The sequence below is a fragment of the Pseudomonas sp. MN1F genome (assembly GCF_009391885.1).
GTDB lineage: Bacteria > Pseudomonadota > Gammaproteobacteria > Pseudomonadales > Pseudomonadaceae > Aquipseudomonas.
Genome location: NZ_VZII01000008.1, coordinates 57,406 through 166,982, shown reverse-complemented (window position 1 = coordinate 166,982; position 109,577 = coordinate 57,406). Strand labels below are relative to the sequence as shown.

At 61.4% G+C, this 109,577-nt stretch carries 123 protein-coding genes, 3 pseudogenes and 1 riboswitch (1 of these 127 running past the window's edge); of the genes and pseudogenes, 76 read left to right on the top strand and 50 right to left on the bottom strand.

All coding sequences use genetic code 11. From position 1 onward, the window contains the following. Nucleotides 1-338 carry the beginning of a glutamine synthetase family protein gene (locus tag F6X59_RS05425; protein ID WP_152955123.1) on the bottom strand. 1,021 nt of this gene lie to the left of the window's left edge, so the window shows 338 of its 1,359 coding nt (coding positions 1-338); its start codon is at nt 336-338; its stop codon lies off the left edge, out of view. A 152-nt stretch (nt 339-490) separates the two neighbouring features. Here F6X59_RS05425 and F6X59_RS05420 point away from each other — a divergent pair, with 152 nt between their 5' ends. Together F6X59_RS05420 and F6X59_RS05415 are read left to right on the top strand one after the other, a co-directional pair. Continuing rightward, nucleotides 491-1,390: a helix-turn-helix domain-containing protein gene (locus F6X59_RS05420; RefSeq protein WP_346652736.1), complete on the top strand. Its 900-nt coding sequence runs from the start codon at nt 491-493 to the stop codon at nt 1,388-1,390. A 120-nt stretch (nt 1,391-1,510) separates the two neighbouring features. Continuing rightward, on the top strand, nt 1,511-3,424 hold the full coding sequence (locus F6X59_RS05415; RefSeq protein ID WP_152955122.1) for an AAA family ATPase: 1,914 nt from the start codon (nt 1,511-1,513) through the stop codon (nt 3,422-3,424). 37 nt (nt 3,425-3,461) lie between these two features. On the opposite strand, the gene F6X59_RS05410 is transcribed toward F6X59_RS05415, so the two are convergent. Next, a complete protein-coding gene (locus tag F6X59_RS05410; protein WP_152955121.1) occupies nt 3,462-4,847 on the bottom strand; it encodes an aldehyde dehydrogenase family protein in 1,386 nt (461 codons plus the stop codon). Between the two features lie 107 nt (nt 4,848-4,954). On the opposite strand from F6X59_RS05410, the gene F6X59_RS05405 reads away from it, so the two are divergent. From F6X59_RS05405 to F6X59_RS05390, 4 genes are all read left to right on the top strand, one after another. After that, nucleotides 4,955-5,821: a LysR family transcriptional regulator gene (locus F6X59_RS05405; RefSeq protein ID WP_346652779.1), complete on the top strand. Its 867-nt coding sequence runs from the start codon at nt 4,955-4,957 to the stop codon at nt 5,819-5,821. Nucleotides 5,822-5,881: 60 nt separating this feature from the next. Then, a complete protein-coding gene (locus F6X59_RS05400; protein WP_152955119.1) occupies nt 5,882-6,334 on the top strand; it encodes a carboxypeptidase regulatory-like domain-containing protein in 453 nt (150 codons plus the stop codon). Nucleotides 6,335-6,390: 56 nt separating this feature from the next. Beyond that, nucleotides 6,391-7,137, top strand: coding sequence for a phytanoyl-CoA dioxygenase family protein (locus F6X59_RS05395; protein WP_152955118.1), 747 nt, complete (start codon nt 6,391-6,393; stop codon nt 7,135-7,137). Between the two features lie 180 nt (nt 7,138-7,317). Then, on the top strand, nt 7,318-7,839 hold the full coding sequence (locus F6X59_RS05390; protein WP_152955117.1) for an acyloxyacyl hydrolase: 522 nt from the start codon (nt 7,318-7,320) through the stop codon (nt 7,837-7,839). Between the two features lie 30 nt (nt 7,840-7,869). On the opposite strand, the gene F6X59_RS05385 is transcribed toward F6X59_RS05390, so the two are convergent. Then, nucleotides 7,870-10,005 carry a TonB-dependent siderophore receptor gene (locus F6X59_RS05385; protein ID WP_152955116.1) on the bottom strand — a complete coding sequence of 712 codons (2,136 nt, stop codon included), beginning with the start codon at nt 10,003-10,005 and terminating at the stop codon, nt 7,870-7,872. Between the two features lie 178 nt (nt 10,006-10,183). Further along, the gene (locus tag F6X59_RS05380) at nt 10,184-11,074 is read right to left on the bottom strand and encodes a universal stress protein (RefSeq protein WP_152955115.1); all 891 of its coding nucleotides are present in this window, start codon (nt 11,072-11,074) and stop codon (nt 10,184-10,186) included. 148 nt (nt 11,075-11,222) lie between these two features. On the opposite strand from F6X59_RS05380, the gene hisN reads away from it, so the two are divergent. The 4 genes from hisN to F6X59_RS05360 all read left to right on the top strand — a co-directional run bounded on the left by hisN (nt 11,223) and on the right by F6X59_RS05360 (nt 16,927). Beyond that, nucleotides 11,223-12,014, top strand: coding sequence for a histidinol-phosphatase (gene hisN / locus F6X59_RS05375; protein ID WP_152955114.1), 792 nt, complete (start codon nt 11,223-11,225; stop codon nt 12,012-12,014). A gap of 109 nt (nt 12,015-12,123) precedes the next feature. After that, nucleotides 12,124-12,855 (top strand): hypothetical protein, encoded by a 732-nt coding sequence (locus tag F6X59_RS05370; RefSeq protein ID WP_152955113.1) that lies wholly within the window; start codon nt 12,124-12,126, stop codon nt 12,853-12,855. 308 nt (nt 12,856-13,163) lie between these two features. After that, nucleotides 13,164-14,120, top strand: coding sequence for an AraC family transcriptional regulator (locus tag F6X59_RS05365; RefSeq protein WP_152955112.1), 957 nt, complete (start codon nt 13,164-13,166; stop codon nt 14,118-14,120). A gap of 113 nt (nt 14,121-14,233) precedes the next feature. Continuing rightward, complete coding sequence (locus F6X59_RS05360) at nt 14,234-16,927, top strand: hypothetical protein (protein WP_152955111.1); 2,694 nt, start codon at nt 14,234-14,236, stop codon at nt 16,925-16,927. Nucleotides 16,928-17,028: 101 nt separating this feature from the next. On the opposite strand, the gene F6X59_RS05355 is transcribed toward F6X59_RS05360, so the two are convergent. Then, a complete protein-coding gene (locus tag F6X59_RS05355; RefSeq protein WP_152955109.1) occupies nt 17,029-18,180 on the bottom strand; it encodes an acyl-CoA dehydrogenase family protein in 1,152 nt (383 codons plus the stop codon). A 16-nt stretch (nt 18,181-18,196) separates the two neighbouring features. Next, nucleotides 18,197-19,267, bottom strand: coding sequence for an enoyl-CoA hydratase/isomerase family protein (locus F6X59_RS05350; protein WP_152955107.1), 1,071 nt, complete (start codon nt 19,265-19,267; stop codon nt 18,197-18,199). Nucleotides 19,268-19,662: 395 nt separating this feature from the next. Here F6X59_RS05350 and mdcA point away from each other — a divergent pair, with 395 nt between their 5' ends. The 9 genes from mdcA to madM all read left to right on the top strand — a co-directional run bounded on the left by mdcA (nt 19,663) and on the right by madM (nt 26,903). Next, entirely contained in the window at nt 19,663-21,324 is a 1,662-nt protein-coding gene (mdcA, locus tag F6X59_RS05345) for a malonate decarboxylase subunit alpha (RefSeq protein ID WP_152955104.1), read from the top strand. Nucleotides 21,325-21,365: 41 nt separating this feature from the next. Next, complete coding sequence (locus F6X59_RS05340) at nt 21,366-22,208, top strand: triphosphoribosyl-dephospho-CoA synthase (protein WP_372240313.1); 843 nt, start codon at nt 21,366-21,368, stop codon at nt 22,206-22,208. A gap of 1 nt (nt 22,209) precedes the next feature. Continuing rightward, on the top strand, nt 22,210-22,509 hold the full coding sequence (locus tag F6X59_RS05335; protein ID WP_152955100.1) for a malonate decarboxylase subunit delta: 300 nt from the start codon (nt 22,210-22,212) through the stop codon (nt 22,507-22,509). Continuing rightward, nucleotides 22,502-23,350, top strand: a complete 849-nt coding sequence (locus F6X59_RS05330; protein WP_152955097.1) for a biotin-independent malonate decarboxylase subunit beta — start codon at nt 22,502-22,504, stop codon at nt 23,348-23,350. Before F6X59_RS05335 ends, F6X59_RS05330 begins: the two co-directional genes overlap by 8 nt. After that, nucleotides 23,347-24,138 (top strand): biotin-independent malonate decarboxylase subunit gamma, encoded by a 792-nt coding sequence (gene mdcE / locus F6X59_RS05325; protein WP_152955095.1) that lies wholly within the window; start codon nt 23,347-23,349, stop codon nt 24,136-24,138. Before F6X59_RS05330 ends, mdcE begins: the two co-directional genes overlap by 4 nt. A 1-nt stretch (nt 24,139) precedes the next feature. Then, nucleotides 24,140-24,754 (top strand): malonate decarboxylase holo-ACP synthase, encoded by a 615-nt coding sequence (locus F6X59_RS05320; protein ID WP_152955093.1) that lies wholly within the window; start codon nt 24,140-24,142, stop codon nt 24,752-24,754. After that, the gene (gene mdcH / locus F6X59_RS05315; RefSeq protein WP_372240308.1) at nt 24,751-25,668 is read left to right on the top strand and encodes a malonate decarboxylase subunit epsilon; all 918 of its coding nucleotides are present in this window, start codon (nt 24,751-24,753) and stop codon (nt 25,666-25,668) included. Before F6X59_RS05320 ends, mdcH begins: the two co-directional genes overlap by 4 nt. A 63-nt stretch (nt 25,669-25,731) precedes the next feature. Then, complete coding sequence (gene madL, locus F6X59_RS05310; RefSeq protein WP_152955092.1) at nt 25,732-26,133, top strand: malonate transporter subunit MadL; 402 nt, start codon at nt 25,732-25,734, stop codon at nt 26,131-26,133. Nucleotides 26,134-26,138: 5 nt separating this feature from the next. After that, nucleotides 26,139-26,903, top strand: a complete 765-nt coding sequence (gene madM, locus F6X59_RS05305; RefSeq protein WP_152955090.1) for a malonate transporter subunit MadM — start codon at nt 26,139-26,141, stop codon at nt 26,901-26,903. Nucleotides 26,904-26,919: 16 nt separating this feature from the next. Here madM and F6X59_RS05300 read toward each other — a convergent pair whose 3' ends face one another. Both F6X59_RS05300 and F6X59_RS05295 read right to left on the bottom strand, forming a co-directional pair. Continuing rightward, a complete protein-coding gene (locus F6X59_RS05300; protein WP_152955088.1) occupies nt 26,920-27,189 on the bottom strand; it encodes a DUF3077 domain-containing protein in 270 nt (89 codons plus the stop codon). Between the two features lie 91 nt (nt 27,190-27,280). Further along, on the bottom strand, nt 27,281-27,520 hold the full coding sequence (locus F6X59_RS05295; RefSeq protein WP_152955087.1) for a hypothetical protein: 240 nt from the start codon (nt 27,518-27,520) through the stop codon (nt 27,281-27,283). Between the two features lie 430 nt (nt 27,521-27,950). On the opposite strand from F6X59_RS05295, the pseudogene F6X59_RS28905 reads away from it, so the two are divergent. From F6X59_RS28905 to F6X59_RS05280, 3 genes and pseudogenes are all read left to right on the top strand, one after another. After that, nucleotides 27,951-28,124, top strand: a pseudogene (locus tag F6X59_RS28905) (transposase); the annotation flags it as partial. Between the two features lie 61 nt (nt 28,125-28,185). After that, nucleotides 28,186-28,614 carry a hypothetical protein gene (locus F6X59_RS05285; protein ID WP_152955083.1) on the top strand — a complete coding sequence of 143 codons (429 nt, stop codon included), beginning with the start codon at nt 28,186-28,188 and terminating at the stop codon, nt 28,612-28,614. A gap of 190 nt (nt 28,615-28,804) precedes the next feature. Then, nucleotides 28,805-29,716, top strand: coding sequence for a hypothetical protein (locus F6X59_RS05280; RefSeq protein WP_152955081.1), 912 nt, complete (start codon nt 28,805-28,807; stop codon nt 29,714-29,716). Between the two features lie 75 nt (nt 29,717-29,791). On the opposite strand, the gene F6X59_RS05275 is transcribed toward F6X59_RS05280, so the two are convergent. Together F6X59_RS05275 and fni are read right to left on the bottom strand one after the other, a co-directional pair. Continuing rightward, the gene (locus F6X59_RS05275; protein ID WP_152955078.1) at nt 29,792-30,751 is read right to left on the bottom strand and encodes a LysR substrate-binding domain-containing protein; all 960 of its coding nucleotides are present in this window, start codon (nt 30,749-30,751) and stop codon (nt 29,792-29,794) included. 51 nt (nt 30,752-30,802) lie between these two features. Next, nucleotides 30,803-31,849 carry a type 2 isopentenyl-diphosphate Delta-isomerase gene (fni, locus tag F6X59_RS05270; RefSeq protein ID WP_152955076.1) on the bottom strand — a complete coding sequence of 349 codons (1,047 nt, stop codon included), beginning with the start codon at nt 31,847-31,849 and terminating at the stop codon, nt 30,803-30,805. A 166-nt stretch (nt 31,850-32,015) separates the two neighbouring features. Then, nucleotides 32,016-32,227, top strand: a riboswitch (cobalamin riboswitch). A 99-nt stretch (nt 32,228-32,326) separates the two neighbouring features. Between fni and cobW the strand changes: the two genes are divergently transcribed. From cobW to F6X59_RS05250, 4 genes are read left to right on the top strand one after another with little or no spacing between them, the layout of a single operon-like run. Beyond that, on the top strand, nt 32,327-33,394 hold the full coding sequence (gene cobW, locus F6X59_RS05265) for a cobalamin biosynthesis protein CobW (RefSeq protein ID WP_152955075.1): 1,068 nt from the start codon (nt 32,327-32,329) through the stop codon (nt 33,392-33,394). Nucleotides 33,395-33,397: 3 nt separating this feature from the next. Further along, nucleotides 33,398-37,159, top strand: coding sequence for a cobaltochelatase subunit CobN (cobN, locus tag F6X59_RS05260; RefSeq protein WP_152955073.1), 3,762 nt, complete (start codon nt 33,398-33,400; stop codon nt 37,157-37,159). Nucleotide 37,160: 1 nt separating this feature from the next. Next, nucleotides 37,161-38,162 (top strand): ATP-binding protein, encoded by a 1,002-nt coding sequence (locus F6X59_RS05255; RefSeq protein WP_152955071.1) that lies wholly within the window; start codon nt 37,161-37,163, stop codon nt 38,160-38,162. 35 nt (nt 38,163-38,197) lie between these two features. Further along, entirely contained in the window at nt 38,198-38,830 is a 633-nt protein-coding gene (locus F6X59_RS05250) for a VWA domain-containing protein (protein WP_152955069.1), read from the top strand. 115 nt (nt 38,831-38,945) lie between these two features. On the opposite strand, the gene F6X59_RS05245 is transcribed toward F6X59_RS05250, so the two are convergent. Continuing rightward, entirely contained in the window at nt 38,946-39,212 is a 267-nt protein-coding gene (locus F6X59_RS05245) for a hypothetical protein (RefSeq protein ID WP_027919312.1), read from the bottom strand. A gap of 343 nt (nt 39,213-39,555) precedes the next feature. Between F6X59_RS05245 and F6X59_RS05240 the strand changes: the two genes are divergently transcribed. Further along, on the top strand, nt 39,556-40,881 hold the full coding sequence (locus F6X59_RS05240; protein WP_152955066.1) for a sigma-54 dependent transcriptional regulator: 1,326 nt from the start codon (nt 39,556-39,558) through the stop codon (nt 40,879-40,881). On the opposite strand, the gene F6X59_RS05235 is transcribed toward F6X59_RS05240, so the two are convergent. The 10 genes from F6X59_RS05235 to F6X59_RS05190 form a co-directional block, all read right to left on the bottom strand. Continuing rightward, on the bottom strand, nt 40,882-43,083 hold the full coding sequence (locus F6X59_RS05235; protein ID WP_372240307.1) for an LTA synthase family protein: 2,202 nt from the start codon (nt 43,081-43,083) through the stop codon (nt 40,882-40,884). Between the two features lie 121 nt (nt 43,084-43,204). Then, complete coding sequence (locus F6X59_RS05230) at nt 43,205-44,485, bottom strand: hypothetical protein (protein ID WP_152955062.1); 1,281 nt, start codon at nt 44,483-44,485, stop codon at nt 43,205-43,207. 48 nt (nt 44,486-44,533) lie between these two features. Beyond that, entirely contained in the window at nt 44,534-45,280 is a 747-nt protein-coding gene (locus F6X59_RS05225; protein WP_152955060.1) for a hypothetical protein, read from the bottom strand. 45 nt (nt 45,281-45,325) lie between these two features. After that, on the bottom strand, nt 45,326-46,006 hold the full coding sequence (locus F6X59_RS05220) for a C39 family peptidase (RefSeq protein ID WP_152955058.1): 681 nt from the start codon (nt 46,004-46,006) through the stop codon (nt 45,326-45,328). 67 nt (nt 46,007-46,073) lie between these two features. Beyond that, nucleotides 46,074-47,564, bottom strand: coding sequence for a heme utilization protein (locus F6X59_RS05215; protein ID WP_152955056.1), 1,491 nt, complete (start codon nt 47,562-47,564; stop codon nt 46,074-46,076). A 58-nt stretch (nt 47,565-47,622) separates the two neighbouring features. Continuing rightward, on the bottom strand, nt 47,623-48,213 hold the full coding sequence (locus F6X59_RS05210; protein ID WP_152955054.1) for an adhesin: 591 nt from the start codon (nt 48,211-48,213) through the stop codon (nt 47,623-47,625). Nucleotide 48,214: 1 nt separating this feature from the next. After that, a complete protein-coding gene (locus tag F6X59_RS05205; RefSeq protein WP_152955051.1) occupies nt 48,215-48,646 on the bottom strand; it encodes a hypothetical protein in 432 nt (143 codons plus the stop codon). 297 nt (nt 48,647-48,943) lie between these two features. Then, nucleotides 48,944-49,495 (bottom strand): AAA family ATPase, encoded by a 552-nt coding sequence (locus F6X59_RS05200; RefSeq protein WP_152955049.1) that lies wholly within the window; start codon nt 49,493-49,495, stop codon nt 48,944-48,946. Next, entirely contained in the window at nt 49,492-50,058 is a 567-nt protein-coding gene (pnuC, locus tag F6X59_RS05195) for a nicotinamide riboside transporter PnuC (protein ID WP_152955047.1), read from the bottom strand. Before pnuC ends, F6X59_RS05200 begins: the two co-directional genes overlap by 4 nt. Nucleotides 50,059-50,164: 106 nt before the next feature. Then, nucleotides 50,165-51,799, bottom strand: coding sequence for a methyl-accepting chemotaxis protein (locus F6X59_RS05190; protein WP_152955045.1), 1,635 nt, complete (start codon nt 51,797-51,799; stop codon nt 50,165-50,167). 298 nt (nt 51,800-52,097) lie between these two features. Here F6X59_RS05190 and F6X59_RS05185 point away from each other — a divergent pair, with 298 nt between their 5' ends. After that, nucleotides 52,098-52,928: an undecaprenyl-diphosphate phosphatase gene (locus F6X59_RS05185; protein WP_152955043.1), complete on the top strand. Its 831-nt coding sequence runs from the start codon at nt 52,098-52,100 to the stop codon at nt 52,926-52,928. 1 nt (nt 52,929) lies between these two features. Further along, on the top strand, nt 52,930-53,358 hold the full coding sequence (locus F6X59_RS05180) for a DUF1294 domain-containing protein (protein ID WP_152955041.1): 429 nt from the start codon (nt 52,930-52,932) through the stop codon (nt 53,356-53,358). Here the strand turns inward: F6X59_RS05180 and F6X59_RS05175 are convergent, their stop codons facing one another. Then, nucleotides 53,359-53,718, bottom strand: coding sequence for an MmcQ/YjbR family DNA-binding protein (locus F6X59_RS05175; RefSeq protein ID WP_152955040.1), 360 nt, complete (start codon nt 53,716-53,718; stop codon nt 53,359-53,361). Beyond that, nucleotides 53,711-54,613, bottom strand: coding sequence for a LysR substrate-binding domain-containing protein (locus F6X59_RS05170; protein WP_152955038.1), 903 nt, complete (start codon nt 54,611-54,613; stop codon nt 53,711-53,713). The genes F6X59_RS05175 and F6X59_RS05170 overlap by 8 nt, the downstream gene beginning before the upstream one ends. A gap of 133 nt (nt 54,614-54,746) precedes the next feature. On the opposite strand from F6X59_RS05170, the gene F6X59_RS05165 reads away from it, so the two are divergent. Together F6X59_RS05165 and F6X59_RS05160 are read left to right on the top strand one after the other, a co-directional pair. Further along, nucleotides 54,747-55,358 (top strand): FMN-dependent NADH-azoreductase, encoded by a 612-nt coding sequence (locus F6X59_RS05165; protein WP_152955036.1) that lies wholly within the window; start codon nt 54,747-54,749, stop codon nt 55,356-55,358. Nucleotides 55,359-55,492: 134 nt separating this feature from the next. Further along, nucleotides 55,493-56,527: a dienelactone hydrolase gene (locus tag F6X59_RS05160; protein WP_152955034.1), complete on the top strand. Its 1,035-nt coding sequence runs from the start codon at nt 55,493-55,495 to the stop codon at nt 56,525-56,527. Here F6X59_RS05160 and F6X59_RS05155 read toward each other — a convergent pair. From F6X59_RS05155 to F6X59_RS28340, 4 genes are all read right to left on the bottom strand, one after another. Then, nucleotides 56,498-57,691, bottom strand: coding sequence for an MFS transporter (locus F6X59_RS05155; protein WP_152955032.1), 1,194 nt, complete (start codon nt 57,689-57,691; stop codon nt 56,498-56,500). The genes F6X59_RS05160 and F6X59_RS05155 overlap by 30 nt on opposite strands. Before the next feature lie 160 nt (nt 57,692-57,851). Then, nucleotides 57,852-59,438 carry an ABC-F family ATPase gene (locus F6X59_RS05150; RefSeq protein WP_152955030.1) on the bottom strand — a complete coding sequence of 529 codons (1,587 nt, stop codon included), beginning with the start codon at nt 59,436-59,438 and terminating at the stop codon, nt 57,852-57,854. Nucleotides 59,439-59,458: 20 nt separating this feature from the next. Then, nucleotides 59,459-60,652 (bottom strand): site-specific integrase, encoded by a 1,194-nt coding sequence (locus F6X59_RS05145; protein WP_152955028.1) that lies wholly within the window; start codon nt 60,650-60,652, stop codon nt 59,459-59,461. A 212-nt stretch (nt 60,653-60,864) separates the two neighbouring features. After that, entirely contained in the window at nt 60,865-61,026 is a 162-nt protein-coding gene (locus F6X59_RS28340; RefSeq protein WP_178120036.1) for a hypothetical protein, read from the bottom strand. Between the two features lie 131 nt (nt 61,027-61,157). Here F6X59_RS28340 and F6X59_RS05140 point away from each other — a divergent pair, with 131 nt between their 5' ends. After that, a complete protein-coding gene (locus tag F6X59_RS05140; protein WP_152955026.1) occupies nt 61,158-61,433 on the top strand; it encodes a hypothetical protein in 276 nt (91 codons plus the stop codon). A 93-nt stretch (nt 61,434-61,526) separates the two neighbouring features. Here F6X59_RS05140 and F6X59_RS05135 read toward each other — a convergent pair whose 3' ends face one another. Genes F6X59_RS05135 through F6X59_RS28600 form a run of 4 tightly spaced genes read right to left on the bottom strand, consistent with a single transcriptional unit; the run spans nt 61,527 to nt 62,963 of the window. Continuing rightward, nucleotides 61,527-61,979 carry a DUF2591 domain-containing protein gene (locus tag F6X59_RS05135; protein WP_152955024.1) on the bottom strand — a complete coding sequence of 151 codons (453 nt, stop codon included), beginning with the start codon at nt 61,977-61,979 and terminating at the stop codon, nt 61,527-61,529. Then, complete coding sequence (locus tag F6X59_RS05130) at nt 61,976-62,188, bottom strand: hypothetical protein (protein ID WP_152955022.1); 213 nt, start codon at nt 62,186-62,188, stop codon at nt 61,976-61,978. The genes F6X59_RS05135 and F6X59_RS05130 overlap by 4 nt, the downstream gene beginning before the upstream one ends. Continuing rightward, a complete protein-coding gene (locus tag F6X59_RS05125; protein WP_152955020.1) occupies nt 62,185-62,457 on the bottom strand; it encodes a hypothetical protein in 273 nt (90 codons plus the stop codon). The genes F6X59_RS05130 and F6X59_RS05125 overlap by 4 nt, the downstream gene beginning before the upstream one ends. Further along, nucleotides 62,454-62,963 (bottom strand): hypothetical protein, encoded by a 510-nt coding sequence (locus F6X59_RS28600; RefSeq protein ID WP_256669074.1) that lies wholly within the window; start codon nt 62,961-62,963, stop codon nt 62,454-62,456. The genes F6X59_RS05125 and F6X59_RS28600 overlap by 4 nt, the downstream gene beginning before the upstream one ends. Before the next feature lie 142 nt (nt 62,964-63,105). On the opposite strand from F6X59_RS28600, the gene F6X59_RS05115 reads away from it, so the two are divergent. Further along, on the top strand, nt 63,106-63,738 hold the full coding sequence (locus F6X59_RS05115) for a hypothetical protein (RefSeq protein WP_152955018.1): 633 nt from the start codon (nt 63,106-63,108) through the stop codon (nt 63,736-63,738). A gap of 1 nt (nt 63,739) precedes the next feature. On the opposite strand, the gene F6X59_RS05110 is transcribed toward F6X59_RS05115, so the two are convergent. From F6X59_RS05110 to F6X59_RS05100, 3 genes are all read right to left on the bottom strand, one after another. Further along, the gene (locus F6X59_RS05110; protein WP_152955016.1) at nt 63,740-64,663 is read right to left on the bottom strand and encodes a DNA cytosine methyltransferase; all 924 of its coding nucleotides are present in this window, start codon (nt 64,661-64,663) and stop codon (nt 63,740-63,742) included. Between the two features lie 258 nt (nt 64,664-64,921). Then, on the bottom strand, nt 64,922-65,647 hold the full coding sequence (locus F6X59_RS05105) for a hypothetical protein (protein WP_152955013.1): 726 nt from the start codon (nt 65,645-65,647) through the stop codon (nt 64,922-64,924). Then, nucleotides 65,644-65,910, bottom strand: coding sequence for a hypothetical protein (locus F6X59_RS05100; RefSeq protein ID WP_152955011.1), 267 nt, complete (start codon nt 65,908-65,910; stop codon nt 65,644-65,646). The genes F6X59_RS05105 and F6X59_RS05100 overlap by 4 nt, the downstream gene beginning before the upstream one ends. A gap of 59 nt (nt 65,911-65,969) precedes the next feature. On the opposite strand from F6X59_RS05100, the gene F6X59_RS05095 reads away from it, so the two are divergent. Further along, nucleotides 65,970-66,740 (top strand): hypothetical protein, encoded by a 771-nt coding sequence (locus tag F6X59_RS05095; RefSeq protein ID WP_152955009.1) that lies wholly within the window; start codon nt 65,970-65,972, stop codon nt 66,738-66,740. A gap of 54 nt (nt 66,741-66,794) precedes the next feature. On the opposite strand, the gene F6X59_RS05090 is transcribed toward F6X59_RS05095, so the two are convergent. Then, nucleotides 66,795-67,718: a DNA cytosine methyltransferase gene (locus F6X59_RS05090; protein ID WP_372240306.1), complete on the bottom strand. Its 924-nt coding sequence runs from the start codon at nt 67,716-67,718 to the stop codon at nt 66,795-66,797. Between the two features lie 135 nt (nt 67,719-67,853). Between F6X59_RS05090 and F6X59_RS05085 the strand changes: the two genes are divergently transcribed. Then, a complete protein-coding gene (locus tag F6X59_RS05085) occupies nt 67,854-68,033 on the top strand; it encodes a hypothetical protein (protein ID WP_152955005.1) in 180 nt (59 codons plus the stop codon). 30 nt (nt 68,034-68,063) lie between these two features. Here F6X59_RS05085 and F6X59_RS05080 read toward each other — a convergent pair. Then, nucleotides 68,064-68,480, bottom strand: a pseudogene (locus F6X59_RS05080) (hypothetical protein). A 140-nt stretch (nt 68,481-68,620) separates the two neighbouring features. On the opposite strand from F6X59_RS05080, the gene F6X59_RS05075 reads away from it, so the two are divergent. Next, nucleotides 68,621-68,860, top strand: coding sequence for an SdpI family protein (locus F6X59_RS05075; protein ID WP_152955003.1), 240 nt, complete (start codon nt 68,621-68,623; stop codon nt 68,858-68,860). Between the two features lie 25 nt (nt 68,861-68,885). Here the strand turns inward: F6X59_RS05075 and F6X59_RS05070 are convergent, their stop codons facing one another. Beyond that, the gene (locus tag F6X59_RS05070; protein ID WP_152955001.1) at nt 68,886-69,305 is read right to left on the bottom strand and encodes a hypothetical protein; all 420 of its coding nucleotides are present in this window, start codon (nt 69,303-69,305) and stop codon (nt 68,886-68,888) included. 87 nt (nt 69,306-69,392) lie between these two features. Here F6X59_RS05070 and F6X59_RS05065 point away from each other — a divergent pair, with 87 nt between their 5' ends. Together F6X59_RS05065 and F6X59_RS05060 are read left to right on the top strand one after the other, a co-directional pair. Beyond that, nucleotides 69,393-69,593 carry a hypothetical protein gene (locus F6X59_RS05065; protein WP_152954999.1) on the top strand — a complete coding sequence of 67 codons (201 nt, stop codon included), beginning with the start codon at nt 69,393-69,395 and terminating at the stop codon, nt 69,591-69,593. Between the two features lie 99 nt (nt 69,594-69,692). Beyond that, nucleotides 69,693-70,064: a hypothetical protein gene (locus tag F6X59_RS05060; protein WP_152954997.1), complete on the top strand. Its 372-nt coding sequence runs from the start codon at nt 69,693-69,695 to the stop codon at nt 70,062-70,064. A gap of 29 nt (nt 70,065-70,093) precedes the next feature. Here the strand turns inward: F6X59_RS05060 and F6X59_RS05055 are convergent, their stop codons facing one another. Genes F6X59_RS05055 through F6X59_RS05045 form a run of 3 tightly spaced genes read right to left on the bottom strand, consistent with a single transcriptional unit; the run spans nt 70,094 to nt 71,221 of the window. After that, nucleotides 70,094-70,552 carry a hypothetical protein gene (locus F6X59_RS05055; RefSeq protein WP_152954994.1) on the bottom strand — a complete coding sequence of 153 codons (459 nt, stop codon included), beginning with the start codon at nt 70,550-70,552 and terminating at the stop codon, nt 70,094-70,096. Next, the gene (locus F6X59_RS05050) at nt 70,549-70,818 is read right to left on the bottom strand and encodes a hypothetical protein (protein WP_152954992.1); all 270 of its coding nucleotides are present in this window, start codon (nt 70,816-70,818) and stop codon (nt 70,549-70,551) included. Before F6X59_RS05050 ends, F6X59_RS05055 begins: the two co-directional genes overlap by 4 nt. A gap of 19 nt (nt 70,819-70,837) precedes the next feature. Further along, nucleotides 70,838-71,221 (bottom strand): helix-turn-helix transcriptional regulator, encoded by a 384-nt coding sequence (locus F6X59_RS05045; RefSeq protein WP_152954990.1) that lies wholly within the window; start codon nt 71,219-71,221, stop codon nt 70,838-70,840. A gap of 76 nt (nt 71,222-71,297) precedes the next feature. On the opposite strand from F6X59_RS05045, the gene F6X59_RS05040 reads away from it, so the two are divergent. Further along, a complete protein-coding gene (locus F6X59_RS05040; protein WP_152954988.1) occupies nt 71,298-71,750 on the top strand; it encodes a hypothetical protein in 453 nt (150 codons plus the stop codon). A 392-nt stretch (nt 71,751-72,142) separates the two neighbouring features. On the opposite strand, the gene F6X59_RS05035 is transcribed toward F6X59_RS05040, so the two are convergent. After that, entirely contained in the window at nt 72,143-72,922 is a 780-nt protein-coding gene (locus F6X59_RS05035; RefSeq protein WP_256669070.1) for a helix-turn-helix transcriptional regulator, read from the bottom strand. A gap of 51 nt (nt 72,923-72,973) precedes the next feature. Between F6X59_RS05035 and F6X59_RS05030 the strand changes: the two genes are divergently transcribed. Then, the gene (locus F6X59_RS05030; protein ID WP_152954984.1) at nt 72,974-73,183 is read left to right on the top strand and encodes a Cro/CI family transcriptional regulator; all 210 of its coding nucleotides are present in this window, start codon (nt 72,974-72,976) and stop codon (nt 73,181-73,183) included. 147 nt (nt 73,184-73,330) lie between these two features. Here F6X59_RS05030 and F6X59_RS05025 read toward each other — a convergent pair whose 3' ends face one another. Next, on the bottom strand, nt 73,331-73,564 hold the full coding sequence (locus tag F6X59_RS05025; protein ID WP_152954983.1) for a hypothetical protein: 234 nt from the start codon (nt 73,562-73,564) through the stop codon (nt 73,331-73,333). Between the two features lie 139 nt (nt 73,565-73,703). Between F6X59_RS05025 and F6X59_RS05020 the strand changes: the two genes are divergently transcribed. The 36 genes from F6X59_RS05020 to F6X59_RS04850 all read left to right on the top strand — a co-directional run bounded on the left by F6X59_RS05020 (nt 73,704) and on the right by F6X59_RS04850 (nt 101,453). After that, nucleotides 73,704-74,552 carry a replication protein gene (locus tag F6X59_RS05020; RefSeq protein ID WP_152954982.1) on the top strand — a complete coding sequence of 283 codons (849 nt, stop codon included), beginning with the start codon at nt 73,704-73,706 and terminating at the stop codon, nt 74,550-74,552. Next, nucleotides 74,542-75,354: an ATP-binding protein gene (locus F6X59_RS05015; protein WP_152954981.1), complete on the top strand. Its 813-nt coding sequence runs from the start codon at nt 74,542-74,544 to the stop codon at nt 75,352-75,354. The genes F6X59_RS05020 and F6X59_RS05015 overlap by 11 nt, the downstream gene beginning before the upstream one ends. Before the next feature lie 2 nt (nt 75,355-75,356). Continuing rightward, a complete protein-coding gene (locus F6X59_RS05010; protein WP_372240305.1) occupies nt 75,357-75,653 on the top strand; it encodes a DUF1364 domain-containing protein in 297 nt (98 codons plus the stop codon). Next, the gene (locus tag F6X59_RS05005; RefSeq protein ID WP_152954980.1) at nt 75,650-76,078 is read left to right on the top strand and encodes a VRR-NUC domain-containing protein; all 429 of its coding nucleotides are present in this window, start codon (nt 75,650-75,652) and stop codon (nt 76,076-76,078) included. Before F6X59_RS05010 ends, F6X59_RS05005 begins: the two co-directional genes overlap by 4 nt. Beyond that, complete coding sequence (locus tag F6X59_RS05000; protein WP_152954979.1) at nt 76,075-77,373, top strand: site-specific integrase; 1,299 nt, start codon at nt 76,075-76,077, stop codon at nt 77,371-77,373. The genes F6X59_RS05005 and F6X59_RS05000 overlap by 4 nt, the downstream gene beginning before the upstream one ends. Then, on the top strand, nt 77,370-77,690 hold the full coding sequence (locus tag F6X59_RS28595; protein ID WP_372240304.1) for a hypothetical protein: 321 nt from the start codon (nt 77,370-77,372) through the stop codon (nt 77,688-77,690). Before F6X59_RS05000 ends, F6X59_RS28595 begins: the two co-directional genes overlap by 4 nt. A gap of 12 nt (nt 77,691-77,702) precedes the next feature. Continuing rightward, the gene (locus F6X59_RS04995) at nt 77,703-78,389 is read left to right on the top strand and encodes a hypothetical protein (RefSeq protein WP_152954978.1); all 687 of its coding nucleotides are present in this window, start codon (nt 77,703-77,705) and stop codon (nt 78,387-78,389) included. A 165-nt stretch (nt 78,390-78,554) separates the two neighbouring features. Beyond that, entirely contained in the window at nt 78,555-78,896 is a 342-nt protein-coding gene (locus tag F6X59_RS04990; RefSeq protein ID WP_152954977.1) for a hypothetical protein, read from the top strand. A 116-nt stretch (nt 78,897-79,012) separates the two neighbouring features. Further along, on the top strand, nt 79,013-79,336 hold the full coding sequence (locus F6X59_RS04985; RefSeq protein ID WP_152954976.1) for a phage holin, lambda family: 324 nt from the start codon (nt 79,013-79,015) through the stop codon (nt 79,334-79,336). Between the two features lie 3 nt (nt 79,337-79,339). Next, entirely contained in the window at nt 79,340-79,660 is a 321-nt protein-coding gene (locus F6X59_RS04980) for an HNH endonuclease (RefSeq protein WP_152954975.1), read from the top strand. 255 nt (nt 79,661-79,915) lie between these two features. Further along, nucleotides 79,916-80,263 carry a phage terminase small subunit P27 family gene (locus F6X59_RS04975; protein WP_256669069.1) on the top strand — a complete coding sequence of 116 codons (348 nt, stop codon included), beginning with the start codon at nt 79,916-79,918 and terminating at the stop codon, nt 80,261-80,263. After that, on the top strand, nt 80,223-82,031 hold the full coding sequence (locus F6X59_RS04970) for a terminase large subunit (RefSeq protein ID WP_152954973.1): 1,809 nt from the start codon (nt 80,223-80,225) through the stop codon (nt 82,029-82,031). Before F6X59_RS04975 ends, F6X59_RS04970 begins: the two co-directional genes overlap by 41 nt. Further along, a complete protein-coding gene (locus tag F6X59_RS04965) occupies nt 82,028-82,216 on the top strand; it encodes a hypothetical protein (protein ID WP_152954972.1) in 189 nt (62 codons plus the stop codon). The genes F6X59_RS04970 and F6X59_RS04965 overlap by 4 nt, the downstream gene beginning before the upstream one ends. 2 nt (nt 82,217-82,218) lie before the next feature. After that, entirely contained in the window at nt 82,219-83,490 is a 1,272-nt protein-coding gene (locus F6X59_RS04960) for a phage portal protein (RefSeq protein ID WP_152954971.1), read from the top strand. Then, nucleotides 83,487-84,458 (top strand): S49 family peptidase, encoded by a 972-nt coding sequence (locus F6X59_RS04955; RefSeq protein ID WP_152954970.1) that lies wholly within the window; start codon nt 83,487-83,489, stop codon nt 84,456-84,458. The genes F6X59_RS04960 and F6X59_RS04955 overlap by 4 nt, the downstream gene beginning before the upstream one ends. A gap of 61 nt (nt 84,459-84,519) precedes the next feature. Continuing rightward, nucleotides 84,520-85,833 carry a phage major capsid protein gene (locus F6X59_RS04950; RefSeq protein ID WP_178120035.1) on the top strand — a complete coding sequence of 438 codons (1,314 nt, stop codon included), beginning with the start codon at nt 84,520-84,522 and terminating at the stop codon, nt 85,831-85,833. Nucleotides 85,834-85,884: 51 nt separating this feature from the next. Next, the gene (locus F6X59_RS04945) at nt 85,885-86,139 is read left to right on the top strand and encodes a hypothetical protein (RefSeq protein WP_152954969.1); all 255 of its coding nucleotides are present in this window, start codon (nt 85,885-85,887) and stop codon (nt 86,137-86,139) included. 2 nt (nt 86,140-86,141) lie between these two features. Beyond that, the gene (locus F6X59_RS04940) at nt 86,142-86,693 is read left to right on the top strand and encodes a hypothetical protein (RefSeq protein ID WP_152954968.1); all 552 of its coding nucleotides are present in this window, start codon (nt 86,142-86,144) and stop codon (nt 86,691-86,693) included. A 2-nt stretch (nt 86,694-86,695) separates the two neighbouring features. Then, a complete protein-coding gene (locus F6X59_RS28900) occupies nt 86,696-87,085 on the top strand; it encodes a head-tail adaptor protein (RefSeq protein ID WP_152954967.1) in 390 nt (129 codons plus the stop codon). After that, on the top strand, nt 87,063-87,497 hold the full coding sequence (locus F6X59_RS04930) for a hypothetical protein (RefSeq protein WP_372240303.1): 435 nt from the start codon (nt 87,063-87,065) through the stop codon (nt 87,495-87,497). Before F6X59_RS28900 ends, F6X59_RS04930 begins: the two co-directional genes overlap by 23 nt. 8 nt (nt 87,498-87,505) lie before the next feature. Further along, entirely contained in the window at nt 87,506-88,105 is a 600-nt protein-coding gene (locus tag F6X59_RS04925; protein ID WP_152954966.1) for a hypothetical protein, read from the top strand. Then, the gene (locus F6X59_RS04920) at nt 88,102-88,287 is read left to right on the top strand and encodes a DUF2635 domain-containing protein (protein ID WP_152954965.1); all 186 of its coding nucleotides are present in this window, start codon (nt 88,102-88,104) and stop codon (nt 88,285-88,287) included. Before F6X59_RS04925 ends, F6X59_RS04920 begins: the two co-directional genes overlap by 4 nt. Beyond that, the gene (locus F6X59_RS04915) at nt 88,284-89,780 is read left to right on the top strand and encodes a phage tail sheath subtilisin-like domain-containing protein (RefSeq protein ID WP_152954964.1); all 1,497 of its coding nucleotides are present in this window, start codon (nt 88,284-88,286) and stop codon (nt 89,778-89,780) included. Before F6X59_RS04920 ends, F6X59_RS04915 begins: the two co-directional genes overlap by 4 nt. 57 nt (nt 89,781-89,837) lie before the next feature. Continuing rightward, a complete protein-coding gene (locus F6X59_RS04910) occupies nt 89,838-90,185 on the top strand; it encodes a phage tail tube protein (RefSeq protein WP_152954963.1) in 348 nt (115 codons plus the stop codon). Then, on the top strand, nt 90,185-90,484 hold the full coding sequence (locus tag F6X59_RS04905) for a phage tail assembly protein (RefSeq protein WP_152954962.1): 300 nt from the start codon (nt 90,185-90,187) through the stop codon (nt 90,482-90,484). Before F6X59_RS04910 ends, F6X59_RS04905 begins: the two co-directional genes overlap by 1 nt. 129 nt (nt 90,485-90,613) lie before the next feature. Beyond that, entirely contained in the window at nt 90,614-93,079 is a 2,466-nt protein-coding gene (locus F6X59_RS28590) for a phage tail tape measure protein (protein ID WP_372240302.1), read from the top strand. Beyond that, nucleotides 93,076-94,479 (top strand): DNA circularization protein, encoded by a 1,404-nt coding sequence (locus tag F6X59_RS04895; protein ID WP_152954961.1) that lies wholly within the window; start codon nt 93,076-93,078, stop codon nt 94,477-94,479. The genes F6X59_RS28590 and F6X59_RS04895 overlap by 4 nt, the downstream gene beginning before the upstream one ends. A 4-nt stretch (nt 94,480-94,483) precedes the next feature. Then, the gene (locus F6X59_RS04890; RefSeq protein ID WP_152954960.1) at nt 94,484-95,596 is read left to right on the top strand and encodes a phage baseplate assembly protein; all 1,113 of its coding nucleotides are present in this window, start codon (nt 94,484-94,486) and stop codon (nt 95,594-95,596) included. Beyond that, complete coding sequence (locus tag F6X59_RS04885) at nt 95,593-96,084, top strand: phage baseplate assembly protein V (protein ID WP_152954959.1); 492 nt, start codon at nt 95,593-95,595, stop codon at nt 96,082-96,084. The genes F6X59_RS04890 and F6X59_RS04885 overlap by 4 nt, the downstream gene beginning before the upstream one ends. A 1-nt stretch (nt 96,085) precedes the next feature. Further along, a complete protein-coding gene (locus F6X59_RS04880; protein WP_152954958.1) occupies nt 96,086-96,487 on the top strand; it encodes a phage GP46 family protein in 402 nt (133 codons plus the stop codon). Then, nucleotides 96,477-97,517, top strand: a complete 1,041-nt coding sequence (locus F6X59_RS04875) for a baseplate J/gp47 family protein (RefSeq protein ID WP_152954957.1) — start codon at nt 96,477-96,479, stop codon at nt 97,515-97,517. Before F6X59_RS04880 ends, F6X59_RS04875 begins: the two co-directional genes overlap by 11 nt. Beyond that, nucleotides 97,508-98,104 carry a YmfQ family protein gene (locus F6X59_RS04870; RefSeq protein ID WP_372240301.1) on the top strand — a complete coding sequence of 199 codons (597 nt, stop codon included), beginning with the start codon at nt 97,508-97,510 and terminating at the stop codon, nt 98,102-98,104. Before F6X59_RS04875 ends, F6X59_RS04870 begins: the two co-directional genes overlap by 10 nt. Before the next feature lie 4 nt (nt 98,105-98,108). Then, the gene (locus F6X59_RS04865; RefSeq protein WP_152954956.1) at nt 98,109-99,839 is read left to right on the top strand and encodes a phage tail protein; all 1,731 of its coding nucleotides are present in this window, start codon (nt 98,109-98,111) and stop codon (nt 99,837-99,839) included. Continuing rightward, a complete protein-coding gene (locus tag F6X59_RS28585) occupies nt 99,839-100,297 on the top strand; it encodes a phage tail assembly chaperone (RefSeq protein WP_256669067.1) in 459 nt (152 codons plus the stop codon). Before F6X59_RS04865 ends, F6X59_RS28585 begins: the two co-directional genes overlap by 1 nt. A gap of 47 nt (nt 100,298-100,344) precedes the next feature. Beyond that, nucleotides 100,345-100,896, top strand: coding sequence for a glycoside hydrolase family 19 protein (locus tag F6X59_RS04855; RefSeq protein ID WP_152954955.1), 552 nt, complete (start codon nt 100,345-100,347; stop codon nt 100,894-100,896). Further along, nucleotides 100,893-101,453, top strand: a complete 561-nt coding sequence (locus tag F6X59_RS04850; RefSeq protein WP_372240300.1) for a lysis protein — start codon at nt 100,893-100,895, stop codon at nt 101,451-101,453. Before F6X59_RS04855 ends, F6X59_RS04850 begins: the two co-directional genes overlap by 4 nt. Nucleotides 101,454-101,502: 49 nt before the next feature. On the opposite strand, the gene F6X59_RS04845 is transcribed toward F6X59_RS04850, so the two are convergent. The 8 genes and pseudogenes from F6X59_RS04845 to F6X59_RS28815 all read right to left on the bottom strand — a co-directional run bounded on the left by F6X59_RS04845 (nt 101,503) and on the right by F6X59_RS28815 (nt 109,534). Beyond that, entirely contained in the window at nt 101,503-102,528 is a 1,026-nt protein-coding gene (locus F6X59_RS04845; protein ID WP_152954954.1) for an adenylyltransferase/cytidyltransferase family protein, read from the bottom strand. Then, nucleotides 102,515-103,942, bottom strand: a complete 1,428-nt coding sequence (locus F6X59_RS04840) for a B12-binding domain-containing radical SAM protein (RefSeq protein ID WP_152954953.1) — start codon at nt 103,940-103,942, stop codon at nt 102,515-102,517. The genes F6X59_RS04845 and F6X59_RS04840 overlap by 14 nt, the downstream gene beginning before the upstream one ends. Further along, a complete protein-coding gene (locus F6X59_RS04835) occupies nt 103,942-104,985 on the bottom strand; it encodes an NAD(P)-dependent oxidoreductase (protein ID WP_152954952.1) in 1,044 nt (347 codons plus the stop codon). Before F6X59_RS04835 ends, F6X59_RS04840 begins: the two co-directional genes overlap by 1 nt. After that, complete coding sequence (locus F6X59_RS28895) at nt 104,976-105,614, bottom strand: YdcF family protein (RefSeq protein WP_152954951.1); 639 nt, start codon at nt 105,612-105,614, stop codon at nt 104,976-104,978. The genes F6X59_RS04835 and F6X59_RS28895 overlap by 10 nt, the downstream gene beginning before the upstream one ends. Beyond that, nucleotides 105,595-106,950 (bottom strand): phenylacetate--CoA ligase family protein, encoded by a 1,356-nt coding sequence (locus F6X59_RS04825; protein WP_152954950.1) that lies wholly within the window; start codon nt 106,948-106,950, stop codon nt 105,595-105,597. Before F6X59_RS04825 ends, F6X59_RS28895 begins: the two co-directional genes overlap by 20 nt. Nucleotides 106,951-106,961: 11 nt before the next feature. Beyond that, nucleotides 106,962-107,264 (bottom strand): hypothetical protein, encoded by a 303-nt coding sequence (locus F6X59_RS04820; RefSeq protein ID WP_152954949.1) that lies wholly within the window; start codon nt 107,262-107,264, stop codon nt 106,962-106,964. A 1,207-nt stretch (nt 107,265-108,471) separates the two neighbouring features. Next, on the bottom strand, nt 108,472-108,744 hold the full coding sequence (locus tag F6X59_RS04815) for a hypothetical protein (protein ID WP_152954948.1): 273 nt from the start codon (nt 108,742-108,744) through the stop codon (nt 108,472-108,474). A gap of 430 nt (nt 108,745-109,174) precedes the next feature. After that, a pseudogene (locus F6X59_RS28815) lies at nt 109,175-109,534 on the bottom strand (integrase). Nucleotides 109,535-109,577 lie beyond the last annotated feature (43 nt).

Genomic DNA, 109,577 nt, shown 5'->3' with positions numbered 1-109,577 from the left:
ATCGGGTTGCCCTGTTTGTCGAAGGTGTCGTGGATGACGATGGCGGTCGGTTCGATGGCCCATGGAATCTGGTAGACGGCTGTCGGGTCGGGGCGGCAGACCATGTCGATGTCGGCTGCATCGAGCAGGCTGTAGTAGATCTCGTCATCGACGTAATCGCCGGTGACGGTCTGCAGCAGCACGCTTTCTGGCAGGCGCATGCCGCGCTCGTGAAGGAATTTGGCGGTCGGTGCGATCTTGCCGCGGGCGATGCCGGTCAGGTCGCTGATCACGCATTCGACTTCGGTGATGCGGTGTTCTTTCAGCCAGGTGGACAGCTGATCGAAGGGGGCGTTCATACAGACCTCTTGGTTGGGTTTTTGTGTGCGCGGCAGGTGCCGGTGGCTTCCCAGGTGGCGCGCTGGAGACTATCTTGAGCGCAGGCCCGCAAAGCCATCTATCCACTTTCTTCAGCGATCAATGCACCAAAAGAGTGCAACTAGGACAACGCGTGACAACGCCCAATGCCTTGCAGGTTCAGGCTTTCCACACCACGGATGTCTCCGAACAGGTGCGCGCCACCCCCGGTTGGCAGCAGCAGTACCGGCAGATGTCGCCGGGGCATTTCAGCGGCCAGTTGCGCTGCCTGGGGCTTGATGGCGTGGAGGTCTACGAGGAACGGCTCAACACCCGCGTCGAGCAGTTCTTCCGCGCGCCGAGCGGTTCGCTGGCGTTCTGTTTCGACCAGAGCGAAAACAGCCTGTACCTGCTCAACGAGCAGAGCCGCAACATCTGGATCACCCCGGAGAACTACCAGGAAGTGGCCGTAGTGTTCGACCAGGCCTTTCTCGCCCGCCATGGCCTGGACCCGCAACGGCTCGAAGGGTTGTTCATGGTGCCGCTGGGCAGCGGGCAGAACGCGCTGTTCGGCAGTTGGCTGAGCGCCACCTTGACCCGCCTTGGCCAGGCCGACTGCCCGTTGCAAGGGCAGGCATTGGCCGAGCAGTTGCTCGAAGACTGCCTGTTCATCCTCGACAATGCCTGCCAGCGCTTGCAGGGCGGGGCGCTGGGGCGGCGCGGTGAGGAGCGGGCGATCATGCAGCGGGTCAGCGAATGGGCGGCAGATTGCCCGGAAGAAACCCTCAATCTGGTCGAGCTGGCCGAGGTGGCCGGTGTGTCGCTGCGCCAGCTGCAGCAGGCGTTCAAGGCCTTCACCGGGATGCCGCCGGCACACTGGCTGCGCTTGCGTCGGCTCAACGGTGCGCGACGGGACCTGTTGCGCGGCGGTGAGGTGACCGTGGCCGAGGTAGCCATGCGCTGGTCGTTCTGGCATTTGGGAAGGTTTTCAGAGAGTTACCGGCAATTGTTCAAGGAGTTTCCGAGTGAGACCCTCAAGCGGGGCAGGGGCTGAATTTATTGCTGCTGGTTCCGGCCTCTTCGCCGGCAAGCCCGCGAAGCGGCCAGTGCAGACAACCCAGCATTGCCATTGGAAAATTGCTATCGTGCGCAGCAGTTACCACCCGAGGTCCCGATGTTCTACCTGCCTTTGCCCAGCGACCAGGCCGACCGCCTGGCCAGCGCGCCCACCGCCACCGACTTCTTTCCGACCGCCAGCCTGCTGGAGGCGGCCGCCGTGTTGTTCGTGCAGAACCTGCCACGCCAACCGGCCAGCGCCTCGGCGGACGCGCAGGAGCGCCGCTTCGCCGAGATCGTGCGCATCGCCAATGAAGTCGAAGGCGCAGCCCCGGGCCGCTTCCAGGGGCAGGTAGCGCAGCATTTCGACCGCGAGGCGTTCGCCATGGGGCTGGGCATGCTGGGTGAGAATGGCGTCGCCCTGGTGTCGGCCGAAACCGAGTACCAGGCCGACGAGTTCCAGGACGCCGAAGGCCAGTGGAATTTCCAGTTCGCCGACAGCTACCGCCAGCGCGTGACCCCGCTGCACCCGGTCTACCTGCCGTCACTGGCCACTGACCTGATGCTCAGTGACCAACAGAACCGCCTGCTGCGCGAGTTTCTTTGCGGCGTCGACGAATCGGTTGCCGTGCAGGGTTTTGCCGGCACCGGCAAGACCTTCCTGATCCACCAGTTCGCCCGCCTGCTCGACCCCCAGCGCACGCTGTTGCTGGCCCTTACCGAAGGCCAGCTGCGGGCATTGCAGGCACGGGTGAAGGATGCCCAGGCCTACACTGCGCTGACCTTCGGCCAGCTGGCCGACGAAATCCTCAACCGTGACCTCACCAGCAACGGCTGGCGCCTGCGCGACCCGTATCGCACCAAACTGTCCTGGCGCCCGCAGGAGGCGCAGGTGGTGCGCTGGCTGAACATCCCCGACATCGGCCCGCTCGCTGCGTGCGATGTGGTGGCCCTGTGCGTCAAGGCCGTGCGCAGCTTCTGCCGCAGCGGCGACAGCCAGTTGCAGCTGCATCACTTGCCTTGGGCCGGGCCGGGTACCTCGCCGTTGGACCAGGAAGTGCTGCTGGAAAAGGCCCGCCTGTACTGGCAGGAGCTGATCCGCCCGTCAGCCCGCGAAATCCAGCTGCCGGTGCGTGACTACCACCGGGTCAAGCTGCTGTCACTGACTGCCGAGGTGATCGACAGCCGCTACAGCCATGTCATCGTCGACGAAGCTCATGAATTGTCCGCGCCGATGCTCTCGGTGCTCGATCGCAGCCCGCAGTCGGTGATTGCCCTGGGTGACGAGTTGCAGAACCTCAATGGCCTCAGCCCGCACCATGGCAACTTCATCCGCCAGCGCTACATCGACCATTCGCTGCGCGCCGGCCCGGCCATGGACGGCGTGCTCAACCCGCTGATCCAGGCGCACCCGGCGGCGATCCAGGCCGCCTTCAGTGGCAGCGCCGAGCATTACACGCGGGTAAGTTTCTTCGACACCGTGACGGTGCCCGAGCAGCCAACCGCCTTGATCGTCGATGACGAGTGGGGCCTGTTTGGCTGGTTCCAGCGCCTGACCCACCAAGGGGTGCCCTTCGTGTTGCTGCAAAGCGCGCGCAAGGACTTCGAGCTGTTCGTCGAGGATTGCATCGAGCTGTATCGCCACGGCACCCGGGCGCGTCACCCGATGTTGTTCCGTTACCCCAGCTGGCAGGCGCTGGAGCAGGACAAGGGCGACGACAAGGCCTTTGTTGCCGTGGCCGGCATGCTGCGCAAAGGCTATACCTCCGAGCATTTTGCCAAGGCCAAGAGCCGTTACCGCTGGGACAAGGCGCCAAAGCTGTTCCTCGGGCGGGTGCGAGATGTGAAGAACATGGAGTTCGCCCGGGTGATGGTGTCGCCGGAGCTGATGGTGGCGCCTGCCACAGCGGGCAATCGCAACGAGCGGGCGCGGATGTTGGCGGGGCTGTATACCGCCTGTTCGCGGGCGCGGCATGAGCTGATCGTGCCGGGGGGGATGCTGGACTGGGTCAAGGACCAGGTCCGGGGTTGACAGTGCTGGGGCCGCACAGCGGCCCCAATGCCTGGTATCAGTTGCGATCCAGCCACACGGTCTGGGCATTGGTGAACTCGCGCACACCAAAGTGCGACAGCTCACGCCCGAAACCGCTCTTCTTCACGCCACCAAACGCCACGCGGGGGTCGGAAGCGCAGTAGCCGTTGATGAACACGCCGCCGGTGTCCAGTGCGGCGGTCATGCGCTCGGCCAGCGCATAGTCGGCGGTGTAGATGGTCGACGCCAGGCCGAACTCGCTGTCGTTGGCCAGCTCCACGGCATGCTCGGCGTCACGGGCAGTGATGATCGCCGCCACCGGCCCGAACAGCTCCTGCTTGAACGCAGTCATGTCCGGGGTGACGTTGGCGAACACGGTCGGTGCGTAGAAGTTGCCCACGCCTTCGACCTTGTTGCCGCCCAGCAGCAGGGTGGCACCTTCGGCCAGCGTCGCCTGGACCTGGCCATCCAGCTCGTCGCGCAGGTCGTAGCGGGCCATCGGGCCGATGTAGGTGTCGTCTTCCAGCGGGTTGCCGAGTTTCAGCTTGCGCGTGGCTTCGACGAACTTGCGCGTGAATGCCTCAACGACGCCTTGTTCGATGATCAGGCGCTTGGCAGCGGCGCAGACCTGGCCGGTGTTCTGGTAGCGACCGATCACGGCGGCCTGCACGGCGGCATCGATATCGGCGTCAGCCAACACGATGAACGGGTCGGAACCCCCCAGCTCCAGCACGCACTTCTTCAGCGCCGCACCCGCCTGGGCACCGATGGCCATGCCGGCACGCACGCTCCCGGTCAGGGTCACGGCGGCGATGCGCACGTCGTTGATGGCGCGGGTGACGCCGTCCGGGGTGACGTTCAGCACTTCGAACACGCCTTCAGGCAGGCCGGCGTCCTTGAACAGCTCACCCAGCAGGTAAGCGCTGCCCATCACGTTCGGTGCGTGCTTCAGTACATAGGTGTTGCCCGCCAGGATCGCCGGCACGGCGCCGCGCAGCACCTGCCAGACCGGGAAGTTCCACGGCATCACGGCGAGGATCGGGCCCAGCGGGCGGTACTCGATGCGGGCTTTCTCGACCTGGGTCGGCTCGGCGGCGAGCATGGCCGGACCGTGCTCGGCATACCAGCGGCACAGGCCGACGCACTTGGCGACTTCACCACGGGCCTGGGCGATCGGCTTGCCGATTTCGCGGCTGATCATCTGCGCGAAGGCTTCGGCCTTGGCTTCGAGGGTGCTGGCCAGGGCGAGCAGGTACTCGCTGCGCTGACCCAGCGACACCTGGCGCCACTGGCTATAGCCAGCCTTGGCACGTTGCAGCGCCGCTTCCAGTGCGGCGTCGGTGTCGAACGGGTAGGCGCCAATCTGCTCGCCGCTGAACGGGTCGACGGAGATGGCGTGGGTCAGGCTGCTGATCGCACTCATGGCGGGGCACTCTCGTTGTTGTTAATCAGTGAGGCCAGACTAGTGGGCTATGGCTTTAATGAAAACTGAATAATAATGAGCGAAACATTCACGTTTGGAGAATGACTGTGGACCTGGTGCAACTGGAGATCTTCAAGGCCGTGGCCGAGCAGGGCAGCATCAGCGCCGCCGCCCAGCATATCCATCGGGTGCCGTCGAACCTGACCACGCGCATCAAGCAGTTGGAGGAAGACCTCGGTGTCGAGCTGTTCATCCGCGAAAAAAGCCGCCTGCGCCTGTCGCCAGCGGGCTGGAACTTCCTTGAATACACCCGGCGCATTCTCGACCTGGTGCACGAGGCGCGGCTGACCGTGGCAGGGGAAGATCCGCAGGGCACCTTCGCCCTGGGTTCGCTGGAGAGCACGGCGGCGGTGCGCATTCCGGCGCTGCTGGCTGCCTACAACCAGCGTTACCCCAAGGTCGACCTCGACCTGTCCACCGGGCCGTCGGGGACCATGCTCGAAGGCGTGCTGGCCGGGCGCCTGGTGGCGGCCTTCGTCGACGGCCCGGTGCTGCACCCCACGCTCGAAGGCATGCCGGTGTTCGAGGAGGAGATGGTGATCATCGCGCCGCTCAACCACGCCCCGGTCACCCGTGCCCAGGACGTCAACGGCGCGAGCATCTACGCCTTCCGGGCCAACTGCTCGTACCGTCACCACTTCGAGAACTGGTTTGTCCAGGACCAGGCGGTGCCTGGCAAGATCCACGAAATGGAGTCGTACCACGGCATGCTCGCCTGCGTCAGCGCCGGTGCCGGCCTGGCCATGCTGCCGCGCAGCATGCTCGACAACATGCCCGGCTGCAGCACGGTCTGCGCCTGGCCGATGCAGGAGCAGTTCCGTTACCTCAAGACCTGGCTGGTGTGGCGGCGCGGCACGGTTTCGCGCAGCCTGAGCATGTTCGTGAAACTTCTCGAAGAGCGGCGAACGGCGTGAACATCAGCACCGTGTGGGGTCAAATATCAGGTAAGCCATCTCCTTGAGGAGGAGCTGACCATGCGTAACCATCACTATGCTTTGGGCGCCACGCTGCTGATCGCACTGGCGCTGCCCTGGACCCTGGCCGCCGCCGCGGAAGTGGACGACCACAACGCCCCCATCGACATGCAAGCCGTGCAACTGCAGCCGCAGGAGCAGAATGGCGTGCGCTACCTGGAGGGCGGTATCGGCCAGGACGAAGCCAATGCCATGCGCCGCACCAAGGGCTATGACCTGCACGTCGAACTGTCCACCGGCGCACATGGCCAGTTCGAAAGCGGCGCCGCAGTCGATATCCAGAATGCACAAGGCAAATCGGTGTTGAGCCTGCAGGATGCCGGGCCGCTGGTCTATGTCCAGCTGCCACCGGGTCAGTACAAGGTCGTTGGCCAGGGGCAGGGCACCACGGTCCAGCAACAGGTCACGGTGAACGGCAAGACGCCGGTCACTGCAAGCCTGAACTGGCACTAATGGGCAAAAAACGGGCGGAGTACATCTGTACTCTGCCTGGGCAGGAGCTTGTTGGCATGAGCCTCGACACACAACTGCAAGCGCTGGAGGAGCAGGGCTACGTCCTGCTTCGCGGCGTGCTCGATGGCGTGCGGGTGGCGTTGCTGCGTTGCGCCATCGACGACCTGCAACCCCTGCACTGGGACTACCAGGGGCTGCTTGAACACTACAAGTGCGTCTTCAATCGTGACCCGCTGTGGTTGCCCTTTCTCGACCTGCCGCCAGTGATCGAGCTCGCCGAAGCAGCCCTCGGTGCAGACTGCCACGTGATCGGCCAGACCGCCTGGCGCAGCCACCCTGGCTACCCGGGCATGGACCTGCACCTGGACCACCTGCCCATGACGTTGCCGGCCTGGCTGGTTGCACGCGGCGATTTTTGCCAGCCCATGCAGATTCTGACGGCGCAGCTGTACCTGAGTGACATTGACCTCGACATCGGCCCCACCTGGGTGGTCCCCGGCAGCCATCGCGCTGCGCGTTCACCGCAACCTGGCGAACAGCAGTGGCAAGGCTGCGAAGCCCGCCCGGTACTGTGCCAGGCAGGCGACGCGCTGGTGTTTCGCAGTGACATCTGGCACAGCGGCGGTGCCAACTGCAGCAATACCCGCGAGCGCGACATGCTGCAGGTGCACTACGGCCGGCGCATGGTGGCGCAGAAGTTTTCCCCCTACCTGAGCTGGCAGTTCAACCCACAGGTACTGGAGCAGGCGACACCCCGGCAACGGCGCTTGCTGGGGGAGCATGAGGAGGCCGAATACGACTGAGGTACCGGAGCACGGCGGGTAAATTCAAACAATGCTGGCAATTCACTTTCAACTTTCTGATTATCTAGACAATAATCAGAAAAGTATTACCCCGTGTGACCGGTTGGATGCACCGTTCACCGTAAAAATCGAGGGGCCCAAGCCCCCACTTGCCAGTGTGACCATCAGGAGAAGTCATTGATGAAAACCCGTCTTGCCAGCACCCTGGCCGCCGCCCTATTGGCCCTCGCCGGCACCAGCCTGGCGCAGGCCGCGCAGATTTCCGGTGCCGTGGGGGCTACCGGGCAAGGTGACATGACCTACCGTCTCGGTATGTCGTTCGATTGGGACAAGCAGTGGCTGAAAAGCGACATCGGTTATGTGACGGGCTATTGGGATGCGGCCTACACCTACTGGGAAGGTGGCGATGCCAGCGGCGCTCACTCGCTGTCGTTCAGCCCGGTGTTCACTTATGAGTTCAGCGGTTTTACCTACACCCCGTATGTCGAAGCCGGGATTGGCCTGGCGGCCTTTTCCAAGACCGAGGTGGGCGACCATGACCTGGGTTCGGCAGTCAACTTCGAAGACCGCATCGGTTTCGGCCTGAAGTTGCCGGGTGCGCAGAAGGCGGGGGTCCGCCTGATTCACTACTCCAATGCCGGCATCAAGCAACCGAACGACGGCATCGAGTCGTACTCGCTGTTCTACAGCAAGAGCTTCTGATGCAGGGGGCCGCCAAGCGGCCCCAGCAGTTTAGAAGGTGTAGGAAACCCCAGCCTGCACCGTGCGCGGCGCCCCCGGGTACACATAGGTGTTGAACGCCCCCTCGTCATAGCCCTTGTTGAACACGTTCTTCACGTCCAGGTTCAAGCGCACGTGCTCGTTGACCTTGTAGAAGCTCAGCAAGTCCACCACGCTGTAGCGCTCCATGGTGTAGGTACTGGCGGCGGTCTGCCCGGCGCGGTCATCCACATACTTCACGCCAACCCCCAGCCCCAGGCCCTTGGCCAGCCCATCCTGGAACTCATAGGTGTTAAGCAGGCTGAAGCTGTTGCGCGGGATGTTCGCCAGGCGGGTGCCGGTGGGGATGCTATTGTCCTGGGTCACCTCGGCGTCGACGTAGGCATAGCCGCCGATCATCCGCCACTCCGGGGTCAGGTTGCCGGCGACGTTGATGTCCAGGCCGCGGCTGCGCACTTCGCCGGCAGCGACGCTGTAGGTGCCGGTCGGGTCGTTCGGGTCGCGGGTCAACACGTTTTCCTTGACGATGTGGTAGATCGCCGCGTCCACGCTCAGCTGACGGTCCAGCGCTTCCCATTTCACGCCCAGCTCATAGGACTTGCCCTTTTCCGGGTCGAAGCCGGTGCCTTGCAGGCTCGCGCCGCTGTTGGGCTTGAACGAGCGCGCGGTGTTGGCGTACACGGCAACGGTATCGGTCAGGTCGTAGATCAGGCCGAAGCGTGGGGTGACGCCGTTCTCGCCCTTGTTGAAGTCACCGGCATTGTTGAGTTTGCTGTCATAGTCATGCTCGTAGCGCTCGAAACGCACCCCGGCGAGGGCTTTGAGGCGCTCGGTGAGGGCCACCTGGTCCTGGATGAAGGCCGCCCAGGTCTTGAGGTTTTCCTTGTCATGGGTGGTGGTGCGGGTCAGGGCAGGGCGCGGCTGGCCCAACACCGGGTCGAAAATGTCGATCGGGTAGGCGCCGGTACCTGCGGCCGAACGCTGGATGATCGAGTTGTAGTCGTAGTCCTCATATTCGATGCCGGTCAGCAGGGTGTGGGCAAAGCCGCCGGTGTCGAAGTGGCCGGTGAGGTTGAGCTGGTAGTCGCGGTCGGTCCACTCCAGCTTGCGGTAGTTGAAATTGCGCCCCAGCGTGCGACCGTCGGCCTGCAGGCCGTTGGCTTCCACGGCGTTGCCCTTGAGCGAGCCGTCCAGCCATTGCAGGCCGCCGCCCAGGGTCCAGTTGTCGTTGAGCAGGTGCTCGAAGCGCAACTGGGCCATGTTGTTGTCGTTGTGCAGCAGGTTGTCGCTGCCTTTTTCCCAGATATTGGTGTCGCGCGAGGCCGTGCCGATCTGCCCGGGCAGGCGGGTCAGGCCGCGATCCAGTGGGTGGTTGTTGCGCATGAAGTCGCCTTCGAAGATGACCTTGGTGGCGTCGTTGACTTGCCAGCTGATCACCGGTGCAACGTCATAACGCTCGCTTTCGACATCGTCGCGGAAGCTCTCGCCCCCTTCGCCCAGCACATTCAGGCGATACGCTAGCGAGCCATCGGCGTTCAGCGGCCCGGTGGCGTCCAGGGTCGCGCGGTGCATGCCCTGGTCGTCGAACTGGCTACCGAGGGTCACCTTGGGCTCGGCCAGCGGCTGTTTGCTGACCACGTTGAAGGTGCCGCCGGGGTCGCCGCGGCCATACAGGCTGGTGGCCGGGCCGCGGATCACTTCCAGGCGCTCGACGGTGTTGGCGTCGGGGGCGTTGGGGTAGCCGCGGTTGATCGGGAAGCCGTTGCGGTAGAACTCGCCGGTGGTGAAGCCGCGCACGGTGAAGGTGGTCAGGCCCTGGCCGCCGAAGTTGTTGGCGCGGCCGACGCCACCGGCATAGTCCAGGCCGTCCTGCAGGCGGGTGGCGCCGGTGTCTTCGAGCACATCCCTGGGCACCACGCTGATCGATTGCGGGGTTTCGTGCAGGGCGGTGTCGGTGCGCGTGGCACTGGCCGAGCGGCTGGCCTTGTAGCCATCCACCGGGCCATCGGCGCGTTCGCTGTCGGCGCTGCTGGTGATGTTCAGGGCCTGGAGTTCGATCTGCGCCGGTTCGCCGAGCGGCTCAGGCTCGGCAAAGGCCAGCGGGGAGATAGCTTGAAGCACACAAAGCGAAACGAACGTGCGACGCATCGACGGTACGATCCTGGAGTAGGGCGCTGATAGGAAATAGGGGAAGCGCCGAGAAACTACTACGAATCATTATCAAATGCATTCTTTTTAATCGGAACTGGTGTGCCAAATACCAAGCGCTTGGCAGGCCTGGCCTGCGGGAGCCGGCAAGGGCGGCTCCCGCACGCCTGGACAACGCTCAGCGGCGGTCCTTGATCGCCAGCACATTGCACAGCGGATGCTCCAGCACATGCGCCGTGGTGCCGCCAAGGAACGTCTGCATCGCATCATGCCGATGGCTGCCCATCACGATCACATCGACCCGGCTGTGGCTGACGAACTGGGCAATCGCCCGGATCGCCGCGCCCTCGACAAAATGCCGCCGTTCCAGCGGAATCTGGTGATGGTCGCCCAGCCGGTTGAATGCCGCCCGTTGCGACGTGCGCACACTGCCATCGAACCCTGGGATGGTGACGGTGCCGGCACCAAAGTCGGCGATATGGGTCTTGGCTGCGTCGCACACATGCAGCAGGTGCAGTTCGGCGTTGCATTGCAGGGCCAGGGCGTGGGCACTGTGGATCACCTGATCGTCCAGGTGCTCGCCGACGCCGTGGCAGTTGAGGTCCACCGCCGCGGCAATCTGCCGGGGCAGCGGCAGGCGGATGTCGCTGACCAGGTGCACGGCCACCGGGCTTTCCTTGAGCAATTGCCAGTCCAGCGGCGTGACCAGCAGGCGCTTGAGCACCGGTTCGTGCTGCACGTCCTTGATCAGCAGGTCGCAACCTAGCCGTTCGATGCGTTCGAGCACGCTGCTCAGCGGGTCGCGGGTCAGCAGCAGTTCGGTGGACACATCGAGCCCGGCGTTGCCCAGTTGCTCGGCCTCGTCGGCCAGCCACTGGCGGTTGTCGCCGAGCAGCCGTTCACGCTCGTGACCGTCGCTCATCAGGCCAAGCGTGTCGACATCGTCGACGAACACATTGATATCCAGCAGGGCACCGCTGGACTCGGCCAACGCCGCCGCGCGTTGCAGCGCCGGGGTATGGCGCATTTGCGGGCCGAGCATGACGAACAGACGCTTGAACTGGCTCATCGCACACCTCCACGTGTGGCAGCCCCCCGGTTCATGCCATGTTTTCTGGTCTGTACAGTCTAGACCGCGCTAGCGCTTCGGTCGGCCCACTGCGCTGCGGGTTGTCGGGTATGATGCGCGCCACACCATTTTTCACGAGGCCTGCCCCATGTCCCTGAATGCTGAACAGATCGGCGAATTCCAAGCCTTCGCCGAGCAGCTGGCCGATGCCGCTGCGCTGGCGATCAAGCCGTACTTCCGTGCCAGCCTGGAGGTCGAGGACAAGGGCGGGCGCCTGTACGACCCGGTGACCGCGGCCGACAAGGCGGCCGAGGATGCCATGCGTGAGCTGATCCAGGCGCGCTACCCGGAGCACGGCATTCTCGGTGAGGAGGCCGGTGTGGCGGTGGGCAGCAGCCCGCTGACCTGGGTGCTCGACCCGATCGACGGTACCCGCGCATTCATCACCGGGCTGCCGCTGTGGGGCACGCTGATTGCTCTGAACGATGGCACGCGCCCGGTTGTGGGGGTGATGAACCAGCCGTTCACCGGCGAACGTTTCGTCGGTACCCCGGCAGGCGCCTGGCGCAGTGGCACGCCGCTGAAAACCCGTGCCTGCGCCGACCTGGCCTCGGCCACACTGATGTGCACCACCCCGGACATGTTCGACACCGCCGAGCGCAAGGCGGCGTTCGAGGCCGTGGCGGGCAGGGCGCGGCTGATGCGTTATGGTGGTGACTGCTATGCCTACTGCATGCTGGCTTCGGGCTTTGTCGACGTGATCGTCGAAGCGAGCTTGCAGCCGTATGACGTGCAGGCGTTGATGCCGATCATCGAAGGGGCGGGCGGGGTGATCACGGCCTGGGACGGCAGCAGCGCGCAGAATGGCGGCTGCGTGGTGGCCTGCGGCGACCCGGCGCTGCATGCGCAGGTGGTGGAAATGTTGCGCCAGGCCATGTGAGCCGGTCAGCGGTTTGACCGGGCACTGCACTTTTTCCCATTTCCGGGCTCTATGCTTGGCCAGGCCGCACTGACCCCCGGTGCGGCCGCCGAATATCGATCCGGTGCCGATGGTTGCAAGCAATTTCCGATTTTTCCCGCGTCTGCTGCTGGCAGGCGCCCTGATTGGCCTGGCCGGCTGCAGCCCGCAGCAAGGCCACGACATCGTCAGCCAGTTTGGTAACGGCAAGCCCAGCGAGCTGTTCCAGACCAGCGTCGACCGTATGGCCACACTGGCCATGCGCGACAACCTGCAGAGTCTGTACCTGCTGATGAACAAGCTGTACCTGCGCAACCCCAACCAGTTGACGCTGTCCGGCTACCTGGATGCAGCTACCGCCGAACGGCAGATCCGTATCGCCATCGAGCAGCGCCAGCCGTTGCCGCAACTGGGCAACCGCCGCGACCTTGCCGCCCTGAGCTACGCCCTGAGCCCGGAGTTTCGCGGCGACCGGGTCGGCGCCTTCATCTACGCCATCGGCAGCATGCTGATCACTGCGCACGGCGGGCGTACCGAGTTCTACATGACCGATACCCTCGACCCGTTGTTCATCAATAACGCGGCGCGCAATATCGAGAAGGCCACCTGGATGCTCAGCCAGCGCCAGGATGCCAACGGGGTGCTGTTGCTGTTTTCCAACGAGATCTCGGAGGAGGGCAGCAACCTGAGTTTTGCCGTGGAGTTCGGCAAGGTCGTGGCGCGGCTGGACCTGCTGGCGGAGTTGCTGGACGAGCGCTATCGGCGAATCGGCCTGAATTACGCGCAGAGCCTTTTGTTGATGAATTTCCTGCCGGTGCAGTGAGGCCAAACAGGGGCCGCCTTGTTTGTACCCTTCGATATCGATGTTGCATGCAATACAAAAAAATCAATTTTGTTCGATAATCGCCCGCATAACACCAGTCGCGGTCCGTTATTCGCCCACCCAATCCGAACATCGGATTGCTCAAGCCCCGCGATTTTGCTTAGCTGTGACAATACTACGCCAGTGGTCAGCTGCCCCAAGATACCTGACCCCGGCCCGATAGAATGACTGTTAACGACCGCAACCACAGGCCCACGGGCCAGTAGGGCGCGGCGACCAGAACAATAACGATGCCGAGTGCCTTGCCTATGGAAAGCCGCCTGCTGAGCGAGCGCAGTAGCGTGTTCCATCACGCCGACCCTTATGCCGTGTCCGACTACGTGAACCAGCACGTCGGTCAGCACTGCATCGGCCTGTCGCGCACCACCCACCCGCAGGCCAGCCTCAGCCACCGCAAATTCGCCGAGCTCGACCTGTGCCGCATCAGCTATGGCGGCAGCGTGCGGGTCACCTCGCCGGCACTGGAAAGCATCTATCACCTGCAAGTGCTGCTCAACGGCAACTGCCTGTGGCGCGGTCGCCAGCGCGAACATCACCTGGTGCCGGGCGAGTTGCTGCTGATCAACCCGGACGACCCGGTCGACCTGACCTATTCCGATGACTGCGAGAAGTTCATCCTCAAGGTGCCGACCCGCTTGCTCGACAGCATCTGCGATGAGCAGCGCTGGCAGCGCCCGGATGGCGGCGTGCGGTTCCTGCGCAATCACTACCGGCTGGAGGAGCTGGACGGTTTCGTCAACCTGCTGGCCATGGTGTGCCACGAAGCCGAGGTCATTGACTCGTTACCGCGGGTGCAGGGGCACTACAGCCAGATCGTCGCCAGCAAGCTGATGACCCTGATGAGCACCAATATCCGCCGCGAAAGCCTGGGTACGCCGGGTGCGAGCCTGGAGCGGATCCTCGATTACATCGAGCGCAATCTCAAGCATGAGCTGTCGGCCGAAGTGCTGGCAGAGCAGGCCTGCATGAGCTTGCGCTCGCTGTATGCCTTGTTCGACAGGCAGCTGGGCACATCACCCAAACAGTACGTGCGCCAGCGCAAGCTGGAGCGGGTGCATGCCTGCCTGAATGACCGCAGTTGTACCGTGCGCAGTGTGACCGAGCTGGCCATGGAGTATGGCTTCCTGCACCTGGGGCGGTTCTCCGAAATTTACCGCCAGCGATATGGCGTGCCGCCGTCGCAGACATTGCGGCAGCGCCTGTAAATCTACGATCGATCGCGCGTCGCGCAAACTGACATTTTTGCCAGTTGTACAGGATACGGATAATTCCTACTGTTGGATGGCGGTTAACCCGGCAATCCAACGAGGAAGGAATCATGAGCGAGGCCAATGATGTATCCATGGACGATGCGGTCGAGGCTGTGTCCGAAGTTGATTATGTACTAGGGGAGTTTAACACCTACTACAAGGAAAAATACCCAGGGCTGTTACCGGATGATTTACCTCCACCTTATGTCGCAGGCGTGGTTCATCCGGTCAAGATCAATGGCATAAAGACCGAAGACTTTGGTATTAATGATGAGGTGGTGGAAACTGACGATGCTGAAGTCAGTGTTATTATTCCTCTCAATGGGAAGGTAAAGGCAGGTGAAGTTTTGTACTTGTTCTGGGGAGGAGTCGCGGTGGTAAACGGCTTCGTCTTGGACAGTGATGTGACTGGCAAATACATGACCCTCAAGGTGAAAGGCAAGGATGTTCCCGAAGGGAGTAGCCATCTTCAATATAAAAACTATAATATTGCTAAAAATGAATTCTCACTTCCTTCCGCCTCTGTGAGCACCCTGTTTATCAAAGGGCAGCCGGGAGTCAAAGATGATGAAGGCATCGACGCCGAACTCGCCCCGCCGGTGTTGACCAAACCGGCCTCGGGTACGATCGGCCCAGTCGAGGCAAAAGCCGGGGGTATCGTTACTGTTCCGGCTTATTTGAGCATGCGGGCGGGTGACGTCATCTATCTGTACTGGGGGAGTCAAGTGATTTCCCATGAGGTGACTGCTGCGCAAGTCAATAAGGCCGTTGCGATTACGGTGCCCGAAGCGACTATCAAGGCGGAAGGCGACAGCGACGAGTTGTTTGTGTACTACTTTGTGAAAGACCCGGTCGACAACGACTCGGAATGGTCTGACTGGCTCGAGGTAAGCGTCAAGCTCTCGGAGGACGCTCTGGCGGCGCCTGAGGTATTGAACGAGGCGGGTGCAGTACTGAGCTCCGGTGAACTCAAGACTGCTGATATCGTATCCGACCATGTGGTCATTCAGTTCCCAGGCAAATATCATGTTGGGGACAGCCTGTTGCTGCATATGGTTGGCACGACACATCAGGATCAGGTCACGGCCAAGGCGTTCGGCCCGTTGATTGTCACAGATCCGAATAAACCCCAGCAGATCAATGTGCCATTTGACGAGTGGTGGCCATTGGCGGGTGGTAGCGCCAAGCTGAATTTTACACTGACCGCCAGTACTGGGAAGGTCAGCACGTCGAAAAATGCCTACATCAATATCCTGGGCATGCCGTCGCTGCTGCCGGAGCCAAGTATTAACAAGGTTGAGGATTTGCGCGTAGATGCAGAGCGTGAATTCATCTATGTGGTGATTCCGCAGCTTGCCAATACCCTTTACATGGACAAGATACGCCTGTCGTACAAGGGGATGAAGCCTGATGGCAGTGCGTTTGAGATTCCCGTAAAGCCGGAGGAGGTTTCCGAGAAACGCGCCGGAAAGCAATTCGCTTTCCGACTCGAAGGAAAGTCCTTTGTAAAACCGCTCGAAGGCGGTTATGTTGATCTTTCTTATACGATAGAGCGTGCCGGGGGTGTTTTCAAATCCGGAACGGTCAGGTATCAAATCGGTGAGCCGATTGCGAGCTTGCCGGCACCCACTCCAGAGTATGAGCTGGTGAACAAGGTGCTGAATCCGGATGATGAGAAGTATGAGATGGGCATGGTCATCAAGATTCCCAAAGAAGCGGAACAGCCGCCATGCAAGATCAAGCTGTTCTGGGAAACCTCAGAGGGTGAGTTGGGTTGGGACGTGCTTGATCTGAAACAAGTCAGCCAGCATGGCACAGATTTCGAAGTGGAGCGCTCCGTCTTCGAGCCGAAGGGCAACTCACCGGTGAAGATCAAGTACTATTACCAGGTCATCCGGGAGGGCAAGCCGGTCGTGGCCTCGCAGTCGCTCGAGTTCACTGTGGCCAGCACCGAGATGCAAAAGAACTTCATCACAGCGCCAAAAGTGCCTGCGGCAGTGAATAACAAGCTCAACCTGACGTTGATTTTGAATAATCAGTTTACCGTGCTGCTGGACAACCCGGGCTTGGCAATAGGTGATGAAATCATCATTCGGGTAGGCAACTATCGAACAGGCAAGATATTGCTGAGAAAGGCGGGGGCACATTCGCACGCGCTGCCGATCGATCACGTACTCGCGCAAAATTTGCCGTCGCTTTTGGAACCTGCCAAGAACCCGCTCGCGGTGAGTTATGAGCTGGTGCGCAACGGGACGACGCAGACAGGATTCTCGGGAACCTTGAACGTGCAGCTGGAAGGGGCGTTGAGAAAAGAAAGCTTTGAATCTGTAAAGCGCCAGGGTCTAAAGGCTGGGGAAACGTTGGAGTTTCCGGCTCTCACGTTGAGCGTTGTGGTCAAGCAAGCTGATGTCTACCGTTGTCATAGCAACTTCTGGTATCCCGTCTGGGGGCATGTCATCTCAGTCGTACCTCATGGAGCTCAAGTACAATTCGAGTTGCGCGGACTTGCCAAAAGTGTTTCTTTTGACGTGGGGAATAATGGACTTTTAATGCCCAATGATCCCGGCCATACTGTGATTTTCTACACGGCCTCTGGTACGGAAATAGGTCGTTTGTCGCGGATTACCTACAATAGCGGAAAGACCAGATATAACGGCCGCGTTTCGTATACTTCACCCAGTGCGGCGATCAAGTCGTTCAGATTTATAACTGGGCCCATCCATGCAATGGTTGATAATTTGGAGTATGTACCATTTCAATAAGATCATTGATGTCAGTTGAAGGTTTCCTGTTGCTGTCTGCGATGCAGGTCAGCAACAGGTTTTATGGCATTGTGGTTTTCCCAGGCGAGAAGCCGTGGGCTTCACAGCCTATAATGCTTCAACTCCCTGGCAATTAACATTCTTTGTATCTCGCTTGACCCCTCGTAGATCTGGGTGATGCGCGCATCGCGGTAATAGCGCTCGACCGGGTAATCCTCCAGGTACCCATACCCCCCATGCACCTGAATCGCCATCGAGCACACCCGCTCGGCCATTTCCGAAGCAAACAGCTTGGCCTGCGACGCCTCCGACAGGCACGGTTTGCCCGCCGTGCGCAGCCGTGCGGCATGCAGGATCAGCAAGCGCGCAGCATTCACCTGCACCTGCATGTCAGCCAGCAGGTTGGCAATGCTCTGGTGTTCGTTGATCGGCTTGCCGAACTGGATGCGATCACGCGAATACACCAGCGCCGCCTCGAAAGCGGCACGGGCAATGCCCAGGGCCTGGGCGGCGATGCCGATGCGGCCACCTTCGAGGTTGGACAGGGCGATGGCCAGGCCTTTGCCGCGCTCGCCAAGGATATTGGCCGCCGGGATGCGGCAGTTGTCGAAGGTCACCGCGCAGGTGTCGGAGGCGCGAATGCCCATCTTGTGCTCGCTGCGGTCAACCTTGAAGCCTGGGTTGTCGGTCGGCACCAGGAACGCCGACAGGCCTTTCTTGCCCAGCTCCGGGTCGGTCACCGCGAAAACGATGGCCAGGCCCGCACGCCGGGCGTTGCTGACGAACTGCTTGGCACCATTGATCACCCACTCGCCATTGACCAGCTCGGCGCGGGTGCGCAGGTTGTGCGCTTCGGAGCCGGCTTGAGGCTCGGTCAGGCAAAAGCAACCGATCACCTCGCCAGCGGCCAGGCGTGGCAACCAGGCCTGTTGCTGTTCGGGCGTGCCGTAGGCGAGCAGGGGGCCGCAACCGACCGAGTTGTGGATGCTCATCATCGCGCCGGTGGCGCCGCAACCGGCGGCGATTTCCTCAACTGCCAGGGCGTAGGCCACGTAATCGGTGTAGCTGCCGCCAAAGTCTTCGGGCACGACCATGCCGAGCAGGCCCAGTTCACCCATCTTGCGGACCACGCCATCGTCGATCCAGCCGGCCTTTTCCCAGGCCTGGGCATGCGGCGCGATCTCGCCACGGGCGAAGTCCCGGGCCATGTCGCGGATCATGATCTGTTCTTCGCTCAGTTCCAGGTCTTGCATCTGTGTACTCCCGGGCTCACAGGCCTTCGAAGAATTGGTCGACCCGCTGGCGCGACAACCCGGCCAGGGTCGGCGGGTTCCAGCGCGGCTGCTTGTCCTTGTCGATGATCAGGGCGCGCACGCCCTCGATGATGTCGCCGTACTGGAACCACTGGCGGTCGATGTGCAGCTCCATGGCGAAGCAGTCTTCCAGTGCCAGGTGGCGACCGCGGCGCAGCATCTCCAGGGTAACCGCCATGGCCAGCGGCGAGCGGCTTTCCAGCTGGTCGGCAGTGGCCACCGCCCATGCGTGGCTGTCGCCGATGCGCACCGCACGCAGCTGCTCGATGATCGCCGCCAGGTCGGGCTGGGCGAAGAAGTGGTCGATGACCGGGCGCAGCTTTTCCAGCGGCGCATCGTGCAGGACCTGGCTGCCGAGCTTGGCCAGCAGGTTCTGCAGGTCCTTGAGCGGATGGTCGCCGAAGCGCAGGGTGTTCAGGCCTTCATCCAGGGCGGCGAGTTTGTCGCGGGCCAGGTACCAGTCGGCCAGCCCGCAGTACAGGGCATCGGCGGCCTGGATCTGGGTACCGCTGACGCCCAGGTAGGTGCCCAGTTCGCCCGGGATACGCGAGAGGAAGTAGCTGCCGCCGACATCCGGGAAGTAGCCGATGCCGACTTCGGGCATGCCCAGGCGGCTGCGTTCGGTGACGATCCGCAGGTCGCAGCCCTGGGCCAGGCCCATGCCGCCACCGAGGGTGAAGCCGTCCATCAGCACCAGCACCGGCTTGCGGTAGCGGTGGATGGCCAGGTCCAGGGCGTATTCCTCGACGAAGAAGTCTTCGTGAAGGGTTTCGCCTGCTTTATAGCTGTCGTGCAGCGAGCGGATATCGCCACCGGCGCAGAAGCCCTTGGGGCCTTCGCCGCGCAGCACCACGGCCTGCACCTGTGGGTCTTCGGCCCATTGGTCGAAGTGCTGGCGCAGGCTGCGTACCATGTCCAGGGTCAGGGCATTGAGGCCGGCAGGGCGGTTGAGGGTAAGGTGGCCAATCTGGTTACGGACCTCGGCCAGTACATGAGCCGTTGCCGAGGTATGAGCGTGCGCGGTCATCGCGTTCTCCCTGCTTTGTTATTGATTTTCCAAGTGAAGTCTGGAGTGCGCTGGAGGATCGCTGGATCCTGGCATGCGAATTTGCCTTGTACAATCGACAAATCTGCAGGGGCATCGTGCGTTTTTGCCTTGAGCCATTCAGCGCCTATCGAAATTACGTCGTCCGCCCAAGGCTGGCAACCATGGCCTGTCAAGCAACAAACGTGGGAGCGGATTTACCCGCGATGCGCCGCGCGGGCGGCGCTCGATCTCGAAACCCCTGAAAAACTATCGCCAGGCGCCTCGAACACCAAACCATTACTAAAACCGTAACGATCATCCCCCCAGCTTGATTGATCCCCCGACCAACCCCGCCCTAATGTGCCCCCACGACAGCGAACCCGTGGAGTCACCCAATGACCATAACGAAGAATCCACCGCCGCAATGGTCCAGGCGGCGCGCCGAGAAGCAGCGCCGCCTCGACCGCGTCCGTCACCTGGCCGACGGTGTGGTGCTGCCCACCGAGCGGATCGTCGAAGCCCTGGAACTGCTGATTGCCCCCGGCGACCGCGTGGTGCTCGAAGGCAACAACCAGAAGCAGGCCGACTTCCTCTCGCGTTCGCTGGCCAAGGCCGACCCCGAGCGCCTGCACGACCTGCACATGATCATGCCCAGCGTCAGCCGCGCCGAGCACCTGGACCTGTTCGAGCGCGGCATTGCGCGCAAGCTCGACTTCTCCTTTGCCGGCCCGCAGAGCCTGCGCATCGGCCAGCTGCTGGAAGACGGCCTGCTCGAAGTCGGTGCGATTCACACCTATATCGAACTGTATTCGCGGCTGCTGGTCGACCTGATCCCCAATGTCACCCTGGTCGCCGGCTTCATGGCCGACCGCGATGGCAACCTGTACACCGGCCCGAGCACCGAAGACACCCCGGCACTGGTCGAGCCTGCCGCCTTCAGCGACGGCCTGGTGATCGCCCAGGTCAATCAGCTGGTGGACCGCGTGGACGACCTGCCGCGCGTGGACATTCCGGCGTCCTGGGTCGACTTCGTGGTGGTTGCCGACCAGCCGTTCTACATCGAACCGCTGTTCACCCGCGACCCGCGCCACATCAAGCCGGTGCATGTGCTGATGGCGATGATGGCGATCCGCGGCATCTACGAGAAACACCAGGTGCAATCGCTGAACCACGGCATCGGTTTCAACACTGCCGCCATCGAGCTGATCCTGCCGACCTACGGCGAAGCGCTGGGCCTGAAAGGCAAGATCTGCCGCAACTGGACGCTCAACCCGCACCCGACGCTGATTCCGGCCATCGAAACCGGCTGGGTCGAGAGCGTGCACTGCTTTGGTACCGAACTGGGCATGGAGGACTACATCGCCCAGCGCCCGGACGTGTTCTTCACCGGCCGCGATGGCTCGCTGCGGTCCAACCGCATGATGTGCCAGCTGGCCGGGCAGTACGCGGTCGACCTGTTCATCGGCGCCACCTTGCAGGTCGATGGCGACGGCCATTCCTCGACCGTCACCCGCGGACGCCTGGCGGGCTTTGGCGGGGCGCCGAACATGGGCCACGACCCTCGCGGCCGGCGCCATGCAACCCCGGCCTGGCTCGACATGACCGTGCCCGAGACGATGCTTGAACGTGGCCGCAAGCTGGTGGTGCAGATGGTCGAGACCTATCAGGAAGGCGGCAAACCCACCTTCGTCGAAACCCTCGACGCCGTGGACGTGGCGAAGAAAGCCGGCATGCCCCTGGCGCCGGTGATGATCTACGGCGACGACGTTACCCACCTGCTCACCGAGGAAGGCATCGCCTACCTGTACAAGGCGCGCAGCCTGGAACAGCGCCAGCAGATGATCGCCGCCGTGGCCGGCGTCACCGCCATCGGCCTGCGCCACGACCCCAAAGACACCTTGCGCCTGCGCCAGCAAGGCCTGATCGCCCTGCCCGAGGACCTCGGCATCCGCCGCACCGACGCCAGCCGCGAGTTGCTCGCCGCGCGCAGCATCGCCGAACTGGTCGAGTGGTCTGGCGGCCTCTACAACCCGCCTGCACGGTTCAGGAGCTGGTGATGACTGCATACGCGATCCCTGTAGGAGCGGCTTCAGCCGCGATGAGGCCGGCCCGGCAAACCGAGATTTCATTGGCTGAGCAACTGGCCGACCTGGCGGTTGATGCCCTCATCGACGAAGCCGACCTGTCCCCCAAGCCCGGCCTGGTCGACCGCCGTAGCAGCGGCGCCCACACCGACATGACCCTGGCCCTGATGCATGCCTCGGCGCTGGCCCTGTGGCCTTGCCTGCGGCAGATGGCCGAAGCCGCGCAGGCCCATGGCGACATCGGCCTGCCGCTGCGCGCCGAGCTGGGCCGCATCGGCCGCGAAGGTGAACAGGCCATGCTCGCCACCACCGGCGGCATCAACACCCATCGCGGCGCGATCTGGGCCCTTGGCCTGCTGGTGGCTGCGCAAGCGCTCGATGCCAAGGCCGCCCCCCAGGCCGTTGCTGCCCGCGCCGGCCGCATCGCCCTGATCGACGACCCGGCAGCCCCTGTTCGGGACAGCCACGGTACCCAGGTCCGCCACCGTTACGGCGCCAGCGGTGCCCGCGAACAGGCCCAGCAAGGGTTCCCCGCCGTGCTCGAACACGGCCTGCCACAACTGCGCCGCAGCCGCGCCAACGGTGCCAGCGAAAGCCAGGCCCGGCTGGATGCCCTGCTGGCGATCATGGCCGCACTCAGTGACACCTGCGTGCTCTGGCGGGCCGGCCCGCAAGGCCTGCAAGCCCTGCAGGCAGGTGCCCGCGCTGTGCTCGAAGCCGGCGGCTGCGCCAGCCTCGATGGCCGCCGCCAGCTGCGCCTGCTGGACGCGCAACTGCTGCAACTGAACGCCTCACCGGGCGGCGCCGCCGATCTGCTGGCCGCCTGCCTGTTCCTCGACCACGCCGGGAGCCTGTGAAATGGAAACCCTGACCTTTCAATTCCCCGCCGCCGAGCCTGGCCGTGGCCGCACCTTGGTCGGCTGCGTCAGCTCCGGCGACCTGGAAGTGCTGATCGAGCCCGGCAGCGCTGGCCGCCTGGAGATCCAGGTGGTCACTTCGGTCAACGGCAGCAGCGCCCGCTGGAGCCAGTTGTTCCAGCGCCTGTTCGACGGCCGAACCCTGCCCGCGGTGAAGATCGACATCCACGACTTCGGCGCCACCCCAGGCGTGGTGCGCCTGCGCCTGGAACAAGGTTTCGAGGAGATAGCCCATGACTGACATCGCCCGCCTGCTGCAAAGCCGCAGCTTCGTCGAGCTGGGCGCCCGCCAGCGTGCCCGAGCCTTGCTCGACCCTGGTAGCTTGCGCGAACTGCTCGGCCCGTTCGACCGCCTGATGTCGCCGTGGCTGCCGCGCCAGGGCATCGTGCCCCAGGCCGACGACGGCGTGGTCATCGCCAAAGGCCTGCTCAATGGCCGCCATACCGTGCTCGCCGCCATCGAAGGTGCCTTCCAGGGTGGCAGCATGGGCGAGGTGGGCGGCGCCAAGATTGCTGGCGCCCTGGAGCTGGCCATCGAGGACAACCGCAACGGCATCCCCACCTGCGCCGTGCTGCTGCTGGAGACCGGCGGCGTGCGCCTGCAGGAGGCCAACCTCGGCCTGGCGGCGATTGCCGAGATCCAGGCGGCGATCGTCGAACTGCGCGCCTATCAACCCGTGATCGGCCTGATCGCAGGCTCGGTCGGTTGCTTCGGTGGCATGTCCATCGCAGCCGGGCTGTGCAGCCACCTGCTGGTCACCCGCGAAGCACGCCTGGGCCTCAATGGCCCCCAAGTGATCGAGCAGGAGGCCGGTATCGCCGAGTACGACGCCAAGGACCGCCCCTTCATCTGGAGCCTGACCGGTGGCGAACAACGCCACGCCAGCGGCCTGGTGGATGCCTATGTGGCGGATGACGTCGACAGCATCCGCCAGCAGCTGCTGCAACTGCTGGACACGCCATCCGCCAACCGCGCCGGCCGCCATGCCTGGTACCTGGAGCGCCTGGCCAGCCTGGGCGCCGACTGCCCGCAACTGGACGCCGCCGCCGTGCGTGCCCTCTACCAAGGAGATGCCCCATGAACCGTGCCCTGAACTGGCTGCCGGGCCTGGCCGGCGGTGAACCGCTGGCAGGCTACCCGGCCTCGTTGCAGGTGGTCGATGGCGAACTGGACAACCGCCTGGCGCGCTTCATTGCCGTGGTGCCAGACGCGCACAACCCGTTCCCACGGGCACGTGAGGGCGAAGTCGGCCTGCTGGAGGGCTGGGGCCTGGCCAAGGCCGTGAGCGATGCGCTCGAGCTGGACCGCGACGGCGAAAAACGCGCCATCGTCGCGATCATCGATGTGCCGAGCCAGGCCTATGGCCGCCGCGAGGAAGCCCTGGGTATCCACCAGGCATTGGCCGCTGCCGTGCAGGCCTACGCCCAGGCGCGCCTGGCAGGGCACCCGGTGATTGGCCTGTTGGTCGGCAAGGCCATGTCCGGTGCCTTCCTCGCTCACGGCTACCAGGCGCAACGGCTGATTGCTCTGGATGACAGCGGGGTGATGGTGCATGCCATGGGCAAGGCGGCAGCAGCGCGCATTACCCTGCGCAGTGTCGAGCAACTGGAGGCGCTGGCCGCCGAGGTGCCACCGATGGCCTACGACCTCGCCAGTTATGCCTCGCTGGGCCTGCTGTGGCGGCGCCTGCAGGTTGAGAGCGCCGAGGCGCCGAGTGCCGCCGACATTGCCCAGGTACGTGCCTGTCTGGCCGAGGCGGTGCGCGATATCGGCCATTCGACCGACCTGAAATCACGCCTGGGGGGTGAAAACCGCAGTGCCTCCCGCGACGTGCGCGCACGCCTGCGTAGCCAGTGGCAGGAGGCCTGAGATGAACCTGCCACAGCCACATGACCTGCTCTGGGGCATGCCCCTGGCCGACCTGCCTGCCGATGCGCCTGCCTGGGCCGTGCAGGCATTGGCCGCCGGGCAGCCGGTGGTGGTGCGGCGTGCCGCCTGCGCCAGCGGCTGGGTGGCAGTGGGCGTGCGCGGGCAGGGGCGTGAGCAGCGCCTGGGTGTGCTGATGCGTGTGCGCGATATCCAGCGGCAACTAAGCCCCGAGGCACTGCGCGGGGCGGGGCAAAGCCCCTGGCCAGCCCTGCGGGCGCTGGCCTCGGTGGCGCCCGTGCTCGATGCCAGTGGGCTGGCTTGGGGGCCGACCGGAGGCGTCGGTTATCAGCTGGCCACTGGGTGCAACGTCGTGCATGGCGCCAGTGACCTCGATCTGCTGGTGCGCACGCCGCAGTTCATGACCCGGGCGAAGGCACGCGAGCTGCTGGATATTCTTGATTGCGGGCCGTGCCGCATCGATGTGCAGTTGGAGACGCCAGCAGGTGCCGTGGCCCTGCGCGAGTGGGCTGGTGTGGCGCGCCGGGTACTGCTCAAATCGGCCCAGGGCGCGCGCCTTGTCGCTGACCCGTGGAATGCGCTGGAGTGTGCAGCGTGAGCAGCCTGTTCGCCTTCCCTGGCCAGGGCGCGCAACAGGCAGGCCTGTTGCAGCGCCTGCCCGAGGGCGCCACGCTGCTTCTGGAGGAGGCCAGTGATGCGCTGGGTGAACAGGTCGTGGCCCTCGACAGCGCGCAGGCGTTGCAGTCGACCCGCGCCGTGCAGTTGTGCCTGCTGCTGGCCGGGGTGGCCTGGGCGCGCTGGCTGTTGCAGCGCAGCCCGGCCCCGGAATATGTAGCCGGGCTGTCCATCGGCGCTTACCCCGCCGCCGTGACAGCCGGGGCGCTGGCGTTTGCCGATGCGGTGCGCCTGGTGGCCCTGCGTGGCGAATTGATGCAGCGGGCCTACCCAACGGGTTACGGCATGACCGCCCTGAGTGGCCTCGACGTGAGCAGTGTCGAACGCTTGCTGGCCGAAGTGGGCGGCGAGGTGTACCTGGCCAACCTCAACAGCGACAACCAGATCGTCATCGCCGGCAGCGACAGGGCCATGGCCGAGGTCGCTGCCAGGGCTCGCGGGCGTGGCCAGGGCGTGGCCCGGCGCCTGGCCGTGAGCGTGCCGTCCCATTGCGCATTGCTCGACGGCCCGGCCGCCGAGCTGGCCACTGCCTTTGCCAGCGTCGAATTACATCGCCCGCGCATCACCTACCTGAGCGGCAGCCGTGCGCGGCCGATCTTCGATCCGCAACGCCTGCGCGATGACCTGGCCGGCAACATGGCGCGGCTGGTCGACTGGCGTGCTACGTTGCGCAACGCCTATGAACGCGGCGTGCGCCTGCAGGTGGAAATACCGCCGGGCAGCGTGCTCAGCGGCCTGGCCCGCCCGGTGTTCGAACAGGGCAGGGTGGTTGCCCTCGAAGCGACGCGCTGGGATACCGTAGACGCGCTGTTGCGCCAGGAGGTGAATCAACACTGACAAGCACCGTGTTTTTCGAAGGACAACAACAAGCAACTTCGACCCAACGCGAGGACAACAACAATGATTATCTACGGTGTGGCCTTCCTGGCCTTGTGTACCCTTATTGGCCTGTTTATCGGTGAGTTGCTGGGCAAGCTTCTGGGCGTGCCTGCCAACGTTGGCGGCGTGGGCATTGCCATGCTGTTGCTGATCTTCATCGGCAGCTACCTCAACAAACGCGGCCTGATCACGGCCAAGTCCGAACAGGGCGTGGAGTTCTGGAGCGCTATCTATATCCCCATCGTGGTGGCCATGGCCGCACAGCAGAACGTGTTTGGCGCGCTGTCCGGCGGGCCTATGGCCATTCTTGCCGGTACCGTTGCGGTGTTGGCCAGTTTCGCCATGGTGCCGCTGCTGGACCGCCTTGGCCAAAAAAAGCCTGAACCGGCTGCAGATAAACCCCTGACAACGTCACAGCGGTGATCGCCATGTACGAATCCATGATGAAAGTGATCGGTGGTTATGGGCTGGTGAGTGGCTTTGCAGTCATCGGCGTGACCATGTGGCTCTCTTACTGGCTGTCCGCCAGGCTTACCCACGGCCGTTTGCACGGTTCAGCCATCGCCATCTTCCTGGGCCTGGTCCTCAGCTATTTCGGCGGGGCACTCACAGGCGGGCAGAAAGGGCTGGTGGATATTCCGCTGCTGTCCGGTATCGGCCTGCTGGGTGGCGCGATGTTGCGTGATTTCGCGATTGTCGCCACGGCCTTCGGGGTAAACATCGATGAACTCAAGCGTGCCGGAGTATCGGGAGTCGTTTCGTTGTTCTTTGGCATTGGGGTGTCATTTGTCGCGGGCGTCGGCGTGGCCATGGCATTCGGTTACACCGATGCGGTCAGCCTGACCACCATTGGCGCCGGTGCCGTGACCTACATCGTCGGCCCGGTGACCGGGGCTGCCATCGGGGCCAGCTCCGAAGTGATGGCGCTGTCGATTGCCGCCGGGCTGGTCAAGGCGATCCTGGTGATGGTGGTCACACCGTTCGTGGCGCCGATGATCGGCCTGAACAACCCACGCACTGCCGTGATTTTTGGCGGTTTGATGGGAACCTCCAGTGGTGTCGCCGGCGGGCTGGCGGCCACCGACCCGAAACTGGTGCCTTATGGTTGCCTGACGGCGGCGTTTTACACAGCCCTGGGCTGCCTGCTTGGGCCTTCGCTGCTGTTTTTCATCATGCGAGCGGTTGCAGCATGAGGATCATTGCCCTGACTCAAGGCGTTTTCATCATGCCCAGTTCGGCATCATCGAGCAGCGCCTTGGCCAAGGCGCTGAGATAGTGCGAGGCCCAGAGCACTTGGGGTTTGTCTTCCATCAGGCCGTCGATGGTCAGGTCGCGGACGTAGCCCATCAGCTCTGAGGCTTGTTCGCGGGCGCTTTGGCAAGGGATACCGGGTTCGATGCGGAAAAGCGGGTGGGTCTGGTTTTCACCTTGGTAGAAGGTGGTTTTGCCGACTGTGAATTTGGATTCTTCGGTGGCCATTGGTGGATCTCCCTGAAGTTGTAACTGCCTGGGCTGGCCCTGTCGCTGGCAAACCGGCGAAAGCATCAGACCAGGCAAATCATGATGCGGATTAATGCACGGTGTGCGGATCGCCTGGCTTCTGGATTTGAGCCAGCGCGGACTCGAGCAATTTGCGCAGGGAATCCAGCTCGTGCATTGACGTCATGATCAACAACGACACGGGTGATTTGGGCTGCATCAACATCGCCTGCTGGGCAACAACCTCCGCGCAAAGTGCGTAGTCTGCCGCCATCATCAGCGTGTCTTCGAGGGCGTGAAGGTAAGGTGGATCGGGAACGACCTTGAGCATGGTGGAACTCCAACGTAAACAAGTGGAGCTACCACGGCCTTGCTGTCAAACAATGAGGTGGCAGCTGTACGCGGGTTGACAGACCGAGACGTTGGCACTCGGCGCACCAGAGGGTGCCCGCACGTACAGCCACCATAAAAGTGTGCACATGAGGACAACGTCTACGGTCTGTCAAAACCGATCGCTGAATTGGCAGCGACCGGCCGAGACTAGAATCCACATTGACCCTGTGCAACGAAAAATGGGCGTCGGCAGTATCTTTGGGAAACGTCCTACGAGGAAGGGGCTAAATCCGATTTTTTCAGTGGCTAGGCGTAACCGCATGTAACATGTGGCTTAGGCGCTGTACGGAATTTGAGAAAAACTAATCGTCTTTCTCAAACACTGAGATTTTGTAAAGTCTCCGCCATCGACGGAAAAGAATTCAGTGATGACAAAGCGTGGAAAAATCTCGCACGATGCCTGGGTTGTGGTCACCGATCTCTTCAACGATACCCATGGTCGAGGGCAGCCGCGACGGAGCGATCGCCTGATGCTTGAAGGTGCGCTCTGGGTGCTCTCCGCGGGCTCTGCGTGGCGAGATATGCCGGACCGCTTTGGCCCATGTAAACGGTAGCAGTGGCTGCGCGTATTTTGGTTGTGTATATATTAATTCGGGGTGGAATATGTGGTTGTACAGCGCAGCAGGAAGGAAGCAGGTCATCTCTTTTATTAGCAATATGATGTCTATGGGGATGGTGCTGGGAGTGATGGTTTTTATCGCGGCAAGAACGCTGAGTAAGAATTTTGAGTATTACTTTTTAGTGATTGGGCTATCGTTAATTGTAGTTATCGGTGTGTTGCTAAATATGGTCGATTTGATGGAGGGTTTTGCTGATGGTGACAAAGAGTTGAAGTCAGTCAAGCGCCTCAGTCAAATTGAGCATGGTTCAGGCTTCGGTTGGTTTAGATCTTCACTTGAAGTGATGGCTTTTTGTTTGATGCGGCGAAAATTACGTATTCTTGAGGGGTTGTTTCTAGCTTTCGTGATGGTGGTGATCGGCATGGCAATGATTATGGTAGCCTTAAATATTGCTAACGGTATCCCTAAGTAGATTAGGTTTGTTCAAAAGAGGGATGAATTCATGGATGGCGCAAGCTACTTAATTGATTTTCTGATCCTGGCGAGCAAGTCATACTGATTACGGTTGGGTTTCGTGAGAAGCTGATTTCGTGCAGACCCCATAAGATCGGGGTGGTACAATAGATCTTGCTATGTTTTTAAATTGCTGAGTTGAGGGGTTCATGAAGTTATATCATTTTACGTCAGTGTCACTTGCTAAGGCAGTGCTGTCAGATAGTTTGTCTCAAGGTCATCTTGATTTGCATACTGGGCAGATTATAAAAGGCGTAGTGTGGTTCACGAGCCTACCGTTCTCCAAAGGTACCGGAGTGCCAACAGAGTCAAAAAGGATTAGTGCAAAGCAGGCGGAAAAGGCCATAAGGGTTCAGGGGGAGTTGCGTAATGATTTGACATCAGATAAGTCTAAAATCCGTCTCTCTCTGGATGCTAGAAGTCTTGCAGATTTCAAAATGGTAGATGGGATGCCGTCTGGTCTAATTTCTTTCGAGAAATGGTGCAAGTTGGTGGGGGCACCAAAGCACTGGGTTAAGTACATGGGCTTATCCGCTATGCATGATATTGACGGACTTTCCGATGATGAGCTTCGGCGGCTTCTCAAGAAAAAGGATAGTTCCAAAGAGCATACGTGGTACGTACATTTCGGACCAGTTCAGCCAGGCCTTCTTGAGGCAGTCGATGTCAAGGTGGGTAACGATTATATTCCTTATGATTTCGAACGGCACGGTCTAGAGGCTATGTCTGAGTCAGGGATAGAATGTGTTGCGGGCACGGCGCATAAGCAATTACTTGAAATCGTAAAGCCTGGGCATCGTCATGAAATTGTACATGCGGGCGTCATCTGTATAGATCCGTCAAAAGATAAGAATGTTTGTATTCGAGGGCTCGGGAATTCGTGTGTTCTGAATATTGATAGTAAGCGCGTAGTAGCTTTGCATAAAGAGGATTCTAACTATCCAAAAAAGGCAGTTGAGTTGTGGGCGGAAGAGAATGTTCATGAGTTGACTCGTTGTTGGGAAAGGGCTGTAGAGAGTTTCTACAGATTCTATCCGGAAAAGCGGGTACTTGAGCATTAATAATATGAAAAATGGTCACCCGAAGGTGGCCGAATGATGCCCTGGTGTGGTGAGTCAAGTTCCGATTTTCGTACATCACCCGGAGTGTTCTGCGCCACTGCGATCTTCTTGGTCATAAGCTGCAAGCGCTTGCCGGCTATACATCCGGCACTCAGCCAACAAGGCCAGTAAGTTCGGCTCCCGTTCCCGGGCCTTGAGGAACACCACGCCGATATGTTGCTGCAGGCGGTAGCGGGCTTGTAGCGGTATCAGTCTGACGCGGTTCTCGTAAACCGCTGCGATCCGCCCCGGCAGCAGGGCAAACCCCACCCCGGAGCTGACCATGCTCAGCAGGGTGAAGATGTCATTCACTTGCATGGCCACCTTCGGCTCGAACCCCGCCTGCTGGAACACCCGCGCGCCATCGCGGTGGGTGGCGAAGCCCTGGGTCAGGGTAATGAAGGTGGAGTCGGCCAGGTCCGCCAGGTCCACTTCCTGCTGTTCGGCGAACGGTGAATCGGTGGGCACGGCGAGGAAGATGTCGTCGGAGAACAGCGGCAGTTGCTCGCAGGCCGGGTCCGCCGCGCTTTCGTCCAGCGACACCAGGATGGCTTCCAGTTCGTGGTTCTTCAGGCGTTGCAGCAAGTCGACGTTCGAGCCCAGGGTCAGGTCGATGTTCAGTTCGCTGCGCCGCAGTTTCAGGCCCATCACCAGCTTCGGCACCGTTTTGACGGTCAGCGAATACAGCGCGCCGAGGCGAAAGCGTTCGGCATAGAAACCGGCGGCCTCGCGGGTCTGGCGCACCATCTGCTCGGCGTCCTGGATCAGTTGCCGGGCTTTCTTTTCCAGCACATAGGCGCTTTCCAGCGGGATCAGCTGGCGGCCTTCGTGCTTGAACAACGGGCAGCGCAGAGCGCTTTCCAGGGAGTGGATGGCGCGGTGCACGCTGACTGCGCTGGTGGACAGCTCGGCGGCGGCGCGGCCGAGGTTGCCGCTGCGCATGAAGGCGAGGAAGGTCTCGAGCTTTTTCAGGGTCAGTTCTTCGTCGATCAGCATGCAGAAAGGCCAGCGTGAAGGGAGGCGCTGATCATGCCACAGCCGCCTGCTTCATGGCGGCGTCAGGTTGCTCGGCAGCAAGCGCGCCCGGCGCAGTTGCGCAAGGTTGCGCGAGCCGGTACAGAAGCAGGCGATACGCAACTGGCGCAAAAGAATATCGAAATGTTCCACCACCGCCTGGGTGGAGATCATCGCCGCGCTCAGTACATTGGCAGCCTGGCCTACCAGGTCGGCACCGAGGCGAATGGCCTTGGCGGCATCGACGCCGTTGGCCACGCCGCCGGAGGCGATCAGGCCGATTTCCGGCACGGCGCGGCGCACCGCCAGCAGGCACTGCGCGGTCGGGATGCCCCAGTCGGCAAATGCCAGGGCGATCTCGCGCTCGGCGGCGTTGCCGGCGCGCTCGGCTTCCACCGCTGCCCAGCTGGTGCCACCGGCACCGGCCACGTCGATCATGGCCACGCCCACGTCGCAGAGCATGCGCGCCACGCGGGGTGAAATGCCGGCACCGACTTCTTTGACGATCACGGGTGTTGGCAGCTGGGTGGTCAGGGCCTCGATGCGTTTCAGCACCCCGCGCCAGTCACGGTCGCCTTCAGGCTGTACGGCTTCCTGCAGCGGGTTCAGGTGGATGATCAGGGCATTGGCCTGCAGGGTGTCGACGGCGCGGCGCGCCAGGTCCAGGCCATCGGTCTCTTGCAGCTGGGCGGCGCCGAGGTTGGCCAGTAGCGGCACATCCGGTGCCAGGCGTCGGAGCTCGCCGGTCAGGCCCTGGTCCTGGCCGCTACGCAGGCTCACCCGCTGCGAGCCGACGCCCATGGCGATGCCAAGCGCCTGGGCGGCTTCGGCGAGGTGCTGGTTGATGAAGCGCGCGCGTTCGGCGCCTCCGGTCATGGAGCTGATCAGCAGTGGGGCGTGTAGCGCACAGCCGAACAGGTTGGTGCTGAGGTCTATGTCGTCCAGAGCCATTTCCGGCAATGCGCAATGTTCGAAGCGCAGTGCTGACCAGCCTGGGTCCACACCATGTGGGGTGGTGTTGGTGGTCAGCACGATATCCAGGTGATCGTCCTTACGTTGGCTTAGCGGGTTTTTCTTCATGCCGGCTCCGTGTTGAGGGGGCAGCAGTTGTGGGGCGCTTGTGTTGTATAGATAAGCTGAAATATCAGTAATGGATCAGGCAGCAGGGGATGGTGCGGGTTCCTTTGGGGGGCGCAGTGAGGGCTGTCGGCGGACACCTGCCAGTTGACCACCCGCCACCCCCCGCGTAGCCTTGCGACTTCGAGGTTCTTCGGCCATGCCGAAGCTAAGACGGGAACGCGGTACAAGCCGCGGCTGCCCCCGCAACTGTAGGCACCGACCACGGATCGACACAGCCACTGCGCCAACGCGCGGGAAGGCGTCATCCCGCCAGTTTCTCATCTGTGAAACGCTGGCACGGTGCAAGCCAGGAGACCTGCCTCGAGACGATTTCGACTTTCAACCGGGCGGGGTGATCCGGTGGCGAACAAGCCCGGCCGGCCTGGCCCGCGGCTCTCGTCCCGTGTGCCCGCGCCAACCTGCCAAGGGCAACGCGACATGAAAACACTGGCCAAGCTCCCCGTCACCATCGTTACCGGCTTCCTCGGCTCGGGCAAGACCACCTTGCTCCGCCACATGCTCGACAACGCCCAAGGCCGCCGCATCGCGGTCATCGTCAACGAATTCGGCGAGCTAGGTATCGACGGCGAAATCCTCAAGCAATGCAGCATCGGCTGCACCGAGGAAGAAGCCAGCGGCCGCGTCTATGAACTGGCCAACGGCTGCCTGTGCTGCACCGTGCAGGAAGAATTCTTCCCGGTCATGCGCGAACTGGTTGCACGTCGCGGCGATCTCGATCACATCCTCATCGAAACCAGCGGCCTGGCACTGCCCAAACCCTTGGTGCAAGCCTTCCAGTGGCCGGAAATCCGCAATGCCTGCACCGTCGACGCAGTCATTACCGTGGTCGACAGCCCGGCCGTGGCCGCCGGCACCTTCGCCGCCTACCCGGACCAGGTCGACGCGCAACGCAAGCTCGACCCCAACCTGGACCACGAATCGCCGCTGCACGAACTGTTCGCCGACCAGCTGGCCAGTGCCGACCTGGTGGTGCTGAACAAGGCCGACCTGATCGACGCCGAAGGCCTGGCCAAGGTGCGTGCCGAAGTGGCCGAAGAGCTGCCAGCAGCAGTCAAGGTGATCGAAGCCAGCAGCGGCCGGCTGCCGCTGGAGGTGCTGCTGGGCGTGGGCGCGCAGGCCGAGGCGCACATCGATGGCCGTCGTACCCATCATGATTCCCACCATGACGGCGACGATCATGACGATCACGACCACGACGCCTTCGACTCGATTTCCATCGACCTGCCAGAAGCCGACGAAAGCCTGCTGCTCGATGCCCTGACCCAGCTGGTGGTGGAGTTCGGCATCCTGCGTGCCAAAGGTTTCGCGGCCATCCCCGGCAAGCCGATGCGCCTGCTGGTACAGGGCGTGGGCACCCGTTTCGACAAGCACTTCGACCGCGCCTGGCGCGCCGACGAGCCACGCATCACCCGCCTGGTGCTGATTGGCCAGGACCTCGATGCCGTGCAACTGGAAGCGCGCCTGCGCCAGGCCCTGGGCGCCTGACCCATGCACCTGCTGCGGACCCAGCCCGGCGGCTTCGTGCCGGACGACAGCATCGCCGATCTCGGCCAGACCCCCGCCGACCTGGTGATTCTCTGCAGCGGCGATTCGCATCTGGCATTGCTCGCCGAAACCGCCGAGCAATTGCCAGACGACTTCCCTAGCCTGCGCCTGGCCAACCCGATGCAGGTGCAGAACCATGCCTCGGTGGACCTGTATGTCGACGAGGTCCTGCGCCATGCCAAGGTGATCCTGGTGTCGCTGCACGGTGGCGTCGGCTACTGGCGCTACGGCGTCGAGCAGCTGGTCGAGCTGGCGGCGCGGGGCGTGCAGTTGATCCTGGTCCCCGGCGATGACCGCCCGGACCCAGAGCTTACCGGCCTGGGCACGGTCACCGGCGAGCCGGCCGAGCGCCTCTGGCATTACCTGCGCCAGGGCGGCAAGCGCAATGCCGTCAACCTGTTCAAATGCCTGGCCAACCAGTGGCTGGGGCGCGATTACCCGTGGGACGAGCCGCAGCCTTTGCCGCGGACTTCGGTGTATCACCCGCGCAAACCCGGCGCGCTGCTCGAGGATTGGTACAGTCAGTGGAACACCGAATACCCGGTGGCCCCGTTGCTGTTCTATCGCTCGCATCTGCAGGCTGCCAATACCGCATTCATCGACGTGTTCTGCGAGCGCTTGCTGGCAGCCGGGCTCAACCCGCTGCCCATCGCGGTGGCCAGCCTCAAGGAAAGCGCCTGCCTGGAGCAGGTCGAGGCCTGGCTGGACGAAGTGGGCGCCGAGGTGTTGATCAACACCACAGGTTTTGCCCTGTCCAGCCCGGAGCGCCCCAATTTGCGGCCGTTCCGTCGTGACATCCCGGTGCTGCAGGCCATCTGCGCGCAGGACAACCAACCCGGTTGGGAGGCCAGCGAGCAGGGCCTCGGTGCCCGTGACCTGGCCATGCACATCGCCTTGCCGGAACTGGACGGGCGCATCATTACCCGCCCGGTGAGCTTCAAGGACATGGCCTGGCGCAGCGAGCGCAGCCAGTCCGATGTGGTCTGTTACCGCGCTCACCCCGAGCGCATGGACTTCGTCGCCGAGCTGGCACGGCGCTGGGTCGAACTGGCGCGCCTGCCCAATGAGCAAAAGCGTGTGGCCCTGGTGCTGGCCAACTACCCGACCCGCGATGGCCGCATCGGCAATGGCGTGGGCCTGGACACGCCGGCTGCTGCCCTGAACATCCTCAAGGCACTGCAGGCCGAGGGCTACCCACTTGCGCAGCTGCCAGGCAGCGGCACGCAGCTGATTCATCAGTTGCTCGGCGGCGTCACCAACGACCTTGAACACCTCGACCAGCGCCCTTGCGCCCAGAGCCTGAGCCTGGCGGACTACCACGCGGCGTTCGAACGCCTGCCCGAGGCCAACCGCCGGGCCGTGCTGGAGCGCTGGGGGCCACCCGAGCAGGACCCGATGTACCGCGCTGGCCGCCTGATGGTGGCCGGTCTGCGCTTTGGCCTGACCTTCGTCGGCATCCAGCCGGCGCGGGGTTATCAGGTCGACCCCAGTGCGGTGTACCACGACCCGGACCTGGTGCCGCCGCATGGTTACCTGGCGTTTCACTTCTGGCTGCGCCATGCCTTTGCTGCCGATGCCGTCATCCACGTCGGCAAGCACGGCAACCTGGAATGGCTGCCCGGCAAGGGCGTCGGCCTGTCCGCACAATGCTGGCCGGATGCGTTGCTCGGCCCGTTGCCGAACATCTACCCGTTCATCGTCAACGACCCGGGCGAAGGCGCCCAGGCCAAGCGCCGGAGCCAGGCGGTGATCATCGATCACCTGATGCCACCGCTGACCCGCGCCGAAACCTATGGCCCATTGCGCCACCTGGAACAGCTGGCTGACGAATTCTACGAAGCCCAGTTGCTCGACCCGCGCCGCGCACGTGAGCTGCAGCGCGACATTCTCGAGCTGGTCAAGGCCAACCATATCGACCGTGAGTTGCAGCTGGAAGGCCAGTTGGACGACGCCGCGGTGTGGCTGCCGCGCTTGGACACCTACCTGTGCGACCTCAAGGAATCACAGATTCGTGATGGCCTGCATGTATTCGGCCAGTCGCCGCAGGCACGCCTGCGCATCGATACCTTGCTGGCCTTGCTGCGCGTGGAGCGTGGCGATGGCCGCGGCGGCAATGCCAGCTTGCTGCGCACGCTGGCCAAGGCACTGGCGCTGGGCTTCGACCCTCTCGACTGCGACCTCGGCGAGGCCTGGTCAGGCCCGCGCCCGGCGCTGCTGCAGGCCGTGAGCGAGGACGCGTGGCGCACCTGTGGCGATACCCGTGAGCGCCTTGAGTTGCTTGCGCTGGGTATCATCGAGCAGGCACTGGAGGGGCATGCGCCACTGCCCGAACAGCCCGAATGGCTGCCAGTGCACGACGTGATCAACGCCCTGCGCGAGCAGGTTGCGCCGGACCTGGATGCGTGCGGCGCTGCCGAAATCAATGGCCTGCTTGCCGCGCTGGCCGGGCGTTTCGTACCGGCCGGCCCCAGCGGCGCACCCAGCCGCGGCCGCCTGGATGTGCTGCCCACCGGGCGCAACTTCTACACCGTCGATGTGCGCAACCTGCCCACCACCACGGCCTGGCGCCTGGGGTTCGCCTCGGCCAACCTGATCCTCGAACGGCACCTGCAGGACCACGGCGACCACCTGCGCCAGCTGGGCTTGTCGGTGTGGGGTACGGCAACCATGCGCACCGGTGGTGATGACATCGCCCAGGCCATGGCGCTGATGGGCGTGCGCCCGGTGTGGGCCACCGGCAGCCAGCGGGTCGACGACTTCGAGATTTTGCCACTGAGCCTGCTCGACCGCCCACGGGTGGACGTGACACTGCGTGTTTCGGGCTTCTTCCGCGATGCCTTCGGCAACCTGATCCGCCTGTTCGATGCAGCGGTGCAGGCGGTGGCGGCACTGGACGAGCCGGACGACCTCAACCCCTTGGCCGCACGGGTGCGTGACGAACGCGCCAGCCTGCAGGCGCAGGGCGTGGAGGCCGAACAGGCGGCGCGCCAGGCCGGCTGGCGGGTGTTCGGGGCCAAACCTGGCGCCTACGGTGCCGGCGTGCAGAACGCCATCGATGGCCGCCTGTGGCACAGCCGTGACGACCTCGCCGAGGTGTACCTCAACCATGGCGGCTACGCCTACGGTGCCAGCGATGAAGGTACCCCGGCGCGCGCCCAGTTCGCCCGGCGCCTGGGCCAGGTGCAGGCGGTGTTGCAGAACCAGGACAACCACGAGCACGACCTGCTCGATTCCAATGATTACTATCAGTTCCAGGGCGGCATGCTGGCGGCGTCGGAGACCTTGTCTGGCGGGGCAGTGGCCAGTTACCACGGCGACCACAGCCAGGTCGACCGGCCGCGCATCCGTACCTTGAAGGAAGAGCTCAACCGCGTGATCCGTGCCCGTGCCCTGAACCCGAAATGGATCGACGGGGCGAAACGCCATGGCTACAAGGGCGCATTCGAGCTGGCCGCGACCGTCGACAACCTGTTCGCCTTCGATGCCACCACGCACCTGATCGATGATCATCACTACCAGTCGCTGGCCGATGCCTACGTGCTCGATCCGGCGACCCGCGACTTCATGCGCGAGCACAACCCCGAGGCCCTGCGCGACCTCACCGAACGCTTGCTGGAAGCCCAGCAGCGTGGGCTTTGGGAAGCCCCAGGTGATTATCGCGAGGCGCTTGAGGAACAGTTGCTCGACGGCGAGGAACAGGCTTGAAATGAGTGAACCCGTACAATTCCCACTGGCAGCCGTGGTCGGTGCCGAAGACCTCAAACTGGCCCTGTGCCTGACGGCCATCGACCCGAAGATCGGGGGTGTGCTCATCGAAGGCCCGCGCGGCATGGCCAAGAGCACCTTGGCTCGCGGCCTGGCCGACCTGCTGGGTGAGGGCCCGTTCGTGACCTTGCCGCTGGGGGCGAGTGAAGAGCGTCTGATCGGGACGCTGGACCTGGATGCTGCGCTCGGCCAAGGCAAGGCGCAGTTTTCTCCCGGTGTGCTGGCCCAGGCCGATGGTGGCGTGCTGTATGTCGATGAAGTCAACCTGCTGCCCGACACCTTGGTCGACCTGCTGCTGGATGTGGCTGCCAGTGGCACCAACCGCATCGAGCGTGACGGCATTTCCCACCGGCACAGTGCCCGTTTCGTCCTGATCGGCACCATGAACCCTGAGGAAGGCGAGTTGCGCCCGCAACTGCTCGACCGTTTTGGCCTGAATGTGGCGCTTGATGGCTTGCCAGCCCCGGCGGCGCGCCAGCAGATCATTCGCCGGCGGTTGGCCTTCGACAGCGACCCGCAGGCGTTCTGCGAGCAGTGGGCCAGTGCCCAGGCGCAACTGCGCGAGCGCTGCCAGGCCGCGCGCCAAGGGCTGGCGGCGATTGCCCTGGACGATCAAGCCCTGGCCTGGATCACCGAGCGTTGTTTCGCCGCTGGCGTCGATGGCCTGCGTGCCGACCTGGTCTGGCTGCGCGCCGCCCGTGCCCATTGCGCCTGGCGCGGTGGCCAGGTGATCGAAGAGGGGGATGTCGACGCTGTGGCTGAATTCGCCTTGCGCCATCGTCGGCGTACGGCGCCCGATGCGCCAGCCTCTGCGCCACCCGGTGCAGCGGAGGGCCGCGACAGGCAGGGCGAGGGCGGGCAGGGCGATTGGGGCGCGCTACCCGCGCAGCCCGTGAGCAGCGGCGCGCGGCGAGAGGTGCCGAACTGGGCAAAAAAGCCCTGAGCATCCGCCCGCCAGGTTTGAGGGCGGCGGATGCCATGCCCCGTGTCGGTAAGCTGGCAGGTGCCAGCCGTGGCCGCCCTCGTGCGGCTTCCTCTGGCCGGGTGGCCTGGCTGCCGACCTTGCTCAAGGGGCGCCCGAAGCTGCGCCAGGACCTTTGCTGGCAGCAGCGCCAGGCCCAGGCCAATGAACTGTGGCTGGTGATCGTCGATGCTTCGGCTTCGACGCGGCGCCATCAGGCCCTTGTGCAGTGCAAAGGCCTGCTGACCGAGTTGTTCGACCAGGCCTATCGGCAACGCGCCCGTCTTGCCCTGCTGACGGCCAGCGGTGCTACACCGCAATGGCAGCGCCATGGCCTCAAGGCTTCGGCAAGCCTGCAGCCCTGGTTGCAAGCCTTGGGTGCGGGCGGCGGCACGCCGCTGATCGCGGCGCTTGAGCAGGCACGGCGCTGGCTGCAGGCCCGGCAGAAAGCCCATCCCCATGAGATGCAGCGCTGCCTGGTATTCACCGATGGTCGCCTGCAACGCTGGAATGCCGTGCACCCCATGCCTTGCGCAACCGTGTTGGTGGACATGGAATTGGCGCCAGTTCGCCTGGGCCGGGCACAACAGTTGGCCACGCAACTACAAGCCGTCTATCAGCATCTTGAGCAATTCAAGGTCACGGAGTGAGTTAGGCGGGAAGGGAGGGGCGCGACACTATGTCGCAATAAGAAAGTTGCCGGGCAGGCCATTGGGAAGTTGTGCAAGTGCGTGCCGGGCACGCACTTGCAAGGACGCAGCGCTATTACTTTGGCATTGACCAAGGCTGCAGGTCATAACCTTTCTGGCACAGTTCGGCGCGCACTTCCTCGATCAGGCTGGCCCATTGCGCAGGGTCCGAATAGATACGCGACGATACTTGTTTGCTGCCGATACGGGTGCTGGTCCGGTCGATCACCGCCAGGCTCAGTTCGCCAGTACCGTTGGGCGCATCCCAGGCAACGCACTGGAAGGGTTCGAACGCGTGGTCGGCAATCAGCAGTGCCTCGTTGACACGCAGCGGTGCATTCATGGTTCGGTCTCTCTATGGTCCCAAACATCTAAATTAGGTCCGCGTAACTGCTACGTCGCTTCAGGTGTTATCGCGATCCGCAGCGCGGGGTTACTCGTACTGATGCTCCAAGTTAGGGGTGAAGTCACACAGCGCGTGTAAATTTTTTGCCGGTTACACATTTTTTGTTCCCAGCGCCGGCTGTGACGCCAATTAATATGAAAAATTCCCGACCGGGTTTGGCCGTGCAGAAACCGGCAGACAGACGGTCGTGGGTAGCGTCAAGTTCGTTGCTACTGTTAATTCGGCGCCGCAACTTACTGTTTTCTCGTAAAAAACCAACAATTGGCGCCAAGGAACGGTCATGCACGAGACTGCCGCTCTTCGTCGCTTGCTCATCGTCGACCCCTGCGACGATTGCCACCGTCTGTTACCCGGCCTTGAGAGTGCCGGTTGGGAGGTTCACAGCTGTGGGCTGGATCAGGCCCTGGAGCACCGTTGCGATATCGGCGTGTTGCGCCTGCAGGCCTCGCACCTGAGGCATCCGGACGCGGTCAAGGACATGATCAAGCGCAGCAATACCGAGTGGATTGCCGTGCTCAACGCCGAGCAGTTGCGCATGCAGAATGTGGGTGATTTTGTCTGCGAGTGGTTTTTCGATTTTCATACCTTGCCGTTCGACTTTTCCCGCGTGCTGGTGACGCTGGGGCGTGCGTTCGGCATGGCCCGCTTGCGCGGCAAGGGCACGGTGAGGGTGGATGGGCTGGAACATGAGCTGCTCGGTGACAGCCGGCCGATCCTGGAATTGCGCAAGTTGCTCGGCAAGCTGGCGCCTACCGAATCCCCTGTGCTGATCCGCGGTGAGAGCGGTACCGGCAAGGAGCTGGTGGCGCGTACGTTGCACCGGCAATCACAGCGCAGCGAAATGCCGTTTATCGCCATCAACTGCGGGGCGATACCTGAGAACCTGATCCAGTCCGAGTTGTTCGGGCATGAAAAAGGTGCCTTTACCGGTGCCCATCAGCGCAAGGTGGGGCGGATCGAGGCGGCCCATGGCGGCACCTTGTTCCTCGACGAAATTGGCGACCTGCCGCTGGAGTTGCAGGCCAACTTACTGCGTTTCCTGCAGGAAAAACACATCGAGCGGGTAGGTGGAAGCCAGCCGATACCGGTCGATGTGCGGGTACTGGCGGCAACCCATGTGGACCTTGAAAAAGCCATCGAACAGGGGCGCTTTCGTGAAGACCTGTACTACCGGCTCAATGTGCTGCAGGTGGTGACTGCCCCGTTGCGTGACCGGCATGGCGACCTGTCGATGCTGGCCAACCACTTTTCGCACTTCTACAGCCTGGAAACAGGCCGCAGGCCGCGGTCATTCAGCGATCATGCGTTGGCAGCGATGGGGCGCCACAACTGGCCAGGCAACGTACGTGAGCTGGCCAACCGGGTAAGGCGTGGGCTGGTGCTGGCCGAAGGGCGCCAGATCGAAGCCCAGGACCTTGGCCTGCAGGGCCTGGAGCAGGAAGAGCAGTCGTTGGGCACCCTGGAAGACTACAAGCACCGGGCTGAGCGCCAGGCGCTGTGCGATGTGTTGGACCGGCACAGCAACAACATGAGTATTGCCGCGAAGGTGCTTGGCGTATCACGGCCGACGTTCTACCGGCTGCTGCACAAGCACCAGATCCGCTGATCAACTGGAATGGGCGATATGCCCGTCAGACAAATCCTCAGGCGGCTCTTGCTCGCCCGGTAGCGCGGTAATTACGCTGAAATCACTGACCTCGACCTCGCCGCCACCGTAACCGAGCAAGTGGAACGAAAACGCCTTGCGCATCGTCGGGTTATCGAAGCCGAATTCCATTTCCAGCGGTTGCTCGGCTGTCACCCGGATCTCCTCGGGCAACCCCAGCGGCACGTCCTGCTCCAGCTCCTTGGCCTTGAGCTGGATGTAGGCCGCGTGCTGCGGGTCCAGCGAGCGCACCTTGACCCGCACCCGAGTGTGCGAACCCTCGGGCATTTCCAGATACTGCGCGCCGATCAGGTTGTCTGCCCAGTCATCGCGGATGCGCGCTTGCAACTGAATGGCGGACGGGCCACCGAACTGGTAACGCAGGTTCAGCGGCGTCTGCAGCAGGGACTGGTCGAGCACACCGGCCAGCGCGCCGATCTGTGCGCCGAGGCTGCTGTCGCCAGGGCCGAGGTAGCGGGCCTTATCGGCGATGAACCCCGGGCTGTCGTAGCGACGGCAGCGCTGCTGGAAGTCGCATTCAGTGAAGATGCCCTTGCCATCGTGGTAGCGCAGCATGCCGTTGGTGTAGGAAATCATCTCCCGGCCGCTGTCGTAATCGCGGTACAGCGAGCGCCCGCCAAGGGCGACCGGGATCGGCAGGGCAAAGTAGTCGAGCAGGGAGGTGGCCAGGTCGATGTGGCCGTAGGTACCGCTCTTGATGCGCGGTAGTTGCGCCTGCTCCGGTGCCAGGGTCAGGTTGAAGCCCCAGGACGAGGCCAGGCGAACACCATCGATACCGTGGGATTCGTCCGAGGTGATCACCACCAGGGTGTCCTTGAGTACGCCCTGGCGTTCGAGGTTGTCGAGGAAGGCGCCGATCGCATCATCAAGGTAGGCGACCGCCGCTTGCTTGGCGCTGTCGTAGCGCTGCAGATAGTCGTCGGGAGCGGAGTAGGGCTGGTGGGTGCCCACGGTCAGCAAGGTGAGCATCCACGGGTGGTCTTGCTGGCGCAACTGGCCGACGTAATCCAGGGCGCCTTCAAAGAAGGCCCGATCGTCCTTGCCCCAAGGGAATTCCAGGTAGTTCTGGTTGCTGAACCACTCCAGCCCGTGCACCGAGTCAAAGCCGATATGCGGCATGATCCGGTCCTTGGCCATGAAGCGCAGGCCCGCACCTTGCAGGTAGTGAGTGGTGAAGCCGGCCTGGCGCAGCTGTGCCGGCAGGCAGGCCTGGTTGCGCTGCTGCTGGGTGAGCAGTTCGACCCCCTTCGGCGTGCCGTTGGCCAGCTTGTCGTAGTCGCCGCACAGCATCGCATACAAGCCGCGGATGGTCTGGTGCGTATGCAATACGTAGTCCGGGGTGTTCATGCCACGTTCCGCCCAGTGGCTGAGCTTGGGCATCAGCTCTTCGTCAAAACGGCTGTGCAGGGCCTGGCGGTTGGGGCGCACATAAGCGCCCGGGATGCCTTCCAGGGTAATCACCAGCAGGTTGCGGGCACGGCCTGGCGCTGCCAGCAGCTTTTGCCCGCTCAGGTCATGCTGGGTCAGGCCGGCACTTGGCAGCGGTGTGACCGTGGGCGCCTGACCGGCCCAGTACTGGGCCTGGCGCTGCAGGTCACTGGCGGTGGCGGACAGCAACTGATGAGCAAGGTTGTATTGGCGCCACTGGTCAGCGTCGCTGGGCGCCAGGTGCTGGCTGCCCCAGTGGGCAGCGAACAGCAGCGCCGGGATGGCCCAGGCCTTGCGCGCGAACTTCGCGCCAGGCTGCTTGCGGCTGCGCCAGGCGCTCCCCAGCCAGGCCAGCAGGCCGCCTGCCAGCAACAGGGGCAACCAGGCATGGGCCAGGCCGCCGCCCGTGGAGTTCTCCATGAACTGCGGGTCGAACAGATAGCTCAGGTCGGCACTGTTGGGCAGCCTGCCAACGGCGCTGACCAGCTCCGCCGAAGCCACCCACAGCGCGGCCCAGGCCAGCAGCACCGGCAGCGCCAGCCACCACGTGCGGCGCTGCAACAGCAATATCAGCAGGCTGCCCAGCGCCAGGTCCGACAGATAGCCATACGGGCTGGACCAGCCCAGCACCGCGCGCACAACCAGAGGGATCACCAGCACCAGTGTTGCCAGGGCGAGCAGCCGGGTGCGTGGTGGGCCTTGCAGGTTCTTCACGAAAACTTTCCTTCTTGCCATGAAATCGTCACACAGTTGTGCGCGATGATAACAGGCCGATACCCGGAAAGCCGTTGGCTACAAGGTTGGTAACCAATTGGGGCGCAATGCGCCCCGGATGTCAGAAGTAATACGGGAACTTCAGGCTGAAGGAAAAGTCCGGTGCATCGTCTGTCAGGCCGATCGACAAGTTCGGCACGATTGTCAGGTTGTTGGAGGCAGCAAAGGTCAGGCCGACGTTGAAGTTGGCCGCGTTATAATCGCTGTTGGTGATCGATTGCCAATCGCTGCCGTCAGGCCTGATCTTGCTCTTGCGGGCAAATTGATCGGTGACCGAGAACGACATACTCATTTTCTCGTTGAGGGCGAAGGCAATACCACCGCCGATCTGCCAGGAATCGCCCAGTTTCACGTCCCCCGGCACCTTGGTATTGACCTGCGGGCTTATGTCGCTGAACGAGTCCTGCATGTTGTAGGTGTACGACAGGCTGCCGAACAGCACGGCCGGGTCGAAGGTCTTGACCAGCGAGATGCCTGGGGTAATGGCCCACACACCGTTGCCGGTCGGCAGGTCCTCAGGCACCGACAGGTTGTCGTTGCCCGCCACCTGTTGCAGCTTGATGCCGTATGGGTCCTTGCCGGTTGGCGCCTTGACGCGCAAGGTGGCAACGGCGTCTGGCCAGGTCTCCGACTCGTCGAGGAACTTGTAGGCAATACCGAAGTTGACGTCGCCGATGGTCGGGTCGCGGGTAACCGATGCGTCGGACGTGGTGCCGGCAGCGCCGCCTGCCCCACCGGACGAGTAGGTGGAATCGCGGTAGACGATGGGCACGTTGATGTCGAACTGCCAACGCTGGTCGACGTTGTAGCGCGCCGTCAGGTCCAGGGTCCAGTTGTCCGCCTTGATGCGGTCGATGTTGATGTTGCCGAGGAAGATCGAGTCCAGCGCCAGAAACCCGTTGAGCACCAGGGCGCGGGTGTCGTAATGGGTGTAGGTCAGCCCGGTTTCGACGCTGAACTTGCCGCCACCGAAGAAGCCGCTGGCTTCGTCATACAGGTTGGACACGCTCTGCGCCGGCTCCGAGTTGTCCTGCAATGACTGCCCGTAAGAGGCACCGCTGCTGCCTGGTGTGCCGGTGGCCACGGTCTGGCCGCCTTTCACCCCCTCGGCGGGGGACTTGGTCAGGCGCTTCGGTTGCGGCTGTGCGGGGGCCTCCTCGACCTGCTTGAGCCGCTGTTCAAGCACCATCAGTGCGTTCTGTTGGGCTTCGTAGCGCTGTTTCAGCGCAATCAGTTCCTGTTTGAGTGCTTCGACCTGAGGGTCGGTTGCCGCCTGTAGCAGAGTGGCCGGGGCCAGTGTTGTCAAACAAACGATAGCTCTGAACGTCAACAAACGGTGCATGGTTAGCCGTCCCTTCTGACTACATATACGATGAGACTTGAGCGTAGATCAGTATCCGAGATTGCGAATGCCTTTGAGCTGCTCAAGATTGGCGCTCACCGAACCTGCCATGGGCGCACTGTCGCGCAGCACCACATTGAGTGATGTCAGGTTGCTGACACGGTTGCTGGCACCGAGCAGGGTGGTGTTCTGCATCAGCCCACCTTGGCCCAGGCTTTGCGTAGAATTGCCCTGGTTGCCGTTGGCGACGATATTCATCTGCACGCCAGTACCTGTTGACGACACGCTCAACGAGCCCGCGCCGTTGCTCCCGACCAGTGTGGAGCCAGCAGCCAGGGCCTGGCCCTGCGGTTGCCCGGCGGGCGCTTCGTTGCCTTTGCTGACGTTGATGTCGACATTGTTGTTGGCCGTGTTGAAGTCACCGGCAGCACGTACCACCTGGGTCACGCCCTGGGTGGTGTTGAGCCCGCTGCCGCCACTTACGGTGCCGGTGCCGGTGCTGCTGGTCTGTGAGCTGCCCGTGCCTTTTTCATTGATCATCGAGACATAGAACTGCGGCTTGATGGTCGATTGCTGAACCTGCATCGCCGAAGTCGCGCCAATCACTTCGCCGTTGGCGTTCTGCCAGGTGCTGGTCATGACGATGCCAAAGCTCACGATCCGCCCTGGCATCACGTAGCGGCCGCGCAGGTTGGCCAGCTCCTGATCCTTCAATTCGATCGGTTTGAACGTTTCTGCATGGGTTGGCAGGCTGGCGGCCAGGCAAACCACTGCCAGCCAGAGGGAAGTCTTCATGGGTGCTCCCTGAGCGTCTTGCCCTACGTCATTGAAAGAAAGTCGTTAGAAGAAGTCGCTTTGAATGAAACCGAAGTCCATCAACTCCGCGTCCGGCACCGGCGTGAAATTACTGATGCGGTTCTTCGCGCTCAGCGGCAGCGGTGGGTCGAGCAGGATGTTGTTCTTGTCATAGCCCTTGCCGATGACGGCGAAAATGATGCCGTTCCAGCCTTTGACGAAATCGTCGAGCTTGAAGCGTTTGTGGCCTAGCACCGGGTCACCGATGTACACCCAGCCTCGGTCGACCTTCTGCATCACCACGAAGTGCTTGTAGCCGCGGATGTCCATCAGCACGACCACCGGGATGCGGATGCTGTGCAGGGTGTCGGGGGCTACCTTGTAGCCGCGCGCACGCATGCCCAGGCTTTCCACATATTTTTTCATGTCGAGCATCGAGAAGCCTTGCGTACGGACCAGATCCTCGTTGGCGTGGGCCAGCATGCCCTCGATGACCTGGGTTTCATCCACGTCCAGCCAGTAGGCCTGGCGCAGGATGGTCGCCAGGGATGCCGCACCACAGCTGAAGTCGGTTTTTTGCTGGACCAGGTCGGCGAATTTGCGCTCGCGGATGCTCTGGACCGGTTTGTAGATCACCGCACCACCCGGCAGCACGGACAACGGCATCTGCGAGGCTTCGCCGACACTGGCGATGCACAGCAGAATTGCCAAGGCGATAATGCGCATGTTCGACGCCCCCTGCCTTTTCTTGTTAGAAAGAGGCTCCCCGAAGGGAGCCTCCAGACCGCAGTGGTTACATCGAGGTGTTGGAGATGGCCAGCGAGTTGCTTTGCTGGTTGCCGACACCTGCCGCCACGTTCACGCCCAGGTTGCCGCTGCCACCGTTCACCGAGCCACTCAGGGTGGCGGTGTTGGTCACAGGGTTGGCCCAGCCGGTCGGGGTCAGCACTTGGAACGATACGGTGTTGCTCAGGGCATACTCGCTAGACTCGCTGAAGCTCTTCGAGATGCTGTCCGAGGATTGCGACGCTTTCTCGCCAGCTTTCTCGTAGGCCGATGCACTGGCTTTTTCCCATGCCGATGCGTTGGCCTTCTCGTAGGAGGTATCGCGAGACTTGTCATAGGACGAGTCATGGCTACGGTCATACGAAGAGTCATAGGCTCTGTCGAAGGACGAGCTCAGCGACTTGTCGAACGACGAGTTGCTGGCCGACTGATGCGACTTGTCAACCGATGCATCGAGCGAAGCACTGAGCGATGCATCGAAGTCGGAGCTGCGCGAGCGGGTGAAGTTGCCGAAGGTTTCCGACGACGACGCGCTGCCATTGGCGTTGGCATCGAGCGATGCGCTGACCGTGGTGTTGGACGACGAGCTGTGGTCGCGGCTAGAGCTTCCGTTTGCAGCCCAGTTGTTGGAACCACTGGCATTCATGCTGTTGCTGCCGCTGGAGCTGCTGCTGTTGGAGCCGCTGGCGGTCATGCTGGTAGAACCGCTGGCGCTGCTGCTTTTGCTGCCGCTGGCGCTGGCACTCTGGCTGCCCGATGCGCTGTAGCTCGAACTGGAGCTCTTGTCGACGTTGGCATCGAACGAACCGCTACGCGAAGCCGAACCACTCGAAGAAGTGGTAAAGGTCAGCGTATCGACCCGGTAGGTGCGGTCGGCACGGTTGTCCACCGTCAGGCCAGGGCCGTTCTGATCGGCCGAAGCAGTGGCGCTGGAGTTACCGATAGGCGCGGCGTTGTTGGCGATGGCCATGGTATTTTTCTGCTGGTTCAAGTCGCCGCCAGCAATGTTGATACCAATGTTGCCGCTGCTGCCGTCGGCCGAGCCACTCATGACGGCGGAGCTTTGGGTCGACCAGTTGCGGACGGTGTTGTTGTTGCTGCGCTGGGTCACTTCAGCGTTCGCGGTGGCGGTGCCGAAGACGAAGCTGTTGTCGATGTCGGCATTGTTGGACGAAGTGTTGGCAATAGCCGCGGCGTTGTCCTGTTGGTTGCCGTTACCGGCCGCCACGTTGACGCCCACGTTGCCGCTGGCGCCAGCACCGGAGCTGCTCATCTCGGCTTCGTTGATGGTGCCTTGGTTAGTGATGGTGTTGCCAGTGCTTCTTTGGGAATCAGTGGCAGTGGCAGAGGCGTTGGTGTAGACCGCCTTGTCCATTTGCCGGTGGTGGTTATTGTGGTTGTCGTGTCCGCGACGATTATTCTGATCCGCTTGTGCAGCAACAGCCATGACCGCAGCAATTGCGAAAACCAGAGGCTTGATTGCCATCGAGGGTTTCATGGTGTTTCTCCGTCTTTAGGTTAAGTGTTGTTCTTACCTGTACCTATCTGGATCTGGGTCAGTTCGCGACCCTTACGCTCAGGGTGTTTGCCGTCTGGTTGCCCACCCCGGCGCTCTGATTCAGCTGGATGACCCCGCGGCTACCGGTGAATGCCTGGTCACCGGTGGTGACATGGCGATAGCCGGGTGAGGTATCAGATGGATCGGAGCTGTTGATCAGCGCCACGTTCTGTTGCAGCAGGACGCTGTCATCGATGCTTTGCGGTTGTGTACTGATGCTGATGCGCAGGGCATTGGCCTGCTGGGTGGCAGCGCCGGCGCTCTGGTTGACGCCCAATGCGCCGCTGCCATGGCTGAAGGCACTGCCCTGGATGCTGGCGCTGGCGCCCATGTTGGGGTCGACAATCGACAGCTGGCGTTGGCGGATCTGCGTGGTCGCGGCGGCCTCGTGGCCGGTGGCGATTGCCCGGGCGTTGGCTTGTTGCTGGCCATCGCCTGCGGCCTGGTTGACGCTGAAGTTGCCTTGGTACTGCGCGCCGGAATTGTCGATGGTGGCGTCGTTGATCACCGGGACCGGCGAGGGTATTGGTGATTGCGCCAGCGCCGAGGCACTGCTCAACAGGGCCAGGATAAACAGCGTCTGCCTCATGTCATTTGCCTCCGGTGAGGATCTGCAGTGGGGCAAGACCGCGCTGGACGCTCGAATTGACCATGTTGGAAATGCCGTTGCCCGAACCGGTGCCTCGGCCTGCTGCCTGGTTCGACAGCTGCGTCTGGTTTCCGATGTGGCCGCCGAGGTTGTCGGTCTGCTGGGTGATCAGCGAGGAAATCCCGGTGCCGCTGGTGATGCTGGCGAAGTCGCCATCGCTCAACTCGTTGGTCTGCTTGAGCACTTGCGGGGCGGGGTTGGCATTGGCGGTGGTGGGGTAGGGGTCGGGCGCCAGGGGCGCACGAATGGCCATGCGCGGTTGCACATCGCGGGTGATCACGATGATGCCGTTATCGGCCTGTGCGGGCAGCGCCGAACCGAGTGCACAACTGACCAGCAGCAGGCGAAAGACGCCTCTATCCAGTTTCCCCATGACGGCTACTCCTTCTTCGTGCGCTGGTCTTGTGCAGCGGTGCGAAGGAGGAGAGCGAAAGCCGTGCCGTATTTGGATAACTGTTGAAAATCAGTAGGTTGAGCGCATTGCCTGAACTAGCTTGCAATTTGCTGTAACAGCGCTGAGACAGGTTTTCGGTGAATGGGCGTTTGGCCCGGCATTTGCGTTAGCCGAAGGGCGTTTTTCACGAATGTTTCACAACCTTGACACTGCCCCCACAAATGGCTGGGAGCCCGCAGAAACGGGGGCTTGGCCTAAGTCGGGTGTGTCATGGGGTTAACACTCGGTGGGGCAGAGCGGGGGTTTTCCTTGCAGCAGCCCCTGAACCGCTAGCAGGGCGGTCGCGCTGCGTTGCGGCCAGTCACCTTCGATGAGCTGCAGCGGTTGCCCATGGCGCTCCAGCCAGCGGCGGCTGTCGTCGAAAAACACCTGGCGGTCGGCAAGCGCCGGCTGGCTGCGCTGACCATCGGCGACCCAGCCCACCCCTTGCGGGCTGAGCAGCAGGTGCAGGTCGTAATGACGGGCAAGCAAAGCCTGCTCCAGCCAGGGCGGGCAAGCGCCGAACAGGGCGCGGCTCCACAGCATGTTGCTGAGCAGGTGGGTATCGAGGATCAACAGCTCAGGTGCCTGCTGGCGGGCCTGGTCTTCCCAGGCCAGTTGGCCGCGGGCGATGGTGGGGATATCGGCATAGCAGGTGTCGCGGCGCTCCTGGTCGATGAAGTGGCGCACGTATTCGGCCACCACGATACCGCCGAAATGCGCCTGGATTTCACCGCTTAGCCAGCTTTTGCCGCTGGATTCGGGGCCGCACAGCACCAGGACTTTCATGCTTGCACCAGGGCCGGGTCACGGCGCCATTCCAGCCACCCGCGGACCGCGATCAGGGTCAGTACGGCAAAAAAACCGGCCGTGAAATACAGTTGCTGGTGCAGGTACTGGCCGACATAGGCCACATCCACCACGATCCACAGTGGCCAGCATTGCACGCGCTTCTGCGCCATCCACAGTTGCGCGACCAGGCTGAAACCGGTCAACGTGGCATCCAGCCAGGGCAGGGCGGCATCGGTCCAGCCGGCCATCGCCGCACCGAGTGCCACGCTCAGCAGCAGCCCCGCCAGCAAGCCGCCGAGCAGCGCCCGGGTTGGCAGGCGCGAGACCTGGCGAGCGTCCTCGACCCGGTCCGGGCGCTTCCACTGCCACCAGCCGTACAGCTGCAGCACGGCGTAGGCCAGCTGCAGCAGCATGCCCGAGTACAGCTTCACCTCGTAGAACAGCCAGCCATAGATCAGCACCATGACCAGGCCGATTGGCCAGCACCAGGCGTTCTGTTTGACGGTAAGCCACACGGCGGTGACGCCGAGCACGGCGGCGATGAGTTCGAGGCCGGACATCGGCGATCCTTGGTTGGCAAAGGGCGGCGATTGTAGCTTGTGCAGGACGGGAGGTGTAGCGCGTACCCCGCACCGGCCCGCTCACGGGCCGGTGATGACAGCCGGTTCAGACCCGGAACTGGCGCAATAGCTGTTCAAGCTCTTGACTCAGTTGCCCCAGGGCCATGCCGGCGTCGCTGGACTGGCGTGCGGCATCGGCGGTCTGTTGCGACAAGCCGGCGGTGTCCAGCACATTGCGGTTGATTTCCTCGACCACATGCGACTGCTGCAAGGTGGCACTGGCGATCGAGGCGTTGAGGGCGGTGAGGCTGTGCAGCGCCTGGCTGATGGCATTGAGGCTGGAACCGGCCTCACGGGCTTGCTGCACGGTCTGGCGCGAGGCCTCGCTGCTGGTGTCGATGGCTTTGACAGCGGCATCGGACTGGCCTTGCAGGTGCTCGATCATGGTGTGGATTTCGGCCGTCGACTGCGCGGTACGTTGCGCCAGCAGGCGTACCTCGTCGGCGACCACGGCGAAGCCGCGGCCCTGTTCGCCGGCGCGAGCCGCTTCGATGGCAGCGTTGAGGGCGAGCAGGTTGGTCTGTTCAGCGATGGCGCGGATCACCTCCAGCACACCGCCAATCTTGGTGCTGTGCCCGGCCAGATCACGGATCACCTGCACGGCCTGGTCGATGGTCGCCGAGAGGCGGTCGATCTGCTGCAGGCTGCCGTGAATGGCCTGCTGGCCGTGCTCCACCTGCTGCTGCGCGGCGCGCATCTCACCGGCCGCCTGTTCGGCGGTCTTGGCCACGTCCTGCACGGCGTAGGTCACTTCGTTGACCGCCGTCGCCACCTGGTCCATCTGCAGGGACTGCTGGGCGCTGCGCTGCTGTGCGGCGCCGGCATTGTCGCCGACGTGCCCGGCCGACTGCGCCAGGGCGTGGGCCGCGCCCTGAAGCTGGCCGACCACCCCTTGCAGTTTGCCGTTGAACTGGTTGAAGTGCTGGCCCAGGCAGGTGATCTCGTCACGGCCGTGGGTGTCCAGGCGGCGGGTCAGGTCGCTTTCGCCGCTGGCGATGTTGCCCATGGCCTGCACCGCTTCCTGCAGGGGGCGGGCAATGCTGCGGGCGATCAGCATGACCACCAGGGCCATCAGCACGGCGATGGCCAGGCCTACCAGCGAGGCATCACGCAACTGGCGGGCGAATTCGGCTTGCACATCGTCGACATAGACGCCAGAACCGATGATCCAGCCCCAGGGTTTGAACAGCTGGATATAGGAGGTCTTGGCCACCGGCTCGCTGGCGCCCGGCTTGGGCCAGCGGTAGTCGACCGGGCCGGCGCCCTGGGTGCGGGCGAGGGCAACCATCTCGTTGAACACGGCGAAGCCGTCCGGGTCGCGAATGGCGGAGAGGTCCTGCCCATCGAGCTTGGGGTTGGCCGGATGCATGATCATCTTCGGCCCCAGGTCGTTTATCCAGAAATAGTCGTTCTGGTCGTAGCGCAGCGCCCGCACCACTTGCAGGGCCTGCTGCTGGGCTGCCTCGCGGCTGAGCGTACCGGCGGCCTCCAGGCCCTGGTAATAGGCCAGCACGCCAGCGGCGGTCTGCACCACGTGGCGGGTCTTTTCCGCCTTGGCCTGGTACAAGTCGCCATGGATCTGGCGCAGCATCAGCAGGCCGAGCACCACCAGCATGCCCACCGCAACCACCAGAATCAGCCATAGACGACGGCTGATCGACATCGACCGCAATGCCTTCATCGAACCCACTCCTGCATTGTTCTTTTTATTCAGGTGCATCCAAACACGCTTTGCTGGCGGCAGGCACTCGACTAATGGCTAAGTGCTAGTTATCGGCTACTCTGCCACGGCCGCACGAGCCTTTGCCTTGCCGCTTTGATAGGATCTCGGCCGGGCAAGATGAAACCTTTAGCCAGGGTGAACTTTTCCACTGGCGCCGGCGCCGGCAGTCGCTGTAAAAAGGCCGCGCCGCGAGCGGTAATCACAAGCAAACCAAGAACAAGAGGCCTGCAAGCAGCAGTGCTTCATCGGGGGAATAATGGATTTTTGGACTGCCTTCCAGGCAATCATCTTAGGTGTGGTCGAGGGGCTCACGGAGTTTCTGCCCATTTCCAGTACCGGTCACCAGATCATCGTCGCCGACCTGATCGGGTTTGGCGGCGAACGGGCCATGGCGTTCAACATCATCATTCAACTGGCGGCGATCCTTGCGGTGGTGTGGGAGTTCCGCGGCAAGATCCTCGAAGTGGTGTTCGGCCTGGCCAGCCAGCCGAAGGCTCGGCGCTTCACCGGTAACCTGTTGCTGGCGTTCATGCCGGCGGTGGTGCTGGGCGTGCTGTTCGCCGACCTGATTCACGAATACCTGTTCAACCCGATCACCGTGGCCACGGCGCTGGTGATTGGTGGCGTGATCATGCTCTGGGCCGAACGTCGCCAGCACACCGTGGCAGTCGACCACGTCGACGACATGCGCTGGACCCATGCCCTGAAGATCGGTTTCGTGCAGTGCCTGGCGATGATCCCGGGCACCTCGCGCTCCGGTTCCACCATCATCGGCGGCCTGCTGTTCGGCCTGTCGCGCAAGGCAGCTACCGAGTTCTCGTTCTTCCTGGCGATGCCGACCATGGTCGGTGCGGCGGTGTACTCGGGCTACAAATACCGCCACCTGTTCGAGCCGAGCGACCTGCCGGTATTCGCCCTCGGCTTCGTGACTTCGTTCATCTTCGCGATGATTGCCGTTCGCGCGCTGCTGAAGTTCATCGCCAACCACAGCTACGCGGCCTTTGCCTGGTACCGCATCGTCTTTGGTCTGCTGATTCTGGCGACCTGGCAGTTCGGCTGGGTGGACTGGTCGACGGCGCACAGCTGACATGGCGCGGGCACAGAGCACGGCGCCACGCGGCGCCGAACGCACACAGGGCGTGCGCAATGCACGCCTGAAACTGTTGCTGCTGGCGGTGCTGTGCCTGTTGCCGGGGCTTGGCGCGGCCACTATGGGCTGGAGCGGGCAGAGCTGGGTGCCACTGGCGATGTACCCGCTGGCCAGCCTGATCAGCCTGCTGCTTTACTGGCAGGACAAGCGCCAAGCCCAGGGCGATGCCTGGCGCACGCCAGAAAAGGTTCTGCATGCCAGCGAGTTGCTGGGCGGCTGGCCCGGCGCGCTGGTTGCCCAGCAGCTGTTCCGGCACAAGACGCGCAAACTGTCCTTCCAGCTGGTGTTCTGGGGCATCGTGCTGCTGCACCAGGTGTTCTGGCTCGACTACCTGTTCCTGGGCAGCCGTTTCCTGCCGTTCAACTGATCAGTCCAGCAAGCCAACCTGCAACCGTTTTGGCAGCCGTCGCACCACCAGCTGGTGCGAGCGCTGCAGCAGGTCGCACAGCTCATCCCGGCCCATGGGGTAGGGGGTGGCCATGCTGATCCACTTCGCTCGTGCCAGATAAGGCGCCGGCCGCACGCCAGGCCGGTCGCAATAGCCCAGAAACAGCTCATCGGCCACCTTGAACGATAACCCCGCCCCAGCCAGGTCGAGTACCGCGAACATCTTGTTGCCGGCCACGGAGAACACCCGGATACCGCCCCATTTGTAGTCTTCCCGCGCACCCGGCAGGCCCAGGCAGAACGCCGCCACCTGGTCTTCGCTGATCTTCTGCCTAGACATAACGCTCCCCACACGCTTCGAATGACGCCGCCAGGTGGTCTATCCATGCCCGCACGGCCGGTAACAAGCCTCGTCGATGAGGGTAGACCGCCTGCAGGTAGCCGCCTGGCAATGACCAGTCCGGTAGCAGCTTCACCAGCTCGCCACGCTCCAGTTCCTCTTCGCAGAACATGCTGGGCAAGGCGGTAAAACCCAGCCCGGCGCGCACGGCAGCGTTGCGCACGACAAAATCGTCAATCGCCAGGCGTGGCTCGAGGGCGATTTCCTGTTGCCGGCCATTGGGTCCGAACAAGCGAAAGTGCACCAGTCGATCAGCTTCGGCGGCACCCAGCACGGGCAACGTGGCCAACTCGGCGGGGTCGCGCAGATGGTCGGCAAAGCCCGGCGCTGCCACCAACTGCATCTGTGCCTGGCGCAGCCGGCGGGTGACCAGCGCCGGGTCCTCGTCGCCCAGGTCGCGTACGCGCAGGGCCACGTCGATGCCTTCGGAAATCAGGTCGACACGGCGGTTGAGCAGGACCATGTCCAGTTGCACCTGTGGATACTGCTCGAGAAACCGGCTGATGATGTCTGGCAGGAACGCATGGGCCAGGGCCACCGGGCACGACACGCGCAGCCGTCCGCGCGGCTCGCTGCTCATGCTTGCCACCACCTCATCGGCGGCCTCGGCCTCCAGCAGCATGGCCTGGCAATGGTGCAGGTAGCGTTCACCGACCGCCGTCAGCTTGAGCTGGCGTGTGGTGCGCTGTAGCAAGCGGGTGCCGAGGCGTTCCTCCAGTTCGGCTATGCGCCGCGAAAGGCGCGACTTGGGGATGCCCAACTGGCGCCCGGCAGCAGCAAAACCGCCGGCTTCGACCACCTGGGCAAAATAGAAGAGGTCATTGAGGTCTTGCATCGAAGGGTCTCACTGTTCTATCTGTGGGACAAACTGACGCATTTTTACCGACTTATCAGCTATTCGCCACCCCGGTAGGATTCTCTCCATCGTGATCGCCCACCGCCGCGGTCTTCATTCACAGGAGAGTCCCATGAAACTGTTGCATATCGATTCGAGCATCCTGGGCGACAATTCCGCCTCTCGCCAACTGAGCCGCGAAGTGGTCGAAGCCTGGAAAGCCGCAGACCCAAGCATCGAAGTGGTCTACCGTGACCTGGCCGCAGACGCCATCGCCCACTTCTCGTCCGCTACCCTGGTGGCTGCCGGCACCCCGGAAGAAGCCCGTGACGCCGCCCAGGCCTTCGAGGCCAAGCTGAGCGCCGAAACCCTGGACGAATTCCTCGCTGCTGACGCCGTGGTGATTGGCGCGCCAATGTACAACTTCAGCGTGCCGACCCAGCTCAAGGCCTGGATCGACCGCGTTGCCGTAGCCGGCAAGACCTTCCGTTATACCGAAGCCGGCCCGGAAGGCCTGTGCGGCAACAAGAAAGTGGTGCTGGTCTCCACCGCCGGTGGCCTGCACGCTGGCCAGCCGACCGGCGCAGGTCATGAAGACTTCCTCAAGGTGTTCCTCGGCTTCATCGGCATCACCGACCTGGAAGTCGTCCGTGCCCACGGCCTGGCCTATGGCCCGGAACACCGCACCCAGGCCATCGACGCCGCCCAGGCGCAGATTGCCAACGAGCTGTTCGCCGCGGCCTGATCGCCTGGCGACCAAAAAACCGGCTGGCGCCCCGTGTGCGCCAGCCGGTTTTTTTCATCCAGTTTTCATCTGGCGGTGCTAAGGCCGGAACTATGCTGACGCTATCCTGATGCCTGCTGCGCGATAGCTGACCGATGAACACTCCCCGCTGTTTGCTGGCCTTGCTGCTCGGTGGCCTGTTGGCCCATGCCGAAGCCTCCCCGTGGGTTGCCGGTTTGCATCACATGACCCTCGACGACCCGGTCGATGCCAGGCCGATGCAGGCCCTGGCGTTCTACCCCTCCCATGGCACAACGCGCAATATCCGCATCGACGGTTACCCCATCGACGTCGCTGAAGAGGCCCCGGTAGCGCTCGGGCAGTTTCCCCTGCTGGTGCTGTCCCACGGCAACACCGGCAGCCCGCTGGCGCTGCATTACCTGGCCACCTCCCTGGCCCGCCAGGGCTTCATCGTGGTGGCGGTGGTGCACCCAGGCGACAACGCCCGTGACCACAGCCGCCTGGGTAGGCTGAGCAATCTGTATGGTCGGCCATTGCAGGTCAGCGAGGCCATCACGTCCGCCCGCGAAGACGCGTTGCTTGGCCCCTACCTGAATGACGGCAAGGTCGGTGTGATCGGCTATTCAGCTGGGGGTGAAACCGCGTTGATCCTGTCTGGCGCCCAGCCCGACCTGGATCGCCTGCGCCGTTATTGCCTGGAGCGCCCAGGTGACGCCGATGCCTGCAAGACCCACGGCGTGCTGATTGCCGACCGCAGCGAACTGGCGCCCAAGGCCGACTCCCGGGTAGGCGCGGTGATGCTGATGGCGCCGCTGAGCCTGATGTTCGGCCGCCATGCCCTGGCCGGGGTGAAGGTGCCGGCGCTGATCTACAGTGGCGACAGCGACCAGCTGGTGGCGGTGGACCGCAATGCCGAGGAACTGGCGCGCAAGCTGCCGGTCACCCCGGATTACCGTTTGCTGGCTGGAGCCGGGCACTTCGTGTTCATGGCTCGCTGTGACGAAGAGCAGCATGCGCGCATGCCAGCGCTGTGCGAGGACGCCGATGGCGTCGACCGGCGCCACATCCACCATTCGCTGCAGCGCGACACGGCGGCCTTCTTCACCCAGGCCCTGGGCGCACCGGAGCACGCCGAGCGTTCAGCCGCGGTGGCTGCGCCGCGCCAGTAGCAGGGTCAGGCCGACGCCGACCAAGGCCAGCAGGGCCGCGACGCAGAAAATCGAGGCATACCCCAGGTGCACCGCCACCGCGCCCATCACCGGGCCGGCGATGGCCAGTGCCATGTCGAAGAACACGGCATAAGCCCCGAGCCCGGCACCGCGGCTGCTGCTTGGCACCTGCTTGATCGCTTCGACACCCAATGCCGGGTACACCAGCGACAGGCCAAAGCCGCTCAGGCCAGCGCCGACCAGCGCCCAGGGCGGCGAGGGCGCCAGCCACAGCAGGCTCAGGCCGAGCACTTCGGTGGCCATGCAGGCCATGGCCACGTTGTAGCCACCGAAGCGGTTGACCGCATTGACGAACAACAGCCGCGAAATGATGAAGCACAGGCCGAAGGCACTCAGGCACCAGGCCGCACCGACCCAGCCGCGCTCCAGGTAATAAAGGGTGACGAAGGTGGTCAGGGTGCCGTAGCCGATCGATGCCAGGGTCAGCCCCAGGCCGCAGGGGGCGACGCGGCCGAAGGCCGACCAGAACGGCAGCCGCTCGCCGCGCATCACCACCACGTCGGGGCGCTTGCGCAGCACCATTAAGGCCAGCAGCGCCAGCAGCAGCAGGGCAGGGCCGAGTACGCTGAAATCCAGGCCGGCGACTGCCAGCACACCGACCGGCGCACCGATGGCGATGGCGCCGTACGAGGCGATGCCATTCCACGAGATCACCCGCGCGGTGTGTTCCGGGCCCACCTGGCTGATGCCCCAGCTCAAGGTGGCAACGCCGATCAGCCCCTGGGCCAGGCCCAGCAATACCCGGCCGCCGAGCAGCAAGGCCAGGCTCAGCAGCGGCACCTGCAGCGACCAGGCCGAAAGCAGCGTCAGGACCCCGCAACCGGCGATCCCCAGCAAGCCATAGCCAATCGCTTTTTTGCCCCCCAGGGTATCGGCCACGCGCCCGGCAAACGGGCGGCTGAGCAGGGTCGAAAGGTACTGCAGGCCGATCGTCACCCCGGCAATCACCGCACCAAAGCCCAGCTGGTCGTGCACGTAGCTGGGCAACACCGCAATCGGCAGGCCGATGCAGAGAAAGGCAATGAAGGTGTAGAAGACGATCGACAGGATCTGCAGGGTAATACTGTAAGTACTGCTGGCGGGGGCGGGCTGTTGCGCAGTCATGGGCTCTTTCGCGGGCGGGCGGTTGGGCGTGCCTTAATCATGGGCGCTGCGCGAAGGAAATGAAAGCAGGCTAACGAATTATTCGTCGGGGAGTGCCACTCTGTGGGATTGTTGATGGCTGCTTCGCGGGCAAGCCCGCGAAGCAGCCAGCTCAGTTACCTCAGACCAAAACGCCCTGGCTACGCAGGTAGTCGTCATAAGTGCCGCTGAAGTCCACCACACCATCAGCGCTCAGCTCGATGATGCGGGTTGCCAGCGACGACACGAACTCACGGTCATGGCTGACGAACAGCAGGGTGCCCGGGTAATTCTCCAGCGCCAGGTTCAGCGCTTCGATCGATTCCATGTCCAGGTGGTTGGTCGGCTCGTCCATCACCAGCACGTTCGGCTTCTGCAGGATCAGCTTGCCGAACAGCATGCGGCCTTGCTCACCACCGGAAATCACCTTCACCGACTTGAGGATCTCGTCGTTGGAGAACAGCATGCGCCCCAGGGTGCCGCGGATCACCTGCTCGCCGCTGGTCCACTGGCCCATCCAGTCGAACAGGGTCATGTCGTCTTCGAAGTCGTGGGCGTGGTCCTGGGCGTAGTAGCCCACTTCAGCGCTGTCGGTCCACTTCACCGAACCTGCATCCGGGGTCATCTCGCCGACCAGGGTGCGCAGCAGGGTGGTCTTGCCGATACCGTTGGGGCCGATGATCGCCACGCGCTCGCCCGCTTCGACGGTGATGTCGAAGTTCTTGAACAGCACCTTGTCATCGAAGGCTTTCGCCATCTTCTCGACGACCACCGCCTGGCGGTGCAGTTTCTTGGCCTGCTCGAAGCGAATGAACGGGCTGACACGGCTCGAAGGCTTGACCTCGGCCAGCTGGATCTTGTCGATCTGCTTGGCTCGCGAAGTCGCCTGCTTGGCCTTGGAGGCGTTGGCCGAGAAGCGGCTGACGAAGGTCTGCAGTTCGGCGATCTGGGCTTTCTTCTTGGCGTTGTCCGACAGCAGCTGCTCGCGCGACTGGGTGGCCGCGGTCATGTACTCGTCGTAGTTGCCTGGGAACAGGCGCAGCTCACCGTAGTCCAGGTCGGCCATGTGCGTGCACACGCTGTTGAGGAAGTGCCGGTCGTGGGAAATGATGATCATGGTGCTGTTACGCGCCGTGAGGATGGTTTCCAGCCAACGGATGGTGTTGATGTCCAGGTGGTTGGTCGGTTCGTCGAGCAGCAGCACGTCCGGGTCCGAGAACAGCGCCTGGGCCAGCAATACACGCAGCTTCCAGCCCGGCGCCACTTCGCTCATCGGGCCAAAGTGCTGTTCCAGCGGAATACCCAGGCCCAGCAGCAGTTCACCGGCGCGGGATTCGGCGGTGTAGCCGTCCATTTCGGCGAATTCGGTTTCCAGCTCGGCGACGGCCATGCCGTCTTCCTCGGTCATTTCCGGCAGCGAGTAGATGCGGTCGCGCTCTGCCTTGACCTTCCACAGCTGGCCGTGGCCCATGATCACGGTGTCGATCACGGTGAATTCTTCGTAGGCGAACTGGTCCTGGCGCAGTTTACCCAGGCGGGTGTTCGGCTCGAGCATGACCTGGCCGCCAGACGGCTCCAGGTCGCCGCCAAGGATCTTCATGAAGGTCGACTTGCCGCAACCGTTGGCACCGATCAGGCCGTAGCGGTTGCCGTTGTTGAATTTGACCGAGACGTTTTCGAACAGCGGCTTGGAGCCGAACTGCATGGTGATGTTGGCGGTGGAGATCAAAGGGCTTACCTATCAGTAACTTACGACGCTGGATTTTCAGCTGATACCGATTTGATACCAATCTTGAGTTTTTCCAGCTCGCTCCAGTCGGAGCTTGAGTTGAGCCAACGGGCATACGTCGACAGCAGCATCTGAACGCTGTGACCCAGCTGTTGGGCGATAAATGCGGGGTTGAGGCCGGACATTAAGCATATTGTCGCATAGGTGTGACGGCAGTTGTATGGGGGACGACGCCTGATCCCCAAATCGTTCAGCACTGGCACCCACTGCTTGTGCAGATCAGACGTCTGTTTCACGTACTCGGCGTTCTTCGACGGCGGAAACAAGAACGGCGTTTCGGTCACCACCCCCTTCCCATGTCTGCGGCGGTCCGCGTACTCCCTCGCGAACTGGATTGCCCGCAAGGCCCGATCATTCAGCAGGACAAACCGGTCTCGCCCGGTTTTTGTCCTTTCCTCCACCTTGCCCAGGGCAACGGTCCTCTTGACGTGCACCGTCCTCTTTTCCATATCGATCACATCCCAGCGAACTGCCAAAGCCTCCGACAGGCGGAGGCCGGTGAAGAACATGAACTCGAACAGCGCGGCGTAGATGAGGCTCGGCCAGTGCTTATGCTGGTACAGCTTGTCGATGATGGTGTTGGCTTCTGCCAGGGTGAACGGGTCAATCTCCTTCCTCGAACGCTTTGGCAGCTCAATCATTTCGGCGGGATTTTTGGTCAGAAGTCCTTCCCGGGTAGCTGCACCAAGGATCGTTGCCAACCTGGTGATCGCATTGCGTTTGACGTTTGCCGATGTCCAGTCGGTGTCAGCGATGACGCGGCGCAGCAGGGTGGTGGTGATCAGGTCAACACGGACCATAGCCAGGCGCGGTACCCAATAGAGGTTCAGGGCACTCTTGTAGTTGTTGTGAGTACCTTGGGTAATTTCGCGGCTGTCCAGCCAGAGCTGAGCGTACTCGCCAAAGGTCGGTTTTCCGCCGACCGCAGCCTGCGAGCTGGGGAACAGCTCGGCATATTTGTCCTGGTCAAGGAGACCGAGCTTGTTGAGGCTGGTTACCTGATCGCGAAGGCTGGATGCAGCTTTGATCCCTTTCTGTGTCGGGGGATAGGGGAGCGTTTCGCATCGACGGATACCGTCCCAAGTGAAACGAATGCGGAGGGAGTTGCGGAAGACTTCGACCCCTCTGGGTAGAGCCATTGGCTTTCCAGCCATTCGTCGTATCTCCTTTTGCTGTAAATGATTCGGCCGCCGTGCTTGATCCAGACGCCTTCAGGTACTTTCCCGTCCTGGCGTCTGCGCTCCAGGGCTTTCTTGGTACAGCCGAGTAGATCGGCCATTTTCTGTTCAGTGACCTTGTCGACGTCGCCGGTGCTTTCGGTTTCCATGGGATGGTCTCCACGCCGCCGGTGGCGGCAGGTTGGTGGTCAGGCTGCTGGCGCAGGCTCGACGCGGTAGTAGCTGGTTGCCCGGCAGCGCGGGCACACCATGGTGCTTGCGCCTTTGAGCCATTTGCATGGCGCGAGCACGCGCTCGCTCTCCTCGTGCTGATTGCGGCACCTGGAGCACTTCACTGTGATATCGGACATAGGTCATCCTCGCCCGCGCACGTCGGCGGGCTTGAGTTCTAGGGGGAGATGTATGGGGGTTACGCAATCAGAGAATTACAGTTAAGCTCTTAACTGAGCAATTAAGCTCTTAATTGTTTTTTGAGGTTGTTATGGCTGTCCAAGCACGTGTTACTGTCGTCGAGAACGTAGACAAGAAATTTGAAAGCGGCTGGGTACTCTGCTTCCAATGGTGCATTTACAATTACAGCGATGGCTCGCAGCAACGCGGCTATCGATTCATTTGGAAGCGACCGGACGGCTCTCTTCAGGCCGCCCGTGGTCAAGCGCGATTGCCCAACATGGAGCTGATCACCGAATTGGTGGAGAAAGCCAAGAAGGAGGGTTGGGGCTTTAAGGGCGAAGAGACGCCTGATTCAAACGTGTAGTTTCTCAGTGCAAGGCTTGCCCAGGTGCCAGCTTCAGTTTTCCTAGTAAATGAACCCGATGTCCTTCTAGATCGCGATCAGAATGGGAAATGACTATGGCACCAGCTCCCTCGGCACCTGGAGAGTATCGCCGAGCTCGAATTGGGCGACTGCTCGCATGGCGACTATCAGCGCGTTAGTAGGGTGGTGGAATGCAGTGCGGCGGTGCTTGCGCTTTTTGCCGAAGATCGTGCTACCCCAGAACCCCGATTCGTAGTAGCCGTTCCGCTTGTCCATGTAGCCGAAGTTTCGGTGAACGGCGCTGGTCGGCGGCGACAGCGATAACTGGTACTTCTCGACCAGTGGCCCGCCCAGCGCCCAGTCCTCCCACGGGTTGAAGCGCTTGGTATGCTCGGTGGCGCTGGCCTGGTAGCGAGCGAACACGCGCCAGGGGTTGCCGTACTGCGGGGGAGCCAGGAACAGGTCCAGGCCTTCAGCCTTACCGACGGCCCAGCCCAGCGCCTCGCCGCCCAGGTCTGCCGTCTTCACTTCGATCAGGTCGGTCATGGCGCCACCTTCAGTGCAGCTTCTCGCTTTTCGAATTGCTCCCGGGCATGCCGCTCGGGTGCCTCATACACCCGGAGGCATTTCTTGCAGGTGACCTCTTTCGGTCGGTCGGAGCCGTCCATGTCTTCGCCGGCCTGGTTGCAAGCTATCTGGCAGTCGTGGTCGTCGAAGCAGCCGAAATGCGAAACCAAGTGAATTACCTTGTTCACAGCTCATACCTCTCATCAATCCAGCGCCCAGGCGCCAGTGCGGGTGTAGGTTCGGGTTGGGTTTCGTGCGGGGAGAGCTGGCGCTCGTTGTTGGCTTGTTGCCTAGTCTTGCGCTTGAGCTGGCTGTCAGGAATGCAGCTCAGCCCCGTGGCGGTGTACCAGCAGGTGACGCCGCGCTCGTCGTCGTGAAAGGTTTCAACGCCCCATGGCAGGGGCTCAGCGCTGGCGCCAGTGGCCAGCAGCAGGAGGCAGAGGACGAGGCGGGTCATTTGCACAGACCCTCGTCCGGGTCCAGCCCGTAACGCCGGCACAGCGCTTGGGCTACGCCTGATCCGCAGACAAAGGTGTCCATCATGAGCACCCATCTCGGGGTCTTCTTCCTGCTGGTCCCGCTTACGCACCGGACCGCAGTGCCGATGAGGTCATCTTCCGTGTATTCGCACCCCGCCAGCGTGATGGTCCGGCTCTGGCCCTTGAGCCGTTCAATTTCCGCCTGCAGCTCGGCAACTTGGCCGTGCTCGCATTCGTCGCTTTGGTCGTCTATCAGCTTGAGGCCCACCATTTCGTCGTCGCGCCAACCACCGTAATCGTGGTCGTACCGCTCGCAGCAGAAGCCTTCGTCGCCGTCGCGGGTCGGGATCGTGTAGCTGTCGAAAGGACCACCATAGGTCGGCACCATGCCGCCATCGGGGCGCTCGATCCACATGAAGAACTTGCGACCTGTGATCGGGCATTCGTCCGGGCACCACCGTGCCGCCGTTTGTGCGCTGGGCATACGGATTCCTTGGCCGCCATATCGCGGCAGTGAATAGAGGGGAGAGGGGTTACAGCTGGTCGAGGAACAGAATTTCCAGGCCGGTGGCGTCGCCGTCTAAAAATCAGCTAACGTGCGATGAAATAATCAAGGGCGATGGAATGTGAGCAAATTAGCTTCGGGTAAATTCGTCCCGTACGGTTTGACATTGATGTGGGTACTGGCCGGGTTGAGTGCAGTGGTATGGGTCATTGTCGGCTCGGTTGGATACTGGGCGCGAAACGGGTGGCTACCGGCTGACACAGCGGGTTGGGCGCAAGCAATAGGTGCGATTGTCGCCATTTTGGTTGCCATTGCCGTCCCCTATTACCAAGGGCATCTGCAGTTAAAACAAAAAGAAGAAGTTGAGCGCAGGCAGCGCCTGGATGGAATAAACGCTACCTATGCCTTGATGTGTCATCTATCTGGTACTTACAGAGAGTTGCTCGCGGTTCTTCACCGCAATCCACGTTGGAGTGACCCTAGACGGCAATCGGCGGCGCATGATCTTAAACAGTCAGCCGCGATGCTAAGGGAAATACCCGTGACAGCGTTGTCGAACGAGATGGTCCATTTTCTCGTAGGCTTGAGAGAAGTCAGCAACTTCGGGGAGTTCATGGGGGAAAAGCTGAGTCAGTATCCTGAGCCAATAATTGCACTGGACATTTCCAAGCGGGTGCAAGCCAACTCCGATTTAATTGATCGCTGGATGGAGGAGTTGGGGGCGCTAGAAGAGGACGTCAGATCTCAGCTTTAAATCATGCGACGCGAAGCAACTCTTCTATGATCCGCTGTCCGGCCAGCGGCGGCACCGCATTTCCGGCCATGTGCATGGTTAGCCGATGGTTGTCCGGCCGCAGGGTGTCCGCCGGGAAAGACATCGCGGCCAGGGCCTCGCTGGCGCTGAGCATCCGCATGCGGTCGCCGTCGACCAAAGCCCAGCGGTCCAGGGTGGTGATGGTGCCGATCGGTCTGTTGATATCGCGGCCCGTGGTGCCGGAGCCTTTCCCGTAGTAGGGCATAATGAAGCGTTCGCCGAAGCGCTGGCGCCCGTTGCGAACCCGGTCGAGCGTGGCCTGGGCCCGGCCTGGCTTATCGATCTGTGACCAGCGCCCGGCGTCGAAGTTGAGGAAGCTGGCCGCCGGCACATGCCGCTCGCTTGGCAGTTGCAGCATGAGCGGCGCCCTGCTGCGGGTCAGAACCATTAACAGCCGCACACGGTGCTGCGGCACTCCGAGGTCGGCGCAGTCGACGATGTGCGGCGCTGCCTGATATCCCAACGCCTGCACTGCCTGCAGCCAGGCCGGGTATAGCACCCAGTCGGTGAACTCAGGGACGTTCTCGATCACTGCTGCATACGGTCGGTGGAACTCTAGAGCCGATACCGGCGCCCAGGCCGTCGAGCGCGACGCGTCGTGTTCAGGGTTACCCGACTTCTTGCCGCGCGCCTTGGCGTGTCCTTGGCAGCAGGGCGAGGCGAGCAGGATGTCGTGTGCCGGCACCTGCTCCCAGCGTGCCTGGTGTAAGTCCTGGCATACGTGCTGCGTGTCGGGGTGGTTGGCGCTGTGCCATTCAACGGCCACGGGCCAGTGGTTTGCCGCCCAGAGAACATGGACGCCTGCGGCGCGCGCGCCGGTACTCCATCCGCCGAGGCCGGCGAACAGGTCGATTGCTGTGGTCATGAGTTCACCGAGCCCCGTATATTTGGGCACAACTTTCAGGAGTGGAATTTATGATCGGGAATTGCTGCCAAGAAGCTATGGAAGAGGTAGAGGCAACCGGAAACACTTCCAAATTTCAGAGAGGCGCAACTGTGGACGACCGGGGCAGGTTGGCGACCCCGTACAAATGCTTGGAATGCGGTGATCGCTGGGAGCGACAAGTTGATCCGCGTGAACCCAGCAAATGGAGTTGGCATCCAGTCGGTCGGTAAAATGTAGTTAAAGCGCCATTTCGAACTGGGCTTCCCGGTTCCAGATTGGCGCACTGTTGTGCGCTTCAATTCGGTCGGCGATCACGCTGGCACGCTGGCCGGCAGATGGCGGGGTATACATGCCGAATCTGCTTATGCTGCCGCCGTTTACCGCCGCGTTGGTGCTGTCCGCTGAGGCCAGGGGCAGGCTCTGGAAGATTGCCGGATCAAGCATGCGCAGGCCGTGCAGGCGGCATTGTGGCCGGCCCTGGTCGTCGCAGATGGCATCCATCGCTGAGCCCATGCGCTTCCACCACGCTGCGGCGCCAGGCGATCGCCACTGCCCGGAGCTGCCCAAGGCCACCATTCGCCAGGACTGCGCCAAGCGCTGCAGGCGCTCGATCGACTCGTGCATGTGCCAAACTGGAACGCCTGGGAGGTGGCCGGGCCATTGCTCGAGCAGGCGGTCGTTGGCATCCTCGTCCCCGTCGATCACGTCAGGGATCAACGCCCAGTCGAATCCGGGGTGCCGGTGCCAGTCATCCACCCAGTGGGTGTACCCCTCGACATCGACCTGGCCGCCTTTCTTCCAAACGGTGAACGCGCCGTTGTCGAACACGAATGACTGGCAGGCCTCGGCGACAATGCCCATGTCGTCCTGTCGCGGGAACGGTACCAAGGCGTGTCGGCCGGCCAGCAGGCGCGCTGCATCCTGACGGGTGCCGCCTATGGGCGTGCCGTGGTAGTGGATCATCCGCTCAGCCTCACCGTTTCGATCTCGACGCCCTGGTGCACCGCCTTGATCACCTGGTCGCCGCCGAAGCGCTCAGCCAGTTGATCGGCTATCTGCTCGTGCCAGCCCTGTTTAATCAGCGAGGTGGCGGTCTTGATGTGCTCCACCCGGATCATCTGCAGGCTGCGGATCTCCAGGTTGTACACGATGACCTCACCGTCGCCGGGGCAGGTTGCGGTGAACGTGTGTCGGTAGGTGTTGCTGGATCGGTTTTCTGTGGGCATGGGGACGCATCTCAAAAATAAGTTAACATCACGCTATACGCGAACCATGGTGGAAAGGAATGACCTACGAAAAACGACTTATTTGCTTCTTCGACTTGTTAGGGTTCTCTGCGGCCATAAAGCAAGCAGAGAAAGAACCAAAGTTATTGGAGTCCATGTCTCGTCTGTTTGGAGAGTTCAAGAATGGTGGGCTAGAGACCGCCATGTATGGCGCAGTACCATACCTTGATGAGAATGGCGTTAAAACGTTGCAGGAGCATTTTGGAGACCTGCTCCTCGAGAAAGGCGATGAGGCTTACAAGCTGGTGGCCACCCAATTCTCAGATTCTTTCGTAATATCTGCCCCTGCTGACAATCCAGGCGCATGCAATCTACTGCTACACGCTATCAAAATCGTGCATTTACAATTCTTCTTCGGCATAGGGATGCTTATGAGGGGAGGCGTTGCATTAGGCAATGTCGTACATGAGCGCGGTGGGGCACTTTTTGGACCAGCTATGATTGAGGCATACGAGCTTGAGAGCAAACATGCAGTGTATTCGCGAGTTGTAGTTTCAAAAAATGCGGCTGATTTTATTAACGAAAAACTATGGTTCTCCGATTTGAAAAGTGCATTTTTCAAAGGTTTCGATGGACTTACTTCATTCGACCTTATCTCGGCCATGCTTCATCATGAGACATTCCGAAACGACAAAAATGCCGTTGAGGCTCAATTGCGAGCGGTAGAAGTAGATATTCTTGAGAACACCTCCGCTGCGCATCCCAAAATTGCATATTTATTGGACCGCTGGCAACGCGAATCCCATCATTTTGCGCAGAAGGCTGAGTGAGCGCTCAACTGGTTAATATTCAAATCTCAGAAACCTGGCGGGCAGCATCGGAGTTCAGGCGGCCTTCATCAAAGCCTCAATGACTCGCTGGCCAGCCAGCGGTGGTACTGCGTTACCGGCCATATGCATGGTCAGCCGGTGGTTGCTTGGCCGAAGAGTGTCAGCCGGGAATGACATCGCGGCCAGGGCCTCGCTGGCGCTGAGCATCCGCATCCGGTCGCCGTCGACCAGGGCCCAGCGGTCCAGGGTGGTGATGGTACCGATCGGCCGGTTGATGTCGCGGCCGGTGGTGCCGGAGCCTTTGCCGTAGTAGGGCATGATGAACCGGTCGCCAAAGCGCTGTCGGCCGTTGCGCACCCGGTCGAGCGTGGCCTGGGCTCGGCCTGGCTTCTCGATCTGTGACCAGCGCCCGGCGTCGAAGTCGAGGAAGCTGGCCGCCGCCACATGCCGCTCTTGTGGCAGCTGCAGCATCAGCGGTGCCTTGCTGCGGGTCAGCACCATGAACAGGCGCACCCGGTGCTGCGGCACACCCAAGTCGGCGCAGTCCACTATGTGCGGCGCAGCCTGATACCCCAGCGCCTGGACCGCTTGCAGCCAGGCCGGGTAGAGAACCCAGTCGGTGAACTCTGGCACGTTCTCGATCACTGCCGCCTGAGGCCGGTGGAACTCAAGGGCAGATACCGGCGCCCAGGCTGTTGAGCGCGATGCGTCGTGCTCAGGGTTGCCGGACTTCTTGCCGCGCGCCTTGGCGTGGCCCTGGCAGCAGGGCGATGCAAGAAGGATGTCGTGCGCCGGCACCTGCTCCCAGCGCGCTTGGTGTAGGTCCTGGCAAACGTGCTGCGTTTCGGGGTGGTTGGCGCTGTGCCATTCAACGGCTACCGGCCAGTGGTTTGCCGCCCAGAGAACTTGGACGCCTGCGGCGCGCGCGCCGGTGCTCCATCCGCCGAGTCCGGCGAACAGGTCGATTGCTGTGGTCACGTCGTGGTCCTTGCTTGCAGGCGCCGCCCTCGCCGGGGAGGCGTTCATCGTTTGAGAGGGGAAGGCGCCGTAGCTGGCGCGCAGTGTTCTGGTGAGCTATCAGTTCATGGCTGACTCGACCTGGTGGAGGTCGCCATGACAATGAAAAGCGATACCGAGGCCCTTGCCTCGATTGAGGAAGAAGCTCAGGCGATGTTGAAAAAGATCGGCCTGCCTGATGACCAGCTGAAGAAGGACATGGTCATCTGCCTGCGCCAGATCATTGCGATTGCACGCTACCGTAAAGGCCTGGGCGCCGACCCTGTCGTTGAGTAGGGGAAGGCGGTAGCGGGCAGCACCGGAGGGTCAGGCGGCAGCGCGAACCTTGAAAGACAGCATTGCTGTAGCGTCGTCATTGAAGCACTCGGCCAGGTCTTGGTAGACGCGGTACTTGGCCTAGCTGCGGGTCGCAGCCCACACGCGCTGCACGTAGTGGTGCGCATCGCCCATCATGTAACGGACGTCATCCCAGTCATACAGGCCGTTGGTGAGCACTTCCCACTGTTTGAGCGGAAGCTTCTCGGCCATCTCGCCGTACTGCATCTCCCAGGTCGGGTGGTAGTTGCGGATGCGCTTCTTCGGGTCGCTGTCGAGGATGACGCCGATGTAGTGGCCACGGTCGGCCATGATGACGCCTGGCTCGCCGTTGGCGATCACCCGACGCCCTATCTCGGCAGGCACGTCGTAGTGGCGGCGGACGTAGTCGCAGTTGTAGTTGCTCATGGCTTTCTCCATGCATGCGCCGCCCTCGCCGGGGAGGCGTTCATCGTTTGAGAGGGGAAGGCGCTGGCGGGCAGCGCTATATGCGTCGCTCGGCGAGGCGATGGTATGCTTCGCCAAATCATGAGCAGGGAGGCCTTATAGTGGCCAAAAAATATTCGAAAGGATGGTTCTGTGTTGGCTTTGCGATGTTCTTGTTGGGGGGAATCGTGGCGGTTCCAGCCCCCGGCCCGTTGGCTTTTTTGTGTTTAGTCGTCTCGGTTGTTGGCGTCATTATCATGAGCCAGAACTATGAGAACTACCTGAACTGCGACAAGGGCTGCTATTCACAGCAAGAGCATGAGAAGTACTGCCTTAAGCCTGAGGACAAAGACCAGGTCTGAGGCGCTGGCGGGCAGCGCCGGAGGGTCAGGCGGCTTTCGCGTCTTCGAACTTGACGATAAGTCGAGAGGTGTCTGGATGACCCGCAACCTTCACTTCGAAGCAGGCCAACGAGTAGGAGCTGATGCCAGTGATCAAGCCCTGCTTGATGTTGTCACCGATGGCGAACGGCGGTTGAGGGTTGTGCTCTTCGAACCAGGTCTTCACTGCATCGCGCTCCGCCTCGTCCACCAGGTGGCCAAGTTCGTCGAGGGTGTCGATGTCGTCGCGCTGCATATCCCAGCCGGCCCACTTCGCCAGCTCGATGCAAAGATCGAAACCGTCCATGTGACGCCTGTAGTGCTGCGCCAGGGTCTCGGCATCAGCCTCCAGCTTCTCGGCGATCGGCTTGCAGCATTCGAGGATCATTTCCCTGGTGGCAGTTGGACGCGGTGGAATGTGGTTCATGGCTTTCTCCATGCATGCGCCGCCCTCCGTGGCTAGGGAGGCTGCGTGAGCTATTGTGGTTGGATGGATGGCTAGAAGGAGGCCTTCATGCTGTGGCTCGGACCCGACAAGGCCAGATTTAAGCTTCAGCGGCGTATCGCGGGCGTCGTTTTGTTCATCGCTGTCTTCTTTCTGGCCGCACAGATCGAAGCATGGCTTTCAGGTAACGTCGCTTTTGGCGATTTATTGGACGGCATCGTCTTAACGGCGCTAGCTGGAGGCATGTTCCATCTGGCAGGAAAATGGTGACCCTGGCCGCCCTCCGTGGCCGGATGCGGCATGGTGGCAATTTGGTTTGGGATGGGGTATTACGGGTGACCGGCATGGGGCCGGTTAGAGGAATCTTGTATGGCTAAGCCTGAAATCACTTTCACGAATAACAAAATTTATGGCGGCAGCTCAATGGTCAGCGCGCCATCCGACGCGGACTACGTCTTCCATGCATCTGGCAACGAGATTCATGGCATGGGAGATCTTATTCATACGCGTGGAACTTCAGAGCAAGAGTTTCTTGAGCGCATAGGGCTCCGTGAAGGTGTTAGCTTTGAGCTCATTAATCAGACTCTTTCCAAACTCAACGCTATGGCTTCTGCTAGCGATCTTGATAAAGCTGTCGTTGTCGAGAAGTCCGGGCTGAAAGAATGGTTAGCTGTAGGGGCAACTGTTGCGTCTCTCACAAAAAATTTGCTCGATGTGATAGCGCAATATTTTGGCAGGTGAGCTATGCCGGACGCGTGCGCTGATGCCTTTCAAGCTGCTCTCTGCTGATTCCAGGCGCCGACAGCGGCAAAGATCTTGGCGGCCTCCGCCTCGTCGAGCGTTGTGTCGGTAGGGATGGCGATCCAGCCGGACGCCACCAGGTGATTGGGGTTGGCCGTGGCCCGGAGGTCGGAGTAGGTCGCCTCGATCACGTCGGTCAGGTGTTCGGCCCTGTAGTTGCCCTGCGGCGCGACCTCGACCGACTTGTTGTAGCGCTCGCCGAACTCTGTCCGGCACAGCACGCTGAGGTAAATGGTCCAGCGATGCGGGATGTCGCAGACGGCGTCGACAACCTGGCGCACGCGGATCTGCTTGAGGTTCTTCCAGTTGATCAGCACCTGCTGGCCGCTGGGGTCGATGTTCACGACAGCGGCGTGGTTAGCCGAGACCAGCGCCTTGCAGGTCCGCTCCAGGCGTGCCCGCATGTTGTGGGGCTTGCGCTTGCTCATTGCCGTGTGCCTATTTTGCTGGCCGCCCCGGCTTCCATCGCATCCACGAACCGCAGCGCGGCCCGGTAGCTGAAGGCGAAGCCGTGCACGGCACCGGTGGCGATCTCGACCACATCCCACGTCTTACCCTTGCCCGAGGCCTGGTAGCGCGGAGCTGGCTGGCCGACCTTGGCGTGCGCCTCGGCCCTCAATGACTTGCTGCGCTCGAGCAGGGCCGCGAGCACGGCAAGCTTCTGCTCGAAAGCAGGGTGCATTGCTGTCTGCATGGGGTGATCCTCGGTAGGGTCAGGCGTGGTATTCGAAGGCCTCGGCCTTGCGAACGATTCGAACTTGGGCCGTGCGGCGCTCAGGGGCGCGGCGGTCACGGCGCATCGGGTCGCTGTCGTCGATCACTGCATGCACGGCGATGAGGCTGGCGAGCAGGATGCAGAGCGGGCTGATGATCTGGCGACGCATTGCCTCGGCGACCATCGCGGCGCGCCGGGCAACCTTGAGCTTCAGCATTGCGTCACCGATGCGCTTTTCTACGCCGCTTTCGCTGATGCCGAAGTGCTTGGCGATTTCCTTCGTGGTGAAGCCCTGGGCTACTTCCAGAAGGCACTGCAGTTCGCGAGGCGCCAGGCCTCGGCCGAGATGGCCTATCCATGCGCCGATAGTGATCGTGTCCATAAGGAATCTCGGATAGCTGGCGTGATATGCAGGCAGATTGCTACTCTCGCAGGATGGTCAGGGATAGGGGGTCCTCATGGGCGCCGAAGATCGAAAGAAGTGTGCCGAGCCAGGGCTGGATGAGCTGACGCTCCAGCTCCGAGCCGAGTTTGCACTTCTCAATAAAATCATTGAGCTACAACAACTCGGCAAAGGGCCTCAGACCCAAAAGCAGAGTCGTAAGGCGTCAAGAGCGGCAGCGAAGGCGGCTATCAAAGCCAACAAGCAGGCGGGAAAGGCGAATTGGTCCCTGAAAGCGCCAAAGTCGAAACAGCCGAGCACCACTTCAAAATGGATCGAAAAAATTTGCTGGCGGTGCAAGGCAGAATTCAAGATTCATACAGATTGGCAGCGGCCTCCAACGCTCTGCAAGATGTGCTCAAAGGATCTGGATCAGACCTATTTGCCGTCAGGTCCTGACCACTCGACCCCATTTGCGAGCGTTCACTTTGTAAGAGGTGGGGCGCCAGGCCTGGGCAGGCGCCGCTGATTAAGCGTGGTCTGCATCCCAAAGCGCCCGGTGGGCCGGGCGCTTCAGTGATGCTTTCCATTTTTCGGTCCGCTACTGGCGTCGACCGAAAAACTCTTGTGCGCCTTGATTACCACCTGGCCCCAGTCCAGTTCGCACTCGTTTTGTTCCACCCAGCCGCGGAGCTCCCCGCTGAGAAACTGCATTGGCGCTTTACGCTGCACGCCCGGGGCAGTTGCCACCCCTCTGGACCGTTGAGGCCTGTCCATCGCTGCCTTCGTTGCTGGCCGGTATCGATCCGGCATGGAGGAAATATAAGTACGCTTATCTTTCCTGTCAATAAGCATGCTTATAAATTTTCCTGCGCGCATGAAAAAGCCCGCATGAGCGGGCTTAAGGGGAGGAGGGGGCGGTTACTTGCGCCGAGGAGATCTTCGAACGGTAGACCACCAGAATACGCGACCAAGCATCCGCACTTCTTCGTGCCATTGCTCGGCAGACATCACTTCGTCTGGGTACTCGTCGTCGTTCTCGCTGCTGATGCGGATTGCACCTTGCGGCAGCCGATAGAGGTACTTAGTGCGCAGCATTCCGCCGTGGTTGAACGCATAGATCTCACCGTCGATGATCGACGTGTCACTCATATCAAAGCCGATCGCAGCTCCATCAAGGATAAGGCGCTCCATACTGCGGCCTTTTACGCGCGCTACGGCAGCGCTCTTCTTGTCGACCCCGGCGGCGCGAAGCGTTGCGCAGCTGAAGCGCAACTTCCTGTTCGCGACCTCGATTACTTCGGTCATTCCGTTGCCACCTGAAAACTCAACTTCAGCGAAGTAGGGCACTTCGCAATCATCATCATCAAGCGGATCGCCTTCGTCCCAGGCCGACAGCTCTCCAAGCAGCTCCAGCTCGTGACTGACTGGCTGATTTGCTGGTTGTGCTTCAGCCTGGTCCATTTGGCCAAGCCCTTCCGCCAGCCAGAGGGGGCTTACGCGGCACACCTGGGCGATCTTGGTCAGGTGAACGCTTCGAAGGTTTTTGCCGGTTTCCAGCTGGGAAATGACGGGCTGCTCTACACCGACCTTTTCGGCCAGGGAGCGCTGGGTCAGCTGCGCATGCTTGCGGGCTGCCTTGATTCGATCTGCGAGGGTATCCATGGCGTGGAATTTATAAGGCAACTTATAGGCTTGCAAATAAGGCTCCTTATTCATACAGTATAAGCACGCTTATCAGGAGTTAAATCCATGACCCCCATCGAAAAGCTCGTCGGTTTCTTTGGCGGGCAAGCGAAGACAGCTGCGGCTCTTGGCGTAAGCCAGGCCGCTGTTTCGTATTGGTCCACTGGTGCTCACACCATGAGTGCCAAACGGGCGTTTCTTGCGGAAGAGCTCACCCAGGGCGCTGTGACGGCCAAAGAGCTTTGTCAGCCGGTAAAGGGCAGATCAGCTGCCTGACAGGAAGAAGTATGCGTGACCTGGCCCTGAGCCAGTAGTGATCTGAACCAGCTGTGAATTTAACCAGTAGGAGAGAGCAGATGGACAAGCAGTATCCAGTGGACGGCGGTGTAAAAGAAAAGCTCGCCTACCTCGCCGCCCAGATTTCTACCGCTGAACTTTATCAATGCCGCGAAGCAGCGAGTCCAGAGCGGCTTGGTGAACCCCAAGGTCGCCTCCTTGCCACTTCGGATCTTTCGGCATCGCTGCCATCAGGCGGTCCGCATCAGCTCGAAATTCGTCAATGTTCAGGTTCGGATTCATTGCAACAGCTTTCCCGAGCAGTTGCATTGCCGCCAGAACGCCAATTTCAAACGGAGTGACCACTTTCTCATCGCTCATGTCCGGTCTCCTTGGACCTTGTTGTGTGGAAGCAAAAAGCTACCACGGATGCACCGGACACTCATAACGCCCGAATTGTGGGCGAAAAAAAACCGCCTGGCAGGGCGGCTTTCTCTACAGCATTTGAACAGGTTTAAGCATGACAAACATCGTCCCACTTGACAAGTCCAGGGGGTTCACCCGGATGGACAACCAGCTCATGGATGGCCTGCTGGCTATCGATCTCCCAGCTCGGGAGATGAAGATTGTGCTGTACGTGGCCAAGGCCACTATCAACTTCGGTGCTGGTGCTCAGCGTATCCCGGCTACCGACATCGCGAAAGCCATCCACGCTCACCCTGACACCGTGTCCAAGGCTGTTTCCAGCCTGCTGCGTCGCCGTGTCCTGTTCCGCGAGGGTGGTGCTCGGGGTGACATCGGTGTGAATGACCCGAAGGACTGGATCTATGTTGATCCGAAACAGACCAAAACAGCCGACTCGGCTGAAGTGGTCCGAATCGGCTCCGAGTCGAAACAGACCAAAACCGCCGACTCCCTTCTTTATTCTAAGAATCTAACCCCCTATGTATTTCTTCCTTCGGAAGAAAATACATGCCCCCCCAGCGATGAGCAGCCGGCTCCAGCCAAAGCTGACCGCAAAGCACCGTTCGGGAAGGCCGCCATGCTGGCTGACAATCCTCACGGCCTCGATGAATCGCTGATTGCTGACTACCTGACTGTCCGGAAAGCCGCCAAGGCTCCAGTGACCGCCCGGATTTGGGCAGGCCTGAACGTCAAGCTGGAGCAGTGCAAGGCCTTCGGCATCCAGCCAGCTCAAGCCCTGGAAATCGCCGTCGAGAACGGCTGGCGCGGCTTCGAAGTGGAGTGGGTCACCAAGCGCATCGGCACCCAGATGCCTGCCAACCCCAACAGCCGTCACCACGGCTTCAACGAGCGCGACTACACCGCCGGCTTGGCCGAGCGTGAGGACGGCACCTATGCGATCTGAATCGGTGATTACCATGTCCGACGTGCGAAACGCCGCCGGTTTCCGCGTTCAACCTGCGCACTGCGAGCATCACGGCGACTTCGAACAGCGGGTGACCATGCTGATGGGCCGCGAGATTGTTGGCCGCTGCCCTGAGTGCGAAAAGGTCGCCATTGCCGAGCGCCAGGCCAAGCAGCAGGCCGAGGAAACCCGCCTGAAGCGCGAGGCCATGACCCGCAAGCTGGGTTCAGCGCTGATCCCGAAGCGATTCGCCGAGCGCACCCTGGCCAACTACCGCGTGGAGCACGAAGGCCAGCGCAAGGCCTTGGCCTACTGCACGCGCTACGTGGCCGCGTTCGAGGAGATCGAGCGTACCGGGCGTTGCCTGATGCTGCTGGGCAATGTCGGTACCGGCAAGACCCACCTGGGGGCCGGTATGGCCAACGAGCTGATGCGCAACACGTCGGCGACGGCTGTGTATCGCACGGTGGGCGCGATCCTGCAGTCCATCCGCGCCACTTACGACCGCCACAGCGAACAGTCCGAGGCCGACATCCTGTCCAGCCTTATCGAGCCGTCGCTGCTGGTGTTGGACGAGGTCGGCGCGAGTAAGGAACAGCCGAGTGAATTCGAGCTGACCACCCTGTTTTCGATCATCAACGGGCGTTATGAGCAGATGCGTCCAACGGTGGTGATTTCCAACCTCGACCGGGACCAGCTGCGCCATGCCATGGGCGAGCGCTGCTACGACCGCCTTCGCGAGGGCGGAGGGGTGATTGTGCCCTTCGAGTGGGAATCGCACCGCGGCGAAAAGGAGTCCTGAACGTGCGTCAAAGCAAACTGACCAAGGCCGCGCGCGGCCGGGAGTGCCAGGTGCGCATCCCGGGCGTGTGCAACGGCAATCCCGAGACTACCGTCCTTGCGCATTACCGCCTCGCGGGAACCTGCGGCGTGGGCAAGAAGCCGCACGACCTGCAGGGCGCCTGGTCCTGCAGCGCCTGCCACGATGCCTGTGATGGGCGCAGCCAAGCCGTGGATCGAGACACCGCACGCCGGTACCACGCCGAGGGCGTCATGCGCACCCAGGCGATGCTGCTGAACGAGGGGGTGCTGGTCGCATGAATGCTCCCGCCCTTCGCCCGTTCAAGGCCAAGCCGGCCCGCGCCAAGCCCGTCGACCGGGAAGGGCAGGAGCAGGCCGCGCTGATGCAGGAGCTGCAGCTGCGTTACCCGCAGGCCTACAAGCTGATCTACCACGTCCCGAACGGTGGGCACCGGGTCAAGGCCGTGGCCGCCAAGCTGAAGGGGCAGGGCGTGAAGGCCGGCGTTCCCGACCTGGTACTGCCGATGGCTCGCGGCGGATACTTCGGTCTCTACATCGAGTTCAAGGCCATGCCGCCGTTCGATGCGCCGGTCTCGCCCAGTCAGGACGCCTACCTGCAGGCCCTGGCCGACGAGGGCTACTTGGCCATTGTCTGCCGCGGCAACATCGACGCCGTCGAGGCCATCCGCGCCTACCTGCTGCTGCCTACCACGGTGGCTGCATGAGCGCGACCCGGGAAGTGAAGCTCAGCGAGGCCGAAGTGCGCCGGCAGGCCGCCGACAAGTCGGTGCGCGACCTGCGCGACCCGCGTCACCCTGGCCTGTACCTGCGCTTCTGGAGTAATCGTGAGCGCGGTACCTGGCACCTGGTGCGCGGCAAGAAGTGGGTGCCGGTCGCCCGTTGGCCTGACCTGACCGTGGCGGCGGTGATTGCTGAGCTGCCCGCGCTGCGTCAGCGCCTGCTGCGCGACCCGGCAACCGCTCCGGTGGTGTCGGGCATGGCCACCGTGGGTCAGCTGCTGGACTGGTACGGCGACCGAATGGTGCGTGACCGCTCGCTGTCCGCGAAGCGCAAGGCCGGCGCCCGATCCGCCATTACCCAGCACCTGAAGCCGCGCCTGGATGACCTGGCCGTGGCCGGTGTGAATGCCGAGGTGCTGGACAAGCACCTGCTGTGGCCGTGCCAGGCCGAAGTGTCGCTGTCCTACCTGCGGCAGATGTTCGCGCTGCTGCTGACCGCCTTCCGCCAGGCCCTGCAGTTGGGGTTGATCGACCGCAACCCGATGGCCGGCATGCGCTTCAACGACTTCACCAAGGCCAAGATCCTGCCCAAGGCAGCCCGCCTGCGTGACGTGCAATTGCCTGAGCTGATGCGGCAGCTGGCCAAGTCCTTCGACGCGGAGCCGGGCGACGACATGCTGGCCTTGATGATGCTGGCCCACGGCACCCGGATCGGCGAGACCCGCATGGCGCGCTGGAGCGAGATCAGCCTCGCCGCGGCCGAGTGGTTCATTCCCGCTGCCAACACCAAGACTCGCACCGAGCACCGCTTGCCGCTGACCGACCAGGTGAAGGCGCTGCTGGTCCGGTACCGGGCGATTCAGCAGGCCCGGGGCTACGAGGGCGTGTACCTGTTCCCGAACCGGCGCGGGGTGCCGCTGAGCGAAACCCAGGCGAGCATGGTGTTCACCCGACTGGGGCAGGGCGAGTGGACCAGTCACGACCTGCGCAAGGTGTCCCGCACCACCTGGACCGACCTCGGCATCGACGGCCACATCGGCGAGATGCTGCTGAACCACACACTGGGCAAGATCGCAAGCACCTACATCCACACCCAGGCCATGCAGCAGCGCCGGGTAGCCCTGGAGAAGTGGCACGCCTGGTTAGACGGCATCGGCTTTGGTGCCATTCACGGCCTTACCAAGGCCTTATCCGAAATTTCACAGAATTCGGGCGAGCCATTGGAACACAAGCCTTCCAGCCACCTTGCCGAATTTGTAATTAGCGAGGATTCGAAGTGACAAGGAAGAGCCATGGCCCTGCCTTCAAGAAGGCTGCGATCAAGTTGGCTCAGTGCCCTTTGTGCCGTGGGAGAGCGGTCACTGAGGGTGTGTTTCACGAACTGCCATGCGGCCACTGCCATGCCTCGGGCTTTGTGGCGGCTGCAACAGGCGAGGCCCTGGCCCTGGATGAACTGGTGACCCAGCTCAGCATGAGGCTTCGGGCAGCGCTCCGGCAGATCGAGCAGTTGAAGAACCCTCAGGCATCCGGGCCTGAGGCGACATATCAGGGAAGCAACCGGCGCGGCGCCGGCGGCACCAACTACACCGGGGATTGAGGGGGAAGGACCATGGTTTACAGCAGCGTTTCGGGTGCAGTAGTTGCCGCTCTGGCGGCGGGCGAGAAGGGATCTGCGAAGGCCCAGGCCTGGCAGAAGCTGTACAAGTCGGCAGAGGAAGAGGGTGGTTGCCTGGCTTCGTTGGGCGGTCGATCGGGTGGCATTGACCGAACGCAGGTCGACTACTGGCTGTCGGCACGTCTGCACCACATGCTGAAGGGCAGGCACTGGGATGCATTGGTCGCGAAGTACAGCACCAACAAGGCGAAGAAGGTGCAGGCCATCACGCTGGTAAGGCCACTGATCGCGAGCCCAGCGCCGGCGTTGTTCATCTACAAGGCGGTGACCGCCTGGGCGATCCCGAAACTGAAAGGTGCACGCCGCAAGGCCCCGCAATCTGTGTCGGTGGATATCCCGCTCGATGCGTCGTCGTGGCGCCGCGAGGCCGCAGTCAATGCTGCGGTGGCTGCTGGCCAGGCTGCGCGGAAGCGCATCGAGGCATTTGAAGAGCATGTGATTATCCTGCCTGACAGCTTCTACGACATGAATACCTGGGATCTCGACGCCACGCCGGAGTCGACGCGGCGGCGCTGGAGACTGGAGATAAACGAGAAGCTCGACGGCATGATCGACGACGCATTGGCAGAAGTGCGGGTGATTTTGGAAGCCGAGGGGCTGCTGATGAAAGAAGCTGCATGATTGCCTGTTGACATCAGTGAGCGACTGAGCGAAATTATCTCCATCCTGTCATTTCTGCGCGTGTTGAGGACTGACTCAAGAAAAAGCCCAGCCATAAAGCTGGGCTTTTTTATTCCCGCTACAGAATGTGTTGTACGATCATCCTGAGCCCAACAGGAGATCAAGATGGCTGTTTCAGTTGTAGAGTTGGATGTTTCAGAGCAACACCTAGCGGGACAGATGGTTTCCCCTACCGTTCCGCCGTCTTTCTGGAAGGTTATTGACGGTACCGAAGTCTATTGTGTCTGTACGACCGAGGAGCATGCGTCTGCAATCGCTGGTGTACTCAAACAAAAAAGGGTGCAGGATTATCTTGCGACTGTACGTGTAGATTTCGACAAAGGTCTAACCCATGAGTTAGATCGGCATGGAGGTATTCGTGCACGTTGTGCGCATCCAAGTATCCAGCGCTATGCGATGAACGCATGGGACGTTTTGGCACTTGAGTCGGGAAAGAGCATTAAATAGTGCGATTGCGACAGCGACTTAGTTGAGCACTGCTCTCACAAAAAATTGATCTTATTCATCGAGCCCCGCTGATTAGTGGGGCTTTTGTTTCCGGCTCCCTAAGGGGAGAAGTAGAGATGACCCATATGCCCGAGAAGGATCCTGGCCTGTGGGCCGCTGCGTTCGCCTGGCTGGTCGCGCACCAGCCCCAGATTTATACCGGCGGCATTGCTGCAGCTGTTGCGATGTGTCGCGTGATCTACGGCGGGGGGCGAGGGCGTAAGGTGGTCCTCGAAGGCGCCATTTGCGGCCTTATCGCAATCAGCTTGCTACCCGTACTGGAGTACTTCGCATTGCCACCCAACCTGTCGGTCTTCGCTGGCTGCATGGTCGGATTCATGGGGGTCGAGAAGCTACGCGAGTACTCAGACCGATTCATGAGCAGGAAGGCGGAGGGCTGACGTATGCCCACCGCCGACACGGGCAAGACCGTTAAGCCTTATGGTTACCGCTGGCAGCAGGCGCGCGAAGGCTGGCTACGCAAGAATCCTCTGTGCGTTCGCTGCAATCAGGAAGGCATCAACAAGCCGGCCACCGTCGTCGACCACATCAAACCTCACCGCGGTGACATGACCCTGTTCTGGGATCGGACCAATTGGCAATCACTGTGCACCAACTGTCACAGCTCCTACAAGCAGCGCCTGGAGAAGTCAGGGCGCGAGGTTGGGTGCGATGTCAGCGGCAGGCCGCTGGACCCACGGCACCACTGGAATCGGCCTTCCTGAAAGCCTCCGGGCGCTGCGGGGCCCCATGATCCAAGGTAGGGGGGGTGAAAATGTTTCTCCTGAAACCTTTCCTGACCGTTCGCCCTCCTTCGTGTGCAAAACCGCGAAATGAAATGATTTTTTTGGAAGGAAATTATGGCCGGGAGACGACCCACACCGACGGAGCTGAAGCTTGTCAGAGGGAACCCCGGTAAGCGGCCGATCAACAAGAACGAACCCCAGCCAGCCAAGCGTATCCCAAGCGCCCCGGACCATTTGAGTACCGAAGGCCAGGTGGCTTGGGGGCGCCTCACAGTTCTGCTTGACCGGATGGGTGTTCTGACAGAAGCCGATGGCTTTGCACTCGAACGACTCTGCGATTGCTATGCCGAGATTCTTGCTCTCCGCGAATTGGTCTGCACGCAGGGGCGCACCTACGAAACCACCAGCACACAGGGTGAGTTGGTCCTCAAGGCAAACCCAGCTGTCGCCATGCTTGCCGACGTTGACCGCCGCTTCAAAAGCTACCTAGTCGAATTCGGTCTCACACCGGCCGCCCGATCCAAGGTTCAAGTAAAAGACGATGAGCCAAAAGAAGACCAGTTCGCGGAGTTCTTCGGTTGAAGACCCAGCGACTCAGTACGCCAGAGAAGTGCATTCTGGTGAACGGTTAGCCGGGCCAGACATTCGAAATGCATGCGCTCGCCACCTCCGGGATTTGAAGGAAGGGCCAAAGCGCGGCCTGACGTGGGATTTGGCGGCTGCCAACAAGGCTATACGCTTCTACCGCACCGTGCTCAAGCTCAATGGTGGTGAGTTTGAAGGTCTGCCGTTCGAACTGTTGCCTTGGCAGAAATTTATCGTTGGCAGCATCTTCGGGTGGAAAGCCAGTGATGGGTATCGCCGCTTCCGGGTTGTGTACGTCGAGAGCGGGAAGGGGTCGGGCAAGTCGCCTTTGGCTGCGGGGGTGGGACTGACTGGACTGATCGCGGATAACGAGGCGCGCGCCGAGATCTACGCTGCTGCTACTAAAAAAGACCAGGCCATGATCCTCTTCCGGGATGCTGTCGCGATGGTGCAGCAATCGCCAGAGCTGACGAAGCGCATAGTCTGCAGCGGCACCGGCCAGAACATCTGGAACTTGGCCTATCTCAAGTCGGGGTCATTTTTCCGACCGATTAGCTCGGACGATGGCCAGTCTGGCCCTAGGCCACACATGGCGCTGATCGACGAGGTACACGAGCACAAGACCAACATGGTCGTGGAGATGATGCGCGCCGGCACCAAGAGTCGTAAGCAGGCGCTCATTTTCATGATCACCAACAGCGGCTCGAACAAGCGTGGGCCTTGCTGGGAGTATCACGAGTACGGCTCTCGGGTGGCATCGGGAGCGCTTATTGATGACGGCTTTTTTGCCTATATCTGCTCGCTGGACGAGGGCGATGATCCGATTCAGGACGAAAGCTGCTGGTTCAAATCCAATCCATCGCTGCAGGACGCCGATTTGCCGGGTATCAAGTACCTGCGTGAGCAGGTCACAGAGGCCCGAGGCATGCCGAGCAAGGAGGCAATGGTACGCCGGCTCAACTTCTGCGAATGGACCGGTGCTGAATCGCCGTGGATTTCTTGGGATGTCTGGAGCCAGGCCGAAGAGCGCGTCCCGATGTCCCTGCTGCGCAACCGCCCCTGTGTTGGGGGCCTGGACCTATCCAGCACAACAGACCTGACGTCGTTCGTTCTGTTGTTTTACCCGACTTATGAGGATCCGCATTGGCGACTACTCCCTTATTTCTGGATTCCTGATCACGAGCTGGACAAGCGCGAAGCCCGCGACAAGGTGCCTTACGCGGCATGGGTCAAATCGCGGGATCTCGAAACGACACCCGGCCGGGCCATCAGCAAGCTGCATGTGCTCCGGCGGATGCAGACCATCTGCGGCTACTTCCAGGTGGACAAGATTGCCTATGACCGTTGGCGCATCGAGGACATGCGGCAGTTGATGACCGAGTACGACATCTCGCTGCCGGAACTGGTGGAGTTTGGGCAAGGCTTCAAAGACATGGGCCCTGCGGTTGACGAATTCGAGCGGCGCCTACTTGGAATGCTCGAGTTGCCTTCGGAGGAAGAGGGCGGTTCGGCAGAGTTCTTCGACGATGGCTTACCAGCCACCGTGGTGGAGTCGTTGCGACACGATGGTAACCCGGTAATGACTTGGTGCGCCGGTAACGCGGTGATCGTTTCCGACCCCGCGAACAATCGCAAGGCCGACAAGGCGAAAGCCACAGGCCGCATCGACGGCATCATCGCCGCGATCATGGCCACCGGTATCAGCGGTGCTGTGTCCTCTGGCAGCAGCGGCAGTTCCATTTACGACGAAGGAGTAGGGGTTTGAACACCATTGCAATCGCTGCGTGGGTTGCCGGCCTGGTGGGCTTTGCACTGCTGGTCGCCGGCATCGCCCTGATCCATGTTCCCACCGCATTCATGGCTGCTGGCCTCGGTTTGATTGGCTGGGCATGGCTGGCCGACAAGGCGGCCGCCCGCATGCAGCTTAAACGTAGCCCAGAGGGAGGCTGACCATGTTCTTCAGCAATCTGCTCGGCGCAAGTGAAGGGCTCGCTTCGGACGCTGGCAGTGGCTTCTGGCGCGGCTTGATTGGCTCCGGGCGTTCGGCCGCAGGTGTAACGGTGACGCCGGATACCGCATTGGCCATCACCGTTTTGCAGACGTGCGTCACGCTGCTGGCAGAGAGCGTGGGCCAGTTACCGCTTGAGCTGTACCGCCGACTAGGTGACGGCAAGCGCGAGACGGCAACGGCGCATCCGCTCTACGATGTGCTGCGCTACCAACCAAACCCCTGGCAGACACCCTACGAGTATCGTGAATCCGGCCAGCTCGCCCTGGGGTTACGAGGCAACTGCTACAGCTTCATCGAACGCAATGACGATGGTTCGGTGAAAGCCCTTTACCCGCTGCGAAACGACAAGGTGACTGTTCTTAAGGGCGGCGATTTGCGGCCCGTTTACCGTGTTGGTGGGCACGATCCGCTGCCCATGCGCCTGATTCATCATGTGCGCTGGCATACGAAGAACCACTACACGGGCCTTTCTCCCGTTGAGCTGCATGCCGATGCCGTCGGCCTTGCGCATGCGGTGAGGCAGTACGCAGGTAAGTCGTTTGCCAACGGTACTGCCGTCAGTGGCGTCATCGAGCGTCCCCGGGAAGCCCCGCCGATCAAGGAGCAGGGCAGTATCGACCGCATACTAGATCAGTGGGGTAATAAGTTCTCGGGCATCGATAACGCGAAGAAGGTCGCGATGCTGCAGGAAGGTATGACTTTCAAACCGGTATCGATGAACAACGTCGATGCCGAGCTGCTGGGCATCCTCAAGGCCACTGGGCTGGATATCGCTCGGATCTACAAGATCCCTCCGCACATGATCAACGAGCTGGAGAAAGCCAGCTACAACAGCCTTGAACAGCTGCTGATCCAGTACGTGATCTTCGCCCTGATGCCCTGGGTGAAGCGCCACGAGCAGGCCATGATGCGCGACTTCCTGTTGCCATCTGAACGGCGGGACTACTTCATCGAGTTCAACCTGTCCGGCCTGCTGCGCGGCGACCAGAAAAGCCGCTATGACGCCTATGCAATCGGCAGGCAGTGGGGGTGGCTGTCGATCAACGACATCCGTCGCCTGGAAAACATGCCGCCCGTTGCCAATGGTGATAGCTATTTGCAGCCGCTGAACATGACGGATGTGGCGCACGGCTTGCCCGACATGAACAACCCCAACGTTCGCGCTCAGCTGGAGCAGCAGCGCGACGACATTCAGAGGATGCTTGCCGCATGAAACGACATCTGCGTGCAGCCAGCTTGCTGTTCAACCAGCCGCTGCTGACGACACCCGACATGCTGGACCTGGCCGTGCGCTGGGCGAACCAGACCATGAGCCTAAATATCGTAAATCTGAACATGAGCGGCGCCGCGGCTAACCCATCGATGTTCTATGACGATGAGGATTATCAGGCCGAGCAGGATCGCCGCGAAGAACAACGCCGTGCCGCCATCGCCCAGACGGGTGTCGAGGTGATTCCCGTCCATGGCGTTCTTGTCAGCCGCGGCAGCCACTTGAACGCCTGCGAGACCATGACCAGCTACGAAGGCTTGCGTGCAGCACTGGACAAGGCCGTCGCCGACCCCATGGTCGAACACATCGTGCTCGATATCGACAGCCCAGGTGGCAGTGCGGTCGGTGCTTTCGAGCTGGCGGCAGATATTCGCGCCGCAACTAAGATCAAGCCTATCACCGGCCTGGTCAACTTCATGGCGTACTCCGGGGGCTACCTGATTGCATCCGCCTGTACTGAGATCGTGGTCAGCTTGACCTCGGGAGTAGGGTCCATCGGCGTGGTGGCTAGTCACATGGACCGTTCCAAGATGCTCGATGGCATGGGTGTCAAGGTCACCACGGTCTTTGCCGGCGCTCACAAGAATGACCTGAGCCCGAATGAGCCGCTTACCGAGCAGTCCCTGCAAGTGCTCAACGATGTCGTGCAGGAAAGCTATCAGCTCTTCACCACTCATGTTGCTGATTACCGCGGCCGCGATGTGGCCGAGATCATCGCCACCGAAGCCGCCTGTTACCGCGGCTCGTCCGCGATCGCCATGGGCTTGGCTGATCGCCTGGAGTCGCCGCAGATGGCGGTGGACAACCTCTCGCGGGCAGTCGCTCTCAGCCGCGCCCAGCGCCAAGTCTCACAGCCACAACAACGCATCAGCGTGAGGGCTTCAGCCTTCGCCATTCAGTCACAACTCTGACCGCGTTCGCGGCAGCGACCACAACCGCCCAACGGCGGTTTTTTTATGCCCAGGAGGCAGCATGTCCCTCGTAACTCAATTGCGTAGCGAACGCGCCACTATCAATGGCCAGATCCAGGCGTTGGCTCAGCTCGAAGCGGCCGGCACCTCGCTCACTGCCGAACAGCTCGCCCAGTTCGAGCAGCTCAGCACCCAGTTCAATGAGCTGACGGAGAAGCTCGCGCGGTCCGAAGCGGCCGAGCGCATGGCAACCGCTAGCGCGGTACCCGTGAACGAAGGCGCTCAAGGCCTGAACGGCCCTCCCGGCAACATCAGCGGTCCGTTCACCGCAAAGCCGATACCGGGTGCCAACATGGCGCAGATGGTGCGCGTCCTGGCGGCCTCTCGCGGTGACCAGCAGGCCGCTGCGAAGATGGCCGCCGACTCGGGCTACAACCCTGAAATCGCCATGGCACTCAGCACCGTGACGCCAGGCGCTGGTGGGGTGTTGGTACCGCAAAGTTTCTCCAGCGAAGTAATCGAGCTGCTGCGTCCGAAGTCGGTGGTGCGCAGCCTCGGCGCGGTCTCGCTGCCGCTGCAAAATGGCAACCTCACCGTACCGCGCATCAAAGGCGGTGCTGTCGTCGGTTACATCGGCACCGAGGAAGACATGCCGTCCACCGACATGCAGTTCGACGACCTGAAGCTGTCGTCGAAAAAGCTCGCTGCCCTGGTGCCGATCAGCAATGACCTGCTGGCTTACTCCGGTACCAATCCGAGCGTTGACCGCCTGGTCGTGAGTGATCTGGTCGCCTCGGTGGCGACTGCGGAAGACCTGTCATTCCTGCGCGGTGCTGGTACCGGAAATCTGCCCAAGGGGCTGCGCTTCTGGGCGCCGTCCTTCAACGTGTTTGCTGCCCCAGCAGCTGTAACGCTGGAAGCGGTGGAGTTCGCGCTGTCTGCGCTGATCCTCCGGCTGGAGAACGCGAACTCCAACATGACCGCGCCAGGCTTCGCCATGGCGCCGCGCACCAAGCGCTGGCTGGCAGCCCTGCGTGATGGCAATGGCAACAAGGCGTACCCCGAGCTGGATCAGAACATGCTCAAGGGTTTCCCAGTCGGCTCGACCACCCAGATTCCGATCAACCTGGGTGCCGATGGCGATGCTTCGGAAATCCATTTCGCCGACTTCGCTGACTGCTTCATCGGTGAAGACGACGCCATGGTCATCGATTTCAGCAAGGAGGCCACCTACAAGGACGGTAGTGGCAACGTCATTAGTGCATTCCAGCGCGACCAGACCCTCGTGCGAGTGATTGCCAAGCACGACTTCGGCCCGCGTCACGTCGAGTCGGTAGCGGTGATGACCGATGTCAAATGGGGCAGCTCCCTGTAAATCCTCGTGCCCGGTACGCCGGGCATTCCATTCCAGTTCTGGGGAAATCTCATGACCAAGGTCATCGTAACGTTCGAGAAAAACTGGCGCGGCTATGCCGCAGGTGAAACGGCTGGCTTTGATTCGGCAATTGCCGCGGGCTTGATCGAGTCGGGTTATGCAGTCGAATCGGGGAAGCCGAGTGCCAGGAAAGGCAAGTCCGTTCCCGGTAACGCCACTCCGACCGGTAAACCATCTGATGGTGGCGGAAACGCCGATGCCGCTGGCAAGGTTGACGATCAAGCCAGCGATGATGGTAAGCCATAGCTATGGCGCGCCGCATTGCCTACACGGGTCCCCCGGTGTTGACGTTGGAGCAGGTCGCATTTCAGTGCCGGGCTGAGCCAGAAGACCTGCAGTCCGAGCTGATCGACCTGATCATCATCCCTGGCGTCACCGCCCAGGGCGAATCGAAGACGGGGGCGGCGATTCGTGAAGCGATCTACGAGGAGGACTGGCCGGCGACGTATGCGTCGGGCCATTCGCTGGACGTTGGCCAGGTGGTTGCCGTCGAGTCCGTGATCGTGCTGGGAGAGGCAGGTCAGGTGAGCCCTTACGATGGCCCGGTAGAGCTTCGCCAGGGTGGAAAGGAGAGCTATCTGCTTTTCCCGGGCGGCAGGCCTGCTGGCCGGTTGCGTATCCGTTACCGGGCCGGGGCGGACCTGGAAGCCTATCCCGGTGTGCTCAGCTGGCTCCTGATTGCGGCGGAAACGGCATTCACCCATCGGGGGCTTTTGGTCGTGGGGCAATCCTTGGCCGAAGTGCCGGCGAGCTTTGTCGACCACCTGTTGGCGGATATCACCGTCCCGCCGAGGTTCTAGCCATGGCATTGCGAGTGAGCACACGGGCACCCGCCTCGGGTGAGCTGAAGCATCGCATGGAGGTGCGAAGAAGGTCCGATAAACCGGTTGGACCCGGGCTTGAGTCTGACCTTGTGCATGTATGTTGGCGCTGGGTCAAGGTTGAGCCTTTGGGCACCGCAACCTATGCCGCGGCTCAGCAAACAAATACCGGGGTCACGCACCGCTTGTACTGTCGCTTCATTGACGGCTTGGCTTCGGACTGTGAGTTCGTTGGCCGTGGTCGGGTTTATCGGGTGAAGCGCCCCACGGAGCTTGCGGGCGAGCAGATTTGGTCTGTGGTTGAAGTGGAGGAGCTGGGTGCTGTTAACGCGCCGGCGGGAGGTGGCCGTGGCCAACTCCGTTTCGATTGACGGCTACCTGCACGTTGACGGCTTCGACAAGTTCGACCAAGAGGCCTTCAACAAGCGAAAGATCCGCGCTGGCATGCGCAAGGTGGGCCAGCTGATCACCGGCCGGGCGCAGATGAACCTGGCGCTTGGCGGCGGCCAGGAAGGCTACCCGATCAACCGGTCGGGTGCGACCACCGATTCTATCGGCTTCAAGCTGTCGCGCTGGGGCTTCCTGGTGCGGATCGCCCCCAACAAGACCTCAAGTATGCGAGCGTTCTATCCGGCGTACCTGCATTACGGCGTTCGCCGCAAGCAGGGCGGCGGGTGGCGCATCAAGCCCCGCGACAACTACATGACCGACGCGCTGACCGACAGCCGCGCCGACGTGCAACGCATCCTGCAGCAGGCTTTCGCCGCCGCGCTGCTCAACTGAGAGCCGACATGAAAATCACGCCTGTGATCGAGCAGCTGCGCGCCTATGCGCCTGGCTTGGAGGGGCGCGTGGCGGGTGGCCTGGATTGGGACCCGACCGCCGACAGCGGCAAGCTGGAAATCCCGGCGGCCTACGTGATCGCGGTAGGCGACTCGGCCGACGAGCCGACCGCGCAGAACGTGTACACCCAGGCCGTTCGCGACGCGATCGACGTGTGCGTGGTGCTGCCCACCGACGACGAGCGCGGGCAATCGGTGGCTGACCCACTGCACGACCTGCGCGCCCAGCTGTGGCGCGCCCTGGTGGGCTTTGAGCCTGACCCGGAGTCGGGGCCGCTGCTGTACGACGGCGGGCAGCTGCTGCTGATCGACCGCGAGCGGGTGGTTTACCGCTACCGCTTCTATGCCGACCTGCAGTTGGGTCGCTGGGAGCAGACCGGCGAGGGCAAGCCGCAGACCTGGCAGGAATGGCAGCTGGCCGGCCTGCCGGCGCTGGACGGGATCGACACCCGCTTCGACTTCATCAACCACCTGAAAGACTCCAACGTCACGGCCCCAGGCCCAGACGGGCGAGTCGAGTTCACCACCCGGGAGAACCTGACCCCATGAAGACCATCAACCTCAAGCCGGCACCCGGGCGCGAATGCCCGATGCCGCACAACCCCCGCGAGCTGCTGCCCGCCGGCGGCGCCCCGGTGCCGCGTAATGCGTACTGGGAGCGCCGCATCAGCGACGGTGATGCCGTCGAGCAGAAAGCCAGCAGCAAACCCAAGGGGAGCACGGCGGAATGAGCGTAAGTTTCAGCAACATCCCCAGCGACATTCGCGTGCCGCTGTTCTATGCCGAAGTCGACAATTCCATGGCCAACAGCGGCGCTTCGAGCTTGCGCCGGCTGCTCATTGGCCAGGTCAACGACGACGCCGACGGTGCCGAGATTGGCCGCCTGACGCTGGTGTCGCGGACCAGCGAGGCCAAGGACATTGGCGGCGCCGGTTCGATGCTGGCCAGCATGCACGCCCGTTGGCGCGCCATCGACGTCGCCGGCGAAGTCTGGTGTCTGCCGCTCAAGGTCGACACCGGTGTGGCCGCGGCCGGCACCGTTACCGTAACGGGGTCGGTCGAGTCGGCCGGCCTGGTCAATCTGTACATCGCGGGCCAGCGCGTGCGCGCCCTGGCGGTGGCGGGGGCCTCGGCCGATGCAGTGGCCACCGCGCTGTCGGCGGCCATCAATGAGGCGATCGACCTGCCGGTGACAGCGACGGTGGCCGCCGGCGTGGTCAGCCTGAAAGCCAAGTTCAAGGGCGAGCTGGGCAACGATATTCAGCTGCAGCTCAATCGCCTGGGTCGCGTGAACAGCGAGGTTACCCCGGCGGGCTTGACCATCGTCACCACCGGCATGACCGGCGGTGTTGGCAGTCCTGACACTGCTGCCGCGCTGGCGGCGCTGGGCGACGAAGAATTCGAATTCATTGCCCAGCCGTGGACCGACGCCGACACCCTGGACGCCTGGAAAGACACCATGGACGACAGCGCCGGTCGCTGGTCCTGGGCAAAGCAGCTGTACGGCCACGTCTACAGCGCCAAGCGTGGCACCCTCGGTGAGCTGGTCGCGGCCGGGCGCCTGCGCAACGACCCGCATATCACCGTGCATGGCTTCGAGCGTGGCGTGCCGCAGCCAGCGTGGGAGGTGGCGGCCGCCTGGGCGGCGCGCACCGCCGTGTTCATCAGTGCCGACCCGGCGCGGCCGACACAAACCGGCGTGCTGGTGGGCATCGATCCGGCCGCCGCGAGCGATCGTTTCACCCTGACCGAACGGCAGTCGCTGCTGACCAGTGGGGTGGCCACCGCCGCCTACAACGGTGGCAGCTACCGGATCGAGCGCGCCATTACCACGTATCAGCGCAACGCCTACGGGCAGGCCGATGATTCGTACCTGGACAGCGAGACGCTGCACCAGTCGGCGTATGTGATCCGTTACCTGCGCAGCATCATCACCAGCAAGTACGGCCGCCACAAGCTGGCCAACGACGGCACCCGCTTTGGCCCCGGCCAGGCGATCGTCACGCCGAAGGTGATTCGCGGCGAGCTGGTCGCGGCGTATGGGGCCATGGAGCGTAACGGCATTGTCGAGAATGCCGAGATGTTCAATCAGTACCTGATCGTCGAGCGCGACGCCAACAACCCCAACCGGCTCAGCGTGCTGTTCCCGCCGGACCTGGTGAATCAACTGCGCGTGTTCGCGCTGCTGTACCAGTTCCGCCTGCAGTACCCCGAAGCGACTTAATCCGCATCGTTCAACCCTGGCCCGCCTTGTGCGGGCTTTTTTCTGGGAGATCCCTTTATGGGTCAGAAAGTCGCAGGCACCTGTTACGTCAAGGTCGACGGCGATCAGTTGGTCATCACCGGCGGCGTGGAATGCCCGCTGTCGGACGTGAAACGGGAGACCGTCACGCGGGGCTACTTCAAGGAAGAAGACCTGATCCCCTACGTCGTCGTTGATGCGGTGAAAACCGCCAACTTCCCCCGGGCCAAGCTGGCCGCCGGTATTGCCATGACCGTAACGGCTGAACTCGCCGATGGCTCCGTGTACGTGCTGAGCGGTGCGTACCTGGTTGATGAAACCAAAGTGACCGGCGATGACGCCAAGGTCTCGCTCAAATTCGAAGGCATCCAAGGAGACTGGCAGTAATGAGCACCGTAACCCATATCCTCGCCGAACCGATCCAGGCCCATGGCGAAGAAGTCAAAGAACTGACCCTGCGTCGCCCCACCGTGCAGGAGTGCCGGGCCATCAAGGCGCTGCCCTACAACATCGGCGAGAGCGGTTACCCGATCCTCGACGTGGAAGTGGCGGCCAAGTACATCGCCGTGTGCGCGACCATCCCCGCCAGTTCGGTGAACCAGTTGGCGCTGCCCGACTTGAACAATGTGGCCTGGCTCATCGTGGGTTTTTTCATGCCCCGCGATTCGGAACAGTCGGCAGCCTAGCCGAGCTGGCCTATGACCTCGCTTGGTGGTGGAAAGCCACCCCGGGTGAGGTGCTGGGCTGGACCCTCGACACGCTGTTCGAGAGCGAGGAAAACGCGTGGCGCATCAACGCGCTGACTGGGGGTGGCAGTGGCGGATAAATTCCAGCTAAAGGCCCTGATCACCGGCGTCGACAAGCTGTCGCCGGTGCTCAGTGGCGTGCGCAAGAACGCGGCGATGCTGCGCAAGCAGTTGAACAGCTCGGGCCTGGGCAAGATCACCTTTGGCGAGGCCCTGCAAGGCGGTGCCATTGCGGCGCCGTTCGTCATGGGTGTGAAGGCCGCGATGGGCTTCGAGAGCGCCATGGCTGACGTGAAAAAGGTGGTCAACTTCGACACGCCGGCGCAGTTCAAGGCGATGAGCGACGACGTGCTGGGCCTGTCCGAGCGGCTGCCGATGGCGGCCGAGGGCATCGCGCAGATCGTCGCGGCGGGTGGCCAGTCGGGCATTGCTCGGGAAGAGCTGAACCGCTTTGCCGAGGACGCGGTGAAAATGGGCGTGGCCTTCGACCAGACGGCCGAAGAGTCCGGTTCGATGATGGCCAAGTGGCGCACGGCCTTCAAGATGAACCAGACCGAGGTGGTGACCCTCGCTGACCAGATCAACTATCTGGGCAACACCGGCGCCGCGAGCACCGGGCAAATCTCCAACATCCTGACGGCCATCGGCCCGCTGGGTGAGGTGGCCGGTGTCAGCGCGGCCCAGCTGGCCGCCATGGGTTCGACCCTGGCCGGCGTGGGTATCGCCCAGGACGTGGCGGCCACCGGCATCAAGAACTTCATGCTGACCCTGACCGCCGGCACGGCGGCCACCAAGTCGCAGAAAGAGGCGTACAAGGCGCTGCGCCTGGACGCCAACGAGTTGGCCAAGGGCATGCAGAGCGACAGCGAAGGCACGATTAACCGCGTGCTGCAGACGCTGGCCCAGGTCGAGAAGAGCAAGCAGGCGGCCGTGCTGACCAACTTGTTCGGCAAGGAATCGGTGGGGGCCATTGCGCCGCTGCTGACGAGCCTGGCCACCCTGCAGAAAAACTTTAAGTCGATCGGTGATGAAACGCAGTACGCCGGTTCGATGAACAGCGAGTATGCCGCCCGGGCAGCCACCACACAGAACGCCATGCAGCTGCTGCAGAACCGCGTGACCCGTCTGGGCATCACGGTCGGCAGTATGTTGTTGCCGCCGCTGAACGACTTCATGGCCACCGTGGGGCCGATTATCAGCAGTGTCGGCGCCCTGGCTGCAGCGCACCCCTGGTTGATCAAGGGCGTGTTGGGTGCGGCGGTGGGCTTCACTGTGCTGCGCCTGGCCACGGCCGGCGCCACGGCAGCCCTGGCGATGATGAACGGTGTAGCGAGCATGAGCCCGATCGGGATCATCGTGCGCGGCATCGCCATTGCCGCCGGCGTGCTGATCGCCAACTGGTCGACCGTGGCGCCGTACTTCCAGGCGGTGTGGGACAAGATCAAGGGGCCAGCGATGGCCCTGTGGGGCTGGATGAAAGCGGCCTTTGCCTGGTCGCCGATCGGCTTGATCGTGGCCAACTGGCAGCCGCTGACCCGCTATTTCGTGGCGCTGTGGGATGAAATCAAAGGCCCGGCGATGACCGTGTGGGGGTGGATGAAAACCGCCTTTGCCTGGACGCCGCTCGGCCAGATCGTCGCCAACTGGCAGCCGCTGAGCCGGTTCTTTGCCAGCCTGTGGGGCTTGGTCAAGGCGCTGTCGGTGCCCTTCATGGGCTTCATGCGGACCCTGTTCGACTATTCCCCGCTCGGCCTAATCGTCAACCATTGGGGGCCGATCAGCGGGTTTTTCCGAGGCGTGTGGGAGGCGATCAAGGCGCTGTCGGTGCCGTTCCTCGACTTCCTCAAAACCTTGTTTGACTGGTCGCCGCTGGGCTTGCTGGTCAAGCACTGGGAGCCGATCACGGCCTATTTCAAAGGCCTGTGGGACAAGCTGCGGCCGATCGTTGAACCCATGATGAAATTCCTGGGGTTCAGCTCCGAAGGCGGGGTGATCGAGGCCGCGACCAACAAGGTCAACGCCTGGACGGAGCAGCAGCAGGCGCGCAACGCAGCGGCCCAACCGGTGCCGGGCGCCCTGGTGCGGCCGATGCCTGAGCCGGTGCAACTGATGCCCGAGGCCACCAGCGCGGCCAGCCTGTTGCGGGTGCCTGGGCAGGTGCCGGCGCGCCCGCCGCTGCGCCTGGTGTCGTCGGCGCCGGCGCTCACGGCCTCGCAGCTGGGCGAGCAAGCCAAGGAAAGCTATGCCAAGGGGCTGACCCAGGCCGAGGCGCTGAAACAGGCTGAAACGGCCGTTGTGCAGCGCCCTGGCCTGACGTCCGTGGCCGCCTCGGCGCCGGGCGGTTTGCCGGCCTCGCGGGGTTCGCTGGTCCAGCAGTCGGCAGCGGCCAACAAGACCCAGCTGGAAGGGTCGATGGTGGTCCGCTTCGACAATGCCCCGCAGGGCATGCGCGTCGAACAGGGCGAATCCAACCAGCCCGGCCTGCAGGTAACCCCGCAGGTCGGCTATCGCTCATTGGGTAGGGGGGCAGGATGACCACGTGGCGGGATGAACTACACCCGGCCTCCTTTCGGGGGGTGCCGTTTCACGTCGACAGCGACAGCATGCCAGTCGGTCGGCGCACCCAGGTGCATGAGTACCCCCAGAGGGACAAGCCGCTGGTGGAGGACCTGGGCCGCGTAACCCGCGAAATCAAGATGGCGGCCTTCGTGATCGGCGAAGACTTCCTGATCAAGCGTGATGCCCTGCTGAATGCGCTGGACAAGCCCGGCGCCGGGGAACTGATTCACCCCTGGTATAGCCGCCTGATGGTCACGGCGACCGGTTGTTCGGTGGGCCATGAGCGCCGCGAAGGCGGCATGGCGCGCTTCGACCTGGTGTTTGTCGAAGACGGCGAGAAGGGCTTTCCCGCCGGCGTGCCGAACACGGCGCGGCAGCTGGAAGAGTCGTCGGAAACCCTGCTGCAGTCGGCGATCCGGCGTTACAAGGAAGCCATGACGGTGGTGAACCGGGCGCGCCTGGCGGTGGTGATGCTGCAGAGCGGTATCGCCGGGGTGCAGATGGCCATTGCCCAGGAGCTGCGCCAGTTGACGGGCCTGGTCAGTTCGGTGGAAGCGCTGGCCGACATGCTGATCAATGCCCCGGGCAACTTTTCGGCGATGATCCGGGGGCAGTTTTCCAGCGTCGGCGGTAGCCGTTCGACCGGTTACCGCTGGGGGCCGTCGAGCAGCACGCTGTCGAGCAGCGCGGCATCGTCCAGCGCTGCCAGTATCGAAGCCGACCCGGAGTTTGCCAGCACCGTGGCCGGCCTGCCCGAGGCCGACCCGGAGTTTGCCAGCTTCGCCGCATCGAGTCGGGCCATTACCTCGCAGGTCGAGCAGTCCCGCGCACTGGCGGCGCAGGTGGTAGCTGCGGCTGCAGCGGTCGAGGCCGGCAGCAGTGCCGCCGGCGGGGCTGCCACGGCGGCGGTGATCGAGGCTGCCCGCGAGCTGGTGCGCGATGCGCTGATTGTCCTGGCGGTGCGCACGGCCGCCGCCATGCCGGTGGTGCAAGCGCCGGCGCCGCTGTCGGGGTATCCATCCCTGCAGCAGCAAGTGGTTTCGCCGATCGCCCGGCCTGACGTGCCGGTTACCGCTGACGTGGTGGCCGTGCGCGACGCGATCGAGGCCGCGCTAGTGGCTGCCGAGCAGACCGCCCCGCATGAGCATTTCGAGGTGCTGGAGGTGGTGCGCAAGCAAGTGCGCGTCCACTTGACCGAGGTGGCCCGCGCCGGCGTGCGCCTGGCTGAGGTAACCACGCTGGAGAGTCTGCCGGCGGTGGTTCTGGCCTATCAGCGCTACGGCGACGCAACCCGCGCCGCTGAAATCGTTACGCGTAACAAGGTCGCGCACCCGGGGTTCTTGCCTGTCGGGGTGCTGGCCGTCGCTCAAGAGTAAGCCTATGGATCACATGAACGCTGTCACGCTGAGCGTGAACGGCCTGGACTATCGCGGCTGGAAGAAAGTCAGCATCAGCGCGGGGATCGAGCGGCAGAGCCGTGATTTTCGCCTGGGGGTGACGTGGCGCTGGCCCGGTCAGGCGGTGGAAATCCCGGTGCGGCAGGGTGACTTCTGCGAAGTGCGCATCGGCGACGACCTGGTGCTGACCGGGTGGGTGTTCGCCACCCCGATCAGCTACGACAGCCGTAGCGTGGAACGGTCGGTTTCTGGCCGCTCGCTGACTGCCGACCTGGTGGACAGCTCGGCAGTCAACAAGCCCGGCCAGTGGCGCGGGCAGAGCGTGCAGAAGATCGTCCAGGCACTGGCCGAGCCCTACGGGGTCAAGGTGCTGAGCGAGGTGGCCGAAACCACCAAGCTGGCCGACCACCAGATCGAGCCGGGCGAAACGGTGTTCGAGTCGATCGACCGGCTGCTGACGCTTTCCCGTCTGCTGTCGACCGACGACGCCCGGGGCCGGGTGGTGATCATCCAGCCCGGCAGCGCCGGCCGTGCGGTCGATCGCCTGGAACTGGGGCAGAACATCCTGACCGGCCGCGCCGAGCTGGATTTCTCGGGGGTGTTCTCGGAATACCGCGTCACCGGCCAGCGCTCGGGTTCAGACAGTGCCTACGGCGAGCAGGCCAGCGAGGTCAAGGCGGAACTGGTCGACCCTCGGGCGACGCGGCACCGCGTGCTGCTGATCCACGAGAGCGGCCAGATGACCCCGGAGCTGGCCCAGGCCAGGGCCAACTGGGAGCGCGGCAGCCGCATGGGCAAGGCGCTGACCCTGAACTATCAGGTGCAGGGGTGGCGGCAGTCCAACGGCGCGCTGTGGTTGCCAAACATGGTGGTGCGGGTGGTCGACCCGCTGATGGGCATAGACCGCGACATGCTGATCAGTGAAATCGAGTACGTCATGGATGACGCCGGCACGGTGGCAAACATCGTGGTAGGCCCGCCGGATGGCTTCGACCCTGAACCGAAAGACCCGCACAAGTCGCGCAAGCTCAAGAAGGGCGGCAAGGCCGACAACTTCGAATACCTGATCCCTGCTGATTGGAAGCCTGGCCCATGAAACCCATGAGAAATTTCTTTGCCCGGGGCGTCGTCGCCCTGGTCGATGCCGGACGCAAGTTGCAAAGCCTGCAAATGCGCCTGACCGCTGATGAAGTGAAAGACGGCATGGAGCACTTCGAACCCTATGGGTTCACATCCAACCCGCAACCCGGCGCCGAGGGGCTGGCGGCCTTTATCAATGGCGACCGCTCGCATGGGGTGGTGATCTGCGTGTCAGACCGCCGCTTTCGCCTGCAGGGCCTACAGAGCGGTGAAGTGGCCCTGCACACCGACGAAGGCGACGTGCTGCATTTCAAGCGCGGGCGGGTGATCGAGGTGCAAACCGCGACGTTTCGAGTCAAGGCTGAAACGGCGGTGGAGTTCGACACGCCGCTGATCAGCACCACCGGCCGCATCGTCTCGGACGGCGACCAGATCGCCGCCGGCGTCAGTACCTCGCTGCACGTTCACGAAGGCTCGGACAAGAAGCCGGTTAAGGGGGCCTGACATGCAGCTATTCAGTGATGACGGCTCAGAACAGGCCTGGCAGCGCGCCGTGGTGATCAGCCTGCTGACCTGGCGGCGCGCCGAGGATGGCGACCAACTGGACGACGACCAGCGCCATGGCTGGTGGGGCGACACCTTCCCCACGGTCGAGCGCGACCGCATCGGCTCACGCCTCTGGCAGTTGCGCCGGCGCACGCTGACCGACGACACGGTGCGCGACGCCGAAGCGTTCGCCCGCGAGTCGCTGGCCTGGCTGGACGATGACGACCGGGTGAGCGCCGTTACCGTAACGGCGTCGCGGGAGGTCACCCGGCTGAACCTGCAGGTGGTGCTGTCGATGCGTGACGGCTCGGTGATCGATGTTCAACTAGACAAGCTGTGGCAGGTGATCAATGCCGTTTGAAACCCCTACGTTGCCCGCGCTGATCGCCCGGGCACAGTCCGACCTGTCTGGTGGTAGCGCGCTGGTACGCTCCGACGCCGAAGTGCTGGCCCGCGTCCTGGGCGCTGCCAGTTATGGGCGTTACGGCCATCAGCAGTACATCGCCGACCAGATCCTGCCGGACACCGCCGACGAAGAAACGCTGTTGCGCATGGCCCGAGCACGGCTCAAGCGTGACCGCCTGGAAGCGGTGGCCGCCACCGGGTCGGCGGCTTTCACCGGCGCGGTGACCGCGCTGCTGGACGCCGGCACGCTGCTGCAGCGCGATGATCAGATGCTGTTCCGGGTGCGCACCACGGTCAAACTGACCGCCATCACGGGGGTGGCCGAGATCGAGGCGCTGGACGCCGGCGAGCTGGGCAACACGCCCGCCGGTACCCAGCTGCGCCTGGTGTCGCCGGTGCTGGGCATCAATGAGGTGTTCACGGTCGGCGCGGCAGGACTCGCCGGTGGCACTGAGCAGGAGAGCATCGAAACCCTGCGCGCCCGGGTGATTCGTTCCTATCGGGTCATTGCCCACGGCGGCAGCAAGAGCGATTACGAAACCTGGGCGCTGGAGGTGGCCGGCGTGACCCGGGCCTGGGTCGTGCGGCACTGGCTTGGCCCGGGCACGGTTGCGGTGTTCTTCGTGCGTGACGGCGATGATGACATTATTCCGAACGCCGAGGCGCTGGCCACCGTGGCCGCCTATATCGAGCAGGAACGCCCGGTAACGGCTGAGGTTTACGTGCTGGCTCCGGTGGAAAAGCCGGTGCAGTACCAGCTGTCAGTGACCCCGGACAGCAGCACCGTGCGCCGTGCCGTCGAAGCCGCCCTGATCGACCTGCACAACCGGGAATCGGAGCTGGGCGGCGACCTGCTGGCTACCCATATCGCCGAGGCCATCAGCGGCGCCGTGGGCGAGCGCGACCACAAGGTGCTTGCGCCGGCGGGAGACGTGGTGGCGGCCACTAACGAGCTGCTGACTTACGGGGGTGTGCTGTGGTCGTGAGAACAGTGGACGACTACCTGGCCCAGCTGCGCGCGCTTTTGCCCCCGGGGCCGGCCTGGGATCGCGAGTTCAACCCAGGCGTTGACCAGCTGCTGCAGGCGGCGGCCGAGGAACTGGCCCGCGAGGATCTGCGCGCCATGGCGCTGCTGGGCGAAAGTGAGCCGGCCACCGTGCGCGAACTGGTACCGGACTGGGAGCGGGTCATGAACCTGCCCGACCCCTGCATGGGGGAATCGCCGTCGTTCCAGGATCGGCAAGTGGCCGTGCGCCGGCGGCTGCTGGAAGTCGGCGGCCAGACGCCGGCGTACTTCGTGGATCTGGCGTTCAGCCTGGGTTACCGGCAAGCCCGGGTCATCGAGCACCGGGCGCCGCGCTTCGGCCGGGCGCGCTTCGGCTCGGCCCGCTTCGGCACCTGGGGCGCGCAGTTCATGTGGACCCTGGAAACCGGCCCGCGATTGGCCGCTGGCCGGCGCTTCGGCTTTAGCCACTGGGGGCAAACCTTCGGCGGCGCTTCAAATGGCGCCCTTGAATGCCTGGTCAGCCGATCGGCGCCGGCGCACACACTCGAAACCATCAACTACGGATAAGCACATGGATTACCCGAAAAGTACGCCCAATGTGGGCTTGGTCGGCGGCAAGTTCGTCGACGAAAACGCCGGTACCGGCCAACCCGGTTCGTTGATCCCGGCCAGTTGGGGCAACGCGGTCACCGATGAACTGTTGGCGGTGATCAAGGCGGCCGGCCTGGTGCCGAGTGAAGGCGACCTGACCCAGCTGCAGAAGGCCATTCAAAGCCTGGCGGCCAGCGACGTGAAACGCACCGTGCGGGTGGCCACCACCGGCGCCATTGCGCTATCGGGCGGGCAGACCATCGACGGTATCATGGTCGGTACGGGCGACCGGGTGCTGGTGAAAGATCAGGCGACCGGTTCGCAGAACGGCATCTACAGCGTCGTGACCGGCGCCTGGGTCCGTACCCTGGACCTGAACGAGAGCGCCGAGTGCACCCCGGGGCACCTGGTACTGGTCGAGAGTGGCACGGCCAACGCCGGGTCTATCTGGCAGCTGTCGAACACCACGTTGCCGACACTCGGCACGACCGCGCTGGTGTATGCCCGCATGTTTGGCAAAACCGGTGTAGCGGCCGGCACCTATCGCTCGGTGAGCGTCGACGTGCAGGGGCGCGTGACTGCCGGCAGCAACCCGACCACGGTAGATGGCTATGGGATTACCGATGCGGTCAAAACGTCCAGTGGCTTGAGCAGCGTACCCGGGATTCGATCGGGGGCGATGCGCGACCTGCCGGTGACGCAATTTGTCACGGCCGGGGATACCACCACCGACAAGCCCGCAACGATCGGTTACGGCACCGGATTTCACATCCCTTACCCCGAAGGCAAGATGGGCTTTGACTTCCTGTCGGCCGTCGACAAAGAAGGTTTCTTTGCCCGCAAGAACGCCGTGGACGGGGCCGGCACCTGGCGTGAACTGTGGCACACGGGCAACTTCGATCCGACCCAGTACCCCACCAAGGCGCAGATGGATACTGCGCTGGAGGGCAAGGCGAACAACGCCACGTCCCTTGCTGGCTATGGCATCACCGACGCTTACACGAAGTCGCAGATCAACAGTTCGCTAAACTCCAAGGCGAACGCTGCGACGACGCTGGGCGGGTACGGCATCACCGATGCCTACACCAAAGCGCAGATCGATAGTTCGCTGGCAGCCAAAGCCAACTCGGCAACGACCATCGCGGGCTATGGCATCACAGACGCTTACACGAAGGCGCAGTTGGATAGCTCGCTGAACTCCAAGGCGGCAAAGGCCACCACGCTGGATGGCTACGGCATCACCGATGCGGTTAGCAAATCTGGAGGCACCATCTCTGGTGCAATCAAGATCGCCGTGGAGGGGCAGGATGTTAGTTCGGCCGCTTTGAACCTCAACAATCCGCTCGCGGGCGGCGCCGCCATTCTCCGGTTGTCCACGCCCAGCAGTGCTGTGGCCCTGCTCCATAGTCAGAACACCAACATCCTGGCTGTGCGAAACGCCGCGAACAACTCGGCAGACCTGGAGGTTGGCTCGGTCCTTTCCAACGGCGCGGTTTGCCATACAGCTGCCAGCTTCCTGAAGCCCGTAGCCGGTCAGTTTGTGGTGCTACAGGGCTCCGGGCAACTTCCGTCCGGTGGTACCTGGGCGTACTTCACCACCGGTTACAACGGCTCAGGCGGGGCCGTGGGCGGTACGTCGGGCGTGTCCGCCGGCGGAGCGGTGGTCGGTTACAACAGCAACTCAGTGGGCTTTGCCTGGAGGATTCAGTAATGGAAGCAGTAGAGGTTCAAGAACTTGGCGAGGCGGCGCCGGCGCGCCGGCTGATCACCGATATCCAGCAACGGGCAGATGGCAGCTACGTCGTGACGTGCGACGGCTTGCCATTCCATGCCACGGAAAGCGACACGCCCGAGGTCTACCAGCAGGTACTTGAGGCGATCGCGGCGGGGGCAGAAGTAGAGCCCCTGCAGGAGGCCCCTGTCTCGCTGGCAGAGCTGGAGGCGCGGGAGCGTGAGTGGCGCGACGCGGCCGTCACTGCAGTGCTCTGGCTGCGCGAGCGGCACCGCGACGAACAGGACCTGCAGCGCAGCACCACGTTGACCCAGGATCAGTTCACCGAGCTGCTGACTTACCTGCAGCAGCTGCGCGATTGGCCCCAATCCGAAGCCTTCCCCGCGATCGAGCAGCGACCCGTCGCGCCGCCCTGGATTGCTGAGCAAACCCAATAAAGCCCCGCACTGACGGGGCTTTTTTCATGAATGAAGGAAATTTGACGATGCCGATTACTGAACAGCAGTTGCAACAGATCCTCCCCAACGCCGGCCGCAAAGCCGGCGTTTTTGTTCCCGGTCTCAACGCCACCATGGGCAAGTACGGGGTCATCACGCGCCTACGCATGGCGGCCTTCCTTGCCCAGGTGGGGCATGAGTCGGGCCAGCTGCAGTACGTTCGCGAGCTCGGCAATGACAAGTACCTTTCGAAGTACGACACCGGCAGCCTCGCGAAGCGCCTAGGTAACACGCCTGAGGCTGATGGCGACGGCCAGTTCTACCGTGGCCGCGGACTGATTCAGGTCACCGGCCGATACAACTACGAGACCTGCAGCGAGGCCCTGTTCGGTGACAGCCGTCTGCTCAACACCCCTGAACTGCTGGAGCAACCGGTTTACGCTGCGATGTCAGCCGGGTGGTTCTGGCAGAAGGAGGGCCTGAACAGCTTGGCGGACAAGGGTGACATGGCGGCCATCACGAAGCGGATCAACGGTGGTACCAACGGTCTGGATGATCGCATGGCCATCTACAAGCGAGCCCTTGAGGTGCTGCAGTGAGCGCCTGGGGCGGTCGCCTGATTGCCCTGTTAGCCCTGGTGCTCGTGTGTGCCCTCGGTGCCCGGGCAGCCTGGGTGTGGCAGGCCAACGTCTATGGGAAGCAGCTCGCTGAACAGGCCGACGACTACGGCAGACAGCTGGCTGCGAAGGACCGTTTGCACGGCCGTGAGCGTGAAGAGGCCGCTGCAGCTGCGCTCGACCAGCTGGAAGAGCAGCAGCGTGCGCGGCGCGCCCTGGAGGCTCGCCTGCAGGACCAGACCAAAATGCACTGGAAGGAAATGAACGATGCTCAACAAGCTCAGGCTCGCCTGCGTGACAGGCTTGCTACCGCTGATCTGCGGCTGTCAGTCCTTGTCGACGCCGGAACCCTTGCCGCCCAGGGTTGTGACGGTAGGGTGCGAGAAGCCCCCGCCACCGGAGGCGTGGTACATGGAGCCGTACGCGCCCAACTTGACCCAGCGCATGCTCAACGAATTGTCGACATCACCGACGAAGGCGATCAGGGACTGATCGCGTTGAAGGCCTGTCAGGCCTACGTCAGGGAAGTCACCAACTAAAAAGTGGCAGCTGGGAGAGCAGGGGACCATACAATATTCGAAAAGTACCTTAAATTCTTGGGCAGAAAGGGCCGCTTGCTACAATCACTCGTTTCAAGATTGCGCTTGTTGATAATCTCGTGTCGTCGATTCTATTCGTATATACGATTTCGCCTGAAAATAGACCCTGACGCACGGACTCAAACTCATCGCGGGCCTCCTCTGTGACAGCTACTATGTCTGCATTTAGCTCGGTAGCACACGTAAGGGTGTGGCTGCCACTGATAAAAGCCAGGTCGACTTCAGTAATGGCCTCAACCATTAAACAACGCTCGTCCGAGCTCATTATTGGTCTGCCTGGACCCTTGCGGCGCTTTACCGAAAAATCAGCTCCGACGTGAACTATCAAGCTAGCGCCAAGTTTTGCTGCCGATCGAAGATACTTCAGATGACCTGGGTGCAGCAAGTCAAAGACGCCGGAAGCAACCACTATCGGCCTAGGAAGGTTTCTCGTGATTAGCGCTGCGGCAGCAAGAGTAAAGTCTTCTGTCTTTTCCTTCTGTTTTGGAAGCTCACGCGTAATGGCCTGCACTACCTCCCATGGAGAGCGATCTTGCGTATCTACGATCACTGCTTCGGGAATTGCCACACGCATTTGATGAGTAAAGCTTTCCACTCTATCTTTAGCAGTCCTGACAGCAATTTTATTGATAGGAAGGTTTTTGGCCCTAGCCAATATTCGAGCGTCTAACACATCAGGCGCCGCCGTGAGCTCAAAAATATTCAGATTGCAATGGCGTCTCAAATCACGCACCGCGGAAAGAGTTTCTGGGATCGAAATTGGAGCTGCAACTACAAAAGATGTGCCGTCCTGTATTCCATGCATGATCATGTCGATCATCAAGTTATAAGCAATTCGGCCCGCTTCCTGCCTCTCCCACCCCTCTTTGAAAAAAATCTCCTTTATACGGTCATTATCGATAAATGAAAGGCCACGGGTGCGAGCGATGAGTCCTCCGACAATGGTTTTTCCAACGCCACATTCCCCTGTAAGCCACACTACAGATGGAGATGATTTTCTATCACTTGGTTGCATTTCGTACCTCGTTTTTTAAAGTTTCTATAATGTGCTCTTTTAGAGATCGCAAGGCCAATTTGTCACTGGCCGTCTTCTTATAGAGTGATCGGTAATTTTCCAGTGTCTGATTGAAGCTCGTAAATAAGCGGTCTGTTTCCCGATGCTTAAAAGACCACTCGAAAAGTCCGTTTCGTAGATTTCCAAGCAAGCCGTCAGCTCGAATTCTTTCCACTATTGGCGTACCGGGGATCGCCTTGAGGCAGGTAGTAAAATCATCCCAGTCAAATAGTTCAAATGACTGGGCATGAAACTCCAAATTCGCTAGAACAGACATAGGTGTAGCCCACGGATGGAAGAATATCATTCCAGGTATTAATTCAATTTCTAAATCCTTGCAGATTCTAACCGCTTCGAGGTTATGGCGGCTTGATAGGTCCTTTTGAAAAGCAAGCAGTCCCTCTGAATCCAAAGTCTCGAAGCCAATAAATACGCGCATTAGACCCGCGCGCTTTAGCTTCGCGAATAGTGCGTGCTCTACAGAGTCAGCTCGACAGTCGAACATGAATTCAATTTCCATATTCCGATACTTAACTGTATCAGCGAAATCGACCGCACGTAGTTTTGCCTCTTTGTGAGGAAGGAAGTGCTCATCAGAGAATGTAAAAAGTGAGTTGCCTTCCTTCCAGTGGTGCTCTATCTCGTCTGCGATCGAGAGGACGCTTCTTGCGCGCCAGGCGCTTGGGGCAGAAGTTCGACTGAATATATGTGGGACGCAAAATGAGCATCGAAAAGGGCAGCCGCGAGAGCTCGTAATGCCAACCGTTTCGAAACCAAGATTTTGAGCCGTAGTTAAGTACTTTCGATCTGCCCAAGGGAGAGTATTCAGATCCGAGACGGAGGCGGTACTTCGAGAGCTGGCTGAAGGCTTTCGGGAGAAAAGGCGACTATGAGAGGGTTTTTGCTCATTCAAAATATCCATCATCACACTAAGCATCAGATCTTCACCATCGCCGCAACCGACTGAGTCTAACGAGGGGACCAAGTCTAGAAGGAGCCTTGGATTGAGGGTTGCATACTGTCCTCCAGCAATTGTGTATATTTCTGGGATGTTGCTGCGAATTCTGGAAAGAATTCGCTCAATGGATGCTAAAAATGGATAGCGGGCCAATACACCTATGACTCGAGGCTGTAGAGCTAGAATTTCATTTATTGTTTTTTGTTCGTCCCAGTTTTCCAGTGGAGAGTCAAAAAATGCAACGCGTATTCCTGAAGCTTTAAGGAAAGACGATATCAGTGCCAAGCCGAGCGGCTCTCCGATTATAGTTTTCTTGCTATCATCGTTAAATCTTTCAAAAGGGGTGTCGACTGGGGGTCGCAATAATACGATATCTACTTTCGTTACTTGGTCCGTGAGTTTTTTATTTTCTGGCATTATGCTGTACCGGATTTCTGGTCTGTCGTGCTCGCATGGAGTAGACTAGAATTATCTTTGGTGATGGAAGGTATATCTCGGCGCTGGCAACGAGCTGAATATGTATCAGTTATGATCTCTGACAGAGTTCGTCTTTCCTTCCAACAGAAGCTGAGTATCTTGACCTCGAACGGGCTCTTATTTGGTGCCTCTACAAAGCCGTTGCCGTGTAGAGATTGGGGGTTCACATATGCTATCTGCGAAGCTGATCCCGTTGCTTTAATTACGGCTTGGGCAAGTGCGCCAATTGATGTGCGGTTGTATGGATTCCCTACATTATATACTTTTCCGATTCCACCAATATCACTGATGGTCATGCAGGCTTCTACAAAGTCATCTACATGCATAAAAGCTCGCACTTGTGACCCATCGCCGTATACAGTCAGAGATGAATTGCTCATTGCTTGATCTAAGAATCGTGGAAGCACGAAGCCACCTCGAGCTGACTGATATGGCCCAGCTACGTTAAAAGGCCTTATAATTACCGCGTCGAGTCCAGTGGCCCCGCAGAGGTTTCTAATCTGGATTTCGCATGCTAGCTTGGAAATTGCATATTCTTGCCTAGCTGAGTTTTCCGGAGCAAATACACAAGATCGATTAACGGAGCATGAGTCAGCATTTCCTTCGCCATAGACTTCGCTTGTTGATACGTAAAGCAGTCGGGCCTTGGCGACTAATGTAGCTCGGATAGCAGCCTGAGTGAGTCGTACTGTCTCCGCAAGAATATTACCTACATGGCCAATCACACCAACAGGTCCGACAACAGATGCCAAGTGAACAAGAAGGTCAAATTTACCCTGGTAGTTTACAAGGAAATTCCCTGCGTCTTGTATAAATAGCTTGACCCTATCTGAAGAAGACCAATATTGCAGTGCCTCTTCTGGCAACAGCGCAGCTGCAGACTGGTCGTCTACTGCACTCACGAAGACATTGGGGTTGCAAAGCAGCTTTCGCACATACGTAACTCCTATAAATCCGAGAGCGCCTGTAACTATTATATGCATGTCCTAAATGCCTCCACGTCGATAATTTTCTGCTCGGATAGATGCATGTACAGGGAGTGTGACGAAGAAAGGCGATGTGCTATTTCATTTCTATCTCCAGGGTCGACCCCTAATAGTAACTTTCTTAGAGCTTTAATACTGATCATCTCATTATATGAGCGCTCTGCAATATCTTCATCAGAAGGGTTTCCCGAATCGAGGATGTTTACATTGATGTGTTTATTAAAGATTCGGAGTACGAGTTCTTGTACACGCGCTAAATGGTACGATGATGTTACAATTGTTAATTTTGAGCCTGATTCTAAACTGCGTAGGAGGCCAAGGCTGAGGTAGAAAATATTACCAATAGTATCGTAGGACCATGGTTCCACTAAAATCGTTTCTCTAAGAGCAAGGTTATTTGTGATAATGTACTTAGCGCATCGGTCGGCGTTTGTAATTGGCGGGGTCTGTCCTCGGCCTGTGGTGATTATCCGCTTTGAGTTGGGTAATTTATGAAAAAAAGCTATTGCTGTGTTAATTCTAAGTAGTTGATCCTCTCGAAGAGTGATCTTCCTGCCATGTGCAACAGGAGATCTATCTAGGATGGCGACATAGTTTTGTATGGGGTCAGAACTTTTCTGCTCCATCAGTAATCCTCACAAAAGGATTTTTTTTGCCTGAGTTGGCAAGCACAAACGGATGCTCGTGCGAGAATTCGACATGCGTTGACTCACCAAGAAAGCTGCTGGCTAACGCAATAAATTGAGACTTCCTGTCTGAGGTTAGAGGGCGCTCTTGCTTTCCAAGCGCAATCCGCAGTGATCCTGGATACGTCTGTTGGATTTGAAAGTCGTGCACGCCCATCGACCCGATATAGTCTATAAGGCGATATGGTGAGAACTCGACACCTTCCCGTGTGATGACCATAGCGAGACGCCGACCTTCTATACGAACTAGCCTTGGATCCTCCCTTCCACACTCACAAATATCCCGTCTAGCCGCTCCCAAGTCCCCTGTGTCATACCGAACTAATGGCACGCAAGTTGAATGCAGCGATGTTATTACGATCCGTCCGCAATCTCCGTCATTGACGACTTCCCCTTGCTCATCTACGACTTCGAGTACAAACAAGTCTTCATCAAAGTGAAATGCCCCTTTTGAACACTGCCAAGCGCATAGGCCAAGTTCGGACGTGCCATAAACTGATGCTACAGGACATTTAAATTGAGAGAGAAGCAGCTCTCGAAGAGAGTCTGTCAGTGGTTCGTAACTTGTGAGAACGACGTTGGGTCTCACTAAAATACCAAGTTCGTCCACTACCTTCGCCAGTTCGTGCACTCTGCTGGGTGTGCCCCAGATAACGTCGGGTTCGGCTGCTCTAAGTATAGATTCATACTCTTGCATGAACTCAGGTCGCTCTCTCCTATAAGTTCGCATATTCCAGGCAATGGTTGCGCTCGGAAGCACTCTTCCTTGCACCAACGGCTGGCCAAATACTCGCAGGCCTAAGTCTAACCATTCATTCGTTTTAGGGATAGCGAATGCGGCTTGGAGACGCTGCCAGAAAACTAGCTCCGCAAAACCGTTAGATTCCGAGGATTTGATATGGGTTACTGGGTGGCCAGTACTTCCACTTGTCGACGAAAGATAAAGGTCGCTCGCTAGTATTTCACCTGTAATTTGATCTCGAGATATAAGCACGCCAAGGTTGGATGCGAGCGTGGATCTCTCTAAAATAGGGAATTTCTCCAGCTGTAGAGGCTCTATCTGAACGGACTGTGGCCAGTTTCGATAAAATGGAACCGTTTTGGTAATATGCTTCAAAAGTCTTATTTTTGCTAGTTCGCCTTCTTGTTTTCTCAGTGGTCTATTGCGCGATGCATGCGCTTCAATATTTTCCAGCAAAGCTTTTATGTGAGGCTTTTCAAGCTCACTGATTAGGCGATCCCGCGTTCGGTCACGAGCCTCTTTCAACTCTTGCATGTTGTGGCCTTCTAGGGGCGCGAGCATTGATAGCCTAATATAAGGTCGCCTTCTAATAAACGGTTTTCGGGTGAGATGGCTGCAGAGGATACAACCACGGAGTACTTTCCTGCCGGAATTACCCCCTCCGGCATTATTGATATCCTACCATTTTCTGCATCTTCAATTGTCAAGGTAATAGGAATGTAATTGCCTTGCTCATGACAAAATCGAATTCCACCTTTGGTGCAAGCTTGGACATCTAGGGGAACATTCAAGGTGACTTCGATCGGGAATGCTAGTAGTGAATTTTGATCAATTTTTATTGTGTTCATCTTCAATTCCTTCGTCAGTAGGCATGAGGTCCGATAGGTTTACAGTGCTAGCACTCATGATCGTAGCTTGGGTTATCGGTTTTGCAATTAGCTTTTTGCCTCCAACTGACGGCAACGCACTGTCACCGGACTGGATTTCTGAACGGCAGATTCCTTTGGGCAAAGCTGCCTGTTAATAGTCGCGCTTTAAGATACTGTTTTATAAGTAGTATTGATGCCCGCTAACTCCTGCTCTCTTGCTGTCGCGAAAGGGGCAGAGGCGTTGCCATCTCTTCTGATCAATCACGAAGAACCAGTCGCTGTGGGCCGACTTCGTCGCGCAGTCGCAGATACCAAGGTTCAACGGAAGGGCTGACTCGGGGATTAACACTTAACAGGGGTTAGGACGTCGATCGTGTGCTGCATGCGTAGTCGTGGCGGTGCAGGGCGGATTGTTCAGCAGATTACCTACAGCCTGGTTCAGGGAGCTGGACGATCAAGGCTGCTGATCCTGACGGGCTCGTTGCCACGCTCACTCAGATGGCCTCACCGTGCACCGCCACAGAGAGAGATCGATTCAGTTTAGCATTCTGAGATGCTGAAGTTTGTCGAGGCGGTTCGATACTCTGGCTTATAATAAGTTGACGAGTGGTGCGAACTGGTGACGGGATAACCAGCTCCTTAATGGATTAAGGAAGGCCCCGCCGGTAGAGGATGCTTGGTTGTATAGAACCGTCTTAAGCTGCTTAGACAGATTCGACGCATAGGTTGCTAATGGCGCGGCCTGAGGTCGATTTTCCACACTTACTGCTGCGTTACTGGCAGTTACACGTGTCGAACAGGTAAATAGCCAATGATTTCGGTTCGCCGCGCGTAACGTTCGATTTCGCTGGCCCGGTAAGGCTCGTGGCCCCCGCACTTCCTGGGGAGCTTGTAGCTGCGGGGTGTTCCGTCAAACTGCTTGAAAATTAGAGCAAAAACCGATTCCAAAACCGAAACGGCGACCCTTAAAGCATGCGGCTTGTAGCTGTGTCGTTTCGTTTTTTTTGGAATCGATTTCGGCTTTGCGCCCGGATGGATAGGGCGTTTGTATCACGATCTTGAAAACCGTTGAATTCATTGAAGCCAGTCCCCCGTTGAATAAGTGACTGATTAATTAAGATCAGCGGCAGCTGATTTACCTTCAGTTTTTGCAAATCGCAGGGCTGTCAGCTGCCACTGTCGCTTTCTAACAAGAACCTTTGGAAAGCCCGTATGAAGGGTCGCCGGTCGTTTTGAGGCAAGTGGCGGCGGCCTCGATATTAGCCGCAATATCACCATAAGTTTCTATCGTGTATCTGCTGCCATCTTTGCAGCTGACGCAGTAGTCGGTTTTTCCCCATGATAAAGTTCCCATATTTGGGTTTGGCGCTGACCGATCTAGCGCGGCTAATTCCTCCGTAGATAGAATAATATTAATTTGTAGAGAGCCATCATCAAGTGCTGTGGGAGTAAATTTCATTTTTGCGTCCTCGATTGTTTGTCCCCCCCTTTACTGCACAGCCATAAATGTAGCACGCCAAATTAGAGTGCGCTTAATTCCGACCGGCGGCTTGGTAGGAAATGGAATAATATTTATTTTGCTCGGCTATTGCCCGCAGTTACCGAATCGCTTTTGGACCGCTTTTCTCGGCCATCTCGCATGGAATGGAAATTTTGGTTTCGGATTGAAAATACGTCTTGTCGTAACAGTTGGCTGAGAGGTCCGAGCGTGGCTGCAGGGGGGAAGCGATACCAATTTTGATACCATTGATACGGAAATGAGGGGTAAGGAGGGGGATTTCGCCCAATAAAATCAACCCCTTAGCACCGCTCAACACCCTTAAAATACTGCATGGTGATGTTGGCGGTAGAGATCAAGTGCTTGTCCTGCGGGAGTTCCAGAGGTGTATTTAGGCCCTCTCGTCAGTTTTGGGCCAATTTTTTGGGCCAATTCGACTCGGGGCGGCAGCTTCTCCAGCTCCCTCCAATCCGAGGAGGAGCTGATCCATTTCGCGTAGGTAGAAAGCAACATCTCGACGCTGTGGCCTAGCTGATTCGCGATGAACGCAGGGTTCATCCCAGACATTGAGGCACATGGTTGCGTAGGTGTGGCGGGTGTCGTACTGACGGCGTTCACGGATGTTCAGCGCGTTGAGCGCTGATTTGAAGTGGCGGATTGTAACACTTGACTCGTTGATCCACAGCCCATCTTTGCTCGGTTGGAACACAAAAGCACTCACTGGGTGGGCCGATTTGCACGCCGTCGCCATCCGCTGGGCCTGGGCGATGGCATTCAGCGCGCGCTGAGCAAGA

Bases quoted from the DNA above. Each gene is read 5' to 3' on its own strand.
- F6X59_RS05415 (WP_152955122.1), top strand. From the start codon at position 1,511: ATGTTCTACCTGCCTTTGCCCAGCGACCAGGCCGACCGCCTGGCCAGC.
- F6X59_RS05410 (WP_152955121.1), bottom strand. From the start codon at position 4,847: ATGAGTGCGATCAGCAGCCTGACCCACGCCATCTCCGTCGACCCGTTC.
- F6X59_RS05400 (WP_152955119.1), top strand. From the start codon at position 5,882: ATGCGTAACCATCACTATGCTTTGGGCGCCACGCTGCTGATCGCACTG.
- F6X59_RS05395 (WP_152955118.1), top strand. From the start codon at position 6,391: ATGAGCCTCGACACACAACTGCAAGCGCTGGAGGAGCAGGGCTACGTC.
- F6X59_RS05390 (WP_152955117.1), top strand. From the start codon at position 7,318: ATGAAAACCCGTCTTGCCAGCACCCTGGCCGCCGCCCTATTGGCCCTC.
- F6X59_RS05385 (WP_152955116.1), bottom strand. From the start codon at position 10,005: ATGCGTCGCACGTTCGTTTCGCTTTGTGTGCTTCAAGCTATCTCCCCG.
- F6X59_RS05380 (WP_152955115.1), bottom strand. From the start codon at position 11,074: ATGAGCCAGTTCAAGCGTCTGTTCGTCATGCTCGGCCCGCAAATGCGC.
- hisN (WP_152955114.1), top strand. From the start codon at position 11,223: ATGTCCCTGAATGCTGAACAGATCGGCGAATTCCAAGCCTTCGCCGAG.
- F6X59_RS05370 (WP_152955113.1), top strand. From the start codon at position 12,124: ATGGTTGCAAGCAATTTCCGATTTTTCCCGCGTCTGCTGCTGGCAGGC.
- F6X59_RS05365 (WP_152955112.1), top strand. From the start codon at position 13,164: ATGGAAAGCCGCCTGCTGAGCGAGCGCAGTAGCGTGTTCCATCACGCC.
- F6X59_RS05360 (WP_152955111.1), top strand. From the start codon at position 14,234: ATGAGCGAGGCCAATGATGTATCCATGGACGATGCGGTCGAGGCTGTG.
- F6X59_RS05355 (WP_152955109.1), bottom strand. From the start codon at position 18,180: ATGCAAGACCTGGAACTGAGCGAAGAACAGATCATGATCCGCGACATG.
- F6X59_RS05350 (WP_152955107.1), bottom strand. From the start codon at position 19,267: ATGACCGCGCACGCTCATACCTCGGCAACGGCTCATGTACTGGCCGAG.
- mdcA (WP_152955104.1), top strand. From the start codon at position 19,663: ATGACCATAACGAAGAATCCACCGCCGCAATGGTCCAGGCGGCGCGCC.
- F6X59_RS05340 (WP_372240313.1), top strand. From the start codon at position 21,366: ATGAGGCCGGCCCGGCAAACCGAGATTTCATTGGCTGAGCAACTGGCC.
- F6X59_RS05335 (WP_152955100.1), top strand. From the start codon at position 22,210: ATGGAAACCCTGACCTTTCAATTCCCCGCCGCCGAGCCTGGCCGTGGC.
- F6X59_RS05330 (WP_152955097.1), top strand. From the start codon at position 22,502: ATGACTGACATCGCCCGCCTGCTGCAAAGCCGCAGCTTCGTCGAGCTG.
- mdcE (WP_152955095.1), top strand. From the start codon at position 23,347: ATGAACCGTGCCCTGAACTGGCTGCCGGGCCTGGCCGGCGGTGAACCG.
- F6X59_RS05320 (WP_152955093.1), top strand. From the start codon at position 24,140: ATGAACCTGCCACAGCCACATGACCTGCTCTGGGGCATGCCCCTGGCC.
- madL (WP_152955092.1), top strand. From the start codon at position 25,732: ATGATTATCTACGGTGTGGCCTTCCTGGCCTTGTGTACCCTTATTGGC.
- madM (WP_152955090.1), top strand. From the start codon at position 26,139: ATGTACGAATCCATGATGAAAGTGATCGGTGGTTATGGGCTGGTGAGT.
- F6X59_RS05300 (WP_152955088.1), bottom strand. From the start codon at position 27,189: ATGGCCACCGAAGAATCCAAATTCACAGTCGGCAAAACCACCTTCTAC.
- F6X59_RS05295 (WP_152955087.1), bottom strand. From the start codon at position 27,520: ATGCTCAAGGTCGTTCCCGATCCACCTTACCTTCACGCCCTCGAAGAC.
- F6X59_RS05285 (WP_152955083.1), top strand. From the start codon at position 28,186: ATGTGGTTGTACAGCGCAGCAGGAAGGAAGCAGGTCATCTCTTTTATT.
- F6X59_RS05280 (WP_152955081.1), top strand. From the start codon at position 28,805: ATGAAGTTATATCATTTTACGTCAGTGTCACTTGCTAAGGCAGTGCTG.
- F6X59_RS05275 (WP_152955078.1), bottom strand. From the start codon at position 30,751: ATGCTGATCGACGAAGAACTGACCCTGAAAAAGCTCGAGACCTTCCTC.
- fni (WP_152955076.1), bottom strand. From the start codon at position 31,849: ATGAAGAAAAACCCGCTAAGCCAACGTAAGGACGATCACCTGGATATC.
- cobW (WP_152955075.1), top strand. From the start codon at position 32,327: ATGAAAACACTGGCCAAGCTCCCCGTCACCATCGTTACCGGCTTCCTC.
- cobN (WP_152955073.1), top strand. From the start codon at position 33,398: ATGCACCTGCTGCGGACCCAGCCCGGCGGCTTCGTGCCGGACGACAGC.
- F6X59_RS05255 (WP_152955071.1), top strand. From the start codon at position 37,161: ATGAGTGAACCCGTACAATTCCCACTGGCAGCCGTGGTCGGTGCCGAA.
- F6X59_RS05250 (WP_152955069.1), top strand. From the start codon at position 38,198: ATGCCCCGTGTCGGTAAGCTGGCAGGTGCCAGCCGTGGCCGCCCTCGT.
- F6X59_RS05245 (WP_027919312.1), bottom strand. From the start codon at position 39,212: ATGAATGCACCGCTGCGTGTCAACGAGGCACTGCTGATTGCCGACCAC.
- F6X59_RS05240 (WP_152955066.1), top strand. From the start codon at position 39,556: ATGCACGAGACTGCCGCTCTTCGTCGCTTGCTCATCGTCGACCCCTGC.
- F6X59_RS05230 (WP_152955062.1), bottom strand. From the start codon at position 44,485: ATGCACCGTTTGTTGACGTTCAGAGCTATCGTTTGTTTGACAACACTG.
- F6X59_RS05225 (WP_152955060.1), bottom strand. From the start codon at position 45,280: ATGAAGACTTCCCTCTGGCTGGCAGTGGTTTGCCTGGCCGCCAGCCTG.
- F6X59_RS05220 (WP_152955058.1), bottom strand. From the start codon at position 46,006: ATGCGCATTATCGCCTTGGCAATTCTGCTGTGCATCGCCAGTGTCGGC.
- F6X59_RS05215 (WP_152955056.1), bottom strand. From the start codon at position 47,564: ATGAAACCCTCGATGGCAATCAAGCCTCTGGTTTTCGCAATTGCTGCG.
- F6X59_RS05210 (WP_152955054.1), bottom strand. From the start codon at position 48,213: ATGAGGCAGACGCTGTTTATCCTGGCCCTGTTGAGCAGTGCCTCGGCG.
- F6X59_RS05205 (WP_152955051.1), bottom strand. From the start codon at position 48,646: ATGGGGAAACTGGATAGAGGCGTCTTTCGCCTGCTGCTGGTCAGTTGT.
- F6X59_RS05200 (WP_152955049.1), bottom strand. From the start codon at position 49,495: ATGAAAGTCCTGGTGCTGTGCGGCCCCGAATCCAGCGGCAAAAGCTGG.
- pnuC (WP_152955047.1), bottom strand. From the start codon at position 50,058: ATGTCCGGCCTCGAACTCATCGCCGCCGTGCTCGGCGTCACCGCCGTG.
- F6X59_RS05190 (WP_152955045.1), bottom strand. From the start codon at position 51,799: ATGAAGGCATTGCGGTCGATGTCGATCAGCCGTCGTCTATGGCTGATT.
- F6X59_RS05185 (WP_152955043.1), top strand. From the start codon at position 52,098: ATGGATTTTTGGACTGCCTTCCAGGCAATCATCTTAGGTGTGGTCGAG.
- F6X59_RS05180 (WP_152955041.1), top strand. From the start codon at position 52,930: ATGGCGCGGGCACAGAGCACGGCGCCACGCGGCGCCGAACGCACACAG.
- F6X59_RS05175 (WP_152955040.1), bottom strand. From the start codon at position 53,718: ATGTCTAGGCAGAAGATCAGCGAAGACCAGGTGGCGGCGTTCTGCCTG.
- F6X59_RS05170 (WP_152955038.1), bottom strand. From the start codon at position 54,613: ATGCAAGACCTCAATGACCTCTTCTATTTTGCCCAGGTGGTCGAAGCC.
- F6X59_RS05165 (WP_152955036.1), top strand. From the start codon at position 54,747: ATGAAACTGTTGCATATCGATTCGAGCATCCTGGGCGACAATTCCGCC.
- F6X59_RS05160 (WP_152955034.1), top strand. From the start codon at position 55,493: ATGAACACTCCCCGCTGTTTGCTGGCCTTGCTGCTCGGTGGCCTGTTG.
- F6X59_RS05155 (WP_152955032.1), bottom strand. From the start codon at position 57,691: ATGACTGCGCAACAGCCCGCCCCCGCCAGCAGTACTTACAGTATTACC.
- F6X59_RS05145 (WP_152955028.1), bottom strand. From the start codon at position 60,652: ATGGCTGGAAAGCCAATGGCTCTACCCAGAGGGGTCGAAGTCTTCCGC.
- F6X59_RS28340 (WP_178120036.1), bottom strand. From the start codon at position 61,026: ATGTCCGATATCACAGTGAAGTGCTCCAGGTGCCGCAATCAGCACGAG.
- F6X59_RS05140 (WP_152955026.1), top strand. From the start codon at position 61,158: ATGGCTGTCCAAGCACGTGTTACTGTCGTCGAGAACGTAGACAAGAAA.
- F6X59_RS05135 (WP_152955024.1), bottom strand. From the start codon at position 61,979: ATGACCGACCTGATCGAAGTGAAGACGGCAGACCTGGGCGGCGAGGCG.
- F6X59_RS05125 (WP_152955020.1), bottom strand. From the start codon at position 62,457: ATGACCCGCCTCGTCCTCTGCCTCCTGCTGCTGGCCACTGGCGCCAGC.
- F6X59_RS28600 (WP_256669074.1), bottom strand. From the start codon at position 62,963: ATGCCCAGCGCACAAACGGCGGCACGGTGGTGCCCGGACGAATGCCCG.
- F6X59_RS05110 (WP_152955016.1), bottom strand. From the start codon at position 64,663: ATGACCACAGCAATCGACCTGTTCGCCGGCCTCGGCGGATGGAGTACC.
- F6X59_RS05105 (WP_152955013.1), bottom strand. From the start codon at position 65,647: ATGATCCACTACCACGGCACGCCCATAGGCGGCACCCGTCAGGATGCA.
- F6X59_RS05100 (WP_152955011.1), bottom strand. From the start codon at position 65,910: ATGCCCACAGAAAACCGATCCAGCAACACCTACCGACACACGTTCACC.
- F6X59_RS05095 (WP_152955009.1), top strand. From the start codon at position 65,970: ATGACCTACGAAAAACGACTTATTTGCTTCTTCGACTTGTTAGGGTTC.
- F6X59_RS05085 (WP_152955005.1), top strand. From the start codon at position 67,854: ATGACAATGAAAAGCGATACCGAGGCCCTTGCCTCGATTGAGGAAGAA.
- F6X59_RS05070 (WP_152955001.1), bottom strand. From the start codon at position 69,305: ATGAACCACATTCCACCGCGTCCAACTGCCACCAGGGAAATGATCCTC.
- F6X59_RS05065 (WP_152954999.1), top strand. From the start codon at position 69,393: ATGCTGTGGCTCGGACCCGACAAGGCCAGATTTAAGCTTCAGCGGCGT.
- F6X59_RS05060 (WP_152954997.1), top strand. From the start codon at position 69,693: ATGGCTAAGCCTGAAATCACTTTCACGAATAACAAAATTTATGGCGGC.
- F6X59_RS05055 (WP_152954994.1), bottom strand. From the start codon at position 70,552: ATGAGCAAGCGCAAGCCCCACAACATGCGGGCACGCCTGGAGCGGACC.
- F6X59_RS05050 (WP_152954992.1), bottom strand. From the start codon at position 70,818: ATGCAGACAGCAATGCACCCTGCTTTCGAGCAGAAGCTTGCCGTGCTC.
- F6X59_RS05045 (WP_152954990.1), bottom strand. From the start codon at position 71,221: ATGGACACGATCACTATCGGCGCATGGATAGGCCATCTCGGCCGAGGC.
- F6X59_RS05040 (WP_152954988.1), top strand. From the start codon at position 71,298: ATGGGCGCCGAAGATCGAAAGAAGTGTGCCGAGCCAGGGCTGGATGAG.
- F6X59_RS05030 (WP_152954984.1), top strand. From the start codon at position 72,974: ATGACCCCCATCGAAAAGCTCGTCGGTTTCTTTGGCGGGCAAGCGAAG.
- F6X59_RS05025 (WP_152954983.1), bottom strand. From the start codon at position 73,564: ATGAGCGATGAGAAAGTGGTCACTCCGTTTGAAATTGGCGTTCTGGCG.
- F6X59_RS05020 (WP_152954982.1), top strand. From the start codon at position 73,704: ATGACAAACATCGTCCCACTTGACAAGTCCAGGGGGTTCACCCGGATG.
- F6X59_RS05015 (WP_152954981.1), top strand. From the start codon at position 74,542: ATGCGATCTGAATCGGTGATTACCATGTCCGACGTGCGAAACGCCGCC.
- F6X59_RS05005 (WP_152954980.1), top strand. From the start codon at position 75,650: ATGAATGCTCCCGCCCTTCGCCCGTTCAAGGCCAAGCCGGCCCGCGCC.
- F6X59_RS05000 (WP_152954979.1), top strand. From the start codon at position 76,075: ATGAGCGCGACCCGGGAAGTGAAGCTCAGCGAGGCCGAAGTGCGCCGG.
- F6X59_RS04995 (WP_152954978.1), top strand. From the start codon at position 77,703: ATGGTTTACAGCAGCGTTTCGGGTGCAGTAGTTGCCGCTCTGGCGGCG.
- F6X59_RS04990 (WP_152954977.1), top strand. From the start codon at position 78,555: ATGGCTGTTTCAGTTGTAGAGTTGGATGTTTCAGAGCAACACCTAGCG.
- F6X59_RS04985 (WP_152954976.1), top strand. From the start codon at position 79,013: ATGACCCATATGCCCGAGAAGGATCCTGGCCTGTGGGCCGCTGCGTTC.
- F6X59_RS04980 (WP_152954975.1), top strand. From the start codon at position 79,340: ATGCCCACCGCCGACACGGGCAAGACCGTTAAGCCTTATGGTTACCGC.
- F6X59_RS04970 (WP_152954973.1), top strand. From the start codon at position 80,223: ATGAGCCAAAAGAAGACCAGTTCGCGGAGTTCTTCGGTTGAAGACCCA.
- F6X59_RS04960 (WP_152954971.1), top strand. From the start codon at position 82,219: ATGTTCTTCAGCAATCTGCTCGGCGCAAGTGAAGGGCTCGCTTCGGAC.
- F6X59_RS04955 (WP_152954970.1), top strand. From the start codon at position 83,487: ATGAAACGACATCTGCGTGCAGCCAGCTTGCTGTTCAACCAGCCGCTG.
- F6X59_RS04950 (WP_178120035.1), top strand. From the start codon at position 84,520: ATGTCCCTCGTAACTCAATTGCGTAGCGAACGCGCCACTATCAATGGC.
- F6X59_RS04945 (WP_152954969.1), top strand. From the start codon at position 85,885: ATGACCAAGGTCATCGTAACGTTCGAGAAAAACTGGCGCGGCTATGCC.
- F6X59_RS04940 (WP_152954968.1), top strand. From the start codon at position 86,142: ATGGCGCGCCGCATTGCCTACACGGGTCCCCCGGTGTTGACGTTGGAG.
- F6X59_RS28900 (WP_152954967.1), top strand. From the start codon at position 86,696: ATGGCATTGCGAGTGAGCACACGGGCACCCGCCTCGGGTGAGCTGAAG.
- F6X59_RS04925 (WP_152954966.1), top strand. From the start codon at position 87,506: ATGAAAATCACGCCTGTGATCGAGCAGCTGCGCGCCTATGCGCCTGGC.
- F6X59_RS04920 (WP_152954965.1), top strand. From the start codon at position 88,102: ATGAAGACCATCAACCTCAAGCCGGCACCCGGGCGCGAATGCCCGATG.
- F6X59_RS04915 (WP_152954964.1), top strand. From the start codon at position 88,284: ATGAGCGTAAGTTTCAGCAACATCCCCAGCGACATTCGCGTGCCGCTG.
- F6X59_RS04910 (WP_152954963.1), top strand. From the start codon at position 89,838: ATGGGTCAGAAAGTCGCAGGCACCTGTTACGTCAAGGTCGACGGCGAT.
- F6X59_RS04905 (WP_152954962.1), top strand. From the start codon at position 90,185: ATGAGCACCGTAACCCATATCCTCGCCGAACCGATCCAGGCCCATGGC.
- F6X59_RS04895 (WP_152954961.1), top strand. From the start codon at position 93,076: ATGACCACGTGGCGGGATGAACTACACCCGGCCTCCTTTCGGGGGGTG.
- F6X59_RS04890 (WP_152954960.1), top strand. From the start codon at position 94,484: ATGGATCACATGAACGCTGTCACGCTGAGCGTGAACGGCCTGGACTAT.
- F6X59_RS04885 (WP_152954959.1), top strand. From the start codon at position 95,593: ATGAAACCCATGAGAAATTTCTTTGCCCGGGGCGTCGTCGCCCTGGTC.
- F6X59_RS04880 (WP_152954958.1), top strand. From the start codon at position 96,086: ATGCAGCTATTCAGTGATGACGGCTCAGAACAGGCCTGGCAGCGCGCC.
- F6X59_RS04875 (WP_152954957.1), top strand. From the start codon at position 96,477: ATGCCGTTTGAAACCCCTACGTTGCCCGCGCTGATCGCCCGGGCACAG.
- F6X59_RS04865 (WP_152954956.1), top strand. From the start codon at position 98,109: ATGGATTACCCGAAAAGTACGCCCAATGTGGGCTTGGTCGGCGGCAAG.
- F6X59_RS28585 (WP_256669067.1), top strand. From the start codon at position 99,839: ATGGAAGCAGTAGAGGTTCAAGAACTTGGCGAGGCGGCGCCGGCGCGC.
- F6X59_RS04855 (WP_152954955.1), top strand. From the start codon at position 100,345: ATGCCGATTACTGAACAGCAGTTGCAACAGATCCTCCCCAACGCCGGC.
- F6X59_RS04845 (WP_152954954.1), bottom strand. From the start codon at position 102,528: ATGCAACCAAGTGATAGAAAATCATCTCCATCTGTAGTGTGGCTTACA.
- F6X59_RS04840 (WP_152954953.1), bottom strand. From the start codon at position 103,942: ATGCCAGAAAATAAAAAACTCACGGACCAAGTAACGAAAGTAGATATC.
- F6X59_RS04835 (WP_152954952.1), bottom strand. From the start codon at position 104,985: ATGCATATAATAGTTACAGGCGCTCTCGGATTTATAGGAGTTACGTAT.
- F6X59_RS28895 (WP_152954951.1), bottom strand. From the start codon at position 105,614: ATGGAGCAGAAAAGTTCTGACCCCATACAAAACTATGTCGCCATCCTA.
- F6X59_RS04825 (WP_152954950.1), bottom strand. From the start codon at position 106,950: ATGCAAGAGTTGAAAGAGGCTCGTGACCGAACGCGGGATCGCCTAATC.
- F6X59_RS04820 (WP_152954949.1), bottom strand. From the start codon at position 107,264: ATGAACACAATAAAAATTGATCAAAATTCACTACTAGCATTCCCGATC.
- F6X59_RS04815 (WP_152954948.1), bottom strand. From the start codon at position 108,744: ATGAAATTTACTCCCACAGCACTTGATGATGGCTCTCTACAAATTAAT.